Source organism: Pseudomonas botevensis (assembly GCF_019145475.1).
Taxonomy (GTDB): Bacteria; Pseudomonadota; Gammaproteobacteria; order Pseudomonadales; family Pseudomonadaceae; genus Aquipseudomonas; species Aquipseudomonas botevensis.
This window is the reverse complement of record NZ_JAHTKI010000001.1, coordinates 168,508-282,467: the sequence shown is the minus strand read 5'-3', so window position 1 is coordinate 282,467 and position 113,960 is coordinate 168,508. Positions and strand designations below refer to the sequence as shown.

Here is a 113,960-nt window from a genome sequence, read left to right as displayed (position 1 = left end):
CCCTGCGCCGCATCGTTGCCGAAAAACAACTTTGTCGTCCTTGAGCACCGTCAGAAAACTCACGAAGGCCTGGTTAACGAGGTAGGTATAAGCACCACTTTTGAACTTGATGATGTTCAGGTTCACGCTGCCTTCCGACGCATCCACAACGAAGAATTTGCCCTTGGGCGGCAAAGCATTCTTCGGGTAGACCAGCTCGATGTTCCCCGGCACACCGTAACGGTACTGAACAGAACCGGCCGTGGGCTTGTTGTTTCCCTGCGCACAAACAGAAACCGTCTTGCCGCCCTGCAGCGGGCAACTGAAGTAAATGTCCTCGTCATCCGAGCACAACGTTCCTTCCTGCCCCCACCTCAATGGCGCCGCCTCATTCGAAACGCGCTCCGGCGTTTTCGCGATATCAGCACAGTTGGACAGGCAAACCAGCTTCGAAAGATCCGGAACATCGCTTTCAGTAAACAGGTACGTCGCTGAACCATCGCGGTTGCGGGAGTGATAAACGGGAACACTGACGGTCAGCCCTTTGGCCGACACCGGCACCTTGGCATCCCCGCCCGAGACGACCCAGCCTTCGGCGTCCCCGCACAACTCCTCCAAAGCGACCTCACTGAACGAGTCTTTCGTTGGCACGGCGAACGGCTTGGCATCACCTCGACAGTCGTAGCCATGCCAATACGCCCTCGTTTCGGCTATGTGAATAGAAAAAACATATGCGCCGTCGAGCACCACCCTGCCGTTGTCATAGGTAAAAACCAGCCAACGACGCGACTTCGACTGTGAGTAGTTTTCGTTCTCCAGGATGTACCGGTCTCCATCTCGATACAGCCAGAAACTACTCATCACTCCTGCCGGCTCCGCCATCTCGGAGAGACGCTGCCCGGAGTGGGCGTCCACCAGAAAGTTGTCGTTCAGCGCCAGCGCGCAGTCGCTGTCAGCGTCCCTGCACGATTTGAGAGACGGGAACATCGGCCCCGCCACCGCAGAGAAGGAACACAGGAATAACGCGATCAAACCTAATCTTTTCACCTTGCCACCTGTTTCAAAGTGAGTAATCCATCACTTCTTCCAGCCGCCAGCATTGCCCACGAACAAATCGATACTCAACGCGATAAAACGCACAAACATGTTCAATTTTTCATTCCCTGAATGACGGATCGCTCAACTACGCGTTGAGGTATTTTCCGCGCCTTGCCCTCGGCGCTCATCGCATCGCGGTACTGGCCGTAATAGCGCTGCGCTTCGTCTTTGCGATCAAGGCGCCAGAGTGAATCGGCGATGTTCAACATCAACACTGTGCGTTTACCAACGGCCTCAACGCCTCGATAAAACTTCAGTGCCAGCTCATCTTTGCCGCCCTCTGCCAGGTAAAAGCCCCAGTCGTTATAGGCCTGAACATTTTGCGCCGGGGGATGACACGCCATGTAGGACTCTGGACTTAAAAAGACCAGGCCCCATTCGATGGACTCTGCGCGGGACTGCGCCGGCTCGTTACTTGAGACATGTTTCAGCAACTCCTTTGGGGACCTAGTTTCCAGTGCGGGAGTGAGCACATCGCCGCCTTCGGCAACCCATTGATTGCCCTTCCACTGGCCGACACAAAAAGTGGCCCAACGATCAGCCAGCACACAACCGGTCTCCATGGAGATCACCGCGCAATGCTGTTGCAACACTAGCTTCTCTTCACCGTTTTCCTCCGACAACATGCCGAAGATCACCGGGTCGAGCAGCAAGGTTTTCTTGTCAGGGCTGAGCATATTGGAGTGCCCATCGGCGCCAATATCGGCGCCAAAGAGCGGAAAGGTTTTGCCATTGGCGGAGAACCATGCAGTCGCCGAATCCACACCGGGCATCGTCCATTCTTTCGCCCAAAACGACACCGTGTTCCCGTTGAAACCGACTATTGGCGGGTCCTCGGCAAAGGCGCTCATAGCGCTGAACAGACCGCCGATCATCAATACCCACTTAGGGCTGCGAGCGAGAAGATGCTGCTTCATGGAAAACTCCCTTTTGCCGTTAACCGGTCTGTTGTCCAGCCAGGCACTTTGCGTAGCCATCGGCAAATTTGGCATCGAATGACAGTTCCACCGGCTCTTCCAGTTCAGCCGAGGTATTGAGCAACACCCGAGTGGCCGGGGTGTATTTGATCCAGCCGATGGTGCCGGTGCCGTCCGTATCAAAGAGCAACTTGGCTCGCACCATTTCACCGTCGTCTTCATCAATCAGCAGGTTGACCTTGTCCTTCCCGACATAACGAAACGGGAAGTTGCTGCTCCTGACCATTTCGGTGAGATAGCCGTAGCAACTCCCTGCTTCGGCACTTGCCGGAATGGCGTAGAGGAGGGGCAAAAGTAGAAGTGCACTCAGCATGGGCCGAATGGAAAAGCGGTTCATCCAATCATCCTTAATCAAACGGCGGCGATCACAAATCCTTGAACGTCAGCAGCCGGAACTCGTTGTTCAAAAACTCGTAGTAACGATCCCGGTAACGGTTTTTCAACCGATTGCCTGCTCACGTCCGTTATCCATAATCGGGTTATTGTGTTCTTGCGGCATCGGTTCGTGATTGATGCCGATGAACACTGAGGTGACGGTGTAATCCTTGAAGTCCGGGTCAGCGGCAAAAGCCACGGACGTGACAATGGCCAAGAGGCCACCGAGTAGAACTGAACATCCTTTCACGCTGTAACTCCGTTCGGTCTTTGCAGACTTACTCAAAAGCCATGCTGCGCACCGCTGTTTTGATTTGTTCAAATCCTTCGGCGCTGATCGCCAACGGGGTGGCCGAGCCTGATTCCGCAGAGCCGATCAACACGCTTTCGCCACGCAGCAGGCAGAAAGCAACGCGGGTGATGTGACGTCGTGACTTGTCATGGAAACCGAAGATGAACCCCGAAGACTTCTCCCCACCTAATGCCTCAAAGGTGTATCTGTTTTTTGGCCCCGCCAGCGACGTCGGCTCCCAACCATGATCGGTCAGGGTTGCCGGGCATTTACGGTCGTTGCTCTCTCGCACAAGTTGCAACTCGATCGTGTCATCAAGCTGCGGCTTCTGAGTGGTGAGCGCGGAAAAGTTGTTGGCGCTTTCACACATGACACCGAACCAAGGTTGGCTCAGGTTTGTGGGCTTTTCGAAATTCCACTCATAACCAGACGAGGTCTGAGCCTGCGATAAACGCGGGGCGTTAGTGGTTTCAGGCAGTTGTTTGGCCGCAATGAATACCAGATCAGGCGTATTGAACTGCAGCCATTGATCTTTCGAGAGCGTCATTGAGAACCGACAAGGTGTCATGTCGACCGCAGCTTCGGTTGGGCCTTGCGCGATCCGCGACTGACCCGACGCATTGCCCACCGATGCAACATTTGCGGCGGTATGACTGGTCTGCGCGAAAGCAGCAACGCTGATCAGCAATACCCGCAGATATCGAGCTCTCACGAAACCCGGAATCGACAAGTCAGGCACAGTTCCACTCACTTGGAATTTAACGGCAAAGAATCGCGACACATCCGCGCTCCGAGTTTCAAATGCAATGGCTCGCCTTGATCGGCTCTGGAATTTGCGACTTCAATCGCGCCACACTGTCGACGCCCGACCGATAACCTTTGTCAGCCGCCATTTGATAACAGGCTAACGCCCGGGACATATCCTTCGTTCCCAACTCGCCCCCCTCAAGGGTAGATGCCAGATAAAACATCGCTTCCTTGGAGCCCATGGTAATCGCCCGAATGACCTGCTCTTCTGCCTGCTTGGGATGAAGGCAAGGACCGTTATAGTCGGTGGAGTTTCCTGAACAAAGAAACGTGGCGTAGCCCAACGCACCACTCGGTATTTTCGAAGCCGCTTTGAACAACGCTTCAACCTTGCTGGTTTCCAACTGAGACGCCATCTGCGAAAGACTCAAGCTCGCCGCTGACAGGCTCGCCTCTGGATCACCCGACTCAGCCGCACAGACATAATTTTCCAGGGACGCTTCTAACAATTCCGCAGTCAGACGGTATTGCTCAAGCGAACCCAGCCCTCCCAAAGCCTCGGCACGTTGATCACAGAAGTTCTCGGCACGGCTCATTGCCGGGTTACGTGTTGCGACAAGATCCTTCTCGCTGATCGACCAGTCTTCAACGCCTTCAAGCACCCAGCACGCCTGACGAGAGAAATTGAAGATTTTTACATTACTATTGCCCGCCCGTTTATCGACCACATCGACGTGACTGTCATCGACCTCTTCAATCTCGACTCCAGGTGTCTTGCCAGGTGTGATGGCGGCCATCAGCGGATAGGTGAAAGAAGCTCCGCTGACGCCCGAGGTCGAAGGCTCAAAGGTACTACGGTCCTTGCCTGCAACCGGCTTCAACACAAGCGATTTGACTGTCATCACAGTGAGACGGCGCTGTGATTCACCGCTGGCGGAAAACGCTGTCAGGAAAGCAGGGAATTCCTCCGAAGGACAAGCGCCGTCGGCCGGCGCCGTCGAAGTGCTCTTGTCGGATGCAAGAACAGGGACGATCTTGTCCAGATACGCCGAGCGCTCGCGACTCATTCTGGCGATGCACGAATTAACCGCGAACACATGCGCCGGCATCCCCGTCTCGATCTCGAATGCTTCCAAAGGGCAGTTCGCATCGCGCAATTTCAGCCATGCACGTTGCGACTCTTTGACCTTCGCCGCGTACTCCGCGCCCAATGCCGGATCCGCTCGATAATCAGACTCAAGCCGCGCCATCAATTGCTTATAGCTGACGTTCAGCTGCGTATCGGCAGCCTTCTTCGCCGCCTCCGAGCAGGGCACCATTTCCAGGCTTGATGTGACATGGCTGCAGTCATCCTGCGCGTACACTGCTGAAACAGGCAGCAGCACGGCCAGCAGGGTCAAAACAAAACGTTTCACTGTGTTCTTCCTTGAGTCATTCAGGCTTTGCGTTTGGCGAACCGGCTGACGCATTGCTTGGGTAGGTTCATTTCCCAATAGGTGCTGAGCAAAGCTTTACGTTTTTCGGGGCCGGGCCTATTCCGATCCCGCTACACACTGCCCATCATGAAGATCAGGAGCTAGCGCCCGATTTCCCGACAGATACCAACTCGCAAGCGACTGACTCTCGCAATAAGCGTTCTTCTCGGCATCGTAATAAAACGCGACCTTGTGCTTGGCCATCCCACCCCGGTTGGGGACGAACAACTCGACGGCGAACACGACATCGGGCAAAGCAGTTTTTCTATCCGACATCAGCATGGATGGCCCCAGAAACTTACAGGGCACGCCGTCAAAAGGCAGATCCAACCGGCCGTCTTGATACCTGTAAATCGCGCAAATGCCATTCGGATCCTCAATCACCACGGCAGCCATCGTTCCCCCGCTCCAGCTCACCACGCCATCTGCAATGGCGCGAAAACTCTCGGCAGGCATTTGGTTTTCCTTCGTGAGTGCAGCAACCATAGCGGTGGGCATTGTATGGCTTGTACTGACACCGGTTGGAGCTGCGCTTGCGGACAACGCCCACGTCAACGCCAGGAACAACAGGGGAACGACTTTCACTTTGACTCTCCGATGGCGTGGCTGAGCGATGTACATGCACGACCCTTACTGCGCCGTACATTCAGGTTCAGCGAGATGTTCACCATCAACGCGGAATTTGCATAATTCGGTAGTTTCATTCACTCCAACCAACGACATCAGCTTGAAGGTCAACTGCAATTCGGTGTCGGAAAACGTGGCCCTATCCAATGAGACATCGGTGAAGCCGTTGTTAAAATTCTTGCCTTCAATGTCGCAGAACTCCATCGAGTCGCTCGCAATCCCCTGTCCCCCAGGCTTGAGAATCTGAATATTGACGCAGGGGCTATCGAATGTTTGGTAATAACGGACCAGCTTTCCGGAAACTTGAGCGACATCGGCTTTGTATATATCGACGACCGGCTCTCGTGCGTTGCCTGCAAATGCACAATATGAAAAACACAAAGCTGAAAACAGCGAAAATCCTTTCAAGACTCACCCACTCCATAAACCTGCTGATCAAATGCTTTAGTTCACTGTTTTCTTGTCCGGAGCCATAGCCAATTGACGGGCTCGCTCTATCGTCGCGCGAATCAAGCAGGAGTTCGACCATTCCCCGAAAACCGATTTAGACGATTTCGGCTCAGGCAGACATTCCGCATCGCGAAATTTCATCCAAGCCCTTTGGGTTTCTCTCAGGCCTTTCCGTGCATTTTCATCCAACCGTTCCATGCGCTCCCGGTAAACGAGGTTGAGCAGTGCATCCGTATCCGTCACAACCAGATCAAGCGCCCCACTCGACGTAGTTGGCCACACAACGTCCGCCAACGCCTGCTTGGTTTCGTTGTTCCAATTGTAGAAACCGTTCTCTTCAATTTTCAGCCGGGCAGAGCGCCCATAATGATTGGTCGGATCGCTCGCACTGACTTCAGATTGGTAGACAATTTCCAGATAGATCGGGTCGGTTGAGCGCTGAGGATCATTCAGCAGCGTTTGACGAACGATGGACCGTTGCTTTTTGCTCTCGGTGATTTCAATCGAAAAACATGGGTCCGGGACGGGACGGTCGGTCGACTTCACCCTCGCCAGACACTCTTTACGAAGGGCCATGGACGGAGCATCTGGCCCAAATCCTATGTCTACAACCCTCACGAGCAGTCGTACTTCAGGATCTTTGGAAAAATCCGCCTGAAGCACGGTTGCAACCATAGTTCCCTCTGCTTTCACAACCGAAGACAGCAAAGAAAAAGCCAAAACAAGACTAAATCTAAAAATCATAATTCCTTGATATCCGCAGAATTCCAACAGCGCACTTGAACCTGTTTTAATCTAAACATACGGAACAGATCTATTTGAAAACCGCACCAAAGTCAAAGCCACTGAGCGCAACATCACAAATAAGTCTGTCACCCTTTTCTCAACTAAATCTGTCACCTTTTCTGGACCCCTTTGACTTTGATCAACTTAATTTTCCCATTCACAACCTCCATCTCCCGAAACTCCAGCTGTCGAGTCAAAGCCAAAAGAATACTCCTTACCATTATTTTTTTTGTACGTCATCGATACTATATTTCCGCCTTGACTGATCATTTCATACTCACCTGTTATTTTCCCTTCTAACACCTCCGACCAAGTTCGCGTCAGCTGTACGGGCGCTTGAGAATCCAACTCTTCGCGTTCCACATTTTTCAAAACCAAGGATATTGGCTGCTTTGAATTAATATATTTAACAAAACCACCAAACCAATGAGCAGAGACATCAGAATAAGTTCTCAACTCAAACTTGATCTTGCCACCACCTGAAGACTCAAAACAAAGCGACTCCGACGCAACTTCGCAATACGCAGAAAACGGAACCATTCCCATAATAAGCACTAGTAATTTTTTCACATCAACTCCTTATGGCTTCTGGTGAAGCAGCGAAACATTGATAGTATGCGTAACGAGATAGAATTTCTTTTTCACAATAGGTGGTTTAGGCGGCGTTTGGGGAATCATGACAGGATGACCATTCTCGTCCAGGACAGGCTCCTTCTGACTACTTCTACGCCACTCAAATGTCAGACTTTGCGTATCACTTACTCTTGGATAATCCAAAAGTATGTGCTTCAGATAAATTACAGACTGCAAACGAGCATCTAAACCGTTCAAGTTCTGAATTGACACATTACCATTTACATCGCGACTAGCCGCAATGGCATCGCTTTGCTGGATACCAGCATCTAAGTGGCTAAGCATATTTTTCTTTTGCACTATGTAAAAACATGCACTATCCGCACAGTTTTTATAGTTATGATCACCTGAAACATTTCGCGCTATTAACACATCAGGATCCCAACCGAGCTCATGAAACTTCTGAGGCGTGCTTGGAGTACTAAGCCTTCTAAAATTCCCATAAAGCTTATAATTTGCCAACCATGTAAGTTGAATCAATCCCCTACCATAATACGGATTATACGATTGATTTTCTCCACCAACCTCTTTCACCAACCGCAAATTCGCTGTTTCTGGAATTACGTGAGCTAAAAAATGTAATACGCGCAGTTTGCTCGGAGCAAGTCCATATCGTCTGGTCGCCAGATTAAAAGAGTCGGACCACTCTTTGATAATCTTATATGCGGCAGCCCAACTCAGATTCACCACATCGAAGTTCGAATTATGCAAGTGAAATAATCGGCGCGGCATACATTGAGTCATTTCCTCTGCTTTCATCCAACCGCATTTTCTGAATGCCGAAATAAACTCTTTAGGTGGAAAATGCCAATGCTTAGTTTCCACACCTTCGATTTTTGCCTCTTCCCAAAAACCTAGTGCTTGTTGATGCCTTTTCAACTTATCATATACATCCTGTGGCATCGGACCATTTTCCGCGACCTTAAGTAACCAATCATAGCGGGCGTCAAAGTCATTTTTGCACCATTCACTTGGAAACTTGCATACAAGTCGCTTAATCCGAGTCTGGATTTCAGGCGACTCCAATCTGGCCTGACTTAAATTACGCTCCGCTACATACCGCTCCGACAGCTGTAACTTTTGCTCCTGTGAAAGAGAATCGTATGCGGCAGATGTTGCAATACCCACTGCATCAGTATTGTCCGAGACAACCTTATTAATATCTAAAGATAATATCTGTCGAACAAATGGTGACTGACAATGACTGTCAGAATCTCTGTCATCATCAACCAAATTCCATCCTTGCCAATGAGGAAAGTCTGCATCACTGAATTTTGTGATCGACGGGTGGTTAAGGTTAACCCAACCAATTTTCGCTTCTTCTCCCACCTTCGCGGGAATCTTTATTTGGCGCCAATGAGCAGCATCAACAGGCTGAAGACGGTCCTCACCTAGGACGCGACCGAACCGCAGCAGTTCGAAACCGGCACTAGGAGACTGTGGATATGTATCACTCGCAGTTTTGTATAATCGGTACTCATAATCTGCGGGTTCAGTGTAGAGTCCTAGTTCGAATCCTGAATGAGTGAGAGTTCTAGTCTTACATTGACCGCGAACATAGCTCATTTGAACAAACATACCATTCTGCAATTCAGATGCTAATGCCCATTCATACCCATTAACCAGGTTTGACTCACCGCCTGATACCTCTCCCTCTCCAGCCTCTTCGATTTTAGCCGGGCCCGCCGGCATAGCGGGACAACGATAAATGACTTGAAAATTATTTTGTATAGCTAATAAATTTTGCGGGGGCTTTTCGTATACTAGAACTTCAGTCGGAATAAAAAAGTACGTATCCCCCCAAAAGCTATCCTTTCGCCCCTCAGCAGTTTGAAACTTCAGTTCTCTTTCTTTGCGACCGACGATATTCTCTATTTGACTATCATCTGCCACAATTTCGAAATGGATTCTATTTTTTTCGCCGTATACATCTCCCGCCTCTCCAATAGAGTCCATACGATAGATAGGATCACCCACAACAGAACTTATCAGATTTATTTTAGATAGGTGCATGTATATCGAATAGAAAACTATTTTCGCTTTGGCACCTTCTCCGATTTCAGTTTCGTGACGAATAACAACGCAACCATCGTCTGTCCACTTATTGCGATATCGCAATGGATGGTCCTGATCGGCACTGCTCTCGATAGTTGGCTTCCTGCAATAAGCTAACTTTCCATCAGAAACCGCACGTACAGGCAGTGCTTTCCCCCCTTCTTGGGGTGCCGTTAAATGAATGCCGCCATGCCAATTGAGATCAAAGCTCAACGGATAACCACCATCACCGGGAATACCGCCAACCATGGCTCGTGCCAGATAAGCATCGTCGGTTTCTCCCGCTACCGGAGCAGGAAGAAATGGAGGGCTAATGATCATTCAAAAAATTCCTTGTTCATATTGACGCTAGTCCGTCCGCTCAAAGCGAGAAAGGGTAATCAACTGTCGGCTTAACCTTCTCAGGCGGCGCATTCAACAACGCCTGATCCATCAAACTCCCCGCCTTATCCTTATCCGCCGCCCCCGGCAGCACCGGCGGCTTGATCCCAATCCCGGTGCCCGAACCAGCCGAACCGCCAGCATTAATCTTCACCACCGGTCCAACCACCGTCACGCCACCGCCATCAAGCTTGATAAAGCTCCCGCCCCCCAACACGGTCAGTTCCGTGCCGGCCTCGATCACGATTTTGTCTCCGGCCTTGAGGTGGATCTCTTTCCCGACGCTGGTCAGCTGCGCCGTGCCGAGTTTCACGTGCTGGTTCTGCCCAACCGTGAGGTGGTCGTCCGAGCGTGCTTCGACCTTGCGATCGGAGATGGTGGTGCGGTGTTCTTCGGCCTTGAGCTCGGTGTAGGTGTTCTTCACCACGGTGTCGTGGCGTTCATTGCCGACGCGGATCTTCTGGTCGTGCTCGATGTTTTCATCCCAGTCGCGCTGGGCGTGGATGAAGATTTGTTCGGCGCCTTTTTTGTCTTCGATGCGCAGTTCGTTGTAGCCACCGCCGCCAGGGGAGCTGAGGGTTTTGAAGACGCTGCGGGTTTTGTTCGCCGGCAAGGCGTAGGGCACCGGGTTTTCCTTGTGGTACAGGCAGCCGGTGACGAGGGGTTGGTCGGGGTCGCCTTCGAGGAAGGTGACGAGGACTTCCATGCCGATGCGCGGGATGGAGATGGCGCCGTAGCGGTCGCCGGCCCAGGCGCTGGAGACGCGCAGCCAGCAGCTGGTTTTGTCGTCGGCCAGGCCTTCGCGGTCCCAGTGGAATTGCACTTTGACGCGGCCGTATTGGTCGCAGTGGATTTCTTCGCCTTTGGGGCCGGTGACCATGGCGGTCTGGCTGCCGAGGACGCGGGGTTTCGGATGTTCCAGGGCCGGGCGGTAGAACACGTCCCACGGGGTGGCGAGGAAGGTGTTGCGGTAGCCCTGGTGGAAGTCGTCCTTGTTGTCGGTGGTGTCGCTGGTCACCGACTCTTCGAGGACTTGCGGCTGCTTGCCTTCGTGGAAGATTTCGGTGAGCAGCCACAGGTCGTTCCACTCGCTGCGCGGGTGGTCGGACATTTCCATGAAGTGGCCGCTGACCAGTTTGGTCTGGTCACCGCGACCTTCGGCCTGACGATAGTCGGCGCGGTGGCGTTCGAGGGCGCGCTGGCTGAGGAACTTGCCGCGCGCGCGGTCGATGAAGCGGCCGGGGTAATCGTAGTCTTCGAGATCCGGTTCAGTGCTTTCGCCGTCCGGTTTGTACGCCGCTTCCATTTGCAGGCGCGGCTTTTCGAAGTCGTAGTCGCGGCGCGTGGTGCGGCTGGTGCGGGTTTCCAGACGCAGCTTGAAGCCTTTGATCACCGGCTCTTCGGCGACCATGCCGCTGCCCTGCACGTAGGCCGTTGGCTGGCCGAGGTTGGGGAACACGGTCTGGTCGTCGCCAAACACCAGCAGGTGGGATTTTTCGCTGTGCTGGAAGTGGTAGTGGATACCCTCCTCCTCGCACAGGCGCTGGACGAAGTGCAGGTCGGTTTCGTCGTACTGCACGCAATAGTCGCGGTCCGGGCACGGCTGGCTCAGCTGGAAGCTGTAGGCGTTGGACTTGATGCCGTGCTCATCGAGGATCAGCGCGATGATTTTCGGCGCCGACATCTGCTGGTAGATGCGCTGGTTGGTGCGGTGATGCAGGTATTGCAGCTGCGGCACCAGCGAGACTTTGTAGCGGGTCAGGCGCTTGCCGGCATCGCCCTGGGCAACGCGGTAGATCTGGCCATGAATGCCGGAGCCTTGCGGATCGAGCGCAAGGAACGCCTGCTTGTGCAGGAGTTTTTCCAGATCCAGGTCGGGGTTTTCACTGACCAGTTCCAGGTCGAAACGAAACGGCTGGCTGATGCCTTCGGTGCCGGTGAACGACAGCACTTGCAGATCGCTGGTGTAGTCCTCGACCGTCAGGCTGAAGTGGGTTTCGTTAGCTGGGTTGAACATAGAGTGCTCCCTGTTCGAATGTCATCCGTTACGCCCCGAGTCGCAGACGTTGCAGCCAGGACGAAGTGGCGCCCATGGCGTCACGCAATTGTTGAGCCGTGATGTTGCGGTCTGCCGCGTTGAAACTCAGCGCCGTGCGCAGCGCCGGCCAGCAGTGTCCGGGCAGGTTGCGCGGGGCTTGCAGCTCGCGCTCCAGGTGCTCGTCGCGGGCCTGGGTCGAGGGCAGGCGGCGGAAGGGGTGTTTGCCGCCCGCCAGTTCATAGATCACGCAGGCCACGCCGTACACGTCCGCGCTGGCCGACAGCGGTTGGCCCTCAAGCAGTTCGGGGGCGGCGTAGCCCGGGGTCCAGGCGTTGAAGCGCTCGCGGCTCAGGTGCGGCAGGCCGGGCAGGATGCCCTCTTCGGCCTGGCCGAGGCCGAAGTCAAACAGGCGCACGCCGTCTTCGCTGAGCATCACGTTGCTCGGTTTCATGTCACCGTGCAGCACACCGCGACGGTGGGCGTAGGCCAGCGCGTCGAGCAGCGGCAACACGATGTCGCGCAATTCTTTCCACGGCAGCCCCAGGGGCCGCTCGCAGAGCAATTTGTCCAGGGTCAGGCCACGCATCAGTTCCATGGTGATGAAGGCCCGCTGGCAGTCGGTGTCCACTTCGAACGTGTGCGGTCGCAGCACGTTGTCGTGGCGCAGGCGTCGGGTCAGGGCGAACTCGCTGTAGAGCAAGGCACTGGCGTCCGGCGACTCGGCAAATTCTTCGCTGAGGATTTTCAGCGCGATGTAAGGATCGGGATCGCCAAACTGCTCGTGCAGCAGATCCCGTGCCCGGTAAACGGCGCCCATGCCGCCGGCCCCGAGCAGGCGCTCGAGGTGGTAGCGGCCGGCGAGGACGTCCGGCAGCGCACCGATGCTGGCCTTGGTCGGTGCCAGCAAAGGTTCTGCTTGATTGGCCTTGGCGAAGGCGAAGTAGGTCAGGTTGTTGGCCTGCTCTTCGCTCATCAGCAAGTCATCGATCGGCGATTCGATTTCACTCATTGGCGGATCACCACGGCAGTCAGGTTGTCCCGCGCGGAACCGCGCAGGGCACCATCGAACAGACGTTCCAGCGCCACATGCGGCGCACTCAGACTCAGGGCGTTACCCATGGCATCGCTGCTCAGCCCCTGGTACAGACCATCGCTGCAGAGCAGGAACACATCACCCGGATACACCTCCAGTTCCAGCACATCCAGGGTCAGTTGTTCCGCCGCACCGACCGCACGGGTCAACGCCTGTGCTGCCGGGTGCGCCGCCGCCTGCTCGACGCTCATCTGTTGCTCGTCGATCAGTTGCTGCTGCAGCGAGTGATCCTTGGACAGCTGATACAACCGCTGACCGCGCCACATATAGCAGCGGCTGTCGCCGGCCCAGATGCAGGCCGCGCGATTGCCGTCCACCAGCAGCGCCACGACGGTGCTGCCCATGATGCTGTCGTGACGCCCGGCGGTGACGGTCAACTCCTGCCCCAGGCGCCGGTTCAGCCAGTGCAGGCACTGGCGGATGGCTTTGAGGCGTTCGTCGAAATCATCCTGCTGCGGCAGTTCAGCCAGGCTGGCGACGATCAACTGGCTGGCGATGTCGCCACGCTGATGACCGCCCATGCCGTCCGCGACCACCCACAGCCCATGCTGTGGGGAGTCAAGGAAGGCATCCTCGTTGCGCGCCCGCACCTTGCCCGGGTCGGTACGCGCCGCGCTGCGCCAGGGACTGGCCACCAGCATCAGAGCTGCACCGGCATACGGAAGGTACGCAGCACGCCCATGTCGAACGGGTTCGGCGTGCGCTGGCTGGTCAGCAGGTAGTTGGCGCGCAGGCCACCCACATCGGCTTTCAGCACCAGCACGTCGCGACCGGTCAGGTACTCGGTCTGCATCAGGTCGAACAGACGGAACAGCGACCATGGGCCGGAGTTCTTCTCGATACCGATCGGGCGACCGGCCATTTTGTCCATGACCAGACTGGTACGACCGTCTTCAGCATCGGTCGGCCATTTGAACGACATCGGCAGAATCGGGCCGTGGCGGTATTCCATGACCTTGTCGCCGAACTTGAACTCGGAACGGCTGACCGCCGGATCGAGGGTGTACGGCTCCAGTTTGAACTGCACGGTCGGCTCGGCCGGGTTGATCGAGAAGAAGCTCTGGCGAATCGTCAGCGCGGCGGCCATCTGGTCGAGGTAGACCTTGGACACCGGCAGGCTGTGACCGTCGACGCTGCGCATCCGGTAGTTGCCCGGATCACCGCTCACGAACGGACGCATGTAGGTGTCGAAGAAACGGTCGGCGATGCCTTGAGCCTTGAAGAACTCGCGGAAGTCGCTGATCGCCACGTCGCTGGTGCTCGAAGCGCTGAACGGATAACGCTTGCTGATGGTCTTGCCATACACGCTGTACAGCTCGTTCTGATAACGGCCGTTCAGGTATTGATAGGCATCGTTGAGCACCAGGCGCCAGGAGTCTTCGGCCAGCACGTTGAACCACACGCTCAGCGGACGCGGCAGACGCCCGGACGCATTGCGCAGGTTGGTCAGCGCATCGCGCTGGCCGCTCATGCGGGTCTTGGCCAGTTCGAACGCGGCTTGTTCCGGCGAGCTGGAACGGGCCAGGCTGGCCAGTTGCAGTTGCAGGTCGTTGAGTGCGCTCAGCGCAGGCGTCAGGTCGGCCGCCGGGCCGTTGTTGTCGTCGAGCAGTTTATGCAGCGGTTCGAAGCGACGTTGCAGCGATTTCTTCGCGGTGTCCGGCAGGTTTTTCGCCACGGCCAGCGCAGAAGCCTTGTCCGCTACGGCCGACGCCAGTTTACCGACTTTACCCAGCTTGCCTTTTTGCCCGGCCAACGCATCAGCGGCATCGCCCGCTTCATCGACCGGATCGGCGACCACCGGGAAACGGGTGTTCTCACGCACTTCGGTCAGCAACGCCAGCACCGGCGAGTTGGCCGATGTCAGGCCTGCCAGTTGCTCGGCGCCTTCACCGGCATCGCTGATCGGTGGCAATGCCACTTGGCCAACGGCCTCGCTCCAGTAGTTGGCGTAGTCGCGGAAGTACAGTTGCTCCAGCTCGACCATCAGGCGACGCAAGTCCATGTCGCTGATGCCCGCGCCTTCGCCCAGCACCCAGTTGTCACGCAGGATGTCGGTAACCAGCGCCGAGCCCTGCACCGAGAAATATTGCTGGTAGCCCTGCTGGGTGTAGAAGCCCGGAATCACGTAGTCGGTGCCGACAAACAGCGAGCCCTGCGGGCCGAGGTGTTGGCTGAAACGGTATTCCGGCAGGTTGCGCGCCTGCTCGCGGAGCATGCGGTACACCACGTTCGCCAGGGATTCGCTGCGCAACACCTGACGCGCCTGGGCGACCAGCTGGTCGTTGAGCGGGTAGATGAATGGCTGCTTCAGCAGGCGTTCGAGGTGGGTGTTCAGACCGTTCTGCACCGCCGTGTTGCCGGTGTAGCGCAGCGACCAGTCAGTGGCGATCCAGTCCTTGAGCCACGCCGGATCGCGACGATCCTTCATGTTCAGCATCAGGTACGCGCGCAGGCTGTTGAGCAGGCGTTCGCGATCCTTCATGTTGGCGCGGATCTGGCCCTCCAACAGGGTCGCAACCCGTGGCAGCAACTGCTTCTCGAGCTCGCGCTCGTAAGCCTCCCTGACCAGCGGATTGACGTCTTCGCCCTGATACAGGCCGCCCCGTTCGTGGTACGAAACGTCGCCCTTCTTCGGGAACACCTGAGTCGCGGCGTAGCTGGTGTCGAGGGTTTTCAGCACGCCCATCGCGTCATCGCGCGGGGACAGCGCCGAACGTTGCTGAGTCCAGCTCTGCGCCAGGTTGCGCAGGTTTTCCAGACGCTCGTAGTTGGCCGAGAAACCACCGGCCCAGAGCATGCCGAACAGTGCCAGCGCCGCCAGTGCGCCAACATACAACGCGCGCTGGCCCCAATGGATGCGGCTGCGCTCGCGCTTGTCCAGACCGGCCAGATCGGCCTCGGGGAAAATCACCTGGCTGAGCAAGTGGTGGATGAACCGCGAACGCCCGCTGCGCAGGGTCGGCAGCACGCCGGCGTTCATGCCCAGGCTGGCGCCGATGCCGGCGGTGGTCGAGTCCATTTCCTGGGTCAGGTGCGGGGCGCTGGTCAGGTAGAAACCGCGCAGCTGCGTTGCCCGCTGATAGCGGTTGCCGGTGAACGCCATGTCGACGAACAGGCACAGGCGCTCGCCGATCTGCCCCAGTTGATGCGGGAAGTCGAGGATGCGGCCACGGCGCTGGGTGTCGCGCTCGGAGTGCATGCGCATGATCACCTGGCTGTTGAGGCGACGCAGCAGCTCTTCGAACTCGCCGCGCAGCACGGCGACGTCGGTGCCAACCTGATCCTTGCGGAAACTGGTGCCGAGTACCTGATCGCTTTCTTCGCGGGTCAGTTGGTCGAAGAACTCGTCGAAACCCAGCAGCTTGTCAGCCTTGCTCAGTACCAGATACACCGGCACATCGACGTGCAGCTTCTGATAAACGTCCTGCAGGCGCGCGCGCACCTGACGGGACAGGGTTTCCATCTCCTGCTCGCTGCCACCGGTGAGGATTTCCACCGGAATGGTCACCAGCACGCCGTTCAGCGGACGGCCGCGCCGACGCTTGCGCAGCAGTTCGAGCAAGGTGGTCCAGGCACTGCCGTCGACTTCCGAATCGGCCTGGGTGGTGTAGCGCCCGGCGGTGTCGATCAGCACGCCGTGGTCGGCAAAGTACCAGTCGCAATGACGGGTGCCGAGGGTGTCGCGGGTCAGCTTGCGGTCGATCTTGTTGATCGGGAATTCCAGCCCGGAGAAGTCCAGCAGGCTGGTCTTGCCGCTGGCTTGCGGGCCGATCAGCAAGTACCACGGCAAGTCACTGCGCCAGCGTTCGCTGCGGCCGCGATACAGGCTCGAGGTCTTGAGGGTTTTCAGCGCGTCCTTGAACCGCGCCTTCAACTCTTTCTGCTCTTCGTCGATCAGCTCTTCGCGGCGAATCCGATCCTGGCCGTCTTCGGTGGCTTCGACAGCTTTCTTGCGCACACCGGCGCGCCAGCTGACGAAGACCATGGTCAGGCCCCAGATCAGGAACAGCACGCTGATGGTCAGCAGGCGGGAGGTCGAACCTTCCCAGAACTTGTAGTCATCGACCGCCAGCAATGGCCCGACGAACCACACCAGCAGCGCCACGAACAGCACCAGCAGCAGGGTCCAGACCCAGGTCTGGCGCAGGAAGGCGCCGACTTTCTTGAAAAACTTTTTCATCACACGTCCCTGTTTACGGCTGCGACTGCGGCTGGACCGCAACCGGATCGATCGGCTGATAGGGTTGCAGAATGGTGTCGCGCTGCTCGCCCAAGACCCAGGCGAAACCCGAATACATCATCACCAGGCAGACGAAGGTGAACAGCACCACCATCCACGCCGGCACGATGCGCACCAGACTGCGGCGCTGATCGTTGAGGCCTTCCCAGTGCGGCGACAGTTCGCGCGGCACGTCGCCACGCAACTGACGGATCTGCCGGTACAAGGCGTCGCGAATGCCTTCGAGTTCGAGCATGCCGCGCGCCTGCACGCGGTACTTGCCCTCGAAACCGAGGGACAGGCACAGGTACATCAATTCCAGCATCGGCAGGTGCTTGACCGGGTTTTTCGACAGCCGATCCAGCAGCTGGAAGAACTTCTCGCCACCGAAGGTTTCGTTGTGGAAGCTGCTGAGCAGGCTCATCTGCGACCACTCGCTCTCGTTGCCCCACGGCGTGGTGACGACGGCTTCGTCGACCACGGTGCAGAGCACGTAACGCGCGGCCATCACCTGGCTGCTTTCGGCGCCGTTGTGCAGGGCCCGCACTTCAAACAGCTTGAGCCCGGCGGTCAGGCGCTCATTGAGCGCGTAGAGATCCTCGCGGGTTTCGCTGTGCTTGAGGCGCACCACTTCCGAGAGCAGTTCGGAGGACGCGGCCACCAGCGAATTGAGGCTGATGTTGAAGGCTTCCGCCGGGCGCAGGCGCGCGGCGTAGATCATCCGTTCTTCCAGTTGCTCGAAGCGCGGCGGCGCGGCGAAGTCGGTCAGCGGACTCGACGCCGGGCCATGGCCCTGACGGTCGAGCAGGACGGTTTTGTCGTCCTGGTTGTGTTCCATGTCCTTGATCATGTCGGTCAGTTCCTGATGGCCCAGAATTTCAGTTCAAGCTCGGCAAATTCGCCGGACACGTGGAACGCGAAGCCGCCGGAGCGTTCGAGTTGCGCCAGGTCTTCGGAACTGAGTTCGAGGATGAAATAGGTTTTGTTCGAGTGGAACGCGATCTGCCGTGGGGCCACCGGCAACGGTTTGACCTTGATCCCCGGCAGGTGCAGGTTGACCAGTTGGCGAATCCGCTCCACCGGGCCGACCTTGAGGTGCGCCGGCAAGCGGTGGCGCAGTTCTTCCGAGTCGCAGTTGGCACTGGCCGCGAGCACGAACGACGCCGAGCCCAGCAGTTTGTGGTCGTGCAACGGCGACACGATGATCCCGTACTGACGCGCTTGCAGGATCAGTTCGATGGCGTGCTGTTCCAGCACCATCGACAACACCTGACGGATCGACTCCATCAGCTTGCGGAAGCTCGCGCCCTGGTCGGCGTGGGAGTAGCGGCTGTCCAGACGCGGACGCTTGCTGTCGCTGGAGAAGGTCGCCAGATCGCCGAGCATGGTCAGCAGCGTGCGATACAACTCTTCCGGGTGTACTTGCTCCAGGCCCAGATAGTGGCGCAGCAGCAATTCGGTGCGGTTGATCAGTTGCAGCATCATGAAGTCGCCGACTTCCGCGCCACCGACCTTGCCGTTCGAACGAATGCGCTCGGCAATCGTGTCGCCCCGGTGGTTGAGCATGCTGATCACTTCTTTCAGGCACGACAGCAGGTAGCTGGAGGCGTGGGCCTGAATGTAGGTCGGGACGAAATCCGGATCGAGGCTGATCACGCCGTCGGGCGTGGTGTCGAGCACGTCGCAGATCTTCAGCTTCACATAAGCCTGGTCGCTCTGCTGCTCGCCGAGCAACAGTTTGAAGTCCGGGCGACCGCATTTGACCTGGCTCGACGAGTCGTCGCCGGCGTTGGAGTCGGCCACTTCGGTTTCATAGGCGGTGTAGCGCGCCAGCACGTCGGACTGTTCCGGGCGCCGGGCTTCGATGTGGTTGCCGGTGACCAGCGGCAGCGCCAGATAGATCGGCGTGTTGCCGGTGTTCGGCGGTACGTCCAGCGCCAGCGGCTCGGTGTTGCCGCCGAGTTCGAACAGGCTGCCGTCCGGCAGGATCCCCGAGGCTTCACTGATCACCAGTTTGCCCATGTTGAGGAATTGCAGGTCGATCTCCAGATTGAGGAAACCCCAGGTGTAACCACCCAGCAACTGGGTGCGGGTCTTCATCTGGTGATCGTAGTAACGGTCGTTGTGCTGGAAGTGCTGCGGGCGCAGCAACATGCCTTCCTGCCAAATGACTTTATGGGTATTCATAATCAGTCATCCGCCTTGGCGAGCACTTCGTGGGTATTGCGGATACCGGCCTGGTCGAGGGTCAGGTCAGCCTCGTTGAGTTCCACCGGGGTGAGCTGGATCGTGTAGCGCCATTTGGTTTCCGGCAGATCGCGATAAGCGGCAAGGATGCCCACGTAACGGCTGCCCTCCTCCACGCTGAGTTTCATTTCCACGGTTTCACCGGGGCGCAGTTCGAGTTCCTCGCTGGCCACCAGATCCGGGTTGAGGGACTCCTTGGCGCGCTCGTAAAGGCTGAAGAAGTCAGCGTTCTCGAAGGTCACCGGATGCTTGAGTTCGAACAGCCGCACCACGATCGGCGACGGGCGGCCGTTGAGGTCCGGGTTCAACTGATCGCTGCCGGTCAGCTTCAGGTTGACCTTGGTCACTTTCGAATACGGCGACAGCGACGAGCAACCGGCGAGCAGCACCAGCAGGGTGAGCGCGGTCAGCGTCTGGAAAAAAGCGGTCGAGCGGCGAGACATGCGCATCATCCTTGGTGGTCGGTGTGGAGGGTGGAAATCAGGCGAATCTGTTCTTCGTAGGCCTGGGCGAAATCGCGGGCGAGCAGGCGTTCGCTCCAGTCGTCGTCCTGACGCAGCGCCTGGTGGTAACGGCCAAAGGCTCTCCAGCGCCCGCCGGAGGTGGCGATCAACGGTTTGTTGTCGCGCTCGAAACGCAGGGTCAACTGCTCCGGCGAGAAGTGCTCCAGGGTGCCGCGAACCGCTGCACGACTGGCGGTCAGCAGCGCCACCTGATGCGCCTGCAAGTCGCGGAACGCCCGGGAAATGGCTTGCTCGGCCGGCAGGTGCCCCGGCTTGTGCGGCTGCAACAGGATGTCCAGGGCTTCGCTGGCATCCACCGCGAATTTCAGCGGGTTCTTGTTGGTGCCTTGCACGGTGGTCTGGGCCAGACGCAGTTCGTTTTTCAGCTCGGAACGGGTGCGCAGGCTCTGCTGCAAACCGCCGACGCTTTGCTTGAGCAGACGCGCGGCATTCAGCGCCAGGGCTTCGCGGGCGTCGTGATCCAGGCCTTTGACATCCACGCCCAACGCGGCGCCGAACTTCTCCCAGAAACCTTCGCTCTGACGCTCGACGGCTTTCGGGGCCGGAGCAGGCGCAGGTTCAGCGGGAGCGACGATCAGCTCCGGCACCATCAGGCTTTCCATGTCGATGCGCGCGTAGTCGGCACGCTGACGGGAGTCTTCCGGCTTGGTGTTCGGTGCCAGCAGTTCGTCGATTTCCGAATACACACGCTCCTGCTGTTCGAGGGCGTTGAGCGGATCGAGGTCGAGGAACGCGTCGTCCGGGATGATGCTGCCGGCCGCGCGCGGGCGCCCCGCCTCACCGTCGAAGGTCGCCGGGTCGCGCACCAGACGCGCGCGAATCTCGAAGTCGCCCAGCACGTATGTGCTGCCGTGCTCGATGCGCACCGGCTCGCCCTTGTGCAGACGCGCACCGCTGTCACCGTCCTGCACCCCGTTGCTGCTGGTGTCGGTCAGGAAAAACGTACCCTCGCGATAGCTGACGATCGCGTGGTGGTTGGACAGGTGACGCTTGCGGTCCGGGATGATCCAGTCGCAGTCCTCGCCCCGCCCGATCACGCCGCCGGCCTGTTTGAAGGTCTTCTGGCACAACTCGGTGGGCACGAACTGCTTGGTGTTCAGCATTTCGAAAACCAGTTCCATGTTTGATGCTCCTTGCGGTCACTTGCCGCGATTGACCGCTTGCGGATCACCCAACGGGCGATAGTCGTTGTCGTTGAATTTGTAATTGCCGCTGCAACCGCCGAGGCCGCATAGAACGACGAGGGCCAGCAAGGCGGCGTGCCAGTGACGAACAGACATCAGAGAGTCTCCAGGGCTAGACAAAGCACAAAGCGCCGACCCTCTCGGGCGGCGCTGAAATTGATGACCGGGTGGATCGCGAAGGCTCTGGATTGCGGCCTTCGCGTCATCCTCCGGGAGGAGGACAACAATCGGCGATCAGCCATCGAAGTCCCCCAGATTGATATTCAGGCGCCCCAACCGGTACAGCAGCGTGCGGCGCGGCAGGCCCAGTTCGCGGGCAGCGAGGGTCTGGTTGCCGTCGTTCTTGCGCAGGCAGTCGAGCAGCAGATTGCGTTCGACCTGCTCCAGACGTTCACGCAGGTTCAGGCTGCTGTTGTCGTCCGGCGCCGGGTCCAGGCGCAGGGAAAAATGCTCGGCCAGCAACTCGCCGCCCTCGCACAACAGCACTGCGCGCTCGACCAGACCTTTGAGTTCGCGCACGTTGCCGGGGAAGCTGTAGCCGGACAGATGTTCGAGCGCCGCTTCCGACCAGCGCACCGGATCACGTTGCAGGAACGTGCAGGCCTTGTCGGCGAAGTGCCGGGCCAGATCGAGGATGTCGCCTTCACGCTGCCGCAGCGCCGGCAGTTCGATCGGGAACTGCGCGAGGCGGTAGTACAGGTCCTCGCGGAACTTGCCTTCGGTGACCAGCACCGACAGGTCGCGGTGAGTCGCGGCAATGATGCGCACGTCGATCTTGTGGGTGTCGTTGGAACCCAGCGGACGGATTTCGCCCTCCTGCAGCACGCGCAACAACTTGGCCTGCAACGACAGCGGCATGTCGCCGATTTCATCGAGCAGCAGGGTGCCGCCATTGGCCGCGTCGAACAGCCCGGCACGGTCACGATCAGCGCCGGTGAAAGCGCCTTTGCGGTAGCCGAACAGCTCACTCTCCAGCAGGTTTTCCGGGAACGCCGCGCAGTTCTGCACGATGAACGCCTGGGAGCGGCGCGGGCCGCAATCGTGGATCGCCCGCGCCACCACTTCCTTGCCGGTGCCGGTCTCGCCGCGCAGCAGCACGGTGTAGGGGCTGTGCAGGACTTTGCTGATCAGCGAGTAGGTCTGGCGCATCGCCGCGCTCTTGCCGATCAGCCCGTAGCCGCTGGCGCTCGGAATGTTGCGCAGGGCCGGCGGCTGGTCGCTCAACGGTTGCCGCAGGCGTTGCAGCAAATGCAGTTGACCGAGCACGAACGAGCCGAGCTGACCGAGGGAGTCGGCAAAACCTTGCAGGTCGACATGACGACGGCTGGCGCACAGCAGCAGGCCTTCGACGGATTTCTGCTGATTGACCAGCGGCACGCACAACAGCGACTGCCACGGCGCGACCGCCGCCGGCAGGAAACTGGTTTCGTGCAGGCTGCCGCTCAACTCGTTCAGGCACACCACGCGGTTCTGGCACAGGGCGAATTGCAGCAGTTGCTCGCCGTTGTAGTCCGCCGGCAGGCTCGCCGCTTCCCGGGGTTGCAGCAAGCCGTCGAGGCACTCGGCATTCATTCCCAGGCAGGTGTGCGTGGCGTCGAGCAGGTACAACTGCGTCAACTCACAACCGCTGAGCTCGGCCAGGCCGCGCACGAAGTCACCCAGCAGCGCAGCGCCGTCCGCCGCCCGCGACAGGCTGGCGAACTGCGCCAGCAAGGCTTCGGCGTAGACCAGCGGCTGCGGCACTTGAGTGAACATCACGCCCACCTCAGGCGAACTCGCACGTCACGCCAGCGTCGCCGTCGAGCGTCGCATGGACACGCTTGAGGCTTTCACCGGTGGCCATGGCGTCGAGCAAGCGGTCGGCCACCAGTGGCAGCACGTGCTGGTCGAGCAAGTGGTCGATCAGACGTGCGCCGCTTTCGCTCTGGGTGCAACGCTCGGACAGGTGATCGACGAGGTTCTGGCACCAGCTGAAATCCAGCTGACGACGGTTCAGGCGCTCGCCGAGACGGCCCAGTTTGATTTCGATCAGCTCGCGCAGCACCGGGCCGCCCACCGGGTAGTACGGCACCACTTTCATCCGTGCCAGCAAGGCCGGTTTGAAGTGTTTGCTGAGCACCGGGCGAATGGTTTCTTCCAGCACTTCGGCGGTCGGCCGTGCGCCGTCTTCGCAGAGGTCGCTGATGCGGTCGCTGCCCAGGTTCGAGGTCATCAGGATCAACGTGTTGCGGAAGTCGATTTCACGCCCTTCGCCGTCGTTGGCCACGCCCTTGTCGAAGATTTGGTAGAACAGGTTGAGCACGTCCGGGTCGGCCTTCTCGACTTCATCGAGCAGCACCACCGAGTACGGCTTCTGCCGCACCGCTTCGGTGAGCATGCCGCCCTCGCCGTAACCGACGTAGCCCGGTGGCGCACCGATCAGACGGGAAACGGTGTGCTTCTCCTGGAACTCGGACATGTTGATGGTGGTGATAAAGCGGTCGCCGCCGTACAGCAGATCAGCGAGGGCCAGGGCGGTTTCGGTCTTGCCGACGCCGCTCGGGCCGACCAGCAGGAACACGCCAACCGGCGCGTCAGGCTTGTTCAGACCGGCGGCGGTGGCGCGCATCGAGCGATCCAGCGCGTGTACGGCTTGTTCCTGACCACGGATACGCACGCGCAGGTCGGTGGCGAAACTCGCGACCTTGGCGTTGTGTTCACGGGCCAGTTGCGCCAGCGGCACGCCGGTCCAGGCGCTGATCACTTCAGCCACCAGGCGCGGGCAGACTTCGAAGCTGACCAGACGCTCCTTGACCTGCGCGGCGGTCAGGGCGCTGTGGGTTTCATTGAGTTGGGCTTCCAGCGCTTCAACGCTGAGTGCCTCATCGACTTCGGCAACCAGAGTTTCGATCACGGTGCCTTCAGCGTCTTCCTCGACGCTGATGGTCGGCTCGACCGCCGCCGCTTCACGGGCTTTCGCCAGTTGCTGACGCAGCTCCAGCAGGCGCTCGGCCAACTGCTTCTGCTCGGTCCACAGAGTTTCCAGAGCGACCATTTCGGTTTCGGCTTCGTCCAGCCGCGCTTCCAGAGCATCCAGCGCTTCGTGGTCGATCAGCAGGCCGGCCTCGGCATCGCGGCGCAGGGCCTGGCGCTGACGGCCACCTTCAGCCAGTTCGCCACGCAGGCGCTCAAGGCTTTCCGGGGCGGCGGCTAGGCTGATGCGCACGCGGGCGCACGCGGTGTCGAGGACGTCGACTGCCTTGTCCGGCAGCTGCCGACCCGCGAGGTAACGGGCCGACAGCTCAGCGGCCGACACCACCGCGTCATCGCGCAGGTAGATGCCGTGGCTCTTTTCGTAGACCTGCGCCAGACCACGAAGGATGGTCACCGCTTCGCTGACCGTCGGTTCGTGCAACTGCACCGGCTGGAAGCGACGGGCCAGGGCAGGGTCTTTCTCGAAGTATTTCTTGTACTCGGCCCAAGTGGTGGCGGCGATGGTGCGCAATTCGCCACGGGCCAGCGCCGGCTTCAGCAGGTTCGCCGCATCGGAACCGCCGGCATTGCCACCGGCACCGATCAGGGTGTGAGCTTCGTCGATGAACAGAATGATCGGTTTCGGCGAAGCTTTGACTTCGTCGATCACGCCCTTGAGGCGACGCTCGAACTCACCCTTGACGCTGGCGCCGGCCTGCAACAGGCCCATGTCCAGCGACAGCAGCTCGACGCCCTTGAGCACCTGCGGCACTTCACCGGCAGCGATGCGCGAGGCCAGGCCTTCGACGATGGCGGTTTTACCCACCCCGGCCTCACCGACCACGATCGGGTTGTTCTTGCGGCGACGGGCGAGGATGTCGACCATCTGCCGAATCGCGCCATCGCGGCACAGCACCGGATCGAGTTTGCCGTCGCGGGCCTGTTGGGTCAGGTTGTGGGTGAAGCGCTGCAGCAGCGATTCGCCTTGGGCAACCGGCTTGCCATCGGCCTGGGTCTGCGGCTGTTGCGACAGGGCAAACTCCTTCAGGCGCTCGATGTTCAGTTTGGCGAGCAGCGGCTGATAGCGGCTGCCGGCGTAACGCATCGGGTTGCGCAGCAACGCGAGGATCAGCGCAGCGTCTTCGACCTGGGTCTGGCCCAGTTCGAGGTTGGCCACCAGCAGCGCGTCTTGCAGCCACTGCACCAGTTCCGGGGCGAACACCGGGTTGCGCGAGGCGCTGTGCTCGACCCGGGTCTGCAACGCGGCACTCAGTTCGCCGGCATCCACATCGGCATCCTGCAAGGCACGCGACAGCAGCCCGTTCTGGCGCTCCAGCAGGCCCAGCAGCAAGTCTTCGACCAGAATCTTGCTGCCGCCACGGGCGACGCAACGCTCGGCCGAACGCTCCAGGTCACGACGGGTTTCGGCGTCCAGCGCCTGGATGAGTTGTTGCAGGTCTACGTTGATCATGGCTCACGTCCTTAATGAATTTTGCTGCCCAGGGTCACCACGCCGTCCGCTTTTTCGCGGCCCAGCCAACTGGTCCAACCGAGGCGACAGGCGTTCTGCTCACCGATGCGCAGTTCGCGGATTTCTTCCTGGCGCAGCACCAGGCGAATGTCGTAGTCGAGCGGGTCACGCAGGGTGAACCGCACCAGCGCGCACAGCGGCTGGTAGCCGAAACCGATGGGCAGGAATTCATGGAATCGCTGCCAGTCGAGTTCGGTGATGTGAATGCGGAATTTGCCGCTGCGGTCGCGCACGTGTTCGCCGAGCACCAGGTCTTCACCAAGCACGCTGTTGGCGAACCCGAGGCGGTTGCGCTGCTCGTCGAGAATCTCCACGCGGCGCTCGATGCACTGCTCGATGACCAGCTCTTCGTGCTTGAAGTAGTAACGCAGCACCGCTTCGATCAGCGCCGCCGAGTGCGCCCGCAGGCTAAGCAGGCCGAGGTATGGCAGCAGGCGTTTCCAGTTCAGTTCCTTGGCCTTGCGGATCTCGTCGCCGCCCAGACCGATCAGGGCGAACAGCTGCGACGAGAACGGGTCGATGGCGCCGCTCTGGAAACTTGCGCGATAGCGGTACTTGCGCCAGATCGGCAGCAGCAGCCGTTGCAGGCGATGGTGGAACAGGTCGAGGAAGTTGCGCGTCGGGTTGCCGTCCTCGCTGTCGCCCAGGGCCTGTTCGCCATAGAACGCCGGCAGCGGCGAACCGGAGCCGACCAGGCCGATCAGGTTGAAGCGCATGCGCGCGCGCATCTGCCCGTGTTCTTCGAAAAACTCCACGCGATCAACGTCGCTGCCAGGAAAACCCAGGCTCGGATTGGCCTGGAATTCCACCTGGTCGTACAGGTCGTCTTCGCTCAGGTGCGGGTGCGCCTCGCGCAGCCGGTCGATCACCAGCAGCACGGCCTGAAACAGCGAGTACTCGCGTATTACCCGGCTCAGCCCGCTTAAAGCAGGGGCTGCAGGCCCATACGTGGTGTCCATTGGTACACCTCTCCCTGTGTGCTTTTTACCCGCAGCTCATGGTACGAATTGAGACTGGCGTAAAGCGCGAAAAACTCGTTGAGAACCGAAGCGAAAACGAACAGGTCGCCCTCGCCGATATAGCCTTCCGGGTCGATGGTCAGCTCGGTGCGCAAGCCGCGTACCGGCAGGCCTCGGTGCAGTCGGTCGACGTGGTGATGCTTGATGTGCTTGAGCCCGCCGAGCAGGCGTTTGCTGACTTTTTCCGCGTGCTGGTCGTAGTAGCGCGGCAGGTCGTAGGTTTCGAGGATCACCTTCAGCGCGTTGACGTCGGCCAGCGACAGATAGTTGAGCGACATGTTGCTGATCAGCTTCCACAGAAAGTCACGGTTCAGCGGCGGCGCGAAGCTCGACGTGGCCGGGGTGATGTTGCGGAAGCTGAGGAACTCCGGAGTCTCTTCGCTGGCCATGCAGATGTCGCCGAGCTTGAGCTTGCGCGGCAGGTTCTGGTTGGTACACATCAGCTCGATCGACAGGGTTTCATGGGCTTCGGTGTGGCGGATGCCGAAGCTCAGGTAGGTGTCGAGGCCGTCGTGCAGCAAGGATGAACGCTGGCGGATGCTGTAATGCGGACGGCTGTTGGGCACGTCGAAACTCGGGTCGTGCTCGAAGGATTCGAACGGCACGTACTCCTGATAACCGAGGCCGCCGGGCTTCCAGCCGGTGACGCCTTCCACCGAAAACACGCCGCAGTTCTGCAGGTCGTACTCCGCTGGCAGCAGCAGGTATTCGTCCTGCTTGCCGTCGAGGCGGATCGGCAGGGCGTCGTGCTTGAACAGGTTGACGATCGGCGTGCAGAACAGCTTCACGTTATCCAGGGTCGGGCGCATGCGCATGATCCCGCTCTTGCGGATATCGAAGCGCAATTCCAGGCCACGCATCTGCTTGAGGGTGTCTTCCGGCAGCGCCTTGAGGATGTCCAGGCCGTTGACGTCGACGAACAGGAACTTGTCCTGGAAGGCGAAATATTCCTGCAGATAGCGATAACCACGGAAGGTGTTCAGCGGATACGGGATCAACGCTTCTTCTTCGGCAAACCCCACCGGCTTCACGCGGTCGCCGGGAATCTTGAACGCCATCGGCTTGCCGCTGACGCCATCGATAGGCTTGCCGGCACCGTCGAGCGGGATCAACTCGATGCCTTCAAGGTTGCGCAACAGACTCAGGTAGAGCATCTGGCTGATGTAACGCTCACCGGCGAAGTGCAGGCGCAGCTTGCTCAGTTCCAGCTCGCCGAGGTGGCCGTCGGCGCTCATCTCCAGACGCAGGCTGAGCAACGAACCGTCACCCTTCACCGAGTAGTTCAGCGCGGCCAGATCCAGTGGCAGGACTTCAGTCGGGTAGCAGGTGCGGAAGCGGCAACGCACGTCATCGATCGGCACGCTCTCGATCGGCGTATCGCGCTCGACCTTCAACGCCGGCCCGGATCGCTTGAGCGGATCGAACTGCAAAATGCTGAACGCCGGCAGCGGCCGCATGTAGTTCGGCCACAGCAACTGCATCAGGGAATGGCTGAGTTCCGGCAGTTCGTCATCGAGCTTCTGGCGCAGACGCCCGGTCAGAAACGCAAAGCCCTCCAGCAACCGCTCCACATCCGGATCCCGCCCGGCCTGCCCCAGGAACGGCGCCAACGCCGGACTACGCTCGGCGAAACGGCGACCCAGTTGGCGCAGTGCGGTGAGTTCGCTTTGGTAGTAGTGGTTAAAGGACATGGGTTGCCTGCCTGGTTTTTCGTTTAATTTCGCATCACTGCGAGTCTTAAAAATCGCTACCGTGTTTTGGTTTTACGAAGTCGAGATATTCGCCATATCATCGCCTGTCAGAAAACAGAGAAAAACTATCCATCAACTTGAAAGCGAAAACAGCTATCGCCGATAACAACACACCAAAAAACAAAAAATAAGGGATATAAGCCAACCACATAAACATCATTCCCAAGCCAGCAGACCTGCCAGCAACCAGGCACCCGGCACCATACAAAACCCAAGGGGCACCATAAAACGGGATAAAAAGTACTGGAGCCCACCAAGCAAGCCTTATTACTTCCGACTTAGTTCTATTAGAAATCACACGAGACGAAAAAGCCGCAAATGGAATGTATGCCGCAAGCCCAAAGCCGAGGATGTAAACAAGAATAAATTGTTCAATTCCGCCGCTCAGTGGTTTGGAAAAATAGAAAGCATCGAGCACCAACAAAAACGGCAAAAAAATCGCTGGCATCCAAACGGCCACTTTGAAATAACCGGTATAAGTCATTTCAACGTCGACTCTGTATTGGCATCCGGCATAGGCTCCTCCCAAATGCCCATCCAGCGGCCATCGTTGGGGCTGAGATTGATGAAAAAGTCGTTCCACTCTTCAATCGGACGCATATCAAGCTGCTCCTTTTTGAGCTTTCTTCTTCTCATCTCGTTTCCCAACTTATCTTTGAAGTTCCCTTCATCGTCGACCTCAATTCGGATGGCCGAAGCAATCATTGGGTACTTTTTATCGCCAAACAGGGAGACGGCAGCGGCACCCTTTCGAACATGTACGCCAAGAAATATCGATTTTCCTGACGGGTCAGAAATAAACGCCTCACAGTTTGGAAAACCGTCACCGGAGATATAAGTGACAACATCCAAATGTTTAGCCACCCGATCCAGCGTCATTACGATTTTGTAACTTACATCCAAACTTGGTACGAATGTCATACCCGTGAGTTTCTTTGTCGCTGCCGACAATGGGAAAGCGTGATTCTCACCTGCGTAGCCACCGTCTACCCAAACAGTAGTTACTGCACCTTTTTCCGTTTTAATTGATGGCCAACTTCCACCTTTTGGCTTCAACTCTGCATCGTAGTGGGTATGTTCTGCTCCAGCCTTTCCGGAATCATTCGACTCCGTTTGCGTATCAACAACTTCGTTGGTTGCAAGTTTTACAAAAAACTTATGCCATACACGCGAAGTTATCAGCGTGCCCTGAACACCAGAGAGACCACTAGGCTTTAACGAAAACCCGCGCGCATCACCTTCAAAATTAAAACCGCTCCATCCAAACGTTTTCCCCGGATGAAACGACCTTATGTTGAATTCATAAGTTGAAAGTTTTGCTAATTTTACGGTCGCAATCTGCCCCTCACGATTGCTCGAAGGAGTTGAAGGGGCCTGTGCCAGGGGTGCCACGTTAGACATTCGCGACACCTGCTGGAGTGAGAAGAGAGATTTTCAGTACTTGTGAAGCTTTGCCAGTGCTAACAGCTTTGGTATGACCGTTAGCGTCTGTTATCCCTTCATAAATCTCACCTGACTCGGTTTCCAGACGGTAGCCATAATTTGCCACCGGATTACCTTCATCATCTCGTAAGACAAAAAAATCATTGAAGTAACCAGGCATGGGAACTGGAGGCACAAACGGCGCCGGCGAATGCGAATTCCCGATAATCACCGTCCCGGAACCGGCCGTAACCTTGTTCCCGTGCGCTCCCACCGAGCCTACGGTCGCAGCCGGTTTGCCATTGATCAGAACCGTGGTGGCAAGGTCGCCGACCAGCGCACCACCACACGCCGAGGCATCGCCTTGGCGGGCGGCCGCGAGGCCGTCAAAGAACACATCGCCGGAACCGGCGGCGATCGGGTTGGTGCCGTGGCCGGGGAGCGGGCAAGCGGTGGGGTCGGATACGCGTGCAGCGGGTTTTCCTGACATGAGGCTCTCCTTAATTGACCTTGGCCTGACGACTATTCATTGCCCGGCACATGCTGGAATGCTCCAGCCCTCGTATCCCTTCGCTGTTGGGTAAATCGCGTTTCCGCATACCCACTGCGCACGTTCATCCGTCGTGAATTCGTTCTGCCAGAGCAACCATTCCGAGGATTGCAATAGCGTGCCGTTTTTGGCGTACACCCTGAAAAAGGCTTCACTGGAGAACAGCTTCAAGAGTTTTCCGGGAATCCCCAGAGCCGAGTACTGCGGGATGTAAGAACTGATGTAACAGGTTCCGGTGTCGTTCCATTCGGTGGAGTACACATGAGCAAGCCGTGACGCTTTCACCTTCAGGAAACCCGCAACCAAAATCAGGGCGACAGCTATTAAGACAATCAGCAGCAAAGCGCGACGCCCAATCATTGCCAACATACCCAGGTTCATAATGCTCTGGCGCATCCTTACTTGACCTTCACTTGACCGCTGCCATCCAGGCGCGCGGAAAAACTGACCTGACGCTTGAAACCATCCACTTCCAGCAGGCCTTCGATGCTGAAGGCCAGGCGAAGCTGATCGTGATCACGCGGCAGGGAGATGACACGCACGTTGCTCAGGCGCGGTTCGTAGGCTTCGATGAAGCTTTCGATGGCCAGGCGGGCCTGACTCAGGGAGTCGTGCAGGCTCAGGCGCATGTCATTGAGATCGGGCAACCCGTAGTCGGACAGCGTTTGCACGCTGCCCGCCCGGGTGCTGAGCATTTTGGCCAGATGGGCAGCCACCGACGCCATGGCCGAAGCCTCGCGGCTCCAGCCGGCGCGTTGATCCGCATCGCCGTTCAGGCGTTCGAAAAGGCTGCCGTATCCGTCCATGAGTCGCTCTTACTCTTTGTCCAGCTTGCCAACCAGCGACAGGGTGAAATCGGCACCCATGTACTTGAAGTGCGGACGCACGTTCAGGCTGACGCGATACCAGCCCGGCTCGCCTTCAACGTCGCTGACGATCACTTGCGCAGCGCGCAGCGGACGACGGCCACGCACTTCGGCGCTCGGGTTTTCCTGGTCGGCGACGTACTGGCGGATCCACTTGTTCAGTTCCAGCTCGAGGTCGGTACGTTCTTTCCACGAACCGAGTTGCTCGCGCTGCAGCACCTTGAGGTAGTGAGCCAGGCGGTTGACGATCATCATGTACGGCAGTTGGGTGCCGAGCTTGTAGTTCAGCTCTGCCGCCTTGCCTTCCGCGCTGATGCCGAAGAACTTCGGCTTCTGCACCGAGCTGGCGGAGAAGAACGCCGCGTTGTCGGAGCCTTTGCGCATGGTCAGGGAGATGAAGCCTTCCTCGGCCAGTTCGTATTCACGACGGTCGGAAACCAGAACCTCGGTAGGAATCTTGGTTTCGATTTCTCCCATGCTTTCGAAATGGTGCAGCGGCAGGTCTTCAACAGCACCACCGCTCTGCGGGCCGATGATGTTCGGGCACCAGCGGAACTTGGCGAAGCTGTCGGTCAGCTTGGTGCCGAACGCGAACGCGGTGTTGCCCCACAGGTAGTGCTCGTGGCTGTTGGCAACGGTTTCCTTGTACACGAACGACTTGACCGGGTTTTCTTCCGGGTCGTACGGGTTACGCAGCAGGAAACGCGGCACGGTCAGGCCAACGTAGCGGGAGTCTTCCGAGGTACGGAAGCTCTGCCATTTGGTGAATTGCGGGCCTTCGAAGTGGTCTTTCAGATCTTTCAGATCCGGCAGGCCGGTGAAGCTTTCCAGGCCGAAGAATTTCGGGCCGGCAGCAGCGATGAACGGCGCGTGGGACATGCAGGATACGCTGGCCACGTACTGCATCAGCTTCACGTCAGGCGAGCTTGGGGACAGGTAGTAGTTGGCGATGATCGCACCAACCGGCTGACCACCGAACTGGCCGTATTCAGCGGTGTAGATATGCTTGTACAGGCCCGACTGCATGACTTCCGGCGAGTCTTCGAAATCGTCCAGCAGGTCGTCTTTGGAGACGTTGAGGATTTCGATCTTGATGTTTTCGCGGAAGTTGGTGCGGTCGACCAGCAGTTGCAGGCCACGCCACGACGATTCCAGCGACTGGAAGTCCGGGTGGTGCAGGATTTCGTCCATCTGACGGCTGAGCTTGGCATCGATCTCGGCAATCATGCGGTCAACCATGGCTTTCTTGACCGGCTCGCCGTTGTTCTGCGGCTTGAGCAGCTCTTCGATGAATGCCGACACACCGCGCTTGGCGATGTCGTAGGCTTCGTCGTCCGGAGTCAGACGGGTTTCGGCGATGATGCTGTCGAGAATGCTGTACTCGCCGTTTTCGGCGGCGTTCTGTTGTGCTGCGCTAGTGCTCATTGTGTTGGCTTCCTTGGCTGCTCTAGTCTCAGGCGTCCGGGGCTGCGGCGTTCAGGCCCAGCTCACCGAGTACGCGACCACGGGATTCATCGTCGGCGAGCACGCCTTCGATGGCTTTACGGAACGCAGGGGCGTTACCCAGCGGGCCTTTGAGGGCCACCAGCGCGTCGCGCAGTTCCATCAGTTTCTTCAGCTCAGGCACTTGCTCGACCAGGCTGGCCGGGTTGAAGTCCTTCATCGAGTTGACGCGCAGTTGCACAGCCAGCTCGTCGGCCTCGCCATCTTCCTGCAGACGGTTCGGCACGCTCAGCGTCAGGCTCAGCTCTTGCTTGGAGAGCACTTCGTCGAAGGTCATCTTGTCGATGCTGATCGGCTTGCGATCCTCGATCTTGCGATCGTCCTTGCGGTGGGTGTAGTCACCGATTGCCAGCAGTTTCAGCGGCAGTTCAATCTCTTCCTGAGCACCGCCGGTAGCGGGTTTGAAGGTGACGTTGATGCGTTCCTTGGGGGCGACCGAGCCTTCTTTGGCCATGGCTTTTCTCCTTGCGGTTGTGGCCCTGGGGCCTATTCGAGTACCACTTCGAGGTCGAGGTGGCACAGCCTGCGATAAATCTCTTCCTTGCGTTCACGCACTGCATGGTTCTGCGGCAACAACTCGCAGCAACTGTGCAGCAGGTGCAGCACTTCCAATGCAAGATCGGGCTCCCAGGCGTGCAGGCCTGAGTCCTGTAATGTCTGATCGAGGGTTTCGAGCTGGTTCTTGGCCAGTTCGTACTTCTTGGCCATGAAGCACAGCCGCGCGAGGGCGAACTGCCAGAAGAAGCGCTCGCGCCCGCCATGGGCGGACTGCAGACCCTGCTTGAGAGTCTGCACGGCCGTCTTGAGACCTTCCTTGCGCAGGATCGGCATGACGTCTTCGAGGGCCTTTTCCCACGCGGGCTGGGTCGCAACATCGACCTCGACTTTGCGCGGCGCGCTGGCGCTTTGCAGGTGCGGCATGACGTTGGCGGCGATCCACGCCCGGGTAGCCGGATCGGCGAACGGCGCGCCGTCATGAAAGCGCAACTCGGCGATACCTGGCAGGCGCTGAACCAAAAGCGCGAAGTGGATTTCCACTTCGCGCATAGCCATCTCGGCGTTGAGGTTCTGGAGGCATTCCCAGACCATCCTTTGGCCATCGAACCAGAACGGTGCCTTCGCCAGGCTCGCCTCCAGTTCCACCAGCAGGTCGGCGTATTTGCCCTGGTCGAAGCGGTCCTGGTAGAGCTTGAGTTTCTCGATCGGCAGGCCACGCAGCACGGTGATCTGCTCGGCGTTGCGCTCCGGCACCACGTCGATCGGCAGCCAGAGCAGGGTGCGGTTCAGACGCAATGCGCGCAGGTCGGTGGCCTTCTGCTTGAGCCACCAGGCGCACAGCGGCCGGGCGCTTTCCTGCTGGGCGCGCAATGCCTTGTACGCGTCTTTCTCGTTGTCGATCGGCGCGCCGGGGGTGAGCAACTGGGTCGCGGCCTGCTTGACCTGCGCCACCGCCGCGCCCACGACACCGGGCGCCGGCTGATTGTCGGCGGCACGCTGGATCATGGTTTTCAGGCGGCGGGAGATCGGCAGCAGCAGCGGCGCCTCATCGCCCAGGTGTTGGGAGCAGGCGGCGTCGAGGCCTTCCAGATGCTCGGACAGTTGCCGGAACATCGGCAGCTGTTCCTTGATCGCAACGTTTTCGGTGATGACCTGCTCGAGCTTCGGCACCAGCCAGCCAACGGCGGCGGCCCGGGTGCGGGGTTTGAGCGGGTGAACGTCGGCCCAGTTGTTTTCCGACAGGTGGTGCAGAAAACCAAGGCCGGCCAGCAGGCCGGGGAAGGATTCACGCTGGTACAACGCCCAGGTCAGCCAGGCGCCGACACGCAGATCCTTGGATTGGGTACGCAGCAGGGATTCGCTGTTTTCGCGAATTTTCAGCCAGTCGATCTGGCCGCTTTCGTGCATCGACGAGGCTTTGGCCAGCTCGCTTTCCAGGGCCTCGAATTCGCTCGAAAAACGAACGTCTTCGCCCGCGAAATTCTCTTTGGAAACAGAGACTTTTGCGAGTTCGAGGTAATGGGCGGAAAGTTTGCTTGAGTAGGACATCCATGGCCTTTTATTTGGATAACGGTCGGGCGCCTATTGGAGTTGCAACGGCGCGGACAGTATCGAAGAGCGGTGAAGCGACTCATCCGTTTGAGTTTTGTGCTCTATCAAGAGCGCGCATCGTAATCAGTATGATGGCCACTAGCAAGCATCTGATTAAACAACAAGACGAAGTGTTCAACGTCAGCTGTAGGAGATCGCCCTATATATCGCAGGGGATTCCCCGAGAGCGACTTATATCCCCTCCATTCCCCGAAATCCTCTGCAACCATTGACGTAGAGCGCCCCACCGTTCACCCCCAATACACTTCGAACGTTCGTGCCAAAACCTGTCGCAAAGCATGCCAACTCTTGAAAGAAATAGAAGTAGGAATCTTCCGAAAGAAGGCGCTTATCTATCGACGAATTTGGAACGACATCAGCCGGAACTAAAAGTGCCATCAGTTTGATGTCACTTAAAACAGCAAAACTTCATAACGCGACAATAAACGCCGATTTGCCTTGATCATGCGGAAATCTTATCGAGATTTTCTCTGACAAATACCGAGGAATGTTCTTACATCAATTTGTTTCCCAAGCCACCTGCGTCGTCCGCGCAAAAAGTCATTATATTGTCGTCCGGCGACGTCAAGTGACGAGCGCCCATCATTGAATATGGACATTGCAAATGGATGAAAACAGAAGGCCAATCAAGACCCGTTCAGCGGGCTGGGCGAAACGTTTCACCGAGACGCTGGTGAAACGCGATATTTCCCCCAACCAGATTTCCGTCGTCAGCATGCTCTTCGCGCTGTTCGGCGCGCTGACGCTGAACATCGATAACGGCGTGACCGGCTCGATCCTTTGCATCATCGGCATTCAACTGCGCTTGCTGTGCAACCTGTTCGACGGGATGGTGGCCATCGAGGGCGGCAAGCAATCGGCCGTTGGCAGCCTGTACAACGAGTTTCCGGACCGGGTGGCGGACAGCCTGCTGATCGTCGGGCTGGGTTATGCCATCGGCCAGTCCGACCTCGGCTGGTTCGCCGCGCTGGTCGCCGCGCTGACGGCCTACATCCGGGTATTCGGCGGCTCTCTCGGGCTCAAGCAGAATTTCATGGGGCCAATGGCCAAGCAGCATCGAATGGCGGTGATGACCGTGGGTCTGCTGTTGAACATGGTCGAGACACGGGTTTACGACACGCACTACGTCTTGTTGATCGCGCTGACGATCATCGCCATCGGCTCGGTCGCGACCTGCATCACCCGTACGCTGGCGATCTCCAGCCAACTCAAGGGGAATGCCCATGTGGATCAGTAATGCGCTGATTTCAGTGCTGCGCTTCTTGATCGGTGTGACCGCGCGCTGGGAAAGCCCGCCGGACCTCACACGCCAGCGCATCTACTACGCCAACCACACCAGCCACATGGACACCCTCGCGATCATCGCCGCGTTGCCGCCGGAGGCTCGGCTGAACGTGAAACCGGTGGCTGCCGCCGACTATTGGGGCAAGAACCGCTTTCTGTCGTACATCTCCCAGAAAGGCTTGAACGCGGTACTGATCGAGCGCAACCCGGCACCGGGCACCAACGTGCTGGAGCCGATCTTCGAGGTGGTGCGCGCCGGTCACTCGATCATCATTTTCCCCGAGGGCACCCGCTCTACCCAGCCGCTGCCGGGGGCGTTCAAATCCGGAATCTTCCGTCTGGCCGAGACCTTTCCCGAGGTCGATCTGGTGCCGATCTACCTGGAAAACCTGCATCGCTCGATGCCCAAGGGCAAACACGTACCGCTGCCGATCATCTGCACGATCCGCATCGGCGACCCGCTGCCACGCATGGCCGGCGAAGAGAAAGAGGCGTTCCTGGAGCGCGCGCGTGAAGCCATCGTGAGGTTGTCGAAATGAGTCTGGAAACCAAGTTCCTCTGGTTCTTCGCGGCAATCGCCTGCCTGTTGGCGGTGGCTTCGCTGAGCGGTCGCATCCTCGCCCGACGGGCCAAATCCGAAAGTTCGATCGCGACCATCGAAAACCTCAACCAGCGGGTGAACGCCTGGTGGGGGATGGTGATCATTTTCTTCGTGTCGTGGCTGCTCGGCCCCAACGCCACGGTGGTGCTGTTCGGTTTCATTTCCCTGTTCGCACTGCGCGAGTTCATCACCCTGACGCCCACCGCGCGCGGCGACCACAATGCGCTGTTCTCAGCGTTTTTCATCCTGATCCCGCTGCAATACCTCCTGATCGGCACGCACTGGTATTCGATGTTCACCTTGCTGGTGCCGGTGTATGCCTTCCTGCTGCTGCCGGCGATCGCCGTCCTGAGCCAGGACACCGAGGGTTTCCTGGAGCGCACGGCGAAGATCCAGTGGGGCGTGATGATCTGCATCTACTGCATCAGCCACGCACCCGCGCTGCTGTTGCTGGACCTGCAAGGCTTCCACGGACAGAACGCTTTGCTGCTGTTCTATCTGGTATTCGTGGTGCAGATGAGCGACGTGCTGCAGTACGTGTTCGGCAAGCTGTTCGGCAAACGCAAGGTCGCGCCGTTGGTGAGCCCGTCGAAAACCGTGGAAGGATTGGTCGGTGGCGGCCTGTCGGCCACGCTGATCGGTGGCTGCATGTTCTGGATGACCCCCTTCAGCTTCTGGGAGTCGCTGCTGATGTCGCTGGTCATCGTGGTGATGGGTTTCCTTGGCGGACTGGTGATGTCCGCCATCAAGCGCAGCCTGAGCGCCAAGGACTGGGGCACGATGATCAAGGGCCACGGCGGCATGCTCGACCGGATGGATTCGATTTGTTTCGCCGCGCCGATTTTCTTCCACCTGACCCGGTACTTCTTCTCGGCCTGATCCAGACAATTGCGACAGGCACAAAAAATGGGCATCCGACGCAGTCGGCATGCCCATTTTTTAATTACGGTTTTCCCCGTTATTCAGGGAGTGCGCCGTAATTACGGGTTGACGCTGTCTTTCAACGATTTGCCTGGCTTGAACGCAACGGTGTTGCTGGCCTTGATCTTCACCGGCTCGCCGGTTTGCGGGTTTTTGCCGGTACGGGCACCGCGATGGCGTTGCAGGAAGGTGCCGAAGCCGACGAGCGTGACGCTGTCCTTGCGGTGCAGGGCGCCGGTGATTTCTTCGAGAACGGCATTGAGAACGCGGTTGGCCTGCTCTTTGGTCAGATCCGCTTTTTCAGCGATTGCAGCGGCGAGTTCTGGTTTACGCATTAGTGAAGCCCCTTTGACGGTTTTTTGTTGTTATGTCCGTGCTGTTCTCGTTGGAACAGCGCCAAGGCGCCGCAGGCTCTACTCTGCGGCAGACGGGAGTGAGGATGGCACGCCCACCGGGGCGGCGCCAGTCTCAGGGCGACCTTTGTAGGGGCAAAAGCGGGGTGATTCCGACAGAACGACCGGTATTTACGCCAGCAGGGCCGGAAGCTGCTTGTTCAGAGCGAGTTTTTCCATGACCGCCGCCCCCGTCAGCGCGTAACCGAGCAATTGCCCGCCGGCGTCGTGACACAGGGCCTTGATGTCCGCGCCCTGCCCCTCCACCGTCCAGATGCCTTCGGCGCCCCGTGGCGGCGGCGACACCACCAACGGACAGACCGGAGTCTTCACAGTGATCGGCATCGGGCCGTAATTCACGGCGGTCGGGTTTCCCGCCAGGGTTTGTGCCAGCGCTCTCGCACAGCTCATGAGGGGCATCACGTACAGCAGATTCAGCCCATCGACCTCGGCGCAGTCGCCCAGGGCGTAGATGTTGGCGTGGGAGGTTTGCAGGTGCCGGTCGACGACCACGCCGCGATTGACCTGAATCCCGGCAGCCGCCGCCAGATCGATCCGGGGACGCAGGCCGATGGCCGACACCACCACATCGCAGGCGATGGTCTGGCCGTCGGACAGATGCGCTTCCAGGCCATCGGAAACTTTTTGCAGGCGCGTCAGCACCGGACCGAGGTGGAAGCGCGCTCCGAGGCTCTCCAGCCCGGCCTGCACCGCCGCCGCAGCGGCCGGGTGCAGCAGGGTCGGCATCACCTGCTCGCACGGGGCCACCAGTTGCACTTCGTAGCCACCCAGGATCAGGTCGTTGGCGAACTCGCAGCCGATCAGACCGGCACCGAGCAGCAGCACCCGGCGCTTGCCCGCCACCGCCGCCCGAAAGCGCGCATAGTCTTCAAGATCATTGATCGGGAATACCAGCTGCGCCGCATCACCTTCGATCGGCACACGCACGGTTTCCGCGCCCCAGGCGAGGATCAGGTCGCGGTAGCTCACCGCTTCCTCGCCGATCCACAGGCGTTTGTGGCCCGGATCGATGCCGCTGATGCGAGTGTGAGTACGCACCTCGGCCTTCAACTGTTCGGCCATGGCGCCCGGTTCGGCCATGCTCAGGCCGTCGGCGTCCTTGTTCTTGCCGAAACCGGTGGAGAGCATCGGCTTGGAGTAGGAGCGTCCGTCATCGGCGGTAATCAGCAGCAGCGGGGTTTCGCCATCGAGTTTGCGAAACTCCCGGGCCAGGTTGTAACCCGCAAGCCCGGTGCCAACGATTACGACAGGTGCGCTCATGCCCTACTCCTCAGTTTTTTTTCAGTTGATTTCGATCATTTCGAAGTCCATTTTGCCGACGCCACAGTCGGGGCACAGCCAGTCTTCCGGCACGTCCTGCCATGCGGTGCCCGGCGCAATGCCGTCATCCGGCCAGCCGTCGGCTTCGTTGTAGATCAGGCCGCAGACCACACATTGCCACTTCTTCATTCAGGTACTTCCTCAGGATTCAGGCTTTTTTGCCGGCGCGGACGGTCGATGGTGATGCGCTGCCATCCGGCTCAGGCGTTTTTGTACTGACCGCGTCGCCCGGATGCAAGCCTGTTCGGCATGCAGGCATCCGGGTCAATCAATATCGCGGGCCGCCATGGTAAGCTCGCCACCTCATTTGCGGCCAATACTGACTCATTGTGCAACATTCAAACTCCTCGTTCCCGGCGCCGCTGTGGCTGACCCAGGACAGCCTGACGCCCCTCCCCGACCCGTCCACGCTGGGCTGGCTGTTCGATGAAGGTTCCCTGACCCGCCGCCTGACCCGCCTGTCGAATGACGGCTTCAGCATCACGCCACTGTTCGAAGGCTGGCAGGCGTTGCGTGCCGACGAATGCGCGGCGCTGGACCTGGCCGAAGACAGCGAGGGCTGGGTGCGCGAGGTGTATCTGCACGGGCACGGCGAGGCCTGGGTGTTTGCCCGCAGCGTGGCGTCGCGCAGTGCCTTGCAGGGCGACGGCTTGCACATGGATGAACTGGGCAGCCGCTCGCTGGGCGAACTGCTGTTCTGCGATCACGCCTTCCAGCGTCGCGCCATCGAAGTCTGTCATTACCCTGAGGCGTGGTTGCCGCCAACGTCCCGAGCGCCCGAACTGTGGGGCCGTCGTTCGCGCTTCGACCGTGGCGCGCTGAGTGTGCTGGTGGCGGAAATCTTCCTGCCGAGCCTGTGGGACGCCGCCCGCGCCCATGCGGAGAATCGCTGATGTATCAAAGCCTGCTCAAGTCGCTGAACCGCTTGAACCCGCGCGCCTGGGACTTCATCCAGTTGACCCGCATGGACAAGCCGATCGGCATTTATCTGCTGCTCTGGCCGACGCTGTGGGCACTGTGGATTGCCGGCAAAGGCTCGCCGTCGCTGGCCAACATCGTGATCTTCGTCCTCGGCGTGGTGCTGACCCGCGCCGGCGGTTGCGTGATCAACGACTGGGCCGACCGCAAGGTCGACGGCCACGTCAAACGCACCGCGCAACGTCCGTTGGCGGCCGGCAAGATAAGTTCGAAAGAGGCGCTGGTGTTCTTTGCGCTGCTGATGGGCGTGAGCTTCCTGCTGGTGCTGTGTACCAATGCCGCCACGATCTGGCTGTCTCTCGGCGGTCTGGCGCTGGCGTTCAGTTATCCGTTCATGAAGCGCTACACCTATTACCCGCAAGTGGTGCTGGGCGCAGCGTTTTCCTGGGGCATGCCGATGGCGTTCACCGCCGAAACCGGTGAACTGCCGGCGGCGGCGTGGCTGCTGTACATCGCCAACCTGCTGTGGACGGTGGGTTACGACACTTATTACGCGATGACTGACCGCGATGACGACTTGAAGATCGGCGTGAAGTCCACGGCGATTCTGTTCGGCGAGGCGGATCGGGTGATCATCCTGACCTTGCAGGCCCTGTCACTGGGCTGCCTGTTGCTGGCCGGGTCGAAATTCGCACTGGGGATCTGGTTCCACCTCAGCCTGCTGGTGGCCGCCGGGTGCTACGCCTGGGAATTCTGGTACACCCGCGACAAGGACCGGATGCGTTGCTTCCGGGCGTTCCTGCACAACCATTGGGCCGGATTGGCGATCTTCGTCGGCATCGTCCTGGATTACGCGCTGCGCTGATCCACCCATGAATGTGGGAGCAGGCGAGCCCGCTCCCACAGGGGTTTCGCGGTTACTTGTGCTCGTGAACCACGTGCCACACGTCTTTCATGCCATCGCCCTTCATTTCTCCAGGCTTTTCATCCTTCACGAAGGTGTACAGCGGCTTGCCGTCGTAGGCGTATTGCATCATGCCGTCATCGCGCTTGATGACCGTCCATTTGCCTTCAGCCTTGGCACCCGCCGGCGCCATCATCGGCGGCCAGTTCTTGGCGCAGTCACCGTTGCACATCGATTTGCCGCCAGCGTCCTTGTCGAACGTGTAAACGGTCATGCCTTTGTGATCGACCATCATGCCGTCTTTCATCATGGCCGGTTCGGCGGCGAACGCCATGCCCGGCAGAGCAACGGCAGCAGCAAGCAACAGGGCTTTGAGGGAAACAGTCATTTGAGTCATGGAAACCTTCTTTTGTGGTTGTCAGGATTCGGACTTAGAGCTTAGTTCAGGATCCGCACAATCGCCGCTGGACTAAAATACTGTCACACGACTGCAATAATTCCGTTATCTAATGCGGCGCAAGACAGTTAAATGACAAGAGGATTAAGGCATGGTTGGCAGGAGCATTCTGATCGTCGACGACGAAGCGCCCATTCGCGAAATGATCGCCGTTGCGTTGGAAATGGCCGGCTATGACTGCCTTGAGGCCGAGAACTCGCAGCAGGCCCACGCCATCATCGTCGACCGCAAGCCGGACCTGATCCTGCTCGACTGGATGCTGCCCGGCACCTCCGGCATCGAGTTGGCCCGCCGCCTGAAGCGTGACGAACTGACCGGGGACATCCCGATCATCATGCTCACCGCCAAGGGCGAAGAGGACAACAAGATCCAGGGCCTGGAAGTCGGCGCCGACGACTACATCACCAAGCCTTTCTCCCCGCGCGAACTGGTTGCACGTCTCAAAGCCGTACTGCGCCGCGCCGGCCCGACCGATGGCGAAGCGCCTATCGAAGTCGGCGGCCTGCTGCTCGATCCGATCAGCCATCGCGTGACCATCGACGGCCGTCCGGCCGAGATGGGGCCGACCGAATACCGTCTGCTGCAATTCTTCATGACCCACCAGGAACGCGCCTACACCCGCGGCCAGTTGCTGGATCAGGTCTGGGGCGGCAACGTCTATGTCGAGGAGCGCACCGTCGACGTCCACATCCGCCGCCTGCGCAAAGCCCTCGGCGATGCCTACGAAAATCTGGTACAAACCGTGCGCGGCACTGGCTACCGGTTCTCTACCAAAGCCTGATCCGAGCGTCAGCCCCGTAGACAAGGACCGTATTTTCCGTGAACCAAAACTGGCATGGCACCCTGATTCGCCACATGCTGTTGCTGGTCACCGCCTGCCTGGTGATCGGCCTGATCACCGGCTATTACGGCTGGAGCCTCGCGGCGGGCCTGGGCCTGTACCTGGCCTGGACACTCAAGCAGCTGCTGCGTCTGCACGAATGGCTGCGCCTGCATCAGCCCGATGAAGCACCGCCCGATGGCTATGGCCTGTGGGGCGAGGTATTTGACAGTATCTATCACCTGCAACGCCGCGACCAACGGGTACGCGGGCGTCTGCAAGCGGTGATCGACCGGGTCCAGGAGTCCACCGCCGCGCTGAAAGATGCCGTCGTCATGCTCGACAGCGAGGGCAATCTGGAATGGTGGAACCGCGCCGCCGAAACCCTGCTCGGCCTGAAGACCCCGCAAGACAGCGGCCAGCCCGTGACCAACCTGGTGCGCCATCCGCGCTTCAAGGAATACTTCGAGCAGGACAACTACGCCGAGCCGCTGGAAATCCCGTCGCCGACCAACGACCGGATGCGCATCCAGCTGTACATCACCCGCTACGGCAACAACGAACACCTGATGTTGGTGCGCGATGTGACGCGCATCCATCAACTGGAACAGATGCGCAAAGACTTCATCGCCAACGTTTCCCACGAGCTGCGCACGCCACTGACCGTGATCTGTGGCTACCTGGAAACCCTGCTCGACAACGTCGAAGACGTGAACCCGCGCTGGAGCCGCGCCCTGCAGCAGATGCAGCAACAGGGCGGACGCATGCAGACCCTGCTCAACGACCTGCTGTTGCTGGCCAAACTGGAAGCCACCGATTACCCGTCGGACAACCAGCCCGTACCGATCGACACCCTGCTGCAATCGATCAAGAGCGACGCCCAGCAGTTGTCCGGCCAGAAAAACCAGCGCATCACCCTGGAAGCCGACTCGCGGATTCAGCTCAAGGGCAGCGAGGCGGAGTTGCGCAGCGCGTTCTCCAATCTGGTGTTCAACGCGGTGAAATACACCCCGGCCGAAGGCAATATCCGCATTCGCTGGTGGGGCGACGAGCAAGGCGCGCACCTGAGCGTGCAGGATTCGGGGATCGGCATCGACGCCAAACACCTGCCGCGCCTGACCGAACGTTTCTACCGCGTCGACTCCAGCCGCAACTCCAACACCGGCGGCACCGGCCTGGGCCTGGCGATCGTCAAGCACGTGCTGTTGCGCCACCGGGCGCGGATGGAGATCAGCAGCGTGCCGGGCCACGGCAGCACGTTCACCTGCCATTTCGCCCCGGCCCAGGTGGCTCAGGCGCGGGCGATCAGCGCCGCCGAGTAAGACCGACGGGCACACACCACTAGGCAATCGCCAAGTCAGCCGCTACATTGGCTGACTTGCGCCTGCCTTTCAGGTGCGGATTTATCTCTTTTTCGAATCACACGGAACCCGCAAAACTCCATCATGGACCCTTCCCCTGGCTTGTCCCTCGCTACGATTTTCGCCGATTTCGGCATGATTCTTTTCGCTCTGATCCTGGTTTTGCTCAACGGCTTCTTCGTTGCGGCGGAATTCGCCATGGTCAAACTGCGCTCGACCCGGGTCGAGGCCATCGCTGAACAACACGGCTGGCGCGGGCATATCCTGCGCACCGTACACAGTCAGCTCGATGCGTACCTCTCGGCGTGCCAGCTCGGCATCACCCTCGCCTCGCTCGGCCTGGGCTGGGTCGGCGAACCGGCGTTCGCGCACCTTCTGGAACCTGTACTGAGCGCGGTCGGGGTCGACTCGGCCGAAGTGGTCAAGGCGATTTCGTTCTTCACCGCGTTCTTCATCATTTCCTACCTGCACATCGTGGTCGGCGAACTCGCCCCGAAATCCTGGGCAATCCGCAAACCCGAGCTGCTGTCGCTGTGGACGGCGGTGCCGCTGTACCTGTTCTACTGGGCCATGTACCCGGCGATCTACCTGCTCAACGCCAGCGCCAACGCGATCCTGCGCATTGCCGGCCAGGGTGAACCCGGCCCGCACCACGAACACCATTACAGCCGCGAAGAACTGAAACTGATCCTGCACTCCAGCCGGGGCCAGGATCCGAGCGATCAAGGCATGCGCGTACTGGCGTCGGCGGTGGAAATGGGTGAACTGGAAGTGGTCGACTGGGCCAACTCCCGGGAAGACCTGATCACGCTCGAATTCAACGCACCGCTCAAGGAAATCCTCGCGCTGTTCCGTCGCCACAAGTTCAGCCGCTATCCGGTGTACGACAGCGAGCGCCAGGAGTTCGTCGGCCTGCTGCACATCAAGGATCTGCTGCTGGAACTGGCCGCGCTGGACCACATTCCCGAGTCGTTCAACCTGGCCGAGCTGACCCGCCCGCTGGAGCGCGTCTCGCGGCACATGCCGCTGTCGCAGTTGCTGGAGCAGTTCCGCAAGGGCGGCTCGCACTTCGCCGTGGTCGAGGAGGCCGACGGTAACATCATCGGCTACCTGACCATGGAAGACGTGCTGGAAGTGCTGGTCGGCGATATCCAGGACGAACACCGCAAGGCCGAACGCGGCATTCTCGCGTATCAGCCGGGCAAGTTGCTGGTACGCGGTGACACGCCGCTGTTCAAGGTCGAGCGCCTGCTGGGGATCGACCTCGACCACATCGAAGCCGAAACCCTCGCCGGCCTGATCTACGAAACCCTGAAACGGGTGCCGGAAGAGGAAGAAGTGCTGGAAGTCGAAGGTCTGCGGATCATCATCAAGAAGATGAAAGGCCCGAAGATCATCCTCGCCAAGGTGCTGATGCTCGATTGACGGGGTTTACTGCTTGCCCAACGCAAAGTTGGGCAACGCCCCCAGCGGCTGGTTGAACTGATACGGAATCGACACCAGCCCCAGCCCGGTATTGCGCTGCACCACGAAATGCAGGTGCGGGCCGCTGCTGTTGCCAGTGTTGCCGGACAGCGCCAGCGGGCTGCCCACCGTCACCCGTTGCCCCTCGCGCACGCTCACCGAACCTTGCTTGAGATGCAGGTACACGCCCATCGTGCCGTCGTCGTGCAGCACCCGCACAAAGTTGCCGGCGGGGTCATTGCCACGGCCGGTCTGCGAGTTTTCGGTCTTCACCACCACCCCCGCCCGCGCGGCGATGATCGGCGTACCCACCGGCATCGCGATGTCCATTGCGTACTTGTTCTTCGGCCCGAAGTGGCTGTAGTCGCCATTAGCGCCCTGACTCAGCCGGAACGGCCCGCCACGCCATGGAAACGGGTAGCGATAGCTCTGGGCAGCGCCAGCCGGGTCGCCAAGGGAATAGTGGAACTGCGGCGTATACACCAGCGGCTTGCCGCCGGAAACCGCCGTCAACAGCGCCAGCCGCGTCTTGCTGCGCGCCGGCAGCACCCGACGGATCGTTTGGGCCGGCGCGCCACGCACATTGCTCATCCCGGTAAACGCCAGCGCAACCTCGACCGGCGCATACAGGTCGTTGCGCACGAACACCACGTCCACGCCCTTCTGCTTCTTGATGTCGAGGTACACCTGACGCTCCAGGCGCTCGACCATCCGGTCCTGAAACACGAACACCTGCGAGCCTTTGCTTGGACGGTCGCTGTACGAGACCACTCCATTGGCATCGGTGGATTTGTAGATGGTCATGGCCACCGTCGCGGTGGAAGCCATGACCAGACCACAGAAAAACAGCAGGCGCACGAGCATGGGCAAAGGTTCTGTCGAAGGAAGGCCTGAAAAGAGCCTAGCAGCTGAGACAGACCAGGCTAGTCGACAGATGTTTCAAAATTGGCGCAGCGAGGGATGGACGGTGGTTTCCGTCGCGGGCAAGCCCGCCCCCACAAGGGCAACACATTTCAATGTGGGAACAGACTGTCAGGCGACGAAGATCACGCGCCCGGAACGAAGTGCTTCTGCGCCGTGCCGCGAGCGATGAGGCGGGAGATGTAGTCGAGTTTCTGCGCGTCCTGGTCGACGAAGCGGAAGGTCAGTTGCAGCCATTCGCTGTCCGGCTTCGGCTCGTGGGCGACGACGGCATGCAGGTAGCCGTTGAGGCGGGCGATTTCGGCGTTGTCGCCCTGCTCCAGGTCGAGCACGGCGCTGTCGAGTACCTGTGGCAGGGTCTCGCCGCGCTTAACCACCAGCAGCGCTTCCTTGATGCTCAGGGCCTTGATCACGCACTGCTGGTTGCCGCTTGGCAGACGCAACTGGCCCTGACCACGACCGCTGGACGGGGCGGCGGAGGCTGTCGGGGCCTTGACCGGAGGGCTGTTGAGCAAACCGCCACGGGACGGCGCGGCGGCCGCTGCCGGTGCAGCAGCGGCTGGCTTGGCGAACGGGTTGGCCGCAGCCGCAGCCGGCGCAGCACCGACCACGGCAGCCTTGCCGCCGGTCAATGCGCTCAGGGAGTCGTTGCCGAATGCCGAGTTCATCTTGGTCGGCGCGCTGTTCATCAGGGTGTCGAGCTTGCCGATCTTGTTCAGCGCCTGCTTGACCTTGGTCAGCAACTGCTCGTTGGTGAACGGCTTGCTGACGTAGCCGGAAACGCCGGCCTGAATCGCCTGCACGACGTTTTCCTTGTCGCCACGGCTGGTGACCATGATGAACGGCATGGTCTTGAGGTTGTCCTGCTCACGGCACCAGGTCAGCAGTTCCAGACCGGACATTTCCGGCATTTCCCAGTCGCACAGAACGAGGTCGAAAGCCTCCTTGGCGAGCATCGCCTGAGCCTTTTTGCCGTTGACGGCGTCCTCGGTGCGGATCCCCGGGAAGTAATTACGCAGGCACTTTTTCACCAGGTCACGAATGAACGACGCATCGTCCACGACCAACACACTGATCTTGCTCATCCAACACCCCTAAAAAAAATCCCGGCAAGCATAACGCTTTAATGATGGCACTTTGCCAAAACTCTTCAGTCACGCCGGGACTTTTCGTTCGCGGGTGCTGCTTTTGAATTCGAAAGCCGTAAAAAAAACGCCCGGCCAAAGGGCCGGGCGCTTTTCTCGGGCAATCTTACTTATCGTCAGCTTCGCCCGGAACATTAGCGGTTTCACCGCTTGTGCCTTCAACTTCTTCCTTCATGCGCTTGAGGCCCATGTGGCGCACATCGGTGCCGCGCACCAGGTAAATCACCAGCTCGGAGATATTGCGCGCGTGGTCGCCGATACGTTCCAGCGAGCGCAGCACCCAGATGATGCTCAAGACCCGCGAGATAGAGCGCGGGTCTTCCATCATGTAGGTCGCCAGCTCACGCAGGGCGGTCTTGTATTCGCGGTCGATGATCTTGTCGTACTGCGCCACCGACAGCGCCAGGTCGGCGTCGAAGCGGGCAAACGCGTCCAATGCATCGCGCACCATGTTGCGCACCTGATCGCCGATGTGACGCACTTCGACGTAACCACGCGGCGCTTCGCCTTCTTCGCACAGCTGGATCGCGCGACGGGCGATCTTGGTCGCTTCGTCACCGATGCGCTCCAGGTCGATCACCGACTTGGAGATGCTGATGATCAAACGCAGGTCGGACGCCGCCGGCTGGCGACGGGCCAGAATGCGCAGGCATTCTTCGTCGATGTTGCGTTCCATCTGGTTGATCTGGTCATCGATCTCGCGCACCTGCTGGGCGAGGCCGGAATCGGCCTCGATCAGCGCGGTGACGGCGTCATTGACCTGCTTCTCGACCAGCCCGCCCATGGCCAGCAAGTGGCTGCGCACTTCTTCCAGTTCGGCGTTGAACTGCGCGGAAATGTGGTGGGTGAGGCCTTCCTTAGAAATCATTGTGTTCACTCCGCAAAAGCGTTTAACCAGGAGCCGCAGGCTACAAGCTGCAAGCTGATTTTTGACGTACCCGAGCCGCTCGGCCCGCGCGCGCTCTGCTAGCCGTAGCGACCGGTGATGTAATCTTCGGTCTGCTTCTTCGCCGGGTTGGTGAACAGCGTGTCGGTGTCGCCGAACTCCACCAGTTTGCCCATGTACATGAACGCCGTGTAGTCGGACACCCGCGCCGCCTGCTGCATGTTGTGGGTCACGATGACGATGGTGAACTTGGATTTCAGTTCGTAGATCAGCTCTTCGACTTTCAGGGTCGAGATCGGGTCGAGGGCCGAGCACGGTTCGTCGAGCAGCAGCACTTCCGGCTCGACGGCGATGGTACGGGCGATCACCAGACGCTGCTGCTGGCCGCCGGACAGGCCGAGTGCCGAATCATGCAGGCGATCCTTCACTTCGTCCCACAGCGCCGCGCCTTTCAAGGCCCACTCGACCGCTTCGTCGAGAATGCGCTTCTTGTTGATGCCCTGGATGCGCAGGCCGTAGACCACGTTTTCGTAGATGGTTTTCGGGAACGGGTTCGGCTTCTGGAACACCATGCCCACGCGACGACGCAGTTCGGCAACGTCTTCGCCCTTGCGATAAATGTTGTTGCCGTACAGGTTGATCGCGCCTTCGACACGGCAGCCGTCAACCAGGTCGTTCATGCGGTTGAAGGTGCGCAGCAGCGTGGACTTGCCGCAGCCGGACGGGCCGATGAACGCCGTCACGCGCTGTTTCGGGATGTTCATGCTGACGTCGTACAGCGCTTGTTTCTCGCCGTAGAACAGGCTCAGGCCAGGTACTTCGATGGCCACGGTTTCCTGCTCCAGGCTCAGGCTCTGCTTATCGCGACCCAGGGCCGACATGTTGATGCCGTGGGTATGTGTTTCGTGCTGCATGGGAGGCTCCCTGTGCTAACAAATTCGGTTCAGTGGGCTGCCGGCAGCGGCCGGCAGCACTTCAATTCTTGAGGCGGTAATCAGCTGTCCAGCGCCTTGTACTTCTCGCGCAGATGGTTACGGATATAAACGGCCGACAGGTTCAGCGTTGCGATCACCAGCACCAGCAGCAGCGCGGTGGCGTACACCAGCGGTCGCGCCGCCTCGACGTTCGGGCTCTGGAAGCCGACGTCATAAATATGGAAGCCCAGGTGCATGATCTTCTGATCCAGGTGCAGGTACGGGTAGTTGCCGTCCACCGGCAGCGACGGCGCCAGCTTCACCACACCCACCAGCATCAGCGGCGCCACTTCACCGGCGGCACGGGCCACCGCGAGAATCATGCCGGTCATCATCGCCGGGCTGGCCATTGGCAGGACGATCTTCCACAGGGTTTCAGCCTTGGTCGCGCCGAGGGCCAGCGAGCCTTCGCGCACGGTACGCGGGATCCGCGCCAGACCTTCCTCGGTAGCGACGATCACCACCGGCACCGCCAGCAGCGCCAGGGTCAGCGAAGCCCACATCAGGCCCGGCGTACCGAAGGTCGGTGCCGGCAGCGCTTCAGGGAAGAACAGGCGATCGAGAGACCCCCCGAGCACGTAGACGAAAAAGCCCAGGCCGAACACGCCGTAGACGATCGCCGGCACACCCGCCAGGTTGTTCACTGCGATGCGGATCACCCGGGTCAGGGCGTTCTGCTTGGCGTATTCACGCAGGTACACCGCCGCCAGCACGCCGAACGGGGTGACGATCATCGCCATGATCAGGGTCATCATCACGGTGCCGAAAATCGCCGGGAAGATACCACCTTCGGTGTTCGCTTCACGCGGGTCGTCGGACAGGAACTCCCAGACCTTGCTGAAGTAGAAACCAAGCTTGGTGAACGTGCCCATGGCGTTCGGCTGGTAGGCGTGAACCACTTTGCCCAGGCCGATCTCGATTTCCTTGCCATTGGCGTCACGGGCGGTCAGGGCGTCACGGTTGAACTGCGCGTGCAGATCGGACAGACGCGCTTCGATGTCCTGATAACGGGCGTTCAGCTCGGCGCGCTCGGCATCCATGTCCGCTTGTGCGGTGGCGTCGAGTTTGCCTTCCAGCTCCAGTTTGCGACCGTGCAGACGGATGCGCTCCAGACCGGCGTTGATCGCACCGATATCGGTTTTTTCCAGCGACTTGAGCTGTGCGGCGAGCTTGCTCACGCGGTCGATCCGCGCTTGCAGCTCAGGCCAGGCCGCCTCGCCCTCGGCGATCACCTTGCCGTCCTGTTTGACATTGACCAGGTAGCCGTAGAAGTTGCCCCACTCGCGACGCTCCAGCGCCATCAGCTCCGGCGGCGTCTTCTGGTTGGTCAGCCACTCGCCGACGATCCAGGTGAAGTCGTTGCCGTTCAGGTCACGGTTGCCGACCTTGATCAGCTCGCGCGTCATGAATTCCGGGCCTTGATCCGGAACCGGCAGACCAGCGCTCTTCAATCGGGCGCGGGGCACTTCTTCCTTTTGCACCACTTCGCCGATGACCAGGTGATTGGCCTGGCCCGGTACGTCGTAGCTGGCATGCACCAGATCCGCCGGCCAGAAGTGACCCAGACCGCGCACGGCAATCACCGCCAGCAGGCCAATGGTCATGATGACCGCGATGGACACCGCGCCACCGCTGATCCAGACGCCCGGGGCGCCGCTCTTGAACCATCCATTCAGGGAGTTCTGTTTCACAGACTTCTACCTTTATTAAAGCGACGAGTATTTCTTGCGCAGACGCTGACGAATCAGCTCCGCGAGGGTGTTCATGACGAAGGTGAACAGCAGCAGCACCAGCGCCGAGAGGAACAGCACGCGGTAGTGGCTGCCGCCGACTTCCGACTCGGGCATTTCCACCGCGACGTTGGCCGCCAGGGTGCGCAGGCCTTCGAACAGGTTCATCTCCATGACCGGGGTGTTACCGGTAGCCATGAGCACGATCATCGTTTCACCGACCGCACGCCCCATGCCGATCATCAGCGCCGAGAAGATGCCCGGGCTGGCGGTCAGGATCACCACGCGGGTCATGGTCTGCCACGGCGTGGCGCCGAGAGCCAGGGAACCCAGGGTCAGGCCGCGCGGTACGCTGAACACGGCGTCTTCGGCGATCGAGTAGATGTTCGGGATCACCGCGAAGCCCATGGCCAGACCGACCACCAGAGCGTTGCGCTGGTCATAGGTGATGCCCAGGTCGTGGGAGATCCACATGCGCATGTCACCGCCGAAGAACCAGTTCTCCATGAACGGACTCATGTACAGCGACAGCCAGCCCACGAACAGGATCACCGGAATCAGCAGCGCACTTTCCCAGCCATCCGGCACTTTCAGACGGATCGATTCAGGCAGGCGACTGAAGGTGAAACCGGCCACCAGAATGCCGATCGGCAACAGCATCAGCAGGCTGAAAATACCCGGCAGGTGCCCTTCCACATACGGCGCGAGGAACAGACCGGCGAAGAAACCGAGGATCACCGTCGGCATCGCCTCCATCAGCTCGATCACCGGTTTGACCTTGCGGCGCATGCCGGGGGCCATGAAGTACGCGGTGTAGATCGCTGCGGCAACCGCCAGTGGCGCCGCCAGCAGCATCGCGTAGAACGCGGCTTTCAGGGTGCCGAAGGTCAGAGGCGAAAGGCTCAGTTTCGGTTCGAAGTCGGTGTTGGCCGCCGTCGATTGCCAGACGTATTTAGGCTCGTCGTAGTTCTCGTACCAGACCTTGCTCCACAGCGCGCTCCAGGACACTTCCGGGTGCGGGTTGTCGAGCAGCAGCGGTTGCAGCTTGCCGCCCGCTTCGACGATCACACGGTTGGCGCGCGGCGACAGACCGAACAGGCCCTGCCCCTCGACCACCTGATCGACCAGCAAGGTGCGATGCGCGGTGCTGTGGAACACGCCGAGCTTGCCGCTGGCGTCGAGGGCGACGAAGCCCTTGCGGCGCTCTTCGGCGGTAATTTCCACGATCGGCGTGGTGCCCATCTGGAAGGTACGGATCTGCTTCAGACGCAGCTCGCCATCGGTGTCACGGGCCATGAACCATTGGGCCAGACCACCCTTGGAGTCACCGACGATCAGCGAGATACCGCCCACCAGTTGCGTGGAAGCAGTGACTTCGGCGTCCGCGTTTTCCAGCAGCTTGTAGCGACCGTTGAGGCTCTTGTCGCGCAGGTTGAACACGTCGGCCTGGGCACGACCGTTGACCACATACAGCCACTGCTGACGCGGGTCGACGAAGATGTTTTTCACCGGTTCGGTCATTTGCGGCAGATCGATACGCTTCTGCTCGTTGGTGACTTCGCCGGTCATCATGTTTTCTTCGCTGGTCAGCGACAGCACGTTGAGTTGCGAACCGGTGGCACCGACCAGCATCAGGGTCGAATCGGTGGCGTTGAGGCTGACGTGCTCCAGCGCCCCGCCGCTCTCGTTCAGCACGATCGGCGTTTCGCCGTACGGGAACTCGATGGCCGGGGTGATGGTTTTCTTGCCTTCCGGGTAGCTGACTTTATAGGTGTGACGGAACACCAGCGCCTGACCGTTGGACAGGCCCACGGCCACCAGCGGATGACCTGGCTGGTCTTCACCGATGGACGTCACGGTGACGCCGGCCGGGACCGGCAGATCGACGCGCTTGAGTTCGGCGCCACTGTCGATCTCGAAGAACAGCGCCTGGCCCTTGTCGGAAACGCGCATGGCCACCTGATTCTGCTCTTCGAGCGAAATCATCAGCGGCTTGCCGGCGTCCTGCATCCAGGCCGGGGTAATGGCGTCGTTGGCCGTCAGCTCGGCACCCTTGAACAGCGGCGCGACCACGTAGGCGAGAAAGAAGAAGATCAGGGTGATGGCCGCCAGCACCGCCAGGCCGCCAACGAGGACGTACCAACGGGTGAAGCGATCCTTGAGCGCACGAATGCGGCGCTTGCGTTGCAACTCAGGCGTATTGAAGTCAATGCGCTTGGGAGGGTTCGTAGTCATTTTGGAATTGGCCAGATCATTCATGCGCACACCCTAGCGATCCTGTATGACAGAAAGATGACAATGCAGTGACGCACCAAATCCGCCGCCAGCAGGGCACTGGCAGTGGATAAAAGAATTCGGGGAGTGTGGGGGCCGGGCCGCTTGCGGGCCGGGCCCCACACGTGAGTCAGGCGGGGTTCACCCCTGACTCAGTTTGTTACTTTTTTGCGACTTCAGCGCCGCCTTCCTGCAGACCCAGGTCAGCCAGTGCTTTGGCAGCGACCTTGGCTGGCAGTGGGATGTAGCCGTCTTTCACCACAACTTCCTGGCCCTGTTTGGACAGAACCAGTTTCACGAACTCGGCTTCCAGCGGGGCCAGAGGCTTGTTCGGGGCTTTGTTGACGTATACGTACAGGAAGCGGGACAGCGGGTACTTGCCGTTCAGGGCGTTCTCTTCCGAGTCTTCGATGAACTCGGTGCTGCCTTTCTTCGACAGAGCAACGGTTTTCACGCTGGCGGTCTTGTAGCCGATGCCCGAGTAACCGATGCCGTTCAGCGAGGAGCTGATCGACTGCACGACCGAAGCCGAACCTGGTTGTTCGTTGACGTTAGGCTTGTAGTCGCCTTTGCACAGGGCTTCTTCCTTGAAGTAGCCGTAGGTGCCGGATACCGAGTTACGACCGAACAGTTGCACCGGCTTGTTGGCCAGGTCGCCGGTCACGCCCAGGTCGCCCCAGGTTTTCACGTCGGCCTTGGCGCCGCACAGACGGGTGGACGAGAAGATCGCGTCAACCTGTTCCATGGTCAGGTGCTGGATCGGGTTGTCCTTGTGTACGAATACTGCCAGGGCGTCCACGGCAACCGGGATAGCGGTTGGCTTGTAGCCGTACTTCTGCTCGAAGGCAGCCAGTTCGGTGTCCTTCATCTTGCGGCTCATCGGGCCGAGGTTGGAGGTGCCCTCGGTCAGCGCAGGTGGCGCGGTGGCGGAGCCAGCGGCCTGAATCTGGATGTTTACGTTCGGGTATTCTTTTTTGTAATTCTCAGCCCAGAGGGTCATGAGGTTGGCCAGGGTATCGGAACCGACGCTGGACAGGTTGCCCGACACACCAGTGGTCTTGGTGTAGCTCGGGATAGCAGGGTCAACAGCGGCAACCGCGTTGGCAGTCGCAACGCCAGCAGCGACAAAAGTCATTGCCGCCATCAAACGCTTCAGTTTCATGCCTTACTCCTAGCAGATAGGGTGTGTTAAGTCGGGGCCAAGTATCAGCAGGCCGTGTGAACACTCTATGGCTGAAATATGACAATTGGATGAAAGGCCAGCATCGAGGTTTTACAGAATGATTCGTCGATAGGCCGGACAAGACAGGAAACCCTGCGGGAGCTGACCGGCTCCCACAGGCCAGCGATTTAGCGCCCCTTCTTCCAGAGCCACGCCCCCACCACAATCCCCATCCCGCACAGCACCGCCACATAGTAGGCAGGCCCCATCGCGCTTTCTTTAAGCAGCAGGCTGACCACCATGGGGGTCAGGCCGCCGAAGATTGCGTAGGCGACGTTGTAGGAGAACGACAGGCCGCTGAAGCGCACCACCGGCGGAAATGCCTTTACCATCACATACGGCACCGCGCCGATGGTGCCGACCAGCAGGCCGGTCAGCGCGTACAGCGGGAACAGCCAGTCCGGGTGATCCGCCAGGCTGTGGTAAAAGGTCCAGGAGCAGACCAGCAGGCCCGTGCAGCCGAACACGAACACCCGACCGGCACCGAAGCGGTCGGCCAATGCACCGGCGATGACGCAGCCGAAGCTCAGGAACACGATCGCCAGGCTGTTGGCTTGCAGCGAGGTAGTCGGCGAGAAGTGATAGACCGTTTGCAGCACGGTCGGGGTCATCAGGATCAGCACGACGATGGCGGCGGACAGCAGCCAGGTCAGCAGCATCGAAATGGCGATCGCCCCGCGATGATCACGCAGCACTGCACGCAGCGGCACTTCTTCGGCCAGCGCCTTGCGTTGTTGCAGTTCGGCGAACACCGGCGTTTCGTGCAGCCAGCGGCGCAGGTAGACCGAGAACAGGCCGAATACACCGCCGAGCAGGAACGGGATCCGCCAGGCGTAATCCGAGACTTCCACCGGCGTGTAGATGCTGTTGATCGCCGTGGCGACCAGCGAGCCGAGCAGGATGCCGGCGGTCAGGCCGCTGGTCAGCGTGCCGCAGGCGTAACCGATGTGCTTCTGTGGGACGTGTTCGGAAACGAAGACCCAGGCCCCCGGCACCTCGCCGCCGATCGCCGCGCCCTGGATCACCCGCATCAGCAGCAGAAGGATCGGCGCCCACATGCCGATCTGCGCGTAGGTCGGCAGTAGACCCATGATCAGGGTCGGCACGGCCATCATGAAGATGCTCAGGGTGAACATCTTCTTGCGGCCCAGCAGGTCGCCGAAGTGCGCCATGATGATGCCGCCCAGCGGCCGCGCGAGGTAACCGGCGGCGAAGATGCCGAAGGTCTGCATCAGGCGCAGCCACTCGGGCATGTCCGCCGGGAAGAACAGTTTGCCGACCACGGTGGCAAAGAACACGAAAATGATGAAATCGTAGAACTCCAGCGCGCCGCCCAGGGCTGATAGCGACAGAGTCTTGTAATCATTGCGGGTCAAGGGGCGTGCGGGTTGCTCGGGCTGCGCGAGGCTCGATGGCGCTGTGGTCATGGCAAGGTCTTCTCTTATAGTCGGATCTGCCGCCACAACAACGCTGGCTGTGGCGCGGACAGGTTCGGCACCATAGCAAATTGTTCGAAAAAGCACATAGAGGCGCGTATTTGACGGTTGAAATGAGAACCGGACGGTCGTCGCGGAGTCTACCGACCGATATACTCGCAACCTTGCTCCGGTTTACAGGGGTTGCTGTGCGAAAACGTTGCTGGTCGCTCCCGCTCCGGAGGCAGTCGGTTTCGCAGAGTTTCCCTTTAGACGCCTGATGGAAAACGTGACGAACGTGTATGTTCGGTGCTGAATCGTTTTTCCCGAAGACGGCTACCACCAGCAATACCAACGAAGAGTCACGGGTCAGAGGCACCCCCGGCATGATAGAGCTCGAACAAGAAGATCCGATCCCGCAAGGCGACCTGGCCCTGCAAATCACCGCACTCCCCCGCGAAACCAACGGCTTTGGCGATATTTTCGGCGGCTGGCTGGTGGCGCAGATGGATCTGGCCGGCACCGCGATGGCGAGCCGCGTAGCCGGTGGCCGCGTGGCCACGGTTGCCATCGACCGCATGGCCTTCCTGGTGCCGGTGGCCGTCGGCGCGCAATTGTCCTTTTATACCCAGACCCTGGAAATCGGCCGCAGCTCGATCCAGATGATGGTCGAAGTGTGGAGCGACGACCCGCTGTCCAGCGAGTGGCGTAAAGTGACCGAAGCGGTCTTCGTGTTCGTGGCCATCGACGGCAGCGGACGCACCCGTTCGGTTCCGCCTCGCGCGCGTTAAACCTCGCGGCCGTTCTGCGGTCGATAGTCGTCCCAAGTTTCTGATCGAGAGCCGCCCCATGAACACGCCCAATGTTGAAGCCGTGAAACTGGATGAACTGAACTGCTGGCGCATTCGCCACGGTCAGGCCGAAGTACTGGTGGCCCAACAAGGCGCGCATGTCCTCAGCTATCAGATCGACGGCCAGCCGCCAGTGATCTGGCTGAACGACAAGGCGGTGTTCAAGACCGGCAAGAGCATCCGTGCCGGCGTGCCGGTGTGCTGGCCGTGGTTCGGCAACTTCGAGCGTAACCCGCAAAGCGTGAAGGCCATGCGCGTCAGCGCGGAACCGGCCCCCGCCCACGGTCTGGTGCGGGCGATGGATTGGGAGCTGGGCGGCATCGAAGCCGAAGGCAACGGCCTGAAGGTCGAGTTCACGCTGCCCTGCCCAGAAGGTGGCCTGCCGGGCTGGCCGCATCAGGTGGACCTGACCCTGACCCTGACCCTGCGTCTCGACGAGCAACTGCACCTGAGCCTGACCAGCCACAACCGCGGCACCGACAGCGTCAGCATCAGCCAGGCGCTGCACACCTATTTCGCCGTCAGTGACGTGCGTAACGTGCGAGTCGCCGGGGTGGATGGCTTGAACTACATCGAAACCCTGGACGACTGGAAGACCGTCACCCAGAAAGGCGATCTGCATTTTGCCGGCGAAACCGACCGCATCTACCTCAATGCGCCACCGCAGCTAAGCATCGTCGACCCGGCGTGGGAACGGCAGATCGTGCTGACCGCCACCGGCTCGCGCACGGCGGTGATCTGGAATCCATGGATCGACCGCGCCGCCGCGTTCAGCGACATGGACAACGACGGCTGGCAACGCATGCTGTGCATCGAGACGGCGAACGTGATGGATGACGTGGTGAACCTGGCTCCGAACGCCAGCCACACCATGGGCGTCAGCATCGGCAGCAAGCCGCTCTAAGCCACAGCACAAAACGAAATGTGGGAGCGGGCTTGCTCGCGAAGAAGGCGTCTCAGTCAACCAATCCAGCGACTGATACACCGTTTTCGTGAGTAAGCCCGCTCCCACAATTTTTTTGAGTGCTGGTTAGAGATCCGACTCCTGCACTACCCGCACCTTGTCCGCCTCCAGCGCATACGCCGCATCGGCCAGGTCATTGCTGACCTTTTCGATCTTCAGCGTGCCGGTCACCCAAAGCGGCGTGTAGATGTCGTTCAGTTTCAGGCCCTTGGGATAGCGCACCAGCACCAGTTGGTTCGGCGGCGGTGGCGGTACGTGGATGCACGCGCCCGGGTAGGGCACCAGGAAGAACAGCGTGCTGCGGCCCTTGGCATCGGACTCCAGCGGCACCGGATACCCGCCGATGCGGATGTGCTTGTCGTTCATCGACGCCACGGTCTTGGTCGAATACATCACCGCCGGCAGTCCCTTGGCCTGTTTCATCCCGCCCTTCTGGGTGAAGGTGCCGGTGGCCTCGGGTGAGTTGTGGTCGATCTCAGGCATGGCCTCGAGGGCTTTCTGATCCGACTTGGGCATCAGTTCCAGCCAGTCGGTTTCCGGCAGTTCGCCGGCGTGGGCCAGACCGCTGCCCAGCAAAAGGAGAGTCAATAAAAGACGGCGCATGAAAGTGCTCGGTAAAGATGCTCGGAAAAGGAAGGTGAATCGCCGAGCATTCTAGCCCTCCGCGCCGGTTTGGCGCAGAGGGCCATGTCGCTTGAATCAGTTCTTTTTGATCAGGCCGTAGATCACCAGCAGCACAATCGCACCGACCAGTGCGCCGAAGAAGCCTGCGCCCTGACCCGCCTGATAAATGCCCAGGGCCTGGCCGCCGTAAGTGGCCGCCAGCGAACCGCCGATACCGAGCAGGATGGTCATGATCCAGCCCATGCTGTCATCGCCCGGTTTCAGGAACCGCGCCAGCAGGCCGACGATCAAGCCGATAAAGATGGTTCCGATAATTCCCATGGCATTTCCCTCTGAATTGGTCGATATGCCAAAGCCTAGTCAGACTTTGGCATCCTGCCATCAGAGAACGGCGGTCCCTATTGGTTCCACCGTTGCCACATGAAAGGTAAGTTACTCGGCGATCAGCGCTTCGACCTTGAGGATCTGCTGCTCGAGGGTCGCCTTGTCGGCGCAGCGCAGGTTGGCGTGGCCGACCTTGCGTCCGGCCTTGAAGGCTTTGCCGTAGTGGTGCAGATGGCAATCGGCGATGGCAATGACCTTTTCAACCGGCGGAACCACACCGATGAAATTGAGCATCGCGCTTTCGCCGACCTTGGCCGTCGAACCCAGCGGCAGACCGGCGACGGCCCGCAGGTGGTTTTCGAACTGGCTGCACTCGGCGCCTTCGGTGGTCCAGTGCCCGGAGTTGTGGACGCGCGGAGCGATTTCGTTGGCCTTGAGGCCTCCGTCGACTTCAAAGAACTCGAACGCCATCACGCCAACGTAGTCCAGTTGCTTGAGCACGCGGCTGGAGTAATCTTCGGCCAGGGCCTGCAACGGGTGATCGGAGCTGGCGACCGACAGCTTGAGAATGCCGCTGTCGTGGGTGTTGTGGACCAGCGGGTAGAACTTCGTTTCACCGTCGCGGGCACGCACGGCGATCAGCGACACTTCGCCGGTGAACGGCACGAAACCTTCCAGCAGGCAAGGCACGCTGCCCAGTTCGGCGAAGGTGCCGACCACGTCTTCCGGCTTGCGCAGGACTTTCTGGCCCTTGCCGTCGTAACCGAGGGTGCGGGTTTTCAGCACGGCAGGCAGACCGATGGCAGCCACGGCGGCGTCCAGGTCGGCTTGCGACTGGATGTCGGCGAACGCCGGGGTCGGAATCCCCAGGTCCTTGAACATGCTCTTTTCGAACCAGCGGTCACGGGCGATGCGCAGGGCTTCGGCGCTCGGGTAGACCGGCACGAATTGCGACAGGAACGCCACGGTCTCGGCCGGGACGCTTTCGAACTCGAAGGTCACCAGATCGACTTCATCGGCGAGCTGACGCAGGTGATCCTGATCGCCGTAATCGGCCCGCAGGTGTTCGCCCAGCGCCGCCGCGCAGGCGTCCGGCGCCGGGTCGAGGAAAGCGAAGTTCATGCCCAGCGGGGTGCCCGCCAGGGCCAACATGCGACCCAACTGGCCGCCACCGATTACACCGATCTTCATCTCAACAACCTCAGGCAATACGTGGGTCTGGATTGTCCAGGACGCTGTCTGTCTGCTCGGCACGGAAGGTTTTCAGTACCGCGTGGAATTGCGGATGCTTGGCGCCCAGGATGCTCGCCGAGAGCAGGGCGGCGTTGATCGCGCCTGCCTTGCCGATGGCCAGGGTGGCGACCGGAATACCGGCCGGCATCTGCACGATCGACAGCAGCGAGTCGACGCCCGAGAGCATCGCCGACTGCACCGGCACGCCCAGCACCGGCAGGTGGGTCTTGGCCGCACACATGCCTGGCAGGTGGGCTGCGCCACCGGCACCGGCGATGATCACCTCGATGCCGCGACCTTCAGCCTCTTCGGCGTACTGGAACAGCAGATCCGGGGTACGGTGGGCAGAAACCACCTTGACCTCGTACGGGATGCCGAGCTTTTCCAGCATATCGGCGGTGTGGCTAAGGGTGGACCAATCGGACTTGGAGCCCATGATCACGCCAACCAGTGCACTCATCGTCGCGCCTCTTCTCTCTGGGCGCCCGCAGGCGCGTCAAAAACAACAAGCCACGCAGAATTGCGTGGCTTGTTGTAGGAAAAATGGCCGGACGAACCGGCCGAAGGCCGCGCAGTATACCGCAAAGAAAGCAATAAACAGCCCCCGATGCGACCATCTGTCAAATGAGCGAAAGGCCCGGTTTTATTGACCTCAAGGTCAGCGCCGAGGGACCACGAATCCGCGCAATTCAAGCGCCTTGTGCAGCACCGCCCTCCAGTTTGCGCCACAGCAACCGCACGTTGGCTTTGCGCACCAGAGCGCAGCGGTACAGGCGGATCTCCAGCGGCACATGCCATTGCGGACCGCCGCAGACCACCAGTTCGCCACGGGCCAGCTCGGCCCGCACGCTCAATTGCGGCACCCAGGCGATGCCGAGGCCTTCCAGGGCCATGCTTTTCAGGCTGTCGGCCATGGCGGTTTCATAGATCGTGGTGAAACGCAGCGCGCGCTGACGCAACAAACCATTGACCGAACGCCCGAGAAACGCCCCGGCGCTGTAGGCCAGCAGCGGCACGCTGGCCTCGCCTTCCAGATCGAACAACGGCTTGCCGTTGGCATCCGCCGCACACACCGGAAGCATTTCGGTCTGCCCCAGATGCAGCGAAGGAAAGATTTCCGGGTCCATTTGCATCGCCGCGTCCGGGTCGTAGAACGCCAGCATCAGATCGCAACCACCCTCGCGCAAGGCGTGTACGGCATCGCCAACGTTGGTCGCCACCAGCCGCGTGGCGATGTTCAGGCCTTCGTTGCGCAACTGCGCGATCCAGCGCGGAAAGAAGCCCAGCGCCAGCGAGTGCGCAGCCGCCACTTGAATCACTTCGCCCTGCCCGCCTTCCAGATGATGCAGATGGCGCAGCACTTCGCCGAGCTGTTCGACCACGGTACGGGCGGTCACCAGAAACAGTTGCCCCGCCGCCGTCAGCTCGACCGGCGTGCGCGAGCGGTTGACCAGCGTCAGCCCCAGCGCCGCCTCCAGGCTGCGGATCCGCCGGCTGAAGGCCGGCTGCGTCACGAAGCGCCGTTCGGCCGCCTGCGAGAAGCTGCGGGTGGCGGCCAGAGCACTGAAGTCCTCGAGCCATTTGCTTTCCAGATTCATCACACCCTCCGGGGCGCACCAAAATAGGTCACACGTCTGCCGCGCAAACGGCGTCACACGGGCATTATGCCGAATGTGCATAGGTCAGTGCTTAACAGCATTGGCCCAAAATTTCCCACAAGCCTAGCATTCGCAGCGTTCCGGCACAGACCGGGTCCATATCGAGATGATTTCTATCATGTCCTCCGCTGCATCTTTCCGCACAGAAAACGATCTGCTTGGCGCCCTCGAAGTACCGGCTCAAGCGTATTACGGCATCCAGACCCTGCGAGCGGTGAACAACTTCCGCCTCTCCGGTGTTCCGATTTCGCATTACCCGAAACTGGTTGTCGGTCTGGCCATGGTCAAACAGGCCGCTGCAGACGCCAACCGTGAACTGGGCCATCTGAGCGAAGCCAAGCACGCTGCCATCAGCGAAGCCTGCGCACGATTGATCCGCGGTGATTTCCACGAAGAGTTCGTGGTGGACATGATTCAAGGCGGCGCTGGCACTTCGACCAACATGAATGCCAACGAAGTCATCGCCAACATCGCGCTGGAGGCCATGGGTCACCAGAAGGGCGAGTACCAGTACCTGCACCCGAACGACGACGTGAACATGGCGCAGTCGACCAACGACGCCTATCCAACCGCGATCCGCCTGGGTCTGCTGCTGGGTCACGACGCGCTGCTGGCCAGCCTCGACAGCCTGATTCAGGCGTTCGCGGCCAAGGGTGAAGAATTCAACCACGTCCTGAAGATGGGCCGTACCCAACTGCAAGACGCCGTACCGATGACCTTGGGTCAAGAGTTCCGTGCTTTCGCCACCACCATGAGCGAAGACCTGGCCCGTCTGAAGACGCTGGCTCCGGAAGTGCTGACTGAAGTGAACCTGGGCGGCACCGCGATCGGCACCGGCATCAACGCCGACCCACGCTATCAGGCGCTGGCGGTAAAACGCCTGGCGCTGATCAGCGGCCAGCCGCTGGTTCCGGCTGCCGACCTGATCGAAGCGACCTCCGACATGGGCGCCTTCGTGCTGTTCTCCGGCATGCTCAAACGCACCGCGGTCAAGCTGTCGAAGATCTGCAACGACCTGCGCCTGCTGTCCAGCGGCCCACGCACCGGTATCAACGAAATCAACCTGCCGGCCCGTCAGCCAGGCAGCTCGATCATGCCCGGCAAGGTCAACCCGGTGATTCCGGAAGCCGTTAACCAGGTGGCCTTCCAGGTCATCGGTAACGACCTGGCGCTGACCATGGCGGCCGAAGGCGGCCAACTGCAACTGAACGTGATGGAGCCGCTGATCGCATTCAAGATCCTCGACTCGATCCGCCTGCTGCAACGCGCCATGGACATGCTGCGCGAGCACTGCATCGTCGGCATCACCGCCAACGAAGCACGCTGCCGTGAACTGGTCGAGCACTCGATCGGCCTGGTCACCGCACTGAACCCGTACATCGGCTACAAAAACGCCACCCGCATCGCCCGTATCGCGCTGGAAACCGGCCGTGGCGTGCTGGAACTGGTGCGCGAAGAAGGCCTGCTCGACGAAGCCATGCTCGCCGACATCCTGCGCCCGGAAAACATGATCGCTCCGCGTCTGGTTCCGCTCAAAGCCTGAGCCGACGCGTTATTTGCAGCACCGCTCACCAGGTCGAGGGACTAGACACCTCTCACCTTTTGAGGGCTTGGGGATGATTCCCCAGGCCCTTTTTTTTAACTATCTGACACTGAGAACCGTATGTCTGGGGATTGCTGCATGTGAGAGCAGTCCCTGCACAAGCCCGACGCCGGTAACGTCGGGTGCTTCAAAGCCTCGTTTCGTCGCTTGCACCACAACTGTGCAGACGGGCGCCGCACTGATAGGTATAGTGCCGCCCCTCTTCGCATGAGCGGTCGTCGGTAACGAGGCCCAAACCCATGTGAAACCCCGAACTAATAACAAACCCGCGATATGGAACCGGGACGAAACCTTCGCCTCACCGTCGTGCCGCGCGCACACCGGTGTAACACGATGTTTCTTCCCCTCCAGCCATTGCTTACACAAAAAACAGCGAGGAAAAATCCATGCTCGAAGTCATTAACGACTTCCTCTCAGGGAAAGTACTGATCGTGCTCATTGTCGGGCTCGGTAGCTACTTCACGATTCGCTCGCGTTTCGTTCAACTGCGCCACTTCTTCCACATGTTCGCGGTGTTCCGCGACAGCCTCAAAGGCAGCGCCGGGCAACTCAGCTCGTTCCAGGCCCTGATGCTCAGCCTTGCCGGCCGCGTCGGTGCAGGCAACATCGCCGGTGTCGGCATCGCCGTGACCCTCGGTGGGCCGGGTGCAGTGTTCTGGATGTGGGTAACCGCACTGGTCGGAATGTCCAGCAGCTTCTTTGAATGCACGCTGGCCCAGGTCTACAAGCGCGCCGACGGCGACGGCCTGTACCGTGGCGGTCCGGCCTACTACATCCAGCACGGCCTGAAGCTCAAAGGCATGGCGGTGGTGTTCTCGATCCTGCTGCTGGTCACCTACGGCTTCGCCTTCATCGGCCTGCAGTCCTACACCGTGACCCACTCGCTGCAGAACGCCTTTGCCTTTGACCCACAACACACCGGTATTGTCCTGGCGGTACTGCTGGCCATCACCTTTATCGGCGGCATCAAGCGCATCGCCTCGGTGTCGGACTTGCTGGTCCCGATCAAGACCCTGGCCTACATCGGCGTGACCCTGTACGTGATCGGCACCCAGATCGAACACGTGCCAGCCATGCTCGAAACCATCTTCAAGAGCGCCTTCGGCCTTGACCCGGCCTTCGGCGGCCTGCTCGGCAGCGCCATCGTCATGGGCGTGAAGCGTGGCGTGTTCGCCAACGAAGCGGGCCTGGGCAGTGCGCCTAACGTCGCCGCCGTGGCTGCCGTGAAGCACCCGGGTGCCCAAGGCGTGGTCCAGGCCTTCAGCGTGTTCCTCGACACCTTCGTGATCTGCACCTGCACCGCGCTGCTGATCCTGCTGTCGGGCTTCTACACCCCGGGCTTCGAAGGTGACGGCATCGTCCTGACCCAGAACTCGCTGGCCGCCGTGGTCGGTGACTGGGGCCGTATGTTCGTCAGCGTCGCGCTGTCGCTGTTCGTCTTCACCTGCATCCTCTACAACTACTACCTGGGCGAGAACAGCCTGCAGTTCCTCACCCGCAACCGCGCCGCGCTGATGACGTTCCGCGGCCTGGTGCTGGCGCTGGTGGTATGGGGTTCGATGCAGGACCTGTCGACCGTGTTCGCCTTCGCCGACATCACCATGACCTGCCTGGCCTTCGTCAACCTGATGGCCCTGGCCCTGCTGTTCAAGGTCGGCATGCGCGTGATGCGCGACTACGACGAGCAGCGCCGCGCCGGCATCAGCCAGCCCGTGTTCGACTCGAGCAAATTTGCCGATCTGGATCTGGACCCTCAGGCATGGCCGGCCAACCCGCCCGCCGCTGCCAACCCTGAAGCTCAGCCGCAAGGCGTACCGGCAGCGCAACGCTGACCGGTAAATGACGGGCGCATCCTCTGCGCCCGTCAGTTAAAGTTCGGAAAACTGTGGGAGTGAGCGTGCTCGCGACAGCGGTGGATCAGTCGACATTCATGTTGCCTCTGATGACCCCTTCGCGGGCAAGCCCGCTCCCACAGGACCCCATCCTCCCGGAGAATCCCATGAACCCTTCGACCTACCCAGCCGCCCAGCACGTCATGGTGCTCTACACCGGTGGCACCATCGGCATGCAGGCCAGCGCCAATGGCCTGGCCCCGGCCTCCGGTTTCGAAGCACGGATGCGTGACTACCTGCACAGCCAGCCTGAACTGGTCGTGCCGCAGTGGCGCTTTCGCGAGATGTCGCCGTTGATCGACAGCGCCAACATGACCCCGGCCTACTGGCAGCAACTGCGCGAAGCGGTGGTCGACGCCGTGGATGTGCAGGGTTGCGACAGCGTGCTGATCCTCCACGGCACCGACACCCTCGCCTACAGCGCGGCGGCGATGAGCTTTCAGTTGCTCGGCTTGCACGCACGCGTGTGCTTCACCGGTTCGATGCTGCCGGCCGGTGTCACCGACAGCGACGCCTGGGAAAACCTCAGTGGCGCGCTGGTCGCCCTCGGACAGGGCCTGGCACCGGGTGTGCACCTGTACTTCCATGGTGAGCTGCTGGCGCCGACCCGCTGCGCCAAAGTCCGCAGCTTCGGCCGCCATCCGTTCAAACGCCTGGAGCGTCAGGGCGGCGGCGTGAAAGCCACTTCGCTGCCTGCCGCGCTGAATTACAACCAGCCCAAGCAACTGGCGAACGTCGCGATCCTGCCGCTGTTTCCCGGGATCGGCGCCGAAGTCATTGATGGCCTGCTCGCCAGCGGCATCCAGGGCCTGGTGCTGGAGTGCTACGGCAGCGGCACCGGCCCGAGCGATAACCCGCAATTCCTCGCCAGCCTCGGTCGCGCGCGGGACAAGGGCGTGGTGGTCGTGGCGGTTACGCAATGCCATGAAGGCGGGGTCGAACTGGATGTGTACGAGGCCGGCAGCCGCTTGCGTGGGGTTGGCGTACTGTCCGGCGGCGGCATGACCCGCGAGGCGGCGTTCGGCAAGTTGAACGGGTTGCTGGGTGCCGGGCTGGAAACACAGGAAGTACGCCGGCTGGTGGAACTCGATCTGTGTGGCGAACTGAGCTGAAAACAGCCATGTAATAAACCTTCCTGTACTTGGGTACAGGAAGGTTCAATTAACGCTAATCGACCGTAAATTCAAACTTTCCGTGATTCAGCTTCGCACTTTCTGGCCGGTCACTGGTAATACCGTCAAACAATCCTTGAACCTTTTTGCTTCCGGCCACCCATTCCACACGGATCCACCCCTTCTCCGCCACCCACTCTTCTTGCGGAGGGTCCTGATACAAAAAATATACCGAAGAACTTGGCAACTGGACTTTCTGATTCAGTGCCTCTTTTTTTACAAGCACGGCAATCAGTGAGTTAAGCGGACCTCCCGGGTTCATATCAAAATTAACCGCTATGTCCCCAGGGCGGATTTCAGCGCCGGAAACCGGACCTTTCTTTGTAACGCCATTCACTTCTACGGTGATTTCACCACTGGCACTGGCCAGACTGCTGAAAACATCTTTTGAATAGCTGGTTTTATTTGCCACATTCATAAAGTTCTCCTTGATTCTTAATTATGCTCCGTGCCGATATACAACCCACTACCTAACAAGCACAATCGCAAACTAGTTTAACGGGGATGCTCCGTCAAAAAATAAAATTGAATTCCGACGAACCAGATAAAACGCGACAAACGGTCGTTATTTCAAGAAAAACCTGTTACTTCTGACAGTAGACAGCGCAAACACCTGAACTTTAAAATTTAGATGGGGAAAGCTCTATCAAAATACATTCATATTAATAAGTTAATTATTAATAAACCAAAGTAACCACATCACTTAACAATCAAAGTTCGTCGATGATAGATACGGCACATTACTTGCTGCCTTTTACCCGTCCTCGCCTGGAACGCCCCTATGCTCCACTCCCACCTCACCACCCTCAACGCCGTCTCCCTGGTGCTCAACACCTTCAAGGCCGAAGGCTTGTCCAGCGAGGCTTTGCTCGCCGGCAGCGGTATCAGTGCGGCGGATCTGAGCCGGGCCGACACGCGCATCACCACCAATCAGGAGATGCAGGTCTGCGCCAATGCGGTCGCGCTCAAGCACGACATCGGCCTCGAACTGGGCCGACGCATGCATGTGTCGTCCTACGGCATGCTCGGTTACGCCCTGCTCACCAGTGCCACCTTCGGTGACGCTTTGCGCCTGGCGATCCGTTATCCGGCGCTGTTGGGAACACTTTTCGAACTGAGCCTGGAAGGCGACGGCGAGCGAGTCTGGTTTGTCGCTGCCGACTACCGTGAAAGCCCGGCGATGGCGGCGTTCAATGCCGAGTTCTGCCTGGTGTCGCTGAAGGTCATCTGCGATGACTTGCTCGGCCATCCGCTGCCACTGCTCGCCAGCCGTTTCGAGCACACGGCACCGGACTATCGCGACAGCTACGCCGAACCTTTCGCCTGCCCGCTGCAATTCGGCGCCAAAGACAACGCGTTTGCCTTCGACCGACGCTGGCTCGATCAGCCGCTGCCGCTGGCCGATGTCATCACCCATCAGGCCATGGCTGAGCGCTGCCGCAAGCAGAACACCGAGTTCACCGGCCGCCAGGCCTGGCTGGGGCGCATCCGCCAGTTGCTCGGCGCACAGTTGAATGCCGCGCCGGGGCTGGAAGGACTGGCGCAGCAGATGAACTGCTCGCCGCGCACCCTGCGCCGGCACCTGAAAGACATGGGTTGCAGCTATCAGGAACTGCTCGACGAACTGCGTTTCGAACGGGCCAAGCAGATGCTGTGCGAGGATCAGTTGCCGATCTATCGCATCGCCGAGACGCTGGGTTTCAGTGAGACCGCGAGCTTCCGCCATGCCTTTGTGCGCTGGAGCGGCGTGGCGCCGAGCCAGTTCCGTCCGCACTGAGTTTCCCCTTTTTGCGGGTCTGCACTCCGCGCCGGAATGGGGCGATCCGTATTGAAAAGGGGCGAATTCAGGTCAGCATTTTTGGCCATATCGATCCCCTTTTGGCCGCTCCCGCCGTTCTCCGATCCGTCGTGCGCCGCAACACTGTGGGCAACCGAATCAGCCCTGCGGAGAACAACAAATGCTGACGATCTACTCTGACGATCACCACCTGCACCACGGTCGCTGCGAACTCATCGACGGCCAGCTCAAACCTTGCTTCGAGATGCCGTCCCGCGCCGACCATGTGCTGCAACGGGTACGGAACCAGGACCTCGGCCCGGTGGAAGCACCGAAGGACTTTGGCCTCGAACCGATCGCCCGCATCCACAGCCGCGACTACCTCGACTTCTTCAAAGGCGCATGGGCGCGCTGGAGCGAATTCAACACCGACGGCGACCTGCTGCCCTACACCTGGCCGGCGCGTACCTTGCGCCAGGTTAAACCGACCAGCCTGCACGGACAGCTCGGTTATTACAGTTTCGACGGCGGCGCGCCGATCACCGCCGGCACCTGGCAAGCGGCCTACAGCGCCGCGCAGGTGGCGCTGACCGCCCAGGCGGAAATCCAGCGCGGCGCCCACAGCGCCTTCGCTTTGTGCCGCCCACCGGGACACCACGCCGCCGGCGACTTGATGGGCGGTTATTGCTACCTCAACAACGCCGCCATCGCCGCTCAGGCTTTCCTCGATCAGGGCCATAAAAAAGTCGCGATCCTCGACGTCGACTATCACCACGGCAACGGCACCCAATCGATTTTCTATGAACGCAGCGACGTGCTGTTCACCTCGATCCACGGCCACCCGGAAGCGGAGTTCCCGTTCTTCCTCGGCTACGACGACGAGCTGGGCGAAGGCGCCGGTGAAGGCTTCAACTTCAACTATCCATTGCCCGCCGGCTCCGGCTGGGATGTGTGGAGCGCGGCGCTGGATCGCGCCTGCACCGAGATCGACACCTACGGCACCGACATCATCGTCGTGTCCCTCGGCGTCGACACCTTCAAGGACGACCCGATCTCGCAATTCAAGCTCGACAGCCCGGACTACCTGGCAATGGGCAAGCGCATCGCCGCCCTTGGCAAGCCGACCCTGTTCGTCATGGAAGGTGGCTACGCCGTGGAGGAAATCGGCATCAACGCGGTGAACGTGCTCGAAGGCTTCGAAAGCGCTCAATGAGGACAACCACCATGAACAGACTCAAGCGCTTTATCGCCCCCACGCTGTGCGCCGCGCTGCTCGGCGGCGCGGCCCATGCCGAAGAACGCACATTGCGCGTCTACAACTGGTTCGACTACATCACACCCAAGGCCCTGGAGGATTTCAAGGCACAGAACAGCCAGACCAAACTGGTCTACGACATCTTCGACACCAACGAGGCGCTGGAGGCCAAGTTGCTGACCGGCAACTCCGGCTATGACGTGGTGGTGCCGTCCAATGTGTTCCTCGCCAAACAGATCGAGGCCGGGGTGTTCCAGCCGCTGGATCGCAGCCAGTTGCCGAACTGGAACCACCTCGACCCGAAACTGATGAAGCTGATCGAGGCCAACGATCCGGGCAACAAGTTCGCCGTGCCGTACATGTACGGCACCATCCTGATCGGCTTCAACCCGGCCAAGGTCAAGGCTGCGCTGGGCGACAACGCACCGGTGGACAGCTGGGACCTGATCTTCAAGGAAGAAAACATCAGCAAGCTCAAGCAGTGCGGCGTGGCGCTGCTCGACTCGCCGTCGGAGATCCTGCCGCTGGCCCTGCAACACCTGGGGCTGGATCCGAACAGCAAGCAGCCGGCGGATTACGCCAAGGCTGAAGCGCTGTTGATGAAGATCCGCCCGTACGTGACCTACTTCCACTCGTCCAAGTACATGGCCGATATCGCCAACGGGGACATCTGCGTCGCGGTCGGTTACTCCGGCAGCTTCTCCCAGGCTGCCAACCGTGCCAGGGAAGCGAAGAACGGCGTGGTGGTCGACATGCGTCTGCCGAAGGAAGGCGCACCGATCTGGTTCGACATGCTCGCCATCCCGAAAGGCGCGAAGAACCCGCAGGACGCCTACACCTTCATCAACTACCTGCTGCAACCGCAGGTGATTGCGCCGGTCAGCGATTTTGTCGGTTATCCGAACCCGAACAAAGACGCCACCGGACTGGTCGATCCGGCGATCCGCAACAACCCGAACCTGTACCCGACCGACGCCGCCATGAGCACGCTCTACACCCTGCAACCGTTGCCGCGTGATGCGGAGCGAGCACGTACCCGGGCCTGGACCAAGATCAAATCCGGCACTTGAGCCATCGCCTGCGCAACACTTGCCCCGTCATCGTTCGATGACGGGGCAGCCTCCAGGGAACGCCGCCCTGTTCATCAATCTGCGGTAACTATCGACTACCCACCCCAGGCCTTTTTCAGGCGGGCCAGCGCGTCGGCGATGTCGGCCTCCGGCACGGCGGCGAAGCCCAACACCAGGCCGGCTCGCTGATCCGGTGGGGTTTCACTGCCCGGCAACCAGTGTTTGCTCAGGCCATTGACCTCGACCTCGACACCCTGCGCGAGCTCGACCAACTCACACTCCCGGGCCATGCTCTCGACCCTCACGGTCAGGTGCAGGCCCGCGGCCACCGACGGCAACGGGCCGACACCCGCGACGTCCGGCCAACCGGCCAGCAAGGCGTTGCGCCGACTGAGGGCCGCGCGCCGCATGCGCCGGATGTGCCGCTGGAAATGCCCGGCGGCCATGAATTCGGCCATGACCACTTGGGTGCTCACCTCCGAGTGCCGGACATCCACCGCGCGCCGTTGCGAAAACGCGTCCACCAGCCCCGGCGGCAGCACCAGATACCCCAGGCGCAGCGCCGGAAAGGCGACCTTGCCGAACGTCCCGACATACAGCACCCGACCTTGCCGATCGAGGGCCGCCAACGGGGCCAGCGGTGCGCCGGTGTAGCGATACTCGCCGTCGTAGTCGTCCTCGACGATCCAGCCCTGCGTGCGCTCGGCCCAGGCCAGCAGCTCCAGGCGCCGCGCCAGACTCATGACCACGCCGGTCGGGTATTGATGGGAAGGCGTGACGTAGGCCACGCGGCAATCACCGGCTGCCGCCAGCGCCGCGCAGTCCATGCCCTCCTCGTCCACCGCGATACCCCGCAGTTTGCCGCCGGCCACGGCAAAGGCATGACCGGCGGCGCGGTAGCCGGGATTTTCGATGCCCACACCGTCGCCCGGCTCCACCAGCAACTGTGCACAAAGGCTGATGCCCTGTTGTGCGCCGCTGGTGATCACAATTTGTTCAGCCGAGCACTGCATGCCGCGCGAGCTGCGCAAATAAGCGGCGATCAGACCGCGCAAACGCCTGTCACCCGCCGGATCGCCATAACACAGCTGCTGCAAATCCGGTTTGCGCCAGAAAGCCGCATTCAGCTTGGCCCAGACGTCAAACGGGAACAGATCGAAGGCCGGCACGCCAACCCGAAATGCACGGGGCGGGCCACTGGGCGGGCGGGGTAAATGGTTATTTTCCAGGCGCTGAAACGCGCCGTTGTGGATAACTTTACTGGATGAATGCCCAGGTAATTCCGGCGAATTTGTGGATAAAGCTGTGGGTAAGCCTGTTGAAAACCCTGTGGATATTTTTGTGGATAATTTTTTGCTCGCAAGTTGCTTCTGCGGCAGTTGCGCCACATAGGTTCCATCCCCGACTCGGCCCTCGATAAAACCCTCGGCGTACAGCTGATCGTAGGCTCGCACGACGCTGTTGCGGGAAATTGCCAGGGCCGCCGCCAGATCGCGGCTGGCCGGCAACCGCGTGCCGCCCGCCAGTCGCCCGTCGAGCACGCGCATGCGCAGGGCCTGATAGAGCTGACGACTCAAACCCTTGCGACGATCCAGCTCGATTCCCGCCGGGTTGAACGGCAGCGACAGCACGGGCGATTCAGGCATGGCAATGGACCTATGAAATTGGTCTTGAATGGCTCTTACAACAGACCAATAGCCTGCCTAGGATGCAGGCATTCGCCAAGGAAAAATTCTCCATGTACACGCCTCGCGCCTTCGCCATCGAAGACTTGTCCCAATTGCACGAACTGATCCTCGCCACCCGCCTCGCGATTCTCGTGACCCATGGCGAACACGGCTTGCAGGCCAGCCATGTGCCGGTCCTGCTGCATCGCGAACAAGGCGAGAACGGCACGCTGTACGGGCACCTGGCCAAGGCCAATCCACAATGGAAAGACCTGCGCGACGGCGCCGAAGCGATGGTGATCTTTGCCGGCCCCGACGCCTACGTCAGCCCGGGCTTTTACCCGAGCAAGGCCGAACACGGCAAAGTCGTGCCGACCTGGAACTACATCGCCGTCCACGCCTACGGTGACGCCGAAACCTTCAGCGACGGCGGACGACTGCTCGACATCGTCAGCACCCTCACCGACCGCCACGAATCCGGCCGCGCGCAACCGTGGAAAGTCGATGACGCGCCCGCCGACTACATCGACGGCATGCTCAAGGCGATCGTCGGTTTTGCCATTCCCATCGATCGTCTCGAAGGCAAGCGCAAGCTCAGCCAGAACCGCAGCCCCGCCGACATCGCCGGTGTACGCGAAGGGCTGGCTGCCAGCGCCGACGTCACCGACCAGACCCTCGCCCACTTGACGCGTTAAGGAAATCTCCATGAGTCAGATCGACATCCGCCCGGTCAACGCCGACGATCACGCGGCCTGGCTGCCCCTGTGGCAGGCTTACCTGCGTTTCTACAACACCGAACTGCCGGCCGCCGTCAGCCAGAGCACCTGGCAACGTTTTCTCGATCCCGACGAGCCGACCCACGCCGCCCTCGCCTGGGCCGATGGCAAAGCGGTGGGGATGGTGCATTTCATCTACCATCGTTCGAACTGGAGCATCGAGAACTCGTGCTACCTGCAGGACTTGCTGGTTGAGCCACAGACCCGTGGCACCGGCGTCGGTCGTCTGCTGATCGAGCATGTTTACGCCACGGCCAAGGCCGACGGTTGCTGCAAGGTGCACTGGCTGACCCACGAAACCAACGCCACGGCGATCCAGCTCTACGAGCGCATCGCCGAGCGCCCGGGCTTCATCCAGTTTCGCAAAGCCATTTAAGGAACAGCGTTCATGACCACTTCACTTGCTGACTGGAAAGGCGTCGCGGCGCCTTCGACCACCCTGATCGAAGGCCGCTTCATCCGTCTGGAAAAACTCGACCCGGCGCGCCACGGCGATGACCTGTTCAACGCCCTGCAAGGCCCCGGCGCCGACCCGAAACTCTGGGATTACCTGCCTTACGGCCCGTTCCCGGAGCGCAGCGCCTTCAATGACTGGCTGAACAATCACGCGGCCCACAGCGACCCGTATTTTTTCAGCATCATCGACCGCACCAGCGGCCAGGTGCAAGGCATCCTCAGCCTGATGTCGATCGTCCCGGCCCAGGGCCGTATCGAAATCGGTCACGTCACCTTCGGCGCGCCGATGCAGCGCTCGCCGAAAAGCACCGAAGCGGTGTACCTGCTGGCGAAGGAGTCATTCGCCCTCGGCAACCGCCGCCTCGAATGGAAATGCAACAACGGCAACGCCCGCTCCAAATACGCCGCCGAGCGCCTGGGGTTCAGTTTTGAAGGGGTGTTCCGCCAGCACATGGTTGTTAAAGGCCAGAACCGCGACACCGCGTGGTACTCGATCCTCGACTCGGAATGGCCGGCGATTGCCGCCGGGTTCGAGCGGTGGTTGAGCGATGAGAATCAGGCGGCGGACGGGCAGGTGAAGGGATTGGTTGAGTGTCGGGGTTAAAACCCGCAAAGCAAAAGATCGCCGCCTGCGGCAGCTTCTACCTGAGTCTCATGCAGGAGCTGCCGCAGGCGGCGATCTTTTGATTTTCATTCAAGCGAATTTCTGTGCCAGCACGGCGATGTGTTCCGGCCCGATTCCGCAGCAACCGCCCAAATGGCTGGCGCCGCGCAGTCGCCAATCCTGCGCCCAATGCAAATACCCCGGCGGATCAAGATCCTCGCGCAACGGGTCCAGTCCGTCATTGGCCGTCGCCTCTTTCGGCTGGGGCGGAAAAGCATTGGCGTAAGCGCCGATGTGAATCTTCACACCAAGTCGCTCAAACGTGTCGCGCGCCGCATCGATCGCGGCACCAATCACTTCAGGCTGGCTGCAATTGAAGAGCAATGTCTCGACACCCAGTTCGGCCGCCACCGCCGCCGCTTCGGTTACGGCTTCACCGGAACGCAAACGCGGCACTTCATCCGTGTCCTCATCCTTCAAGGTGAAAGACAGCCAGAATGGCTTGCCATCCTTCGGCAACCCGGCATGGATCGCTCGCGCCTCGATGATTGAACTTTGGGTTTCCGCCAGCCACAGATCAACATGCGGTGCCAGACCGTTGACCAAGGGCTCCAGCAATTCAGTCACCCGCGTGGCGTCGAACAGATCCGGCCGGTAGGAGCCGAACAGCGGCGGCAACGACCCGGCCACCCGCACGTTTTTCCCCGAAGCCTGCACCGCACGCCGCGCCAGCTCACCGGCCAACGCCGCCAGCACGCGGCCCTCTGCGGCGAAACGCTCCTCACCGATGTGAAACGGTACGACGGCGTAACTGTTACTGGTGATCACATGGGCACCGCTGGCAATGTAGGCGGCATGGACCGCCTCAACGGCTTGCGGGGCTTCGATCAGCGCCAACGCCGACCACTCGGGTTGCCGGAATGGCGCCCCGGCGCGTTGCAACTCACGGCCCATGCCGCCATCAAGAATTACCGTGCTTCCTGCGCCCATATGCTTTTCGCTCATATGCTTATGAAAATAACTCACTACCAGAGTAGCTCTTATAACTATTTAATACCCACCATTCCGTTAATCACAACCTATTTTTTATCAGGGACCGACCGTGAAACTACAACCGCTACTGGCCGCAGGCCTGACGATTCTGGCCATCTCCGGCCAAGCCTTTGGCGGTGTCACGCTGGATCGCGTCGAGCAGAAGAAAGAACTGGTCGGGGTCCTGATGGAAAGCTACCCGCCCTTCTCGTTTCTCAACGAGCAAAACCAGCTCGACGGCTTTGACGTTGATGTCGCCAAAGCCGTCGCGGACAAACTGGGAGTCAAGCTACGCCTCGAAACGCCGTCCTGGGATGTCATCGCGGCCGGCCACTGGAGCGGACGCTATGACATCTGTATCTGCTCCATGACCCCGAGCAAGGCCCGCGCCGAAGTCTTTGATTTTCCGGTCGAGTATTACGCCTCGCCAGCGGTAATCGTGGTCAACGCCAAGGATGATCGCATTCACGGCGCCAAGGATCTGAGCGGTAAAAAAGTAGGCCTGACCAGCGCTTCCAGCTACGAAAGTTATCTGAACAAGAATCTGGTCATCGAAGGGGCCGAAGACACGCGCCTGCAATACCCGTTCGAAGACGTGCAGATCGCGCCGTACGATACCGACAACGTGGCCTTCCAGGACCTGGGGCTGGGTGCCGGCGTGCGCCTGGATGCCGTACTGACCAACCTCGTCACCGCGCAACCACGGCTGAACGAAGACAAACGCTTCAAGCTGGCCGGCGAGGCGCTGTACTCGGAGCCGAACTCGGTCGCCATCGAAAAGGGTGATGCGCAGTGGAATGCCAAGGTGCGCGAGGTCTTCGCCCAACTCAAACAGGACGGCACCTTGAGCAAGCTGTCGCAGAAATGGATCGGCGCCGACATCAGTAAATGACCTCTTTCCCGACACCTCCACAGCCACCACAACCGGTGGCTGAATCACGTCTGCGACGACTCTTCGGGTTTCGCACACGCCTGTACCTGACATGGGCGGCGATGTTCTGCCTGTTCGCCGGATTCTTCCTGAGCTTCGACCTGAAGTTCTCGATCATCCTCGACAAGCTGCCCAATCTGGTCGGTCTGCACCTCGCACCCAACGGCTTCCTGCAAGGCGCGGCACTGACCCTGTTTTTGTGCCTGTGCTCGATTGTCGCTTCGTCGTTACTGGGCTTTGTCACAGCCCTCGCCCGCCTTTCGAAAAGCGCGGTGGCGTTCGGCATTGCCAGTTTTTATGCGTCGTTCTTTCGTGGCACGCCGCTGCTGATCCAGATCCTGCTGATCTACCTCGGCTTGCCGCAGTTGGGTATCGTGCCAGGCGCTGTCGTTGCCGGGATCATCGCCTTGTCACTGAACTACGGCGCCTATCTGAGCGAAATCTTCCGCGCCGGCATCCTTGGTGTTCCCTACGGCCAGCGCGAGGCATCCCTGGCACTGGGCATGCGCGAAACCGTGATTTTCTGGCGCGTCACCCTGCCTCAAGCGATGCGCACCATCATCCCGCCCACCACCAACCAATTCATTTCGATGCTCAAGGATTCGTCACTGATATCGGTAATGGGCGTGTGGGAAGTGATGTTTCTGGCGCAGTCATACGGACGCTCCAGCTATCGCTACATCGAGATGCTGACGACCGCTGCCATCATTTACTGGGTAATGTCGATCGGGCTGGAACTGATACAGGCGCGGATGGAGCGACATTACGGGAAGGCGTATCTGCGACGTGAATGAGATGAAGGGGGCGAATGATCTGGCAATCCGACAACGTCCGGAAAATTCGTAGGAAAGGGCACCGCGACAACGGGGCAAGACAAGCGCTTTCAACATCACAGGACATTTTCCGCAGAACAGAAAGCGATGTGCCCCGCGTCGCTGCAAGAAGCGGCTGACAGCCGCCACCTGGCCCGTCTTCGTACAGTTTGGCTTCCTGAAATCGGAGGTCGCACTGGATGCCCATTCAACACAGATACAAGCTCCAACATCTTGTCCTGGCAGTGGCACTGGCCGTCGGCTGTGCCGGGGTTTCGCAGGCCGAGCAAGTGGAACCGCAGGTCGATGTGGAGGTGAAACCCAAGAAAAAGCGCAAGAACGCCGCCAAGTCCACACCGCCCATTGCTGGCTCTGACGAGCCGAGCGCCCAGCTCGAACAGACACCTTCTTCTCCCGCGCCGTCAATTGACGCGCAGGTGACCGCGACAGCAGAACTCATCGTTGCCCGCGCGCCCATCGTATTCGATGAGGCCTTCTACGAAGCGGTGGGGTTCGACCATCCCACGCCAACGAATGCTAGCGTCGCCACAGAACACAACTTCGACAGTTTTCAGCACGCCTACACCACCCAGCACACCCCGCTTTCAGAAAGACTCGAAAACAACGAAGGCCTGTCCCTGCAGCTGGGCGAGGCCGATGATCTGCTCGTGATCAACAACGGCGCCCGGTGGGACGGACTCATTGACGGCGGCGCCGGCCAGAACGGTTTGCTGCTGAACGCCCGAGAAGGTGGCGAGATCGGCAGGACGAACAACTTCAAAGAGGTACGGGTCGCCAAAGGGGCCTGGACCCTCGGCCATGATTTCAACGGTAGCGCCGAGGTCAAGGCCGGCGCGGCGCTGGTGAACAATGGCTCGATCAAAGGAGATGCCCTTGTTGACCCCTCGGCGACCTATGCCGGTAACGGCGATGTGCAGAACCTGTACGTGAACGGCGCCCTGCTCGCCCTGAAAGACAACGGCCCAACCATCAGGGGCAACCTGGCGTTATCCAGAGGCGCAGAGGTGACCTACGTGGTGTCGGCCAGCGAGGGCGCCTCGCCCATCGTGGTCAACGGGACCGCGACCCTCGGCAATGCCACGCTGAACGTTCTTGGCATACCGGGTGACCATGCGCCCAGTACTGACTACACGGTATTGAATGCCGGCAAGATTGAAGGTGAGTTCGGGCAGGTCAAAAGCAGTCTGGCTTTCATGACCCCGACGCTGGCCTACTCTGATACTCAAGCGACGCTGACCTATACCCGCAACGATGTGCGCTTTGAAGATGTTTCCGGCTCAAAAAACGCTCAAGCGCTCGGCAAAAGCATTGATGAACCGTGGGCCCGGCCAAGCGCAGCCAAGCCTGACGCTCAGAAGTCCCAGGCGCCCCGGCCCCAAACGTCCCGGCCAATGGCACTGGCTCACGCGACAACCTCTCCTGCCGCGACTGCGGCGCCATCCACTCCAGGCAATGCAGCCGTCGCCGCCCTGCTCACCTCCGACAAAGCCACGACCGTCATCGCCCTCGAACAATTGGCCGGCAGCGGCAACGCCAACCTCGCCAAGGCAACCCTGAGCAGTGTTACTCCGGTCAACGCCAGCCTGCTCTCGGCCATGCACCAGCTCGACAACTTCCACGGCAGCCAAAGAAACGCACCACGCCACGCGGCAGGCAGCGCAGACACCGGCAGGGTGTGGGTTCAGGCTCTGGGGCACGGCGGCAAACTGGATCGTGACGTGGAACCCATGCAGCACGCCACCAAGGGCCTGTTGCTGGGCGCAGATTGGCGCCTCAATGAAGCATGGCGACTGGGCGTCATGGGCGGTACATCCGATACCCGGATGGACAGCCGCGAACTGGACGGCGAGCTCGACAGTTGGCACCTCGGCGCTTACGCGTTGCGCCAGTCCGGACGGATGTCGCTACGGCTCGGCGCGACCTGGAGCAGTCACGAGGGCAGTACCCGACGCCAAGTCGCGTTCGGCCGATTCACCGATCGCCTCAAGGGCAACTACGACGCCAGCACCCAGCAAGCCTTCGCCGAGCTGGGCTACAACCTGGGACGGGGCGGTGTCCGTCTCGAGCCTTTCGCCGGCGTCGGTTACCAGCGCTATCAACACGATGGCTATACCGAGAACGGCGGGGCGGCGGCGCTCAAGGTGCAGGATCAAACCCAGGGCAACCTGAACAGCACCTTCGGCCTGCGCCTGGCAAAAGTCGCCACGCTGGGCAACGGCATGCGCCTGACGCCACGGTTCAGCGCTGGCTGGAAACATGTTTACGGCGACACCGAAACCAGCACTCGCCAACGCCTGGTTACCGGCGGTCGCGACTACACCCTGTATGGCGCCGAGCTGGATCGCAACAGCCTGACGCTCGACACCGGGCTGGATCTGAGCGTATCGACCCTCCACACCCTGGGACTCGGCCTGACTGGAGAGATCGGCACCGACAGCCGCAATCACGGCATTTCCGGCCAGTGGCGAATGGCGTTCTGAGGCAGGTTTCTGTGGGGGCGGCGGCTCCCGCAGACAAAAAAAGGGGAGCACATGCTCCCCCGAGGTTTAAAGCGTTGTAATCGCGGCCGTTATCTCAGCCTTCGATCTCGATCAGGATTTCGCCCGGGTTCACCCGGTCACCCTTGGCGACGTGGATGGCGGTGACCTTGCCGGCAATCGCAGCCTGGACTTCGGTTTCCATCTTCATCGCTTCGGTGATCAGCACGGCCTGACCGGCCTTGACGTTGTCACCTTCCTTGACCAGCACATCGACGATGTTGCCCGGCATGGTGGTGCTGACATGGCCCGGAGCCGAAGCCTGTTTGCGTTTGCTGCTGCCACCGCCGACGAATTCGTTGAGCGGCTCGAACACCACTTCTTCCGGCATGCCATCGATGGACAGATAGAAATGACGCTTGCCTTCAGCCTTGACGCCGACACCGGTGATGTCCACGCGGTAGGTCTCGCCGTGAACGTCGATGACGAACTCGGTCGGCACGCCTTCGCCGCCCGCCGAGGCCACCTTGCCTGCCTCTGGAATCGGCAGCAGCACTTCCGGCGTGAGGGTGCCGGCGGCACGCTCCTCGAGGAACTTGCGCCCGATGTCCGGGAACATGGCGAAGGTCAGCACGTCTTCCTCAGACTTGGCCAGTGCGCCGATGTCGGCACGCAGCTTGGTCATTTCCGGCTTGAGCAGGTCCGCCGGACGCACATCGATCACTTCCTCGCTGCCGATGGCCTGACGACGCAGCTTTTCGTCCACGGTGCCCGGCGCCTTGCCGTAGCCACCTTGCAGGTAAAGCTTCACTTCGTTGGTGATGGTCTTGTAGCGCTCGCCGGCCAGCACGTTGAAGAACGCCTGGGTACCGACGATCTGCGAAGTCGGGGTCACCAGCGGCGGGAAGCCGAGGTCTTCGCGCACTCGCGGGATCTCCGCCAGCACTTCGCTCATGCGGTTGAGCGCGCCCTGCTCTTTCAACTGGTTGGCGAGGTTGGAGATCATCCCGCCCGGAACCTGGTTGACTTGAACACGGGTATCAACGGCGGTGAATTCGCTTTCGAACTGGTGGTACTTCTTGCGCACGGCGTAGAAGTACAGACCGATTTCCTGCAACAGTTCCAGATCCAGGCCGGTATCGAATTCGCTGCCCTTGAGGGCCGCGACCATCGATTCGGTGCCCGGGTGACTCGTGCCCCAGGCGAAGCTGGAGATCGCGGTGTCGATGTGGTCGGCGCCGTTTTCGATCGCCTTCATCTGACACATTGCGGCGAGGCCGGCGGTGTCGTGGGAATGGATGAACACCGGCAGCGATTGCTCGGCCTTCAAGGCCTTGACCAGCTCGCCGGTGGCATACGGGGTCAGCAGGCCGGCCATGTCCTTGATCGCCACCGAGTCGCAACCCATGGCTTCCATCTGCTTGGCTTGCGCGACGAAGGCCTCGATGGTGTGTACCGGGCTGGTGGTGTAGGCGATGGTGCCCTGGGCGTGTTTGCCGGCAGCCTTCACCGCTTCGATCGCCACGCGCAGGTTACGCACGTCGTTCATCGCGTCGAAGATGCGGAACACGTCGATGCCGTTGACCGCAGCCTTGGCGACGAAGGCCTTGACCACGTCGTCGCTGTAGTGACGGTAGCCCAGCAGGTTCTGCCCGCGCAGCAACATTTGCAGACGGGTGTTGGGCAGCGCGGCACGCAGCTGGCGCAGACGCTCCCACGGGTCTTCCTTCAGAAAACGTACGCAGGCGTCGAACGTCGCGCCGCCCCAGACTTCCAGCGACCAGTAGCCGACTTTGTCGAGCTTGTCGCAGATCGGCAGCATGTCTTCGGTGCGCATGCGGGTGGCGAGCAGCGATTGGTGGGCGTCGCGCAGGATGGTGTCGGTTACAAAGATCTTCTTGCTCATTGTTCTATTCCTCACAGGCCTGCGTGGGCGGCGATGGCGGCGGCGATGGCCAGGGCCAGCTCCTCGGGTTTGCGCTTGATCGAGTAGTTGGTCAGTTCCGGATGGCTTTCGACGAAGCTGGTATTGAACTGGCCGCTACGGAATTCCGGGTTGCGCAGGATTTCCTGGTAGTACGCGGCAGTGGTCTTGACCCCTTGCAGGCGCATGTCGTCGAGGGCGCGCAGGCCCCGATCCATCGCCTCTTCCCAGGTCAAGGCCCAGACCACCAGTTTCAGGCACATCGAGTCGTAGAACGGTGGAATGGTGTAACCGGTGTAGATCGCCGTGTCGGTGCGCACGCCTGGGCCGCCGGGGGCGTAGTACCGGGTGATTTTGCCGAAGCTCGGCAGGAAGTTGTTTTTCGGGTCTTCGGCGTTGATCCGGAACTGCAAGGCAAAACCGCGATGCTGGATGTCTTCCTGTTTAACCGACAGCGGCAGGCCGGAGGCGATGCGGATCTGTTCACGGACAATGTCGATCCCGGTGATTTCTTCGGTGATGGTGTGTTCCACCTGCACCCGGGTGTTCATCTCCATGAAGTACACCTCGCCCTCGGCGAGCAGGAACTCCACGGTGCCGGCGTTCTCGTAGCCCACAGCCTTGGCCGCGCGCACCGACAGGTCGCCGATGTAGGCCCGCTGTTCCGGGGTCAGTTGCGGGCTCGGGGCGATCTCGATCAGCTTCTGGTTGCGGCGCTGGATCGAGCAATCACGCTCGAACAGATGCACCACGTTGCCGAAGCTGTCGCCGAGAATCTGCGCTTCGATGTGTTTCGGGTTGACGATGCATTTTTCCAGGAACACTTCCGCCGAACCGAAGGCCTTGGTGGCTTCGGAAATCACGCGAGGGAAGTTCTGTTCGAGTTCTTCACGGCTGTTGCAACGACGGATACCGCGACCGCCGCCACCGGAAGTGGCCTTGAGCATCACCGGATAACCAATGCGGTCGCCCTCGGCCAGCGCTTCCTCGATACCCGAGACGTTGCCTTCGGTGCCCGGCGTGACCGGTACGCCAGCCTTGATCATGCTGCGGCGCGCTTCGGTCTTGTCGCCCATGCGGCGAATGACTTCCGCCGATGGGCCAATGAATTTGATTCCGCGCTCGGCGCAGATGTCTGCCAGCTCGGCGTTTTCCGAAAGGAAGCCGTAGCCGGGGTGCAGCGCATCGCAGCCGGTTTCCACGGCCAGGTTCACCAGCTTGCGCGGGTTCAGGTAACCGGCCAGCGGCTCGGCACCAATGCTGTGGGCCTCGTCCGCACGCTTCACATGCAAGGCATGCCGGTCAGCGTCGGAAAAAATCGCTACCGAGCGAATGCCCATCTCGGCGCAGGCACGCACGATTCGTACGGCAATCTCACCACGGTTGGCGATCAGGATCTTTGTTATCACTTGGAGGTTCCCTTGAGCCGGTGGTACCCACGACCTGCTAGACCCAGGTCGACGCGTGACCAAATGTTTCAATTTGGTCGCCGCTTCACACTAGCGCTCACAAGGGATTAACAAAAATGAATAAAAATTGGGTCGTGCATAAGTAAAGACTTATAGTCAACGCATCAGCCAGCGGCAAGAGTCGGTAGAAAATGCGTAAGTCTTTGATGCGTATGACATTGCGTCAATTGCAGATCTTCAACGAGGTGTGTGATTTACGCTCCTACAGCCGAGCGGCTGAAGAAATGTCTCTCACGCAACCGGCCGTCAGCCTACAGATTCGTCAACTGGAAGAGCTGATCGGCCAGCCATTGTTCGACTATGTCGGCAAAAAACTCTACATGACCGAGGCCGCCGAAGCCTTGCAACGGGCCAGCCGGGACATCTTCGGGCGCCTGGAAAACCTCGACATGCAGCTCTCGGACATGCAGGGCTCGCTGCAAGGCCAATTGAAACTGGCAGTGGAGTCCAGCGCCAAATACTTCGTGCCGCACCTGTTCGCCGCATTCAAGCGCCAGCATCCGGAAGTGAACCTGCAATTGACGGTGGTCAATCGGGGTCAGGTGATCCGCCGCCTCTCCGATAACCGCGACGATCTGGTGATCATGTCCATGGTGCCGCAGGACATGGGCCTGGAATTCCTGCCGTTCCTCAACAATCCGATTGTCGCCGTGGCACCGCCGGATCATCCGCTGTCACACATGGGGCCGCTGCGCTTGCAGGATTTGGAGCCCTACACCTTGCTGATTCGCGAACCGGGCTCAGGCACGCGCATGGCCTGCGAAGAGTACTTCAAGGAGAAGCGCGTGCACTTCACCCAGACTCAGGAAGTAGCGTCGGCCGAAGCTCAGCGAGAGTGTGTCGTGGCGGGTCTGGGCGTGGCGCTGTTGACGCGCCACGCCCTGAACCTGGAGCTGGCGACCGGCGGCCTGGTGGAGCTGCCGGTCGAGGAGTTACCGCTGTTTCGCAGTTGGTGCCTGGTGCAAGCCAAGGCCAAACGACTGTCACCGGTGGCGCACGCCTTCCTGGCGTTTGTCCGCAGCGAGCGGATCCAGATCAGCGCGCTGGTTGAGCGCTTCGACGGGAAGCGGTCGGTGCTGCCTGCCAATGGTGGAGGGTGATTTCCTCGGGAAAATCGCCGATCTCGGCCTGAAGCTGGCGAAGTTCGAAGCGATCTTCGATAGCGCGGCGAAACTCCATGCGGCGCTGGTCTTCCTGCTGACGACGGGTTTTCGCGGCGCTGTTGCGTTCTTCGTAGGGCTGAGCCATTTCGAGTCTCCCAAGGCGAGTACGGGAGTTTCACGATAGGCGTGAGGGATGACGGTTTGGCTGCGTCGGGGTTACAGAAAGGTGAAAGTTCGCGTTGGCGCCGGTGTTTTTGAGGACGCCTTCGCGGGCAAGCCCGCTTCCACAAAACGGTGGGAGCGGGCTTGCCCGCGGATGAATGTCGCAACGACTTCCGGATTCAATCGTCCAGCGCTTTCACCGATTTGGGCGACAGGCGCAAGCTGCGCAGGCTGCGCTTGACGCTCTTGAGGTGGTTGACCAGGCTCGGCCCGCGCGCCATGGCTACGCCCATCGCCAGCACATCGATCACGACCAGATGGGCGATACGCGAAGTCAGCGGGGTGTAGATTTCCGTGTCCTCGTGCACATCGATCGCCAGATTGACGGTCGACAGTTCAGCCAGCGGCGTCTGGCTCGGGCACAGGGTAATCAGCGAGGCGCCGCTTTCGCGAACGAGGTTGGCGGTGATCAGCAGATCCTTGGAACGCCCGGACTGGGAAATGCAGATCGCCACGTCGGTCGGTTTCAGTGTCACCGCCGACATCGCCTGCATGTGCGGATCGGAATAAGCCGCAGCGGTCAGCAGCAACCGGAAGAATTTGTGCTGCGCATCCGCCGCCACCGCGCCGGAGGCCCCGAAGCCATAGAACTCGACGCGCTGGGCCTGGGACATCAGCGTGACCGCGCGCTGCAACTCCAGCGGATCGAGCTTCTCGCGAACCTCCATCAGGGTGTGCAGGGTGGTGTCGAAAATCTTCAGGCTGTAGTCGGCGACCGAGTCATCTTCATGGATCGCGAACTGGCCGAAGCTGGCACCGGCGGCCAGGCTTTGCGCCAGTTTGAGTTTCAGATCCTGAAAGCCGGAACAACCGATGGCCCGGCAGAAGCGCACGATGGTCGGCTCACTGATGCCGACGCTGTGCGCCAGGTCGGCCATGGAACTGTGCATCACCGCCGCAGGGTCAAGCAGCACGTGGTCGGCGACCTTGAGCTCCGACTTGCGTAACAGGTGACGTGACTGGGCGATGTGTTGCAGCAGGTTCAAGGGGCTGGACTCTTGTTATGAAATAAGTGTTAAGGAATAAGCGTTATGGGCAGATGCCGAAGATGTAGCAAGTTTGTAGTTATACTACATGAATCGTCTTTTTGCCTGCTCAATGCGTAACTGGATGCCCCCGTATCAGGCGCATCTCCCCTTGATGTAGCCCTAAAGGGAGTTTTCCTGCCCACGCAACAACCCGGCGAGGTCTGCCGCCTGCACCGGACGACTGATCAGGTATCCCTGCACTTCGTCGCAGCCTTCGGCCTTGAGAAACTCCAGTTGCTCCGGACGTTCGACGCCTTCGGCCACTACTTTCAGCGACAGGCCGTGGGCCATGGCAATGATCGCGCGAGTGATTGCCGCGTCCTCGCTCCCCTGCGCCAGGCCGCGAATGAAAGCCTGATCGATCTTCACGTAGTCCACCGGGATGCGTTTCAGATAACTGAGCGACGAATAACCCGTACCGAAATCATCGATCGCCAGTTTCACCCCCAGTCCGCGCAATTGCTGGAAGGTGGCGATGATGTGTTCGACGCTGTCGAGCAACTGGCTTTCCGTGAGTTCCAGCTCCAGATAGTGCGGCGCCAGCCCGGTTTCCTCCAGCACCTGACGTACAAGGCTGGCGAGCTTGCCCTGACGCAACTGATGCACCGACAGGTTCACGGACACCCGGATCGGCGCCAGCCCCTGGCGCTGCCACTCGCAGGCCTGCCAGCACGCCTGGCGCAGCACGAACTCGCCGATCGGGCCGATCAACCCGGTTTCCTCGGCCAGGCCGATGAAATCCCCCGGAGAGATCCGGCCCAGGGTCGGATGATCCCAGCGCACCAGTGCTTCTGCCGCATTCAGGCGGCCCGTCTCCAGACACAGCTTCGGCTGGTAGAACACGCTCAGTTGCTTGTCTTCGATGGCTTTGCGCAACTGGATTTCCAGTTGCAGACGTTCCAAGGTGCTGGCTTGCAGGCTGTCGGTATAGAACTGGAAGTTGTTGCCGCCCAGGTGCTTGGCATGTTGCATGGCCATGTTCGACTGACTGACCAGCTCGGAGATTTCCCGCGCGTTGTCCGGCAGCATGCTGATGCCCATCGAGGCGCTGACCACCAGTTCATGCCCTTCCACCGTCAGCGGCAGGCGCAGTTTGGTCGCCAGCCGCGTGGCGACCCGCGCCAGGCTCGACAGGTTGCCGTAGGCGTCGAACAACACCGCGAACTCATCGCCGGACAGCCGGGCGATGGTGTCCGCCTCGGGCAAGGCATTGATCAGGCGCCGCGACATTTTTTGCAGCAACTGGTCGGCGACTTCATGACCAAGACTGTCGTTGAGCAGCTTGAAGCGGTCCAGATTGATGTGCAGCAACGCCAGGCTGCGGCGTCCGCCCTGGCGCACCCGTTGATGGGCTTCGTGCAGCCGTTCGCGAAACAGCGAGCGGTTGGCCAGACCGGTGAGCTCGTCGTAGTGGGTCAGGTAGCGCATACGCTCTTCGGACTCGCGGCGCGCTGACAGATCGGCGAAGAAGCCCACGATATGACTCATATTTCCCCGACGATCACGCACCACATTCAGTTGTAGCCATTGCGGGTAGAGTTCGCCGTTCTTGCGGGTTTCCACCAGTTCGCCCTGCCAACTGCCGTGCTGCTCCAGCGCCTGACGGATCGCAACATAATGTCGCCGGGCATCGCGGCTGCACGGCAGTTCGACGACGTTGCGCCCGAGCATGTCATCAATGTCATAACCGGTGACGCGGCTGAACGCCTGATTGATCGCGATCAGTTCGTAATTCGGATCAAGAATCACGATGCCTTCACTGGCCGCTTCAAACACCGTCGCCGCCAGTTGCTGTTGGGCTTCCAGGCTTTTGCTGGCGCTGATGTCACGGCGAGTGCCGACCATGCGGATCACCCGCCCGCTGTCGCTGCGCTCCACCGCCCGGCCACGGTCTTCGATCCATACCCAGTGGCCATCGCCATGCCGCACCCGGTACTCGATCTGATAATCCTCGGTGCGCCCCTTCAGATGCTCGATCAAGGCGTGCTTGAGTGACGGCACGTCTTCCGGGTGCAGGCGCGGACGCAGATGCCGCAGCAGCCCGGTGACGTATTCCGGGTCGATGCCGAACAACTCCTGGATCTGCGTGTGGTGGACTTCATCGGTTTGCAGATTCCAGTCCCACAGCCCCAGCTCACTGGCTTTCAACGCCAGGGCCAGCCGCGCTTCGCTTTTGCTCAGGGCCTGGTTGGCGGCATCCAGTTCGCGACTGCGCTGGGCGACACGGTCTTCGAGATCGACCTGCGCCTCGCGCAATTTGCCCTCGGCGCAGCGGCGGTGTTCGATTTCCTTTGCCAGCTCCTGGTTGAGTTGCTCGCTGCGGGTCTGCGCCTGTTGCAGGTGCTCGATCAGCCGCTGATTCTGAAAGCGTCGCAGCAACCCACGATCGATCAGTCGATTGATCTGCCACGCCACCACACTCAACGAACCGAGCAGAATCAGCCCGAGCCAGCCCCAGCCGCGCGCCAGATCATCTCCGCCCCAGAACAGATAGCCGATGGCCGGCAGCAGGCACGGCAAGGTAAAGGACAGAAACGCCGGCAGGCTCACCGCATAGGCGACGCTGGCCGACAGCGTGGCGGCGCCGATCAGGCCGAACACCCAGGCCTGTTGCAGGAAGTTGTCGGCCGGCACCAGCGCGATACCGGCACCGGCCAGGGTCAGGCCGGTCAGGGTCGAACCGAGCAAGAACATTCGCCCCCAGATCGGCTGGGCCTGACGGTCGGGCATGGCCGAATCGAACGCGGCGACCTGAATCACCCGCAACGCCACCAGCGACAGCAGCCACACCAGCCAGACGCTGACCACGAAGTAGCGCTGCGGGCTCCAGAGCAGAGCGGCGCAGACCAGACCATTGATCAACATGAACAGCGTGGGCAGCAGCGAGCCCTGATAAAGAAGGCGCGTGCGCTCGACCGCCATCTGCGTGGCGTAGTGCTTGCGGATAACCCGAGGCTCCACAGAGGGGCCCGACAGGTCAGAGCTGAGGGTCATAGGCAATGTTCTTGTTCTTATTAAAATGAGCATGCGCCCGAAACGTGGACGGAGCATACACAAGCCCATTCACTTGCCAAACTGCTCCAGATCATAATTTCGCCGAAACTTTTGCCCCCCGCGCCACCGGCAAAACCCGCAGAGCGAGACGGGCCGATGCCTGCGACCAGTGACCGACCGGTCGTCATCGACAGGAGTTTCATCGGCTAATGCAAAGCTCGGTTTGCCCGGGCCTGCGGCGCACCCTAGAATGCCCCGATGCGCGATGATCTCTCCCTTCTGCTGAATTCCCTCAACGATGCCCAACGCCAGGCCGTAGCGGCCCCCGTTGGCCGTCAGTTGGTCCTGGCCGGTGCCGGTTCCGGTAAAACCCGAGTGCTGGTGCACCGTATCGCCTGGTTGATCCAGGTCGAAAACGCCTCGCCCCACTCCATTCTGTCGGTGACCTTCACCAACAAGGCCGCTGCCGAGATGCGTCACCGCATCGAACAGTTGCTGGGCATCAACCCGGCGGGCATGTGGGTCGGCACCTTCCACGGCCTGGCGCACCGCTTGCTGCGGGCGCACTGGCAGGAAGCCGGCCTGAGCCAGACCTTCCAGATTCTCGACAGCGACGACCAGCAACGGCTGGTCAAGCGGGTGATCCGCGAGCTGGGGCTGGACGAACAGCGCTGGCCGGCCCGCCAGGCGCAGTGGTTCATCAACGGGCAGAAAGACGAAGGTCTGCGTCCGCAACACATTCAGGCCAGCGGCGATCTGTTCCTCGCCACCATGCGCGGCATTTACGAGGCCTACGAGGCTGCCTGTGCCCGCGCGGGCGTCATCGACTTCTCCGAACTGCTGCTGCGCGCCCTCGACCTGTGGCGCGATCATCCGGGCCTGCTGGCGCATTATCAGAAGCGCTTCCGGCATATTCTGGTGGACGAGTTCCAGGACACCAACGCCGTGCAGTACGCCTGGTTGCGCTTGCTGGCCAAGGGCGGCGACAGCCTGATGGTGGTGGGTGACGACGACCAGTCGATCTACGGCTGGCGCGGGGCGAAAATCGAGAACATCCACCAGTATTCCGCCGACTTCCCGGATGCCGAAACCATCCGCCTGGAACAGAACTACCGCTCCACCGCCGGCATCCTCAAGGCGGCCAACGCCCTGATCGCCAACAACACCGGGCGTCTGGGCAAAGAGCTGTGGACCGATGGCGGCGACGGCGAAGCGATCAATCTGTACGCCGCGTTCAACGAGCACGACGAAGCACGCTACGTTGTCGAAACCATCGAAAGCGCGCTGAAAACCGGCTTGTCTCGCAGCGACATCGCGATTCTCTACCGCTCCAACGCCCAATCCCGCGTTTTGGAAGAAGCATTGCTGCGCGAGCGCATTCCGTACCGCATCTATGGCGGCCAGCGCTTCTTCGAGCGGGCGGAAATCAAGAACGCCATGGCCTACCTGCGTTTGCTCGAAGGTCGCGGCAACGATGCGGCACTGGAGCGGGTGATCAACGTACCGGCCCGTGGCATCGGCGAGAAAACCGTCGAAGCGATCCGCGAGCATGCGCGCCACAGCGACGTCTCGATGTGGGAAGCCATGCGCCAACTGGTCGCCAACAAAGGCCTGACCGGCCGCGCGGCGGGCGCCCTCGGTGCGTTTATCGAGCTGATCGAGAACCTGGCCGCCAAATGTGCAGAGATGCCGCTGCACCTGATGACGCAAACCGTCATCGAGCAGTCCGGGCTGATCGCCTACCACGAAGCGGAAAAAGGCGAGAAAGGCCAGGCCCGGGTGGAAAACCTTGAGGAGCTGGTCAGCGCTGCGCGCAACTTCGAGAACACTGAAGAAGACGAAGAGCTGACGCCCCTGGCGGCATTCCTCGGTCATGCGTCGCTGGAGGCCGGTGACACTCAGGCCGACGAGCATGAAGACAGCATTCAACTGATGACCCTGCACAGCGCCAAGGGCCTGGAATTCCCTTACGTGTTCCTGGTGGGCATGGAAGAAGGCCTGTTCCCGCACAAGATGAGCCTGGAAGAACCGGGTCGCCTTGAAGAGGAACGGCGTCTGGCCTACGTCGGCATCACCCGGGCGATGCAGAATCTGGTGATGTCCTACGCTGAAACCCGACGCCTGTACGGCAGTGAAACCTACAACAAGGTGTCGCGATTCGTACGGGAAGTGCCGAAAGGCCTGATTCAGGAAGTGCGTCTGTCGAACAGCGTCAGCCGTCCGTTCGGCGGCAACCAGTCGATGAGCGGCAGCAACCTGTTCAGCGGCAGCGAGATTCCGGACACCGGACTCAGCCTCGGTCAGGCCGTGCGCCACTCGATTTTCGGCGACGGCGTGATCCTCAACTTCGAGGGTGCCGGCGCACAGGCCCGGGTTCAGGTGAACTTCAGCGAAGGCAGCAAGTGGCTGATGCTCGGTTACGCGAAGCTGGAAGCGATCTGAAGCCCGATCCAGGGCAATGGTGGGAGCGGGCCTGCTCGCGAATGTGTCTTTCATTCAACACATTCGTTGGCTGACCCTCCCGCTTCGCGGGCAAGCTCGCTTCCAAAAGGTTTGCGTCAATCATCAGGACGAATTTCATGGGCTCAGGCTTTTTCTCTTCCTGGACATTCTGGGCGCTGCTCTCGGCCACATTCGCCGCATTGACCGCGATCTTCGCCAAGGTCGGCATCGAAAACGTCAATTCCGACTTCGCCACCTTGCTGCGCACCATCGTGGTACTGGTCAGCCTGGCCTTGATTTTGTACGCCACGGGCCAATATCAGTCTCTGGGATCGATTTCCGCCAAAAGCTATCTGTTCCTGCTGCTGTCGGGCCTGGCCACGGGCGCTTCGTGGCTGTGCTACTTCCGCGCGTTGAAGCTCGGCCCGGCGTCGCTGGTCGCCCCGGTGGACAAGCTCAGCGTGGTGCTGGTGGCGATCCTCGGCGCGATCCTGCTGGGTGAGAAACTCGATCTGCGCCAATGGGGCGGCATCGGTCTGATCACCGCCGGTGTGGTGATGCTGGCGTTACGTCGCTAACCAGCAATCCCACTGAACCCAGCTGCTTTTCCTACAGACAAAAGTACATCGCCTTATTGCCTCGACCGAGCTGAACGTAACCTGTCAGGCAAAAGCCCGAAACACTCTGTCGCTAGCCAGTGTCACTTCAGCTGTGCAACATGGCGCGCGTGCTCTCCACAAACGGGAATACCCTTTATGAAACGTTTTCTTAGCATCGCCATGGCGTTGTGCATCGGCCTGACGATGAGCCTCGACGCCAACGCCAAGCGCTTTGGTGGTGGCAAAAGCGCCGGCGCCGCGCCGACGCACCAGACCAGCCAGATGGCGCCTTCTTCCCCAGGCATGGGCGGCGCAGCAGCGACCGCGGGTGCAGCCGGTGCCGCCGGCGCTGCGGCCAAGGCCGGTGGCGCATCGAAATGGCTCGGCCCGCTGGCCGGCATCGCCGCCGGTGGCCTGCTCGCTTCCATGTTCATGGGCGGCGGCTTCCAGGGCATGCAGATTTTCGACATCCTGATCATGGCCGTGATCGCGTTCGTGATCTTCCGCTTCATCGCCGCTCGTCGACGCAAGCAGCAGGAGCACATGGCTCCGGCCGGTCACGCACCGATGCAGCGTGAAGTGTTCGAGCAGAAGCCGGCCGCCATGGGTTCGATCTTCGGTGGTTCGGCAGCACCTGCCGCCCGTCCGGTGATCAACGCGCCGGCCTGGTTCAACGAGCAACGCTTCCTCGAAGCTGCGCGCAGCCACTTCCAGGCCCTGCAGCAGCACTGGGACGCCAACGAAATGGACAAGATCGCCGAGTTCGTGACCCCGCAAATGCTCGACTTCCTCAAGCGTGAGCGTGCGGACTTGGGCGACGGCTTCCAGTCCACCTACATCGACAACCTCCAGGTTCAACTGGATGGCGTGGATGATCGTGCGGACAAGACCATCGCGACCCTGACCTTCAGCGGCGTGTCGAAAACCTCGCGTTTCGACCAGGGTGAAGTGTTCAGCGAAAGCTGGAACATGGAACGTCCACAGGGCGACAACCAGCCTTGGCTGGTCGCCGGTATCCGCCAGAACGGCTGATCACCTGCGACGTTTTACCCGCCGTAACGAAAACCCCGGACTTGTCCGGGGTTTTCTATTTCGCGGTTGCATCTATAGCGAGCTACTGTATAAACCGCCCCATATAAACCGCGCCATTCAAGCAAGAGGATCCCCGGACGTGGAAGAAATCATCGAACAACTGCGCGAAGCCAACGAACGGGTGCCGGTTCCTCTGGAATTGCCCGACGAAGACCAGTTGGTGGAGGTCGAAGAAGAACTCTTCATCAACATTCCGTTCGTCTTCAAAGAGTTTCTGCTGACCGTCAGCGATGTGGTCTACGGCAGCCTGGAGCCGGTGACCGTCACCGACCCGCAATCCCACACCTACCTGCCGGATGTCGCGGCCAACGCCTGGGACGCCGGCGTGCCACGGGACCTGATCCCGATCTGCCAGGACGGCAATGACTACTACTGCGTCGAAGAAGACGGCACCGTGGTGCTGTGGTCCGGCGAAGAAGAGCTGATTACCGAAGAGTCCTGGGAGTCGGTCTGGCACTGGGCGCGGGACGTCTGGCTGGAAAGCTGACCGGTCGTTCGTCCCGGCTGGTCAATGCCCCGATGATTCCTTGTGGTTGTCGAGGGTTTCCAGCAGGGCCACCTGCATCCGTGTGTGTACCCGGATGAACCAGCGCCAGAGCAGCGCCGCCACGGCGGCGGCGACCACGGCAATCAGCACCAGCAACTTGTTGGTCGGCAGAATACTGGCCGACAAGGCTGCCAACAGCAGGAAAATCACCAACAGCGAAAGCAGCGGGATCACTTCGGCGATCACCCGGCGCACTCGCTGCGTATGACGCCCGGCCATCTCCGGTTTCACGCCCATTTCCGCCAGCAGCATCGACAGCGCCTTGAGCTTGCGATAAGCCGCGATCAGGAAAGGCAGCGAGACCAGCAGCGCCCCGCCCCAGATCAGCGCTTTCTGCCAGCTCGGATCACTGATCCACTCCGCCAGCGAAGCGGAAAGCCGTTCGGCGAAGTACGCCCCGGCAAAGAAAATCGCGATCACCAGTGCAAGATTGACCCCGACCTGCAGCAGAATCTTGCGGATCATCGATGCCAGCATCGCGCCCTCACCCTGCGGCTGGATGCTGCGCAGCCATTCACCGTACATCCCGAACACCCGACCGAGACGCTGCGGCATGGCGGCGGACAGCTTGATCGACAGCGGATCGGCAGCCCGGATCAGGTACGGCGTCAGCAACGTGGTGATCACCGAAACCGCCACGGCAACGGGATAGAGGAAGTTGCTGGTGACCTGCAGGGTCATGCCCAGTGCGGCGATGATGAAGGAGAATTCTCCAATCTGCGAAAGCCCCATCCCGACTCGCAGTGAGGTGCGTCCGTCATTACCGGCGATAAACGCACCGAGGCCGCAGGACAGCATCTTGCCCAGCACCACGGCGACGGTGATCACCGCAATCGGCCAGGCGTATTGCAGCAGGATCATCGGGTCGAGCATCAGGCCGATGGCGACGAAAAAGATGGCACTGAACAGGTCGCGAACCGGCTCGATCAGGCGCTCGATCTTCAGCAACTGCCGCGACTCGGCCATGATCGCGCCGATCAGGAATGCCCCCAGCACCATGCTGTATTCGAGCTTGACCACCAGCAGGCAGAAGCCGAAACACAGGCCCAGCACGGTGATCAGCAGCATCTCGTTGCTTTCGAATTTCGCCACGTATGCCAGCAGCCTCGGCACCAGCAGAATGCCGATCACCAGCGCAACGATCATGAACAGCGACAGCTTGCCAACCGTGGAAAACACCTCGCCGGAACTCACCGTGCCACTGACCGCGATGCTCGACAGCAGCGCGATGATGCCGATGCCCAGGATGTCCTCGACGATCAGCACACCGAAGATCAGTTGGGCGAAGCGCTCGTTTTTCATTTTCAGGTCGTTGAGCGCCTTGACGATGATGGTGGTCGAGGAAATGGCCAGGATCGCCCCGAGGAACAGTGAATCCATGGTGTTCCAGTCGAACCAGCGGCCGATTTCGTAACCGATCCAGATCATCAGCACGATTTCCATGAACGCCGCGATAAACGCGGTGGCGCCGACCTTGAACAACTTGCGCAGGCTGAACTCCAGGCCAAGGCAGAACATCAGGAAAATCACCCCCAGCTCGGCGAGGGTCTTGATGGTTTCTTCGTCGTGGATCAGCCCGAAGGGCGGCGTGTGCGGGCCGATGATGAAACCGGCGACTATGTAACCGAGCACCACCGGCTGCTTGAAGCGGTGAAACAGTACGGTCACCACGCCCGCAACCAACATGATCACCGCCAGATCCTGAATAAAGCTGATGGCATGCATGGTGTGGGCTCCTTGAATGAAGAGGCCCGCGCCAGCATGGGAAATGTCTGGGCGAGCTGAGTGAATATCCGCTTTTGATGTAGGAATCGCCCTTGGGGTGGGCTTTTGCAGGGTAACACCGCGACTTCCGGCTGAAAGGCGGTGCAATATATGGAAACAGATCGATTCGGGCGTGACGGCGGCCGGTCGCCTGGCGTCCCGATAATGGTGGTTTTTGAAAGCGACCAGACACCCGCAGAGGTGTTCCTCCAGCAACCCTGCCTTGACCCGTGAGAATGTTATGGAACCCGGAAACGCCCAGCTGTCGATGACGGTACTGATGACCCCCGACATGGCCAACTTCTCTGGCAATGTCCACGGCGGCACCCTGCTCAAATACCTCGATGAAGTCGCCTACGCCTGCGCCAGCCGCTATGCCGGCCGCTACGTCGTGACACTGTCGGTGGATCAGGTGATTTTCCGCGAGCCGATCCATGTCGGCGAACTGGTGACGTTCCTGGCGTCGGTCAACTACACCGGCAACACCTCGATGGAAGTCGGCATCAAAGTCGTGACCGAGAACATCCGCGAGCGCTCGGTGCGCCACACCAACAGCTGCTTCTTCACCATGGTCGCCGTCGACGACCAGCGCAAACCGGCGCCGGTGCCACCGCTGCAGCCGGAAAACAGTGAAGACAAGCGCCGCTATATGCAGGCGCAGCAGCGTCGGCAGATTCGTCAGGAGCTGGAAAAGCGCTATCAGGAGATCAAGGGCGACGCCTGATCGGCCCTTTGGGGTGATGTCGTTTTATAGATAGCCTCCGCGAGCAAGCCCGCTCCCCCAGTTGACCGTGATCATCTGGGGGAGCGGGCTTGCTCGTGAATGGGCGTAGCGCGGTCTTAAAGACTGATCGGCGTCGCCTCGAACTTCACCCGAGGATGCGCAATTCGATCCTGCGCCCGAACCAGCTGCAGCTCATAACTGGCGCACGCCTGGGTTTCCAGCAGCACTTCATGCACCGCCGCCGCGGTAAATTCGAACGCGGCCACCAGGCTGTCCCCCAACAGCACGCGCGCCAGGAACAGCCCGGAAGTCAGATCGCCCACGCCCACCGGCTGACGCGGGAACGCCAGCAGCGGACGGCGCAGATGCCAACTGCCCTCGGCGGTCACCAGCAGCATTTCAAAGGCTTCCGCCGGCTTGCCCGGATAATCCAGATGCTTGACCAGCACCGCCTGCGGCCCGCGAGCCAGCAGCGAGCGCGCCATGGCCAGGCAATCAAACAACGATTGCGGCTTGCGCCCGCAGAAGCTGTCCAGCTCCAACTGGTTCGGACACATGAAGTCCGCCACCGCCGCCGCTTCCTCCAGGAGGAAATCGCTGACTTCGGCCGGTACGCTGCAGCCCTTTTCCGGGTGCCCCATCACCGGATCACACAGGTATAACGCCTTGGGGTTGACCGACTTGATCCGCGCCACGCCACTGAGAATCGCCCGCCCCTGGGCCGCGCTGCCCAGATATCCGGACAGCACCGCGTCGCAGTTGCCCAGCTCGCCGATGGCGGCGATCCCTTCCACCAGTTCCGGGATCTGATGCGGCGCCAGCACTTCCCCGGCCCATTGGCCGTACTGGGTGTGGTTGGAAAACTGCACGGTGTTGAGCGGCCAGACATTCACCCCGACCCGCTGCATCGGAAAAACCGCAGCGCTGTTGCCGGCGTGGCCGAACACCACATGGGACTGGATGGCGAGCAAGTGAGGCGTACGTTTCATTCGGGTTTTTCCGTAAAACGATTGAAATTCGAGCCGCGCAGTATGCGACGAAACGCAGCCTGTACGACAGACCGGCGACGCAGTTAAGCTGATGCCCTCTTTTGGAGTTACTTGTTGATGCTGACCCTCGAAAACATCTTCGTGCTGATGCTGTTCGCCGCTGCTGGCGCCTGGCTATGGCACAACCACGGCTTGCGCGAGCGGGCGCTGGAACGGGTCAAGCAACATTGCGTGAACGTCGGCGTGGAGCTGCTCGACGGCAACGTCGCACTGAAAAAGATTGGCTTCATCAAGGACGCCAGCGGTCGCCGGCGATTGGCGCGGGTCTACAATTTCGAATTCACCGTGACCGGCGAAACCCGTCACAACGGCACCATTACCCAATTCGGCGCGCACAGCGCCCAGATCGAACTGGCGCCCTACCCGGCCCCGTTCGATGACACACCGCCGGTGGTCGAGGTGAACAAACCACGGGCCGAGGTGATCGAGCTGAGCCAGTGGCGCCAGGAACACACCAAGTGGAAGCCGTGAGCTGACTCAAGCCACCCGGCAGCGGGCCAAACCAGCCTGAAGCAACTCGACATCCTGCGGATCGGTGAAAATCAGCTCGAGCCGCGAATCCCGCCGCCATTCGCTCGTCTGCCAGTTCAGCTCGGCATTCTCCAGGGCATTCGCCGAAACCCAGCCCCGGGCACTGTGGATAACCAGTTTCGCGCGGCGCCAGACCAGACCCTCAAGCCAACGAGCAATGCGCCCCGCGTCGAAGGTCTGGTCGGGATGCCAGCGCCAACCAATACTCCAACCGCCCTCCTGCGCCTGGCTCAGACAAATCGGCTGCGCCGGGTCGCTCCAGACCGCTGGCAACTGCGCCAATCCTTTCGGCAGCACCGGATTGTCCGCCCCTGCTACAGCCCTTGCCGCCAATCCCGGTAGCTCGCTCAACGCCAGCGCGGCGTTTTGCGTCCAGATCACCGGGACTGGCGGGAGTTGTCCGATGATCGCCGGACGCACGGATTCATCGACACCCTCAGACTTGTTCAACAGCAATAAACCCGCGCTCGCCAAGGCCTCTTGTTGCGGGGCCGAGAGTGTTTTCCCCTGCGCCAGAGCCTGCGCATCCAGCACCAGCACACACGGCTGAACCGCCAGTACGCCCAGCCACGGCGCCTCACTCAACTGCTTGAGCAACTGCGCCGGATGCCCTAATCCGGAAGGCTCTATAAACAGTCGGTCCGGCCTGGCTTTGCGCAGCAGGCGCCCCAGACCGATCTGAAACGGCGCACCGTTCACGCAACACAAACAGCCCCCGGCGACCTCGCCCAGTGCGATACCATCGACGTCGCGGGTCAGCAGCGCGGCATCGAGACCGATCTGGCCGAACTCGTTGATCAGCACCGCCCAGCGTTCGCCGGCCGGACGCTGGGCCATGAGTTGGCGGATCAGGCTGGTCTTGCCGGCGCCCAAGGGGCCTGCGATGACGTGGGTAGGAATGTTCTGCAGCATGCGTGGCGTTTTTCTGGAGGTCGTTGATGCGGTGGTTGGGAGGTTGGTTGCTGTTGATGTTGCTGTCGGGGCAGGTGCTGGCGCAAGCCTGTGTGGTTCATAGCCAGGCCGAGCGACTGGACGTCAAGGTCTGCCAGCAGAACCGCAACATCCCGGAAAAGCTGTTCAACGACGGTTTCTGCCAACCGACCCTGGCCGGGCAGAAAGTCGACGTGCAATACGTCGACCAGTGCCCCGGCGGCGCGTTCGGCGTATGCAGCAACGCCCAGGTCGCCAATATGCCCTATCGCCAGGATATCCACTATTACGGCATCGCCACCGACGCCGCTTACTTGCAGCCGTACTGCGAGACTCAGAGCCAGGGCAAGTGGCTCAAGCCCTGAACCTCAGGCCGCCTCTTCGCTCCACGGACCAAAAGGGTCGACCAGCGAGCGCCAGCCTTCGGTGCCGATGGCCATTTCTTCATCGGTCAGCAAGCAGGCATCCAGCTCCGAGGTGAGCTGCTCGAAATCGATGTTCTGCCCGATGAAAACCAGCTCCTGACGGCAGTCCCCGACGCTGGAAGTCCAGTTTTGCATGATCGCTGCGGTACTTTCCTGATCCTGCGGCCAGTGATCTTTCGGCACATAGCGCCACCAGCGCCCGGCAAATCCGTAACGCATCAAACCGCCCGCCTGCGACCAGCTGCCAGCATCCGACGGCTTGCTCGCAAGCCAGAAAAAGCCCTTTGAACGCAGCAACCTGCCGTTCGGCCATGGCCGGTCGATGAAATTGAAGAAGCGCTCCGGATGGAACGGCCGCCGCGCTCGGTAGGCACCGGAGGCGATGCCGTATTCCTCGGTTTCCGGGACATGTTCGCCGCGCAATTCCTGCAACCATCCAGGGGCCTGCGCGGCTTTTTCGAAGTCGAAGCGACCGGTATTCAGGATCTTCTCCAACGGTACTTCACCCATCACCATCGGGATGATCTCGGCCTGGGCATTCAGGCGTTTAAGGATCGCCGTCAGTTCTTCGCGGTCGCGCTGGCTGATCAGATCGATCTTGCTGATCAACAGCACGTCGGCGAACTCTATCTGCTCGATCAGCAAATCGGTGATCGAGCGCTCGTCTTCCTCGCCCAGGGTTTCACCGCGAGAGGCAAGGCTCTGGGCAGCTGAGTAGTCCTGAAGGAAGTTCATGCCGTCGACCACGGTGACCATCGTGTCGAGGCGCGCGACGTCGGCCAGGCTCTGCCCCTGCTCGTCACGGAAGGTAAAGGTCTCGGCGACCGGCAACGGCTCGGAAATACCGGTGGACTCGATCAACAGATAATCGAAACGGCCATCGCGGGCGAGCTTGCTCACTTCCTCCAGCAGGTCCTCGCGTAACGTACAGCAGATGCAGCCGTTGCTCATCTCGACCAGTTTCTCTTCTGCACGGTTCAAGCTGACATCACGCTGGACTTCGCTGCCATCGATATTGATCTCACTCATATCATTGACGATTACAGCAACGCGCAGCGCGTCCCTGTTACGTAGTACGTAATTCAAAAGTGTACTTTTTCCAGCGCCGAGGAAGCCGGACAAAACGGTCACGGGAAGCGGGTAAGACATTGGATAATCCTCATAAATCAGCCGCTGGGCAGCGAAAAGGCGCTCTTTGGCTCCAATCAAGGAAGCAGGCGCCTGAAAACAGGGTCACGGAAAGCAGGTTGGATTTAATGTTATAGTATAACAATATGAACAATCCACCTTTGCTCTTGCCCAAATACATACAGGGCATGAAGCTGGACCTCTTTCACCTGTCGGAACACACCATGAGAATTGCGCTGAAATGCTCGCTCCTGAGCCTCGCGCTGTTGACCTTCAATGCCTGGGGCCAGATTCCAGGGCTTGCCACCTGCACCCGCACCGCCAACCTGTTGGCGTGCATTGACGCCGAAGGCAATGCCTACAGCGTCAACACGGTGGGCAGTACGATGTATCTGCGTGGTTTCGAAAAGGTCGGTCGGCGATACTGGGCGCAGACCAACAGTCGCTACGGGCAACTGACGTTCTTTACCGGCATCGCTTCAGATGGCGAAGCGTGGGTGGGTTACAACCGCCGGGTGGGCTGGACGACGATCAACCGGTTTTCCAGCTCCGGCGGGAGCAGCGCGAAGTTCACTTGCAGCCGCATTACCGGCTGCTAAACCTGTCCATTTTTCTGCGCTTGCTGCCAGGCGATGTAGCTGTCGGCCGGTGGGTTTTTCTCGAAATAGCGCTGTAATCCCGCGAACAATCCGTCCGCCACAGCCTGCTGATGACGCGCCGTGACCAGTCGCTGGCTGTCCCGTGCGTTGGAAATGAAGCCGGTTTCCACCAGGATCGATGGCACGTCCGGCGACTTCAGCACGGCAAATCCAGCCTGTTCCACACGTTTTTGATGCAGTGTGGTAATGCCCGCCAAACTGCCCAGAACCGTGCCACCCAGTTCCAGACTGGCAGCGATGGTCGCGTTCATCGACATGTCGAGAATCACCCCGGCCAGCATCGGGTCCTTGTCCTTGAGATTGAGAAGGCTGGTAGCACCCAGTAAGTCCGCACCATTCTCCCGTTGCGCCATGAAGCGCGCGGTGGCCGATGTGGCCCCACCCTCGGACAAGCAATACACCGAAGCACCGGAGGCAGTCAGGCGTGGCGCTGCGTCGGCGTGTACAGAGATAAACATGTCGGCCTTATGCTGCCTGGCAATGTCCACGCGCTTGCGCAACGGGACGAAGAAATCGTCGTTGCGTACCAATTTTACGCCGAACCCCTTCTCGCGTTTCAGCCGTCGCGCGAGCAATTGGGCGATGGAAAGCACCACATCTTTTTCCCGCTCACCTTTGGCGCCCACCGCACCGGGGTCTTTGCCGCCGTGTCCAGGATCGACCACAACGATGATGTCGCGTTTGGCATGAGTCTTTTGCGTGGGTGTTTCACGTGGAACCATGGGCGCGATTTTGGCCGGTGCAGCACTGATCAAGTCCAGCACCAACCGGTGACCTTGCCCATCCTGGGGGGCGAGCAAGAAACTGTTCAACTGCACTGGCTCACTCAAATCGAGGACGATGCGCGTATCACCCTGCCCAAAATGCCCCGAGCGGATCGAGCGAATGACCGAATTTTCCAGCGCCAACTGGCTGAAATCTCCGCTCAAGGTCGCACCACTCAGATCGACGATCAAGCGCTCTGGTGAACCCAAGGAGAAGGTCTTGTAGCGCACTGGCCCGCTCAGATCGAACACCAACCGTAGCTTGTTCTCCGAACGCCAGAGCCGTGCATTACGAATTTGCGTAGCCGAAACAGTAAACGGCAGAGCCAACGTAGCGCTCGCCAGAATCAGGTTAAGCAGGTGGCGCCTATGCATATGAAAGCCTGTTCATGAAAAAGGCATCGTGGTTTGAATTGTTATAATGTAACATCAAATTCAATCACCACAATGGATCTCATCATGAATGCGCTGACGCTGCCGGATATCGCCGCGCAAGCCACCCGCCAATCCCTGCCACTCGAATGGGTGGGTATGCGTGGCATTGCTCTGCCCGTTTCAATCGAGGGTCAACGCCTGGTTGCCAAGGCCGATGCGGGCGTCAGTCTTGATGATGGAGAGGCCCGAGGCATTCATATGTCTCGGCTGTATCTGGCTCTGGAAATGCTGGAGCGGCAGAACCTTTCACCGACTCTTCTGTATCAGGTTTTGCAGGAATTCCTGCGGAGCCATGAAGGCTTGTCCACCAGCGCCTACCTGAATATCCATACCGATCTGTTGCTGAAACAGCCGGCACTCATCAGCCCGCTCAGCGGCTGGAAAACCTATCCGGTCACGATTGCGGCCAGCCTGAAAAACAAAGTGTTCCACGTGGAACTGAAAATCGATGTGGAATATTCCTCAACCTGCCCTTGCTCGGCGGCTCTGGCTCGGCAGTTGATTCAGCAGCAATTCATCGATGATTTCGCCAATAAGCCACTGCAGCATGCCGACGTTCTGAACTGGCTCGGCTCGACTCAAGGCATCGTCGCAACTCCCCACAGCCAACGCAGCACTGCACAACTGCACGTTCATCTGGATGAGTTCGTCGATGCGTTGCCTCTCAATGCGATCATCAACGACGCCGAAGCCGCCCTCGGCACGGCTGTGCAAACCGCTGTAAAACGCGCCGATGAACAAGCCTTCGCTCTGGCCAACGGACAGAACCTGATGTTTTGCGAAGACGCAGCCCGTCGACTGAACCTGGCGCTGCGTCGCACGCCAGGTATCTGCCAATTCCACCTGCGAGTCATCCACGCCGAAAGCCTCCACGCTCACGATGCCGTGGCGGAAAGCACCTGGACTCGGGAATTACCATGATCCGGTGCCAAGCCTTGAGTTGGGGAGCACCCGGCCAGCCCCTCACCCCGCCCTTGAATCTGCGTCTGGACAGCGGAAGCCTGACGGCCATCGTCGGCCCGAACGGCTGTGGCAAAAGCAGCCTGCTGAAAGTCATCGCCGGGTTGCAGAAGCCGCTGTCCGGCAAAGCCAGTCTTAGTGTGCCCCGTCAAAGTGGCCTGTCGTTCCTGCCGCAACAACAGCATCTGGATCGACAATTCCCGATCAATCTGCAAGAACTGGTCGCCGCAGGATTCTGGGGACGTCGACTGTCGACGCGGTTGCGTACTCAACGTTTGGCTGCCGCGCTGGAAGACTGGCACCTGAGCGGACTGGAGAAGCGTCCGCTGATGGCCCTCTCTGGCGGGGAACTGCAACGTGCCCTGCTCGCCCGATTGAGCCTCGCCGACGCGCCCGTCCTGCTGCTCGACGAGCCGGACGCAGCGCTCGATGAGCTCGGTCAGTCGCTGCTCTGGCAACACCTTCAGGCGTGGCACTCACAAGGCCGGACTCTGCTCGTCGTGTGTCATGACCTGCCCGCCGTCCGCCAGCACATCCCGCAAACCCTGTTGTTCAAAAGTGGCGACTGCATGTTTGGCGCCAGCACCGAACTGCTCCAACCCACACCTGACGCGCGGGTGGCCTGATGCTCACCCTCATGCATTTCTGGCAACCGTTTCACGAATTCGTGTTCATGCGACGGGCATTACTGGGAGGCCTGCTGCTGGCTTGCAGCACGGCACCACTCGGGGTGTTTCTGATCCTCAGGCGCATGAGCCTGATCGGCGATGCGGTCGCCCACGGCATTCTGCCCGGCGCCGCATTGGGTTTCTGGTTCGCCGGTCTGAGCCTGCCGGCGCTGACCTTCGGCGGCCTCGGCGCGGGTCTCGGTATGGCCGGACTCGCCGCGTGGATCACCCGCAGCACCGGCTTGCGTGAAGACGCCAGCCTGGCGGCGATCTATCCGATCTCCTTGGCGAGCGGCGTGCTGATTCTGGGTATCGCCGGCAAGCGCCTGGACCTGTTGCACCTGCTGTTCGGCTCGGCGCTGGCCGTCGACGGTCCAACCCTGAACGGCATGTTGTGGGTCTCAGCCATCAGCCTGAGTGCCATGGCACTGATCTACAAACCGCTGCTGCTCGACACCCTCGATCCCCTTTTCCTGCGTACCGTCAGCCGCCTCGGCCCGATCGCCCACGGCGTGTTCCTGACCCTGGTGGTGCTCAATCTGGTGATCGGCTTCCAGGCCATCGGCGCGCTGATGGTGGTCGGACTGATGATGCTGCCCGCCATCGCCTCACGCTTCTGGAGCCGGCGCTTGCCGGTCCTGATCGCCATCGCCGGGCTGATCGGCTGTCTGTCGGTATGGCTCGGTCTGTTGCTGTCGTTCTACTACTCGTTGCCCAGCGGCCCGGCGATCGTGCTGGTCGCCGGCATCGGCTATCTGCTGTCCGTGGTGTTCGGGCCGGTGCACGGCTTGCTGCGCCGCCCACCCTTGCTCACATCCCAATGAGGTGTTTCCCGATGCGCGCTCTACTCGTGCTGTTCAGCCTGTTGCTGTCGATGTCATTGTCGGCGGCGGAAAAACTGCCGGTGGTCACCAGCTTCAGCATTCTTGCCGACATGGTGCATCAGGTCGGCGGCGAGCATATCCAGATCACCAACATGGTCGGTCCCGACGCCGATGCCCACACCTACGAGCCAACACCGGATGACGCCAAGGCCCTGCTCAAGGCGAAGCTGATCGTCAAAAACGGCCTGGGCTTCGAGCCGTGGCTGGATCGGCTGGTGACCAGCACCGACACCAAAGCCACGGTGATCAGCGCCAGCCACGGAGTGATTCCTCGCGCGCTGGACGAGGACGGCGAAACCGTTCCTGATCCGCACGCGTGGCACAACCTGGCGAACACTGAGCTGTACATCGCCAACATCACCAAGGCACTGATCGCCGCCGACCCGGCCAACCAGGCCGACTATGAGCGCAACAGCAAAGCCTATCTGAAACAGATCTACGCCCTGCTCGCCGAAGCCAAGGCCAAGCTCGGTTCCCTGCCCGCCGGCAATCGCAAGATCGTCACCAGCCACGATGCCTTTGGCTATCTCGGCCAGGCCTATGGGATCGACTTCATGGCGCCACAAGGGCTGTCGACCGAACGCGAGCCGTCCGCCAGCGAAGTCGCCGCACTGATCACGCAGATCCGCCAGGCCAAGGTCAAAGCGGTGTTCATGGAAAACATCAAGGACGCGCGCCTGCTCAAGCAGATCGCCGGCGAAAGCGGCGCGAAGATCGGCGGCACACTGTACTCCGACGCCCTCGCCGCCAGCGGCCCGGCCAGCACCTTCACCGGACTGTTCGAATACAACCTCAACACCCTCTACAACGCGCTGAGCCAACCATGATCCGCAAGAATCCTTCCGGCGATCTGCCGCAAATTGCCGAGTCTGCCTACGTCGATAAAACCGCGATCATCTGCGGCAAAGTGGTGATCGGCGAGAACGTGTTCGTCGGTCCCTACGCGGTGATCCGTGCCGACGAAGTGGACGCTTCGGGCACGATGGAGCCCATCATCATCGGCGCCAATTCGAACATCCAGGACGGCGTGGTGATTCACTCCAAGTCCGGCGCGGCGGTGACCATCGGCGAGTTCAGCTCCATCGCCCACCGCTCGATCGTGCACGGCCCATGCACCGTCGGTAATCGGGTGTTCATCGGCTTCAACAGCGTGCTGTTCAACTGCGCGGTAGGCGATGGTTGCGTGGTGCGCCACAACTCGGTGGTCGACGGTCGGGATCTGCCGGACGCGTTCTACGTGCCCTCCACCACCCGGATCGGCCCGAACACCGATCTCTCGCAATTCCCACCGGTGAGCGTCAGCGCTTCGGAGTTTTCCGAGGACGTGGCGCGCACCAACGTCGATCTGGTGCGCGGCTACAAGGCCCTGCAGAACGAGTTCTGAATCATGAGCAGTGTGTTGATTCGCAATGCGCGCCTGGTAAATGAGGGACGCGAGTTCGATGGCGATCTGCTGGTCAGCCATGGGCGCATCGTCAAGATCGCCCGTAGCATCGAGGGCGAAAACGCCACCCTGGAAATCGACGCCAACGGCCAATGGCTGTTGCCGGGGATGATCGACGATCAGGTGCATTTCCGGGAGCCGGGGTCGCCGGACAAGGGCAGCTTCTACACCGAGTCCCGCGCGGCGGTGGCGGGCGGCATCACCAGTTTCATGGACATGCCCAACACCCGACCGGCCACCCTCACCCTCGAAGCACTGGCCGATAAAAAACGTCGGGCGGCGATCAACTCGGTGGCCAATTACGGCTTTCACTTCGGTGTCAGCCAGGACAATCTCGACACCGTCGCGGCGCTCAATCCCTGTGAAGTGGCCGGCGTGAAAGTGTTCATGGGCGCGTCCACCGGCAACCTGCTGGTGGACGATCCGCAGATCCTCGAACGGCTGTTCGCCGAGGTGCCGACGATTTTGCTGGCCCATTGCGAACACACGCCCAGCATCGACGCCAATGCCGCCGAACTGCTCGAACGGTTTGGCGAGCATCTGCCGGCGGACGCTCATGCGCTGATCCGCAATGCCGAAACCTGCTATCGCTCGTCCTCCCTGGCGGTGGATCTGGCCCGGCGTCACGGCACTCGCCTGCATGTCCTGCACCTGACCACCGCTCGCGAACTCGCACTGTTCGAGGACAAGCCACTGGCGCAAAAACGCATCACTGCCGAGGTGTGTCTGCACCATTTGTTATTCGATGATCGCGACTATCCGGCCCTCGGCAACCTGATCAAATGCAACCCGGCGATCAAGCAGCAGCATGACCGTGACGCGTTACGTGAGGCATTGCTGAGCAACCGACTGGACGTCATTGGCAGCGATCACGCCCCCCACACCTGGACGGAAAAACAGCGCCCGTATGCTCAGGCGCCGTCCGGCCTGCCGTTAGTGCAACACGCCCTGCCGGCGCTGTTGGAACTGGTGGCCGACGGTGTGCTGCCAATGACCACGCTGGTGGCGAAGACCAGCCATCGCGTGGCGGATCTGTTTGCGATTCCGGATCGTGGGTATCTGCGGGAAGGGTACTGGGCGGATCTGGTGTTGGTGGAGGCGCAGCCGCTGGATGTGTCACGCCAGCCGATCCTGTCGCAATGCGGATGGACGCCGTTTGCCGGCCGCCGCTTTCGTCATCGGGTGAGTACGACGCTGGTGTCGGGGCAAGTGGCCTGGCATGACAACCGGGTTCATGACGGATGTCAGGGATTGCCATTGCGGTTTATGCGCTGACGCCTTCGCGGGCGAGCCCGGCGCCCACGGGATCTGGATAAACCAGAGATTTCCCGTGGGCGTCGGGCTGGCTCGCGAAGCGTTTAAGCGCGCGGTTTGACCGCTCCGCAGTCCTGACCCAACCACACCGCGCGAGTCTCCAGACTGCCCTTCTGATTGATCCCGATGGCGTTGAACGTACCGTTGGCAACGGTGGTGAACTCGCGGTCACTGAGGAACGTCGCAACCCCCGTTCCCTGCGCCCGTGGGCAACTGAAGCGGAATTTCCACTGGTTGCCGCTACGCTCGGTGATCTGCTGTTTGCACCCCGATTGCGGGTCGGCCAGCGGGATGTCATTGGTTGCCACTTGCTGCGGCGTCAGACAGGCACGGATGCCCTTGCCGCCGATGTTGATCCCCTGCTTCTCCAGCTCCGCGCGCTGCTGCGGAGTGATCTGGCCCTGAAGCTGGCCGAGAATCGATTGCACGTCCATCGCCTGGTCATCGACCTTCACGTTGCTAGAAGTCATTTCCCACAATCCCGGCTGCAGCATTTGCGCCTGAGCAACCCACGGCAAGGCCAACCCCAGGCCCAGCGCCAAACCCAGCAGACGAACGTTCATTGAAAAACTCCTGATCAGTTGTGGCCGTTAGACGCCGACCGCTTGTTTCGGTTCATGGCCGGCGTTCGTGGCTGAAAAACAAATAGCGACAATCGCATAAGAACATGGTCTGTTAAGCATTGAATCTTCAGGAGCAAGGTTGCCCCATGGATTATTTCGGACCGCACATTTTCGGTTATCTGATCGCCCTGATACACACGCTAGGCTCGATCGCCGCGATCCATGCGGTGCTGACCGTGCGCACCGCCCAAGGCTCGATCGCCTGGGCGCTGTCGCTGATCTTCATTCCCTACCTGACGCTCATTCCGTATCTGGTGTTCGGGCGCAGTACCTTCGATGGCTACATCAAGGCCCGGCGCCAGGCCAACGAGCACATGCGCCAGGCAATCTCCGAACTCAACTGGCGGCCCTGGGTGGAAGAAGCCCTGACCGCCCGCGCCTCAAACGCCTACGACTCATTACGCGCGATGCCCAAGCTGGGACGCATGCCGTGCCTGGCAAACAACGAAGTGCAGTTGCTGGTGAACGGCACCGCAACGTTCGAGGCGATTTTCAACGCCATCAGTCAGGCGCGGGAAGCGGTGCTGATCCAGTTTTTCATCATCCATGACGACCGCCTCGGCCAGCGCCTGCGCGATCTTCTGCTGAAGAAGGCCGCCGAGGGCGTGGCCATCCATCTGCTCTACGACCGCATCGGCAGCCATGCCCTGCCCCACAGCTACGTGCAGAGCCTGCGCGATGCCGGGGTCGAGGTCAAAGCCTTTGCCACCCGCAGCGGCTGGCTCAATCGTTTCCAGGTGAATTTCCGCAACCATCGCAAGATCGTCGTGGTCGACGGGCTGGTCGGGTTTGTCGGCGGCCATAACGTCGGCGACGAATACATGGGCGAAAAACCACCGCTGGCGCCATGGCGCGACACCCATGTGCAAGTGCGCGGCCCGGTGGTGGCGTGCATGCAGGAGTCATTCGCCGAAGACTGGTTCTGGGCCGCCCGCTCGCTGCCGCCACTGATCCTGCCAGACGCCTACCCCGAGGACGGCGTGCTTTGCCAGTTGCTCGCCAGCGGCCCGGCGGATGCCTACGAAACCTGCTCGTTGTTCTTTGTCGAAGCGATCCACGCCGCCAATGAACGGGTGTGGATCACCAGCCCCTATTTCATTCCCGACGAAGCCGTGTTTGCCGCTTTGCGCCTGGCGGTGCTGCGCGGTGTCGATGTGCGCCTGCTGCTGCCCTCGCGCCCGGATCACCGCATCGTCTATGCGGCCTCCAGCCTGTATGCGTTCGAAGCGGTACGCGCCGGGGTGCGGGTGTTCCGCTACGAACCGGGGTTCCTGCATCAGAAAGTGGTGTTGATCGACAACGAGATCAGCGCGATCGGCAGCGCCAACCTGGACAACCGTTCGTTCCGGCTGAATTTTGAAGTGATGTTACTGACCGTCGACAGCGAGTTCGCCCGCCACGTGGAACAGATGCTCAGCGAAGACTTCGTCCAAGCCTACGAAATCGCCAAAGAAGAAAGCCGGGAGATCCACCGCCTGCAACAGGTCGGCATGCGGATCGCCCGGCTCATTTCACCGATTCTCTAAGGGTTGTAGATGTCGTCGCGAGTCCACGGCAGTTCATGGCTGCCATCCGGATGGGCTTTCACCGCGAGGATCTGGTGCAGATTGATCCAGCCGTGGGCAAACGCGTAGGCGCAACCGGCCAGGTACAGGCGCCAGATGCGCAGTGCCTGTTCCGGAACCATTTTCCCGGCGGCTTCGAGGTTATCTTCAAGCCGTTCGCTCCAATGATCGAGCGTGCGCGCGTAATGCAGGCGCAAGCTCTCGACGTCGACGATTTCCAGACCCGCTTCACTGATGGCCGCCGAAATCATCGACAGGTGCGGCAACTCACCGTTGGGGAACACGTACTTCTCGATGAAATCCCCGGCGCCGCGTCCCACCGGGCGGCCATCGGTGTGCTTGGCGGTGATGCCGTGATTCATGACCAGCCCGCCGTCCTTCACCGCACCGAACAGAATCCGGGTGTATTCGGGGAGGTTGGCGTGGCCGACGTGCTCGAACATGCCGACGCTCACCACTTTGTCGAACCGACCGTCTTGCGGCAGATCGCGATAGTCGAGCAGTTGCAGTTCGACCTGATTTTCCAGGCCTTCGGTTTTCACCCGTTCCCGGGCCAGCGCCAGTTGCTCCTTGCTCAGAGTGATGCCAAACACTTTGGCGCCAAACTCGCGCGCAGCGAAGCGGGCCAATCCACCCCAACCGCAGCCGACATCCAGCAGGTATTCACCAGGCTGCAGGCGCAGCTTGCGACACAGATGGCGGAACTTGGCTTCCTGAGCCTGCTCGAGAGACTCACTGCCGGTCTCGAAATACGCACAGGAATACACCATGTTGCTGTCCAGCCATAGCTGGTAGAACTCGTTGGACAGGTCGTAGTGATAGGAAATCGCCTTGGCATCAGTCGCCTTGTCGTGCAGCGTTCGCACCGGCTGGCTGTCTTCATCTTCCTCGAGCAGCGCGGTGCTCAATTCATCGCAGACCCGGATGACTTCGCTGATCGAACCTTCCAGTTCGACTTTGCCCTCGACGAATGCGCCCCCCAGCGCATCAAGACTTGGATGGGTGAGCTGAGCCACCATCTGTGGATCCTTGACCACGATGGTAACGCTGGGCTCCGGCCCGAGATCGAATTCATGGCCGTCCCAGAGTCGCAGGCGAAGCGGCAGCTGCAGATTCTGTAAGGCCGGTGGAAGTTGCGCGAGCATGGAATATCCCCCTGGTTTCAGACGTCTGATCTGAGGGTAGACCATCCTTGAAAAATAGCAGGCTATCGATTTGATAGTCGCCGCCTATGAGCCGGGTGGCTCTGAACCGCATCGTCATCCTCGTCACGGTGCGCCTTCTCAGAGGACTGCGAAGTGGGCGCACAGTTCGAAAAATGATCAATCCGGCTCTTTCAGCTTGAGCAGCGGCTCCTGAAAGCGCAGCAACCGCCCGGCGTTGCCCAGCACCAGCAGCGTGCTGAGGTTATGCAGCAGGGCCGCAATCATTGCTCCGGCGGCACCGAGCCAGCCGAACGCGGCGAATACCACGATCGCCAGCGTCCAGCCCAGGCCGATGATCACGTTCACCTGCAAGGTGCGCCGACATTGACGACTGAGGCGTACGCAGGTGCCGAGCCGACGCAGGTCGCTGCCGATCAGCACGATGTCGGCGGACGCCAGGGCAATGTCCGCGCCGCCCGCCCCCATCGCGACCCCGACCACCCCGGCCTTGAGCGCCAGGGAATCGTTGATGCCGTCGCCCACCACCATCGGCCGGAAACCGTTGTCGATCTCCTTGAGCACGCGATTGAGCTTGTCTTCAGGCAGCGCCTGGGCTTCGACTTCGTGCAGACCGACATCCCGCGCCAGCGTCTGCGCGACGCTCTGGCGGTCGCCGGTCAACAGCAACTGGCGCCCCAGGCCCAATTCGCGCAACTCCCCCAACGCAAAACGCGCTTCGGGTTTGACGCTGTCGGCCAACAACAACCAGGCGAGAAATTTACCGTTCAGCGCCAGCCCGGCAATCGGGCCATCGTGGTCGGGAACGGCCGAGGTGCTGATCCCGAGTTGGGCAAACAACTCCGGACGCCCGAGCGCCGCTTCGCCGTCAGCGGTCATTGCCACTACGCCGAGGCCCTGGCGTTCATGAATGTCGGTCAAGGCCAGGACATCTTCCGAGCCGACCAGCCCCGCCAAGGCGCGACTGACCGGGTGGCTGCTCGCCGCCCCCAGGCTGGCGGCCAATGCCATCACCGAGGTGTGATCCACCTGCGGGCTGTCGATCGACTGCAAACGCAATGTGCCGTAAGTCAGGGTGCCGGTCTTGTCCACCACCAGCGAGGTGAGGTCCGCCAACTCTTCAAGGAACGCCGAACTGCGGATCAGGATCCCGTGGCGCGCCGCCACCGCGACCCCGGCAATCGCCGTGGCCGGCGCCGACAACACCAATGCGCAAGGACACGCCGCCACCAGAACGGCGAGCATCGCCTGCGCGTCGTTGGTGATGAACCAGGTCACCGCCGCCAGCAGCAACACCAGCACCATGTAGCTGCCGGCATAGCGCTCGAGCAAACGGGTGATCGGCGGTTTCGAGCGCTCAGCGTTTTGCATCAGCGCGATGACTTTGCCGAGGGTCGACTGGTCGCCGGTTCGCGTTACCTCGATGCGCAGCAGGCCGTCGAGGTTGATCGCCCCACCGAACACCGGCATGCCGACACCCGCCTCCACCGGCACCGACTCACCGGTGATCGACGCAGTATCCAGACTGGCCTGGCCGGCCAACACCCGACCGTCTGCCGGTATCCGGTCGCCCGCGCGAACCTCCACCGTATCGCCCGCCTTGAGCGTGCCGTTATCGACCTCGATGATCGTGCCGTCCGCCTGAACCTTGCGCGCATGGCTGCGGGTCAGTTGGCCAAGCGCATGAATCGCTTCCTGGGAACCGATCACGCTGCGCTCTTCCAGCACATGGCCGAAGATCATGATGATCGGCAACAGCGCCGCCGTGAGCAGATCGCCGGTGGCCCAGGCACCGAGCATCGCCAGGGCGATCAACTGGTCGGTGATCCCGTGCAGGCTCGGGTAACGCAGGCTGAACCACGCCGAACGCATCACCGGAACCGCGACCAGCAAGGACGCGAAACCGAGCAGTAACTGGCTGACACCGGTCTGCTCCGGCAGCAACCAGCGCCAGATCAGACCCAGACCGAGCAGACCGAGGGCAAGCATCGCCAGGGTCAATTGGCGCGCGGCGCGGCGTTGTTCGGCCGAGGACAACAGGCTCGGAGCGGCGGTAGTCGCAGTCATTTACTGGCTCCCTGAATGATCAGGCGGGAATCGTCTTTCGGGTCGACCGTGGTCACGGAACCGGCCTGGCCGAGAATCTTCGGCATCCGCTCGCGATACAGGCGCAACAACATTTGCGGGTCAGTGCCTTGTTTCTGGGCCTTGGCCAGGCCCAGAACGGTTGCGGTATCGGCAGACGCTTTCGCCAGTCGCTCACCGGCCTGGGCATGGGCGACTTGCACGGTACGGTCAGCCTGTTCGTTGGCGGACTGAGTGAGTTTTTCCGCGTCGGTGCGGGCGTTGGCGACCGTCTTGTCGGCTTGCTGACTGGCGGTCAGCACTGCGTTGAACGCGCTGATGGCCGGCTCCGGCAAACTCGATTGCACATCGACCCGCGCCACTTCGATGCCGATGCCCTGCCCGCTCGCCTTCAATTCGGCCAGTCGCTGATTGATACCCTGAACCAGATCACCACGCAGCCGCTCCCGGCGCTCGGCAGCCTGGTTGTCCGAGCCGATCAATTCCGGGCGTGCTACCAGGATCGTGTCCAGATCCCGCGCGGCGGTCAGGGCCACCGCGCTGCGGGTCACCAGTCGATCCAGTGCCGGCAAAACGTGATCGCCTTGCAGCACGAAGTCATACGGATCGATGACCTTGTAGAACACCCGCACATCCAGTTGCACAACCCCGGCGTCACCGGTGAGCAGATAGCCGGAGCCGGCCAGTGCATCGCTCAACGGCGTGGCGAATGTCGCGACGCGATCGGCCTGCACGGCAGCACCGCTGCGCAGCAGGTTTTCCACCCGCCGCTCGATCACCCGATCCGCCGCCGGCAGTAACACCACCTGTTCGAACGGCTGCGGCCACGCCAGCAACAGGCCGGCATTTTGAATGCGCTCCAACGCTCCAAAGTGCAAAACCACCGCGCGATTCTGCGGATCAATCTGCCTAACGTTGGAAAACGCCCAGGCCAACGCTGCCAGTACTGTCACACCGTAGAGTGCGAAAAACGCCAGGCGTCCAGCCTGAATCCACGCACTGTTCAACGTTTGTGTTCCACGTGGAACTTCTTCGCTCATGGCTGTGTTCCACTTTTACCGTCAAGATTCGGCGGACCGTCCACCAGCACGCGGAACGGTGCGGCGTCGGTGCGCAGAATCAGTTTGGTGTCCGGCGAAACGATGGTGCCGAGGGTGTCCAGCGAGCGCAGCAGGTTATACAGCTGCGGCGAACCCGCGTAAGCGCGACCATAAATCTGCGCCGCTTCGACTCGCGATTGCGCCTCGATTTCCGCCGCTTTCACCGTGGCATCGGCCTGCACGATTCGCGCATCGCGTTCGGCGGCGGAACGGATCTGCGCCGCCTCACGCTTGCCGATGGCGGTACGTTCAGTGGCAATGGTTTCACGCTCGGCGCGCATACGATCGACCGTCGCCGTCAGCGTCACCGAAGGCAGGGTCAAGCGTTCGATACCGACCTGCACCACACGCACGCCATAAGTGGCGAGCAACTGCTGATCGATCTGCTGGCGCAACTGCGCTTCGAAATCGGCGATGTGAACCTGACTGGCATCGGTGTTCACCAGGTTCGCCAGATCAAAACTGGCGGCCGTGGTTTCCAGCGCCGAACCGACAAAGGTGCGAATCTGCCGCGCCGCTTCATCCGGCTGGTTCTGTACCGCGCGCATGAAGCGCTGCACGTTGTCCGGATCGCCCTGCACCTGCCACGCCACGTATGCCTGCACGATGATGCGCAAACCGTCGCGGGTGCCGACGTCCTGCAAGCCGCTGGAGGTCGTGCGCAGACGCAGATCCACCGGAATCGCCGCTTCGAACGGCGCCGGCCAGCGCCAGCTCAAACCCGGCTCCAGCAAGACCCGGGACGGATTGCCGAAACGGGTGATGACCGTGGCCTCACCGGAGCGCACCTGCACCAGGCTCGCCGCCGCGACGGCAAAGGCCACCAGCAACACGGCCCAGCCCATCCGCCGCCAGGGGAATGGCCCCGCCTCTTCCGGCGCACCGTGGTGGTGATGGTGATGATGCCCGTGATGGTGGTGTCCACCGCCATGAGCATGATCGTGGCCGCTGTGGTCATGGTGATCGTGAGTGTGCGACTGGCTCAATGGGTGGCTCCTGGTTGAGCGGTGGCGCGCGCCGGCACGGGGTCCGCCGGCAGCGTGAACGTACGCAGGTCGATGGTCGGCGCATTGCTGCTGCCGCCCAGGCGATGGTCGAGCACCAGCAATCTGGCCTTGCTCAAACCCTGGCTGAGTTGACTGAGGTATTGCTCCAACACGAACGCCTGGCCGGCGCTGGCATAGGCTTTTTGTTCGGCGCTGAACCTCAGATC

The 113,960-nt window shown here is 60.6% G+C and carries 106 protein-coding genes (2 of these 106 only partly in view); 38 read left to right on the top strand and 68 right to left on the bottom strand.

The features are described 5' to 3' along the window. From KVQ74_RS01330 to tssA, 32 genes are all read right to left on the bottom strand, one after another. Positions 1-1,011, bottom strand: the 5' portion of a protein-coding gene (locus KVQ74_RS01330) for a hypothetical protein (RefSeq protein WP_225929803.1). It extends 75 nt beyond the left edge of the window; 1,011 of the gene's 1,086 nt are visible here — the first part of the coding sequence; its start codon is at positions 1,009-1,011; the stop codon falls past the left edge of the window. 116 nt (positions 1,012-1,127) lie between these two features. Next, entirely contained in the window at positions 1,128-1,994 is an 867-nt protein-coding gene (locus KVQ74_RS01325; protein WP_225929802.1) for a tetratricopeptide repeat protein, read from the bottom strand. Between the two features lie 19 nt (positions 1,995-2,013). Further along, positions 2,014-2,391, bottom strand: coding sequence for a hypothetical protein (locus tag KVQ74_RS01320; RefSeq protein ID WP_217829211.1), 378 nt, complete (start codon positions 2,389-2,391; stop codon positions 2,014-2,016). A gap of 102 nt (positions 2,392-2,493) precedes the next feature. After that, positions 2,494-2,679, bottom strand: coding sequence for a hypothetical protein (locus KVQ74_RS01315; RefSeq protein WP_225929801.1), 186 nt, complete (start codon positions 2,677-2,679; stop codon positions 2,494-2,496). Positions 2,680-2,707: 28 nt separating this feature from the next. Continuing rightward, complete coding sequence (locus KVQ74_RS01310) at positions 2,708-3,502, bottom strand: hypothetical protein (RefSeq protein ID WP_318837712.1); 795 nt, start codon at positions 3,500-3,502, stop codon at positions 2,708-2,710. Between the two features lie 16 nt (positions 3,503-3,518). Beyond that, positions 3,519-4,883, bottom strand: coding sequence for a lysozyme inhibitor LprI family protein (locus KVQ74_RS01305; protein ID WP_217829210.1), 1,365 nt, complete (start codon positions 4,881-4,883; stop codon positions 3,519-3,521). 117 nt (positions 4,884-5,000) lie between these two features. After that, positions 5,001-5,399 (bottom strand): hypothetical protein, encoded by a 399-nt coding sequence (locus KVQ74_RS01300; RefSeq protein WP_217829209.1) that lies wholly within the window; start codon positions 5,397-5,399, stop codon positions 5,001-5,003. Between the two features lie 174 nt (positions 5,400-5,573). Then, entirely contained in the window at positions 5,574-5,978 is a 405-nt protein-coding gene (locus KVQ74_RS01295) for a hypothetical protein (protein ID WP_217829208.1), read from the bottom strand. Positions 5,979-6,014: 36 nt separating this feature from the next. Then, positions 6,015-6,791: a lysozyme inhibitor LprI family protein gene (locus KVQ74_RS01290; protein WP_225929799.1), complete on the bottom strand. Its 777-nt coding sequence runs from the start codon at positions 6,789-6,791 to the stop codon at positions 6,015-6,017. 159 nt (positions 6,792-6,950) lie between these two features. Continuing rightward, positions 6,951-7,376, bottom strand: a complete 426-nt coding sequence (locus KVQ74_RS01285) for a hypothetical protein (protein WP_318837711.1) — start codon at positions 7,374-7,376, stop codon at positions 6,951-6,953. A 9-nt stretch (positions 7,377-7,385) separates the two neighbouring features. Then, positions 7,386-9,815 (bottom strand): M23 family metallopeptidase, encoded by a 2,430-nt coding sequence (locus tag KVQ74_RS01280; protein WP_217829207.1) that lies wholly within the window; start codon positions 9,813-9,815, stop codon positions 7,386-7,388. A gap of 40 nt (positions 9,816-9,855) precedes the next feature. Then, the gene (locus KVQ74_RS01275; RefSeq protein ID WP_217829206.1) at positions 9,856-11,892 is read right to left on the bottom strand and encodes a type VI secretion system Vgr family protein; all 2,037 of its coding nucleotides are present in this window, start codon (positions 11,890-11,892) and stop codon (positions 9,856-9,858) included. Positions 11,893-11,920: 28 nt separating this feature from the next. After that, positions 11,921-12,922, bottom strand: a complete 1,002-nt coding sequence (locus KVQ74_RS01270) for a serine/threonine-protein kinase (protein ID WP_217829205.1) — start codon at positions 12,920-12,922, stop codon at positions 11,921-11,923. Then, on the bottom strand, positions 12,919-13,647 hold the full coding sequence (locus tag KVQ74_RS01265; protein ID WP_217829204.1) for a PP2C family protein-serine/threonine phosphatase: 729 nt from the start codon (positions 13,645-13,647) through the stop codon (positions 12,919-12,921). Before KVQ74_RS01265 ends, KVQ74_RS01270 begins: the two co-directional genes overlap by 4 nt. Further along, on the bottom strand, positions 13,647-17,186 hold the full coding sequence (gene tssM / locus KVQ74_RS01260) for a type VI secretion system membrane subunit TssM (RefSeq protein WP_217829203.1): 3,540 nt from the start codon (positions 17,184-17,186) through the stop codon (positions 13,647-13,649). Before tssM ends, KVQ74_RS01265 begins: the two co-directional genes overlap by 1 nt. Positions 17,187-17,199: 13 nt before the next feature. After that, positions 17,200-18,075 carry a type IVB secretion system protein IcmH/DotU gene (icmH, locus tag KVQ74_RS01255; RefSeq protein ID WP_217829202.1) on the bottom strand — a complete coding sequence of 292 codons (876 nt, stop codon included), beginning with the start codon at positions 18,073-18,075 and terminating at the stop codon, positions 17,200-17,202. Between the two features lie 5 nt (positions 18,076-18,080). Next, positions 18,081-19,412: a type VI secretion system baseplate subunit TssK gene (gene tssK, locus KVQ74_RS01250; protein WP_217829201.1), complete on the bottom strand. Its 1,332-nt coding sequence runs from the start codon at positions 19,410-19,412 to the stop codon at positions 18,081-18,083. A 2-nt stretch (positions 19,413-19,414) separates the two neighbouring features. Further along, positions 19,415-19,915 carry a type VI secretion system lipoprotein TssJ gene (gene tssJ / locus KVQ74_RS01245; RefSeq protein WP_217829200.1) on the bottom strand — a complete coding sequence of 167 codons (501 nt, stop codon included), beginning with the start codon at positions 19,913-19,915 and terminating at the stop codon, positions 19,415-19,417. A 5-nt stretch (positions 19,916-19,920) separates the two neighbouring features. Then, positions 19,921-21,117: a type VI secretion system-associated FHA domain protein TagH gene (tagH, locus tag KVQ74_RS01240; protein ID WP_217829199.1), complete on the bottom strand. Its 1,197-nt coding sequence runs from the start codon at positions 21,115-21,117 to the stop codon at positions 19,921-19,923. A gap of 18 nt (positions 21,118-21,135) precedes the next feature. Further along, positions 21,136-21,276 carry a type VI secretion protein gene (locus KVQ74_RS01235; protein ID WP_217829198.1) on the bottom strand — a complete coding sequence of 47 codons (141 nt, stop codon included), beginning with the start codon at positions 21,274-21,276 and terminating at the stop codon, positions 21,136-21,138. Positions 21,277-21,414: 138 nt separating this feature from the next. Next, the gene (locus tag KVQ74_RS01230) at positions 21,415-22,935 is read right to left on the bottom strand and encodes a sigma-54 interaction domain-containing protein (protein WP_217829197.1); all 1,521 of its coding nucleotides are present in this window, start codon (positions 22,933-22,935) and stop codon (positions 21,415-21,417) included. Positions 22,936-22,945: 10 nt separating this feature from the next. Then, entirely contained in the window at positions 22,946-25,603 is a 2,658-nt protein-coding gene (tssH, locus tag KVQ74_RS01225) for a type VI secretion system ATPase TssH (protein ID WP_217829196.1), read from the bottom strand. A gap of 11 nt (positions 25,604-25,614) precedes the next feature. Next, positions 25,615-26,622 carry a type VI secretion system baseplate subunit TssG gene (gene tssG / locus KVQ74_RS01220; RefSeq protein ID WP_217829195.1) on the bottom strand — a complete coding sequence of 336 codons (1,008 nt, stop codon included), beginning with the start codon at positions 26,620-26,622 and terminating at the stop codon, positions 25,615-25,617. Then, the gene (tssF, locus tag KVQ74_RS01215) at positions 26,586-28,373 is read right to left on the bottom strand and encodes a type VI secretion system baseplate subunit TssF (RefSeq protein ID WP_217829194.1); all 1,788 of its coding nucleotides are present in this window, start codon (positions 28,371-28,373) and stop codon (positions 26,586-26,588) included. The genes tssG and tssF overlap by 37 nt, the downstream gene beginning before the upstream one ends. A 97-nt stretch (positions 28,374-28,470) precedes the next feature. After that, on the bottom strand, positions 28,471-28,917 hold the full coding sequence (locus tag KVQ74_RS01210) for a hypothetical protein (protein ID WP_217829193.1): 447 nt from the start codon (positions 28,915-28,917) through the stop codon (positions 28,471-28,473). Then, a complete protein-coding gene (locus tag KVQ74_RS01205) occupies positions 28,914-29,834 on the bottom strand; it encodes a hypothetical protein (protein WP_217829192.1) in 921 nt (306 codons plus the stop codon). The genes KVQ74_RS01210 and KVQ74_RS01205 overlap by 4 nt, the downstream gene beginning before the upstream one ends. After that, positions 29,827-30,345, bottom strand: a complete 519-nt coding sequence (locus KVQ74_RS01200; RefSeq protein WP_217829191.1) for a PAAR domain-containing protein — start codon at positions 30,343-30,345, stop codon at positions 29,827-29,829. Before KVQ74_RS01200 ends, KVQ74_RS01205 begins: the two co-directional genes overlap by 8 nt. A gap of 36 nt (positions 30,346-30,381) precedes the next feature. Next, positions 30,382-30,801 carry a hypothetical protein gene (locus tag KVQ74_RS01195; RefSeq protein ID WP_225929798.1) on the bottom strand — a complete coding sequence of 140 codons (420 nt, stop codon included), beginning with the start codon at positions 30,799-30,801 and terminating at the stop codon, positions 30,382-30,384. Between the two features lie 2 nt (positions 30,802-30,803). After that, positions 30,804-31,211 (bottom strand): type VI secretion system baseplate subunit TssE, encoded by a 408-nt coding sequence (gene tssE / locus KVQ74_RS01190; protein ID WP_217829190.1) that lies wholly within the window; start codon positions 31,209-31,211, stop codon positions 30,804-30,806. 9 nt (positions 31,212-31,220) lie between these two features. Next, positions 31,221-32,696, bottom strand: coding sequence for a type VI secretion system contractile sheath large subunit (gene tssC, locus KVQ74_RS01185; protein WP_217829189.1), 1,476 nt, complete (start codon positions 32,694-32,696; stop codon positions 31,221-31,223). A 28-nt stretch (positions 32,697-32,724) separates the two neighbouring features. Further along, positions 32,725-33,228 carry a type VI secretion system contractile sheath small subunit gene (gene tssB / locus KVQ74_RS01180; RefSeq protein ID WP_217829188.1) on the bottom strand — a complete coding sequence of 168 codons (504 nt, stop codon included), beginning with the start codon at positions 33,226-33,228 and terminating at the stop codon, positions 32,725-32,727. A 32-nt stretch (positions 33,229-33,260) separates the two neighbouring features. Continuing rightward, positions 33,261-34,820: a type VI secretion system protein TssA gene (gene tssA, locus KVQ74_RS01175; protein WP_217829187.1), complete on the bottom strand. Its 1,560-nt coding sequence runs from the start codon at positions 34,818-34,820 to the stop codon at positions 33,261-33,263. Positions 34,821-35,487: 667 nt separating this feature from the next. Between tssA and KVQ74_RS01170 the strand changes: the two genes are divergently transcribed. From KVQ74_RS01170 to KVQ74_RS01160, 3 genes are read left to right on the top strand one after another with little or no spacing between them, the layout of a single operon-like run. Next, on the top strand, positions 35,488-36,120 hold the full coding sequence (locus KVQ74_RS01170; RefSeq protein WP_217829186.1) for a CDP-alcohol phosphatidyltransferase family protein: 633 nt from the start codon (positions 35,488-35,490) through the stop codon (positions 36,118-36,120). Next, positions 36,107-36,706 carry a lysophospholipid acyltransferase family protein gene (locus KVQ74_RS01165; protein ID WP_217829185.1) on the top strand — a complete coding sequence of 200 codons (600 nt, stop codon included), beginning with the start codon at positions 36,107-36,109 and terminating at the stop codon, positions 36,704-36,706. The genes KVQ74_RS01170 and KVQ74_RS01165 overlap by 14 nt, the downstream gene beginning before the upstream one ends. Further along, positions 36,703-37,647, top strand: a complete 945-nt coding sequence (locus KVQ74_RS01160; RefSeq protein ID WP_217829184.1) for a phosphatidate cytidylyltransferase — start codon at positions 36,703-36,705, stop codon at positions 37,645-37,647. Before KVQ74_RS01165 ends, KVQ74_RS01160 begins: the two co-directional genes overlap by 4 nt. A 101-nt stretch (positions 37,648-37,748) precedes the next feature. On the opposite strand, the gene KVQ74_RS01155 is transcribed toward KVQ74_RS01160, so the two are convergent. From KVQ74_RS01155 to KVQ74_RS01145, 3 genes are all read right to left on the bottom strand, one after another. Further along, positions 37,749-38,024 (bottom strand): HU family DNA-binding protein, encoded by a 276-nt coding sequence (locus KVQ74_RS01155; protein WP_003213368.1) that lies wholly within the window; start codon positions 38,022-38,024, stop codon positions 37,749-37,751. Positions 38,025-38,213: 189 nt separating this feature from the next. After that, entirely contained in the window at positions 38,214-39,362 is a 1,149-nt protein-coding gene (locus KVQ74_RS01150) for an NAD(P)/FAD-dependent oxidoreductase (protein WP_217829183.1), read from the bottom strand. A 21-nt stretch (positions 39,363-39,383) separates the two neighbouring features. Then, entirely contained in the window at positions 39,384-39,551 is a 168-nt protein-coding gene (locus KVQ74_RS01145) for a rubredoxin (protein ID WP_084317722.1), read from the bottom strand. 200 nt (positions 39,552-39,751) lie between these two features. Here KVQ74_RS01145 and KVQ74_RS01140 point away from each other — a divergent pair, with 200 nt between their 5' ends. Beyond that, the gene (locus KVQ74_RS01140; RefSeq protein WP_217829182.1) at positions 39,752-40,315 is read left to right on the top strand and encodes a chorismate--pyruvate lyase family protein; all 564 of its coding nucleotides are present in this window, start codon (positions 39,752-39,754) and stop codon (positions 40,313-40,315) included. Next, positions 40,315-41,205: a 4-hydroxybenzoate octaprenyltransferase gene (gene ubiA, locus KVQ74_RS01135; RefSeq protein WP_217829181.1), complete on the top strand. Its 891-nt coding sequence runs from the start codon at positions 40,315-40,317 to the stop codon at positions 41,203-41,205. Before KVQ74_RS01140 ends, ubiA begins: the two co-directional genes overlap by 1 nt. 52 nt (positions 41,206-41,257) lie before the next feature. Here ubiA and KVQ74_RS01130 read toward each other — a convergent pair whose 3' ends face one another. Beyond that, positions 41,258-41,641 (bottom strand): COG4315 family predicted lipoprotein, encoded by a 384-nt coding sequence (locus KVQ74_RS01130; RefSeq protein ID WP_217829180.1) that lies wholly within the window; start codon positions 41,639-41,641, stop codon positions 41,258-41,260. 151 nt (positions 41,642-41,792) lie between these two features. Here KVQ74_RS01130 and phoB point away from each other — a divergent pair, with 151 nt between their 5' ends. From phoB to KVQ74_RS01115, 3 genes are all read left to right on the top strand, one after another. After that, a complete protein-coding gene (gene phoB / locus KVQ74_RS01125) occupies positions 41,793-42,482 on the top strand; it encodes a phosphate regulon transcriptional regulator PhoB (protein ID WP_003229608.1) in 690 nt (229 codons plus the stop codon). 74 nt (positions 42,483-42,556) lie between these two features. Then, the gene (gene phoR / locus KVQ74_RS01120) at positions 42,557-43,843 is read left to right on the top strand and encodes a phosphate regulon sensor histidine kinase PhoR (protein ID WP_264083933.1); all 1,287 of its coding nucleotides are present in this window, start codon (positions 42,557-42,559) and stop codon (positions 43,841-43,843) included. A 123-nt stretch (positions 43,844-43,966) separates the two neighbouring features. Continuing rightward, complete coding sequence (locus KVQ74_RS01115) at positions 43,967-45,307, top strand: hemolysin family protein (protein WP_217829178.1); 1,341 nt, start codon at positions 43,967-43,969, stop codon at positions 45,305-45,307. A gap of 6 nt (positions 45,308-45,313) precedes the next feature. Here the strand turns inward: KVQ74_RS01115 and KVQ74_RS01110 are convergent, their stop codons facing one another. The 8 genes from KVQ74_RS01110 to KVQ74_RS01075 all read right to left on the bottom strand — a co-directional run bounded on the left by KVQ74_RS01110 (position 45,314) and on the right by KVQ74_RS01075 (position 55,925). Beyond that, complete coding sequence (locus tag KVQ74_RS01110; protein ID WP_217829177.1) at positions 45,314-46,210, bottom strand: peptidoglycan DD-metalloendopeptidase family protein; 897 nt, start codon at positions 46,208-46,210, stop codon at positions 45,314-45,316. Between the two features lie 182 nt (positions 46,211-46,392). Next, positions 46,393-47,352, bottom strand: coding sequence for a response regulator (locus KVQ74_RS01105; RefSeq protein WP_217829176.1), 960 nt, complete (start codon positions 47,350-47,352; stop codon positions 46,393-46,395). A 166-nt stretch (positions 47,353-47,518) separates the two neighbouring features. After that, positions 47,519-48,280 carry a phosphate signaling complex protein PhoU gene (phoU, locus tag KVQ74_RS01100; RefSeq protein WP_186531114.1) on the bottom strand — a complete coding sequence of 254 codons (762 nt, stop codon included), beginning with the start codon at positions 48,278-48,280 and terminating at the stop codon, positions 47,519-47,521. 98 nt (positions 48,281-48,378) lie between these two features. Beyond that, entirely contained in the window at positions 48,379-49,212 is an 834-nt protein-coding gene (gene pstB / locus KVQ74_RS01095; RefSeq protein WP_217829175.1) for a phosphate ABC transporter ATP-binding protein PstB, read from the bottom strand. 80 nt (positions 49,213-49,292) lie between these two features. After that, entirely contained in the window at positions 49,293-50,963 is a 1,671-nt protein-coding gene (pstA, locus tag KVQ74_RS01090; RefSeq protein WP_217829174.1) for a phosphate ABC transporter permease PstA, read from the bottom strand. 15 nt (positions 50,964-50,978) lie between these two features. Further along, a complete protein-coding gene (locus tag KVQ74_RS01085) occupies positions 50,979-53,012 on the bottom strand; it encodes an ABC transporter permease subunit (protein WP_217829622.1) in 2,034 nt (677 codons plus the stop codon). Between the two features lie 424 nt (positions 53,013-53,436). Then, entirely contained in the window at positions 53,437-54,438 is a 1,002-nt protein-coding gene (locus tag KVQ74_RS01080; protein ID WP_016985762.1) for a phosphate ABC transporter substrate-binding protein PstS, read from the bottom strand. A gap of 188 nt (positions 54,439-54,626) precedes the next feature. Beyond that, complete coding sequence (locus KVQ74_RS01075; protein WP_217829173.1) at positions 54,627-55,925, bottom strand: MFS transporter; 1,299 nt, start codon at positions 55,923-55,925, stop codon at positions 54,627-54,629. A 374-nt stretch (positions 55,926-56,299) separates the two neighbouring features. On the opposite strand from KVQ74_RS01075, the gene KVQ74_RS01070 reads away from it, so the two are divergent. Continuing rightward, the gene (locus tag KVQ74_RS01070) at positions 56,300-56,704 is read left to right on the top strand and encodes an acyl-CoA thioesterase (protein ID WP_003229628.1); all 405 of its coding nucleotides are present in this window, start codon (positions 56,300-56,302) and stop codon (positions 56,702-56,704) included. A 58-nt stretch (positions 56,705-56,762) separates the two neighbouring features. Then, on the top strand, positions 56,763-57,668 hold the full coding sequence (locus KVQ74_RS01065; RefSeq protein WP_217829172.1) for a D-hexose-6-phosphate mutarotase: 906 nt from the start codon (positions 56,763-56,765) through the stop codon (positions 57,666-57,668). A 126-nt stretch (positions 57,669-57,794) separates the two neighbouring features. On the opposite strand, the gene KVQ74_RS01060 is transcribed toward KVQ74_RS01065, so the two are convergent. From KVQ74_RS01060 to KVQ74_RS01040, 5 genes are all read right to left on the bottom strand, one after another. Further along, entirely contained in the window at positions 57,795-58,331 is a 537-nt protein-coding gene (locus KVQ74_RS01060; protein ID WP_217829171.1) for a DUF3299 domain-containing protein, read from the bottom strand. A gap of 96 nt (positions 58,332-58,427) precedes the next feature. Then, entirely contained in the window at positions 58,428-58,673 is a 246-nt protein-coding gene (locus KVQ74_RS01055; RefSeq protein ID WP_217829170.1) for a GlsB/YeaQ/YmgE family stress response membrane protein, read from the bottom strand. Between the two features lie 111 nt (positions 58,674-58,784). Next, complete coding sequence (locus tag KVQ74_RS01050) at positions 58,785-59,867, bottom strand: 5-(carboxyamino)imidazole ribonucleotide synthase (protein ID WP_217829169.1); 1,083 nt, start codon at positions 59,865-59,867, stop codon at positions 58,785-58,787. A gap of 10 nt (positions 59,868-59,877) precedes the next feature. Beyond that, the gene (purE, locus tag KVQ74_RS01045) at positions 59,878-60,369 is read right to left on the bottom strand and encodes a 5-(carboxyamino)imidazole ribonucleotide mutase (RefSeq protein ID WP_007954291.1); all 492 of its coding nucleotides are present in this window, start codon (positions 60,367-60,369) and stop codon (positions 59,878-59,880) included. 229 nt (positions 60,370-60,598) lie between these two features. After that, on the bottom strand, positions 60,599-61,507 hold the full coding sequence (locus KVQ74_RS01040; protein WP_217829168.1) for a LysR substrate-binding domain-containing protein: 909 nt from the start codon (positions 61,505-61,507) through the stop codon (positions 60,599-60,601). Between the two features lie 178 nt (positions 61,508-61,685). On the opposite strand from KVQ74_RS01040, the gene aspA reads away from it, so the two are divergent. The 3 genes from aspA to KVQ74_RS01025 all read left to right on the top strand — a co-directional run bounded on the left by aspA (position 61,686) and on the right by KVQ74_RS01025 (position 66,174). Beyond that, positions 61,686-63,110 (top strand): aspartate ammonia-lyase, encoded by a 1,425-nt coding sequence (aspA, locus tag KVQ74_RS01035; RefSeq protein ID WP_217829167.1) that lies wholly within the window; start codon positions 61,686-61,688, stop codon positions 63,108-63,110. 446 nt (positions 63,111-63,556) lie between these two features. Continuing rightward, positions 63,557-65,002, top strand: a complete 1,446-nt coding sequence (locus KVQ74_RS01030) for an alanine/glycine:cation symporter family protein (protein WP_217829166.1) — start codon at positions 63,557-63,559, stop codon at positions 65,000-65,002. A 167-nt stretch (positions 65,003-65,169) separates the two neighbouring features. Then, positions 65,170-66,174, top strand: coding sequence for an asparaginase (locus KVQ74_RS01025; RefSeq protein ID WP_217829165.1), 1,005 nt, complete (start codon positions 65,170-65,172; stop codon positions 66,172-66,174). A gap of 55 nt (positions 66,175-66,229) precedes the next feature. Here KVQ74_RS01025 and KVQ74_RS01020 read toward each other — a convergent pair whose 3' ends face one another. After that, on the bottom strand, positions 66,230-66,652 hold the full coding sequence (locus tag KVQ74_RS01020; protein WP_217829164.1) for a hypothetical protein: 423 nt from the start codon (positions 66,650-66,652) through the stop codon (positions 66,230-66,232). A gap of 363 nt (positions 66,653-67,015) precedes the next feature. Here KVQ74_RS01020 and KVQ74_RS01015 point away from each other — a divergent pair, with 363 nt between their 5' ends. From KVQ74_RS01015 to KVQ74_RS01005, 3 genes are all read left to right on the top strand, one after another. Beyond that, complete coding sequence (locus KVQ74_RS01015; protein WP_217829163.1) at positions 67,016-68,011, top strand: AraC family transcriptional regulator; 996 nt, start codon at positions 67,016-67,018, stop codon at positions 68,009-68,011. A 181-nt stretch (positions 68,012-68,192) separates the two neighbouring features. Next, positions 68,193-69,224, top strand: a complete 1,032-nt coding sequence (locus KVQ74_RS01010; RefSeq protein WP_217829162.1) for a histone deacetylase family protein — start codon at positions 68,193-68,195, stop codon at positions 69,222-69,224. Between the two features lie 11 nt (positions 69,225-69,235). After that, the gene (locus tag KVQ74_RS01005) at positions 69,236-70,336 is read left to right on the top strand and encodes a polyamine ABC transporter substrate-binding protein (RefSeq protein WP_217829161.1); all 1,101 of its coding nucleotides are present in this window, start codon (positions 69,236-69,238) and stop codon (positions 70,334-70,336) included. Positions 70,337-70,431: 95 nt separating this feature from the next. On the opposite strand, the gene pdxR is transcribed toward KVQ74_RS01005, so the two are convergent. Continuing rightward, entirely contained in the window at positions 70,432-71,982 is a 1,551-nt protein-coding gene (gene pdxR / locus KVQ74_RS01000) for a MocR-like pyridoxine biosynthesis transcription factor PdxR (protein WP_217829160.1), read from the bottom strand. Positions 71,983-72,074: 92 nt separating this feature from the next. Here pdxR and KVQ74_RS00995 point away from each other — a divergent pair, with 92 nt between their 5' ends. The 3 genes from KVQ74_RS00995 to KVQ74_RS00985 are packed head-to-tail and all read left to right on the top strand — an operon-like array spanning position 72,075 to position 73,839. Next, the gene (locus tag KVQ74_RS00995) at positions 72,075-72,698 is read left to right on the top strand and encodes an FMN-binding negative transcriptional regulator (protein ID WP_217829159.1); all 624 of its coding nucleotides are present in this window, start codon (positions 72,075-72,077) and stop codon (positions 72,696-72,698) included. A gap of 10 nt (positions 72,699-72,708) precedes the next feature. After that, positions 72,709-73,155 carry a GNAT family N-acetyltransferase gene (locus KVQ74_RS00990; RefSeq protein WP_217829158.1) on the top strand — a complete coding sequence of 149 codons (447 nt, stop codon included), beginning with the start codon at positions 72,709-72,711 and terminating at the stop codon, positions 73,153-73,155. Between the two features lie 12 nt (positions 73,156-73,167). Beyond that, on the top strand, positions 73,168-73,839 hold the full coding sequence (locus KVQ74_RS00985; protein WP_217829157.1) for a GNAT family N-acetyltransferase: 672 nt from the start codon (positions 73,168-73,170) through the stop codon (positions 73,837-73,839). 90 nt (positions 73,840-73,929) lie between these two features. On the opposite strand, the gene KVQ74_RS00980 is transcribed toward KVQ74_RS00985, so the two are convergent. Next, on the bottom strand, positions 73,930-74,829 hold the full coding sequence (locus KVQ74_RS00980) for a homocysteine S-methyltransferase family protein (RefSeq protein ID WP_217829156.1): 900 nt from the start codon (positions 74,827-74,829) through the stop codon (positions 73,930-73,932). A gap of 112 nt (positions 74,830-74,941) precedes the next feature. Here KVQ74_RS00980 and KVQ74_RS00975 point away from each other — a divergent pair, with 112 nt between their 5' ends. The 3 genes from KVQ74_RS00975 (at position 74,942) to KVQ74_RS00965 (ending at position 79,115) form a co-directional block, all read left to right on the top strand. Beyond that, positions 74,942-75,763: an ABC transporter substrate-binding protein gene (locus tag KVQ74_RS00975; RefSeq protein ID WP_217829155.1), complete on the top strand. Its 822-nt coding sequence runs from the start codon at positions 74,942-74,944 to the stop codon at positions 75,761-75,763. After that, complete coding sequence (locus KVQ74_RS00970) at positions 75,760-76,596, top strand: amino acid ABC transporter permease (protein ID WP_217829154.1); 837 nt, start codon at positions 75,760-75,762, stop codon at positions 76,594-76,596. Before KVQ74_RS00975 ends, KVQ74_RS00970 begins: the two co-directional genes overlap by 4 nt. 218 nt (positions 76,597-76,814) lie before the next feature. Then, on the top strand, positions 76,815-79,115 hold the full coding sequence (locus KVQ74_RS00965; RefSeq protein WP_217829153.1) for an autotransporter outer membrane beta-barrel domain-containing protein: 2,301 nt from the start codon (positions 76,815-76,817) through the stop codon (positions 79,113-79,115). Between the two features lie 94 nt (positions 79,116-79,209). Here KVQ74_RS00965 and oadA read toward each other — a convergent pair whose 3' ends face one another. Together oadA and KVQ74_RS00955 are read right to left on the bottom strand one after the other, a co-directional pair. Continuing rightward, on the bottom strand, positions 79,210-81,018 hold the full coding sequence (gene oadA / locus KVQ74_RS00960; RefSeq protein ID WP_217829152.1) for a sodium-extruding oxaloacetate decarboxylase subunit alpha: 1,809 nt from the start codon (positions 81,016-81,018) through the stop codon (positions 79,210-79,212). Positions 81,019-81,029: 11 nt separating this feature from the next. Continuing rightward, a complete protein-coding gene (locus KVQ74_RS00955) occupies positions 81,030-82,445 on the bottom strand; it encodes an acetyl-CoA carboxylase biotin carboxylase subunit (protein WP_041073867.1) in 1,416 nt (471 codons plus the stop codon). 191 nt (positions 82,446-82,636) lie between these two features. Here KVQ74_RS00955 and KVQ74_RS00950 point away from each other — a divergent pair, with 191 nt between their 5' ends. Beyond that, on the top strand, positions 82,637-83,605 hold the full coding sequence (locus KVQ74_RS00950; protein ID WP_217829151.1) for a LysR family transcriptional regulator: 969 nt from the start codon (positions 82,637-82,639) through the stop codon (positions 83,603-83,605). Here the strand turns inward: KVQ74_RS00950 and KVQ74_RS00945 are convergent. The 3 genes from KVQ74_RS00945 to KVQ74_RS00935 form a co-directional block, all read right to left on the bottom strand. After that, the gene (locus KVQ74_RS00945; protein ID WP_217829150.1) at positions 83,541-83,753 is read right to left on the bottom strand and encodes a PA3496 family putative envelope integrity protein; all 213 of its coding nucleotides are present in this window, start codon (positions 83,751-83,753) and stop codon (positions 83,541-83,543) included. The two genes, KVQ74_RS00950 and KVQ74_RS00945, sit on opposite strands and share 65 nt — an antisense overlap. A 196-nt stretch (positions 83,754-83,949) precedes the next feature. Beyond that, entirely contained in the window at positions 83,950-84,816 is an 867-nt protein-coding gene (hexR, locus tag KVQ74_RS00940; protein ID WP_007954250.1) for a transcriptional regulator HexR, read from the bottom strand. A gap of 162 nt (positions 84,817-84,978) precedes the next feature. After that, a complete protein-coding gene (locus tag KVQ74_RS00935; protein ID WP_217829148.1) occupies positions 84,979-87,852 on the bottom strand; it encodes a GGDEF domain-containing phosphodiesterase in 2,874 nt (957 codons plus the stop codon). Between the two features lie 258 nt (positions 87,853-88,110). Between KVQ74_RS00935 and uvrD the strand changes: the two genes are divergently transcribed. From uvrD to KVQ74_RS00915, 4 genes are all read left to right on the top strand, one after another. Beyond that, on the top strand, positions 88,111-90,294 hold the full coding sequence (uvrD, locus tag KVQ74_RS00930; RefSeq protein WP_217829145.1) for a DNA helicase II: 2,184 nt from the start codon (positions 88,111-88,113) through the stop codon (positions 90,292-90,294). A gap of 137 nt (positions 90,295-90,431) precedes the next feature. Then, entirely contained in the window at positions 90,432-90,872 is a 441-nt protein-coding gene (locus KVQ74_RS00925) for an EamA family transporter (protein WP_217829143.1), read from the top strand. 177 nt (positions 90,873-91,049) lie between these two features. Then, a complete protein-coding gene (locus KVQ74_RS00920) occupies positions 91,050-91,925 on the top strand; it encodes a Tim44 domain-containing protein (RefSeq protein ID WP_217829142.1) in 876 nt (291 codons plus the stop codon). Positions 91,926-92,064: 139 nt separating this feature from the next. Beyond that, positions 92,065-92,472, top strand: coding sequence for an SMI1/KNR4 family protein (locus KVQ74_RS00915; protein WP_217829141.1), 408 nt, complete (start codon positions 92,065-92,067; stop codon positions 92,470-92,472). A 21-nt stretch (positions 92,473-92,493) separates the two neighbouring features. Here KVQ74_RS00915 and KVQ74_RS00910 read toward each other — a convergent pair whose 3' ends face one another. Next, the gene (locus tag KVQ74_RS00910; RefSeq protein WP_217829140.1) at positions 92,494-94,257 is read right to left on the bottom strand and encodes a cation:proton antiporter; all 1,764 of its coding nucleotides are present in this window, start codon (positions 94,255-94,257) and stop codon (positions 92,494-92,496) included. A gap of 280 nt (positions 94,258-94,537) precedes the next feature. On the opposite strand from KVQ74_RS00910, the gene KVQ74_RS00905 reads away from it, so the two are divergent. After that, complete coding sequence (locus KVQ74_RS00905; protein WP_008064551.1) at positions 94,538-95,020, top strand: acyl-CoA thioesterase; 483 nt, start codon at positions 94,538-94,540, stop codon at positions 95,018-95,020. A gap of 116 nt (positions 95,021-95,136) precedes the next feature. Here KVQ74_RS00905 and pdxY read toward each other — a convergent pair whose 3' ends face one another. After that, positions 95,137-96,009: a pyridoxal kinase PdxY gene (gene pdxY / locus KVQ74_RS00900; protein WP_217829139.1), complete on the bottom strand. Its 873-nt coding sequence runs from the start codon at positions 96,007-96,009 to the stop codon at positions 95,137-95,139. Positions 96,010-96,126: 117 nt separating this feature from the next. On the opposite strand from pdxY, the gene KVQ74_RS00895 reads away from it, so the two are divergent. Then, positions 96,127-96,540, top strand: a complete 414-nt coding sequence (locus KVQ74_RS00895) for a DUF3301 domain-containing protein (RefSeq protein ID WP_217829137.1) — start codon at positions 96,127-96,129, stop codon at positions 96,538-96,540. Positions 96,541-96,546: 6 nt separating this feature from the next. Here the strand turns inward: KVQ74_RS00895 and KVQ74_RS00890 are convergent, their stop codons facing one another. Then, on the bottom strand, positions 96,547-97,512 hold the full coding sequence (locus tag KVQ74_RS00890; protein WP_217829136.1) for a CobW family GTP-binding protein: 966 nt from the start codon (positions 97,510-97,512) through the stop codon (positions 96,547-96,549). A gap of 26 nt (positions 97,513-97,538) precedes the next feature. Between KVQ74_RS00890 and KVQ74_RS00885 the strand changes: the two genes are divergently transcribed. Beyond that, a complete protein-coding gene (locus KVQ74_RS00885) occupies positions 97,539-97,895 on the top strand; it encodes an NADH:ubiquinone oxidoreductase (protein WP_217829135.1) in 357 nt (118 codons plus the stop codon). 3 nt (positions 97,896-97,898) lie between these two features. On the opposite strand, the gene zigA is transcribed toward KVQ74_RS00885, so the two are convergent. Next, positions 97,899-99,104, bottom strand: coding sequence for a zinc metallochaperone GTPase ZigA (gene zigA / locus KVQ74_RS00880; RefSeq protein WP_217829134.1), 1,206 nt, complete (start codon positions 99,102-99,104; stop codon positions 97,899-97,901). A gap of 203 nt (positions 99,105-99,307) precedes the next feature. Here zigA and KVQ74_RS00875 point away from each other — a divergent pair, with 203 nt between their 5' ends. Beyond that, positions 99,308-99,682: a glutamine synthetase gene (locus tag KVQ74_RS00875; protein WP_217829132.1), complete on the top strand. Its 375-nt coding sequence runs from the start codon at positions 99,308-99,310 to the stop codon at positions 99,680-99,682. Here the strand turns inward: KVQ74_RS00875 and KVQ74_RS00870 are convergent. Continuing rightward, positions 99,679-100,881 carry an N-acetylmuramoyl-L-alanine amidase gene (locus KVQ74_RS00870; protein ID WP_217829131.1) on the bottom strand — a complete coding sequence of 401 codons (1,203 nt, stop codon included), beginning with the start codon at positions 100,879-100,881 and terminating at the stop codon, positions 99,679-99,681. The two genes, KVQ74_RS00875 and KVQ74_RS00870, sit on opposite strands and share 4 nt — an antisense overlap. An 84-nt stretch (positions 100,882-100,965) precedes the next feature. On the opposite strand from KVQ74_RS00870, the gene folE2 reads away from it, so the two are divergent. From folE2 to KVQ74_RS00840, 6 genes are read left to right on the top strand one after another with little or no spacing between them, the layout of a single operon-like run. Further along, complete coding sequence (gene folE2 / locus KVQ74_RS00865) at positions 100,966-101,862, top strand: GTP cyclohydrolase FolE2 (protein WP_217829130.1); 897 nt, start codon at positions 100,966-100,968, stop codon at positions 101,860-101,862. Beyond that, positions 101,859-102,527, top strand: a complete 669-nt coding sequence (locus tag KVQ74_RS00860) for a metal ABC transporter ATP-binding protein (protein WP_217829129.1) — start codon at positions 101,859-101,861, stop codon at positions 102,525-102,527. The genes folE2 and KVQ74_RS00860 overlap by 4 nt, the downstream gene beginning before the upstream one ends. Continuing rightward, complete coding sequence (locus KVQ74_RS00855) at positions 102,527-103,393, top strand: metal ABC transporter permease (protein ID WP_217829128.1); 867 nt, start codon at positions 102,527-102,529, stop codon at positions 103,391-103,393. Before KVQ74_RS00860 ends, KVQ74_RS00855 begins: the two co-directional genes overlap by 1 nt. A gap of 11 nt (positions 103,394-103,404) precedes the next feature. Continuing rightward, positions 103,405-104,280, top strand: coding sequence for a metal ABC transporter substrate-binding protein (locus KVQ74_RS00850; protein WP_217829127.1), 876 nt, complete (start codon positions 103,405-103,407; stop codon positions 104,278-104,280). Next, positions 104,277-104,837, top strand: a complete 561-nt coding sequence (locus KVQ74_RS00845) for a gamma carbonic anhydrase family protein (protein WP_217829126.1) — start codon at positions 104,277-104,279, stop codon at positions 104,835-104,837. The genes KVQ74_RS00850 and KVQ74_RS00845 overlap by 4 nt, the downstream gene beginning before the upstream one ends. 3 nt (positions 104,838-104,840) lie before the next feature. Beyond that, positions 104,841-106,172, top strand: coding sequence for a dihydroorotase (locus tag KVQ74_RS00840; RefSeq protein WP_217829125.1), 1,332 nt, complete (start codon positions 104,841-104,843; stop codon positions 106,170-106,172). A gap of 83 nt (positions 106,173-106,255) precedes the next feature. Here the strand turns inward: KVQ74_RS00840 and KVQ74_RS00835 are convergent, their stop codons facing one another. Then, positions 106,256-106,774 carry a DUF3617 domain-containing protein gene (locus tag KVQ74_RS00835; RefSeq protein WP_217829124.1) on the bottom strand — a complete coding sequence of 173 codons (519 nt, stop codon included), beginning with the start codon at positions 106,772-106,774 and terminating at the stop codon, positions 106,256-106,258. Between the two features lie 146 nt (positions 106,775-106,920). Here KVQ74_RS00835 and cls point away from each other — a divergent pair, with 146 nt between their 5' ends. Then, the gene (gene cls, locus KVQ74_RS00830) at positions 106,921-108,360 is read left to right on the top strand and encodes a cardiolipin synthase (RefSeq protein ID WP_217829123.1); all 1,440 of its coding nucleotides are present in this window, start codon (positions 106,921-106,923) and stop codon (positions 108,358-108,360) included. Here cls and cfaB read toward each other — a convergent pair. The 5 genes from cfaB to hflK (KVQ74_RS00805) all read right to left on the bottom strand — a co-directional run. After that, entirely contained in the window at positions 108,357-109,544 is a 1,188-nt protein-coding gene (gene cfaB / locus KVQ74_RS00825) for a C17 cyclopropane fatty acid synthase CfaB (protein WP_217829121.1), read from the bottom strand. The two genes, cls and cfaB, sit on opposite strands and share 4 nt — an antisense overlap. A gap of 177 nt (positions 109,545-109,721) precedes the next feature. Further along, entirely contained in the window at positions 109,722-111,629 is a 1,908-nt protein-coding gene (locus KVQ74_RS00820; protein ID WP_217829120.1) for a heavy metal translocating P-type ATPase, read from the bottom strand. Further along, positions 111,626-112,687 (bottom strand): protease modulator HflK, encoded by a 1,062-nt coding sequence (hflK, locus tag KVQ74_RS00815; protein WP_217829119.1) that lies wholly within the window; start codon positions 112,685-112,687, stop codon positions 111,626-111,628. Before hflK (KVQ74_RS00815) ends, KVQ74_RS00820 begins: the two co-directional genes overlap by 4 nt. Beyond that, on the bottom strand, positions 112,684-113,733 hold the full coding sequence (gene hflC, locus KVQ74_RS00810) for a protease modulator HflC (protein ID WP_217829118.1): 1,050 nt from the start codon (positions 113,731-113,733) through the stop codon (positions 112,684-112,686). The genes hflK (KVQ74_RS00815) and hflC overlap by 4 nt, the downstream gene beginning before the upstream one ends. Beyond that, positions 113,730-113,960 carry the 3' portion of a protease modulator HflK gene (gene hflK, locus KVQ74_RS00805; RefSeq protein ID WP_217829117.1) on the bottom strand. The gene runs 1,731 nt beyond the window's last position, so only the last 231 of its 1,962 coding nucleotides appear in the window; its start codon lies beyond the right edge, outside the window; it ends in the stop codon at positions 113,730-113,732. The genes hflC and hflK (KVQ74_RS00805) overlap by 4 nt, the downstream gene beginning before the upstream one ends.

Coding starts and splice junctions, on each gene's coding strand:
- KVQ74_RS01270 (WP_217829205.1), bottom strand. CDS start 12,922: ATGAGTGAAATCGAATCGCCGATCGATGACTTGCTGATGAGCGAAGAG.
- KVQ74_RS01235 (WP_217829198.1), bottom strand. CDS start 21,276: ATGTCTGTTCGTCACTGGCACGCCGCCTTGCTGGCCCTCGTCGTTCTA.
- KVQ74_RS00875 (WP_217829132.1), top strand. CDS start 99,308: ATGAGAATTGCGCTGAAATGCTCGCTCCTGAGCCTCGCGCTGTTGACC.
- KVQ74_RS01165 (WP_217829185.1), top strand. CDS start 36,107: ATGTGGATCAGTAATGCGCTGATTTCAGTGCTGCGCTTCTTGATCGGT.
- KVQ74_RS01070 (WP_003229628.1), top strand. CDS start 56,300: ATGATAGAGCTCGAACAAGAAGATCCGATCCCGCAAGGCGACCTGGCC.
- KVQ74_RS00890 (WP_217829136.1), bottom strand. CDS start 97,512: ATGCTGCAGAACATTCCTACCCACGTCATCGCAGGCCCCTTGGGCGCC.
- tssF (WP_217829194.1), bottom strand. CDS start 28,373: ATGTCCTTTAACCACTACTACCAAAGCGAACTCACCGCACTGCGCCAA.
- KVQ74_RS00885 (WP_217829135.1), top strand. CDS start 97,539: ATGCGGTGGTTGGGAGGTTGGTTGCTGTTGATGTTGCTGTCGGGGCAG.
- zigA (WP_217829134.1), bottom strand. CDS start 99,104: ATGTCTTACCCGCTTCCCGTGACCGTTTTGTCCGGCTTCCTCGGCGCT.
- tssG (WP_217829195.1), bottom strand. CDS start 26,622: ATGGACACCACGTATGGGCCTGCAGCCCCTGCTTTAAGCGGGCTGAGC.
- KVQ74_RS01085 (WP_217829622.1), bottom strand. CDS start 53,012: ATGCAGGACGCCGGCAAGCCGCTGATGATTTCGCTCGAAGAGCAGAAT.
- KVQ74_RS01150 (WP_217829183.1), bottom strand. CDS start 39,362: ATGAGCGCACCTGTCGTAATCGTTGGCACCGGGCTTGCGGGTTACAAC.
- KVQ74_RS01160 (WP_217829184.1), top strand. CDS start 36,703: ATGAGTCTGGAAACCAAGTTCCTCTGGTTCTTCGCGGCAATCGCCTGC.
- tssH (WP_217829196.1), bottom strand. CDS start 25,603: ATGATCAACGTAGACCTGCAACAACTCATCCAGGCGCTGGACGCCGAA.
- uvrD (WP_217829145.1), top strand. CDS start 88,111: ATGCGCGATGATCTCTCCCTTCTGCTGAATTCCCTCAACGATGCCCAA.
- purE (WP_007954291.1), bottom strand. CDS start 60,369: ATGAGTGCACTGGTTGGCGTGATCATGGGCTCCAAGTCCGATTGGTCC.
- KVQ74_RS00970 (WP_217829154.1), top strand. CDS start 75,760: ATGACCTCTTTCCCGACACCTCCACAGCCACCACAACCGGTGGCTGAA.
- KVQ74_RS01005 (WP_217829161.1), top strand. CDS start 69,236: ATGAACAGACTCAAGCGCTTTATCGCCCCCACGCTGTGCGCCGCGCTG.
- KVQ74_RS01230 (WP_217829197.1), bottom strand. CDS start 22,935: ATGTTCACTCAAGTGCCGCAGCCGCTGGTCTACGCCGAAGCCTTGCTG.
- KVQ74_RS01200 (WP_217829191.1), bottom strand. CDS start 30,345: ATGTCAGGAAAACCCGCTGCACGCGTATCCGACCCCACCGCTTGCCCG.
- KVQ74_RS01155 (WP_003213368.1), bottom strand. CDS start 38,024: ATGCGTAAACCAGAACTCGCCGCTGCAATCGCTGAAAAAGCGGATCTG.
- KVQ74_RS01195 (WP_225929798.1), bottom strand. CDS start 30,801: ATGCGCCAGAGCATTATGAACCTGGGTATGTTGGCAATGATTGGGCGT.
- pstB (WP_217829175.1), bottom strand. CDS start 49,212: ATGCAGCACGAAACACATACCCACGGCATCAACATGTCGGCCCTGGGT.
- KVQ74_RS01025 (WP_217829165.1), top strand. CDS start 65,170: ATGAACCCTTCGACCTACCCAGCCGCCCAGCACGTCATGGTGCTCTAC.
- KVQ74_RS01075 (WP_217829173.1), bottom strand. CDS start 55,925: ATGACCACAGCGCCATCGAGCCTCGCGCAGCCCGAGCAACCCGCACGC.
- KVQ74_RS00860 (WP_217829129.1), top strand. CDS start 101,859: ATGATCCGGTGCCAAGCCTTGAGTTGGGGAGCACCCGGCCAGCCCCTC.
- KVQ74_RS00995 (WP_217829159.1), top strand. CDS start 72,075: ATGTACACGCCTCGCGCCTTCGCCATCGAAGACTTGTCCCAATTGCAC.
- tssB (WP_217829188.1), bottom strand. CDS start 33,228: ATGGCCAAAGAAGGCTCGGTCGCCCCCAAGGAACGCATCAACGTCACC.
- KVQ74_RS00905 (WP_008064551.1), top strand. CDS start 94,538: ATGGAACCCGGAAACGCCCAGCTGTCGATGACGGTACTGATGACCCCC.
- KVQ74_RS01275 (WP_217829206.1), bottom strand. CDS start 11,892: ATGTTCAACCCAGCTAACGAAACCCACTTCAGCCTGACGGTCGAGGAC.
- KVQ74_RS01145 (WP_084317722.1), bottom strand. CDS start 39,551: ATGAAGAAGTGGCAATGTGTGGTCTGCGGCCTGATCTACAACGAAGCC.
- phoR (WP_264083933.1), top strand. CDS start 42,557: ATGCTGTTGCTGGTCACCGCCTGCCTGGTGATCGGCCTGATCACCGGC.
- KVQ74_RS00855 (WP_217829128.1), top strand. CDS start 102,527: ATGCTCACCCTCATGCATTTCTGGCAACCGTTTCACGAATTCGTGTTC.
- KVQ74_RS00845 (WP_217829126.1), top strand. CDS start 104,277: ATGATCCGCAAGAATCCTTCCGGCGATCTGCCGCAAATTGCCGAGTCT.
- KVQ74_RS01170 (WP_217829186.1), top strand. CDS start 35,488: ATGGATGAAAACAGAAGGCCAATCAAGACCCGTTCAGCGGGCTGGGCG.
- oadA (WP_217829152.1), bottom strand. CDS start 81,018: ATGAGCAAGAAGATCTTTGTAACCGACACCATCCTGCGCGACGCCCAC.
- KVQ74_RS00920 (WP_217829142.1), top strand. CDS start 91,050: ATGAAACGTTTTCTTAGCATCGCCATGGCGTTGTGCATCGGCCTGACG.
- KVQ74_RS01320 (WP_217829211.1), bottom strand. CDS start 2,391: ATGAACCGCTTTTCCATTCGGCCCATGCTGAGTGCACTTCTACTTTTG.
- tssE (WP_217829190.1), bottom strand. CDS start 31,211: ATGGACGGATACGGCAGCCTTTTCGAACGCCTGAACGGCGATGCGGAT.
- tssA (WP_217829187.1), bottom strand. CDS start 34,820: ATGTCCTACTCAAGCAAACTTTCCGCCCATTACCTCGAACTCGCAAAA.
- KVQ74_RS01055 (WP_217829170.1), bottom strand. CDS start 58,673: ATGGGAATTATCGGAACCATCTTTATCGGCTTGATCGTCGGCCTGCTG.
- phoU (WP_186531114.1), bottom strand. CDS start 48,280: ATGATTTCTAAGGAAGGCCTCACCCACCACATTTCCGCGCAGTTCAAC.
- KVQ74_RS01280 (WP_217829207.1), bottom strand. CDS start 9,815: ATGATCATTAGCCCTCCATTTCTTCCTGCTCCGGTAGCGGGAGAAACC.
- KVQ74_RS00820 (WP_217829120.1), bottom strand. CDS start 111,629: ATGACTGCGACTACCGCCGCTCCGAGCCTGTTGTCCTCGGCCGAACAA.
- KVQ74_RS01050 (WP_217829169.1), bottom strand. CDS start 59,867: ATGAAGATCGGTGTAATCGGTGGCGGCCAGTTGGGTCGCATGTTGGCC.
- tssC (WP_217829189.1), bottom strand. CDS start 32,696: ATGAGCACTAGCGCAGCACAACAGAACGCCGCCGAAAACGGCGAGTAC.
- KVQ74_RS01080 (WP_016985762.1), bottom strand. CDS start 54,438: ATGAAACTGAAGCGTTTGATGGCGGCAATGACTTTTGTCGCTGCTGGC.
- tssJ (WP_217829200.1), bottom strand. CDS start 19,915: ATGTCTCGCCGCTCGACCGCTTTTTTCCAGACGCTGACCGCGCTCACC.
- KVQ74_RS00985 (WP_217829157.1), top strand. CDS start 73,168: ATGACCACTTCACTTGCTGACTGGAAAGGCGTCGCGGCGCCTTCGACC.
- KVQ74_RS01300 (WP_217829209.1), bottom strand. CDS start 5,399: ATGCCTGCCGAGAGTTTTCGCGCCATTGCAGATGGCGTGGTGAGCTGG.
- folE2 (WP_217829130.1), top strand. CDS start 100,966: ATGAATGCGCTGACGCTGCCGGATATCGCCGCGCAAGCCACCCGCCAA.
- KVQ74_RS00925 (WP_217829143.1), top strand. CDS start 90,432: ATGGGCTCAGGCTTTTTCTCTTCCTGGACATTCTGGGCGCTGCTCTCG.
- KVQ74_RS01210 (WP_217829193.1), bottom strand. CDS start 28,917: ATGACTTATACCGGTTATTTCAAAGTGGCCGTTTGGATGCCAGCGATT.
- tssK (WP_217829201.1), bottom strand. CDS start 19,412: ATGAATACCCATAAAGTCATTTGGCAGGAAGGCATGTTGCTGCGCCCG.
- KVQ74_RS00895 (WP_217829137.1), top strand. CDS start 96,127: ATGCTGACCCTCGAAAACATCTTCGTGCTGATGCTGTTCGCCGCTGCT.
- KVQ74_RS00870 (WP_217829131.1), bottom strand. CDS start 100,881: ATGCATAGGCGCCACCTGCTTAACCTGATTCTGGCGAGCGCTACGTTG.
- tagH (WP_217829199.1), bottom strand. CDS start 21,117: ATGGAACTGGTTTTCGAAATGCTGAACACCAAGCAGTTCGTGCCCACC.
- KVQ74_RS01040 (WP_217829168.1), bottom strand. CDS start 61,507: ATGAATCTGGAAAGCAAATGGCTCGAGGACTTCAGTGCTCTGGCCGCC.
- cls (WP_217829123.1), top strand. CDS start 106,921: ATGGATTATTTCGGACCGCACATTTTCGGTTATCTGATCGCCCTGATA.
- KVQ74_RS00980 (WP_217829156.1), bottom strand. CDS start 74,829: ATGGGCGCAGGAAGCACGGTAATTCTTGATGGCGGCATGGGCCGTGAG.
- pdxY (WP_217829139.1), bottom strand. CDS start 96,009: ATGAAACGTACGCCTCACTTGCTCGCCATCCAGTCCCATGTGGTGTTC.
- cfaB (WP_217829121.1), bottom strand. CDS start 109,544: ATGCTCGCGCAACTTCCACCGGCCTTACAGAATCTGCAGCTGCCGCTT.
- KVQ74_RS01115 (WP_217829178.1), top strand. CDS start 43,967: ATGGACCCTTCCCCTGGCTTGTCCCTCGCTACGATTTTCGCCGATTTC.
- KVQ74_RS00945 (WP_217829150.1), bottom strand. CDS start 83,753: ATGGCTCAGCCCTACGAAGAACGCAACAGCGCCGCGAAAACCCGTCGT.
- icmH (WP_217829202.1), bottom strand. CDS start 18,075: ATGATCAAGGACATGGAACACAACCAGGACGACAAAACCGTCCTGCTC.
- KVQ74_RS01105 (WP_217829176.1), bottom strand. CDS start 47,352: ATGAGCAAGATCAGTGTGTTGGTCGTGGACGATGCGTCGTTCATTCGT.
- ubiA (WP_217829181.1), top strand. CDS start 40,315: ATGTATCAAAGCCTGCTCAAGTCGCTGAACCGCTTGAACCCGCGCGCC.
- KVQ74_RS01205 (WP_217829192.1), bottom strand. CDS start 29,834: ATGTCTAACGTGGCACCCCTGGCACAGGCCCCTTCAACTCCTTCGAGC.
- KVQ74_RS01030 (WP_217829166.1), top strand. CDS start 63,557: ATGCTCGAAGTCATTAACGACTTCCTCTCAGGGAAAGTACTGATCGTG.
- KVQ74_RS01020 (WP_217829164.1), bottom strand. CDS start 66,652: ATGAATGTGGCAAATAAAACCAGCTATTCAAAAGATGTTTTCAGCAGT.
- KVQ74_RS01325 (WP_225929802.1), bottom strand. CDS start 1,994: ATGAAGCAGCATCTTCTCGCTCGCAGCCCTAAGTGGGTATTGATGATC.
- KVQ74_RS01265 (WP_217829204.1), bottom strand. CDS start 13,647: ATGCTGGTGGCCAGTCCCTGGCGCAGCGCGGCGCGTACCGACCCGGGC.
- KVQ74_RS01060 (WP_217829171.1), bottom strand. CDS start 58,331: ATGCGCCGTCTTTTATTGACTCTCCTTTTGCTGGGCAGCGGTCTGGCC.
- KVQ74_RS01110 (WP_217829177.1), bottom strand. CDS start 46,210: ATGCTCGTGCGCCTGCTGTTTTTCTGTGGTCTGGTCATGGCTTCCACC.
- hflK (WP_217829119.1), bottom strand. CDS start 112,687: ATGAGCGAAGAAGTTCCACGTGGAACACAAACGTTGAACAGTGCGTGG.
- tssM (WP_217829203.1), bottom strand. CDS start 17,186: ATGAAAAAGTTTTTCAAGAAAGTCGGCGCCTTCCTGCGCCAGACCTGG.
- KVQ74_RS00850 (WP_217829127.1), top strand. CDS start 103,405: ATGCGCGCTCTACTCGTGCTGTTCAGCCTGTTGCTGTCGATGTCATTG.
- KVQ74_RS00835 (WP_217829124.1), bottom strand. CDS start 106,774: ATGAACGTTCGTCTGCTGGGTTTGGCGCTGGGCCTGGGGTTGGCCTTG.
- KVQ74_RS01130 (WP_217829180.1), bottom strand. CDS start 41,641: ATGACTCAAATGACTGTTTCCCTCAAAGCCCTGTTGCTTGCTGCTGCC.
- pdxR (WP_217829160.1), bottom strand. CDS start 71,982: ATGCCTGAATCGCCCGTGCTGTCGCTGCCGTTCAACCCGGCGGGAATC.
- KVQ74_RS00990 (WP_217829158.1), top strand. CDS start 72,709: ATGAGTCAGATCGACATCCGCCCGGTCAACGCCGACGATCACGCGGCC.
- aspA (WP_217829167.1), top strand. CDS start 61,686: ATGTCCTCCGCTGCATCTTTCCGCACAGAAAACGATCTGCTTGGCGCC.
- KVQ74_RS00950 (WP_217829151.1), top strand. CDS start 82,637: ATGCGTAAGTCTTTGATGCGTATGACATTGCGTCAATTGCAGATCTTC.
- KVQ74_RS00965 (WP_217829153.1), top strand. CDS start 76,815: ATGCCCATTCAACACAGATACAAGCTCCAACATCTTGTCCTGGCAGTG.
- phoB (WP_003229608.1), top strand. CDS start 41,793: ATGGTTGGCAGGAGCATTCTGATCGTCGACGACGAAGCGCCCATTCGC.
- KVQ74_RS00910 (WP_217829140.1), bottom strand. CDS start 94,257: ATGCATGCCATCAGCTTTATTCAGGATCTGGCGGTGATCATGTTGGTT.
- KVQ74_RS01065 (WP_217829172.1), top strand. CDS start 56,763: ATGAACACGCCCAATGTTGAAGCCGTGAAACTGGATGAACTGAACTGC.
- KVQ74_RS01015 (WP_217829163.1), top strand. CDS start 67,016: ATGCTCCACTCCCACCTCACCACCCTCAACGCCGTCTCCCTGGTGCTC.
- KVQ74_RS00935 (WP_217829148.1), bottom strand. CDS start 87,852: ATGACCCTCAGCTCTGACCTGTCGGGCCCCTCTGTGGAGCCTCGGGTT.
- KVQ74_RS01010 (WP_217829162.1), top strand. CDS start 68,193: ATGCTGACGATCTACTCTGACGATCACCACCTGCACCACGGTCGCTGC.
- KVQ74_RS00840 (WP_217829125.1), top strand. CDS start 104,841: ATGAGCAGTGTGTTGATTCGCAATGCGCGCCTGGTAAATGAGGGACGC.